This is a genomic window from Streptomyces sp. A5-4 (assembly GCF_051131715.1).
Taxonomy (GTDB): Bacteria; Actinomycetota; Actinomycetes; order Streptomycetales; family Streptomycetaceae; genus Streptomyces.
In genome coordinates this window covers 1,432,501-1,544,365 of record NZ_CP178591.1, presented here as the reverse complement: position 1 = coordinate 1,544,365, position 111,865 = coordinate 1,432,501, and the positions used below count along the sequence as shown (strand labels likewise).

Genomic DNA, 111,865 nt, shown 5'->3' with positions numbered 1-111,865 from the left:
ACCCGATCCGTACGCTCTACTTCGGGGTCGGCGGACTCACGGTCCTGTCCGCCGCCCTCGCCGTGGCCGCGTCGAACACGGCCGTCACGATCGGCCTGATCCTCCTCCTCGGTGTGGCCGGATATGTCACCAACCCCGTGCTGCAGTCCCGGGTGTTCGGCATCGCCCCCGACGCACCGACGCTGGTTCCGGCCGTCAACACCTCGGCCTTCAATGTGGGCATCACCCTCACGCCGATGCTGGGCGGCATGGCCATCGACGCCGGACTCGGCTACGCCTCGGTCGCCTGGGTCGGTGCCGGTGTCGGCGCCCTGGGCGTCGCGGCGACGGCCTGGGCGGCCGCGCTCCAGCGGCGTGCGCTCCCGGGCCGGGTGGTGGCCACAGGGGGAGAGCCCCGCGTACCGGCCGCCGAAGCCCGGGTCTGACCCGCCCCGCGAACTCGGCCGGCGCCGAATCCATACCCGTCGCCCGGTACCGACTCAGCCGGCCGTCCCCGTGTCCTTCGCGGGGGCGGTCACTCGCGCCTCCGCGAGGGCTTCGTCGCGTGCGAGGCCGGGGCGGTCGAGCAGGAACGGGGTGAGGGCGAACACCGCCGCGCCGATGAGCAGCGCCGCCCGCAGGCCAAGGAGTTCGGCGCAGGCCGCCCCTGAGCGGCCCGAGCACCTTGCCCGCGCCCGCCAGCGACAGGGCCGCCGAGTGGACCCGGGCGCGCATCGCGGGCGGGCAGATCCGTTGCCGGTAGGCGGTCTGGCCGGTGGTGTGGACGGACGCCGCGAACAGCATGGCGAACCAGCAGCCGCCCACCAGGAGCAACCCCGCCGTCCCGGGCCGCGCCGACACGAGGAGCAGTGCCCACGGGCCGCGGGCGAGCGCCGACCACCACAGCACCCGGGTGGTGCCCCACCGGGCATCGAGCCGTGCGACCAGCGTGATGCCGATGAGGCCGCCGATGCACGGCAGCGCGTTCACCAACCCGTACTGGAGCGCGGTCGCCTCCAACTCGCTCAGCACGAAGAGCAGTTCCAGCGGGGCGAGGAACATCACGGCCCACGATGTCAGCGCATTGGCGAGAACGATCCGGCGCAGTGTGCGGGTGGCCGGAGAGAAAACGCATGCCGTCGCCGATGTCGGCGCGGATACCGCGCCGCTCCTCGCGGGGGTGCGGGGCGGGCTCGGGGCCGCGCAGCAGCAGTACGCTCACCGCACTGACGAGGTACGAGACGACGTCGAGCAGCAGGGTCCGGGTGGCGCCCAGCGCGGTCACCAGGAAGCCGGCGAGCGCGGGCCCGCTGATGTTCGCGGCCCAGGCGGTCCCGGACAGGCGGCTGTTCGCCCGGAGCAGGTCCTCGTCCGCCACCAGCGTCGGCAGGTGTGCCTGCGCGGCGACGTTGAAGAGGAGGGTCAGCAGTCCGCAGAGCGCGGCGACGGCATACAGGTGCCCGAGGCTCAGCCCGCCCAGATGCTGCGCGAGGGGCAGCGAGGCCAGCAGTACCGCTCGGCCCGCGTCCGCCGCGATCATCATGGGCCGCTTGCGCATCCGGTCGACGAACGCGCCCGCGGGCAGTGCGGCGACCGCGGCGGCCACCGACCCGCAGGCGGTCAGGACGCCCGCCTCGAAGGCCGACACGTCCAGGACCAGCACACCCACCAGCGGCAGCGCCACCGTTGTCACCGTCGACCCGGCGTCGCTCACGGCCTGGCCCGCCCACAGCAGCCTGAAGTCCCGTGACAGCGGCGGCGACGAGGGCGGTAACGAGGGTGACGGCGACGAGCGGGGAGATGGCATCCGAGCACTCTGGCACATGCTCCGACCGCCGCTCCGGCCACGGAGTTTCCGGCAGGTCAGCCCGCCCAGTGACCGGGCAGGAAGGCGACGGCGACGATGGTCGACAGGGGAGCGGCGACGTACAGATAGGCACTCTTCAGCCAGGCGCGGCGCAGGCTCCAGGCGGCGAGCAGCGTCCACAGGGGCCACCACAGGAGGGTGGCGCGAGGAACGGACATGTACCAGTAGGACGTCCCCAGCGCCCACAGGCTGAGCCCGATGTAGACGGCCTCCGGCCGGCGCCGGAGCCGCAGGAGGACGCCGAGCAGCACGACGCCGCCGACCATCGCCAGCAGTTCGGCCTGGCACATCAGGGCGTACCCGGTGGACTGGGTGTGCCCGAAGGAGGCCCGCCAGGTGTGCTGCCAGGCCTCCCAGGGGCGTGGAACTCCCGGCTCCAGCCGTGTTCCTGGGCGTGTTTCCACGCCATCCAGTCGCCGGTGTGCGCGTGCAGGTACCAGCTGTAGAGAACCGCGGGCAGGGCGGGCAGCGCAGTGAGAGACGTCACAGCGCGCGTGGTGCGCGACACGCGGCGGTGGAACCCTCCTGCGGAGTGATCACAGGGAAACGGAAAACGCATAACATGCGCGCGATGTATCCATCGCAGCACTTCCGTCCGAGGGGACTCAGCGTGCGCAACAAGGTTCTGCCTTCCCTGTTCTGTGCCGGGCTCATAGTGGCCACCAGTGTGCTGGCCGGCACAGCGGCCACCGCCGCCGAAGCCGCGCCCGCGTCGCGGACCGCCGCGGCCGACATCCGCGAGAAGCTGGAGCGGATCCCCGGACTGACCGTCGTGTCCGAGGTGGACAAGGGCGGATTCCCCCTCTACACCCTGACGCTGACCCAGCCGGTCGACCACAGCCGCCCCGGGCGCGGCTCCTTCGAGCAGACCTTCACGCTCTGGCACAAGGCCGAGAGCGCGCCGGTGGTGCACTACACCGGCGGCTACGGGCTGTCCTCGGGCACGCGTGAGATCACCACGCTGCTCGGCGCCAACCAGGTCAGCCTGGAGCACCGTTACTTCAACACCGCGCGCCCCGCCGACGTCGACTGGGACGACCTGAACGTCTGGCAGGAAGCGAGCGACGAGCACGCGATCGTCAAGGCGCTCAAGAGCATCTACACCGCGAAGTGGCTGGGCACCGGCGCCAGCAAGGGCGGCATGACGCAGGTCTACCACGAGCGTTACTACCCCAAGGACCTCGACGCCGTCGTCGCGTATGTCGCGCCGAACGACGCGAACAACCGGGACGACAGCGTCTACGACAAGTTCTTCAAGACCGTCGGCACCGCCGAGTGCCGCACCGCGCTGGATGCCGTGCAGCGCGAAATGCTGGTGCGGCGCGACGCGATGCTGCCGCGCTTCGAGGCCACATCGAAGGAGCAGGGCCTCACCTTCAAGTACCTCGGCACACCCGACCGTGCCTTCGAGTTCTCGGTGCTCGACCAGGTGTGGAACTTCTGGCAGAGCGGTACGTACACCGACTGCCCGGCCGTCCCGGACGCCAAGAAGGCCACCGACGACGAGCTGTACTCCTGGTCGCTGGACCACGGCCTGAGCATCTACTCCGACCAGGGCAACGGCGCGGAGGGCTCCGGCCCGTACTACCGGCAGGCCGCGAGCCAGCTGGGCTGGGCCGACCTGAAGTTCAAGCACCTGCGCGACGTCCGCAGCTACCCGGGCATCTACCAGCCCAACTCGGTGCTGCCCGAAGACATGCGGACCTCGTACAACGGCCGCGCCATCAAGGACGTCGACCGCTGGGTGGCCACGCAGGGCAAGCAGATGATGTTCGTGTACGGACAGAACGACCCGTGGAGCGCGGAGCGGTTCAGGCCGAGCCGGCGTGACTCGCACCTGTTCGTCGCTCCGGACACCAACCACGGCGCCCTGATCTCGAAGCTGACGCCCAAGGAGCGGGCGAAGGCCGAGTCGACGGTCAAGCGCTGGGCAGGCCAGTAGGAGCAGCGGTGGCCCGGACGGGCCCGAAGCGCTGCTTCAGGCCCGTCCGGCGCCGTCCCACCTCACCGGCCGATCGCCGCCTTCATCGTCTTCTGCGCGATCGGCGCCGCCAGGCCGTTGCCGCTGACCTCGGAGCGCGCCGCGCCGGAGTCCTCGACGAGGACCGCGACCGCCACCTCCTTGCCGGAGGAGCTGTCCTTCGCGTACGACGTGAACCAGGCGTACGGCGTCTTGCTGTTCTCCACGCCGTGCTGCGCGGTACCGGTCTTGCCGCCCACTTCGGTGCCGTCGATCTGCGCGTTCGTGCCCGTGCCGTCCTTGACGACCGTGACCATCGCACTCCGCAACTGCTCGGCGGTGGACGAGGACACGACCCGCTCGCTGTCCGCGCCGTCCGGCTCCTCCAGGTTGTTGCCGTCGCCGTCCGTCACCTTGGAGACCATGTGCGGCGAGGCCAGCTCACCGCCATTGGCGAGGGCCGCCGAGACCATGGCCATCTGCAGCGGGGTGGCCGTCACCTCGAACTGGCCGATGCCGGTGAGCGCCGTCTGCGGCTTGTCCATGCCGGACGGATAGACACTCTCCGAGGCCCTGACCGGCACATCCAGCTTCTCGGTGTTGAAGCCGAACTTCTCCGACATCGCCTTCACCTTGTCCTGGCCGAGGTCGACGGCCAGCTTCGCGAAGACGTTGTTGCAGGAGAACTTGAGCGCGGTGCGCAGCGTCGCGTTCTCGCAGGGGGCCGAGGCGTTCTCGTTCTTCAGGACCGTCCGGGTGTTGGGCAGGGTGTACGGGTTCGGGCTGTCCGTCTTCTCGTCGACCGACCCGTGGATCCCGTCCTCCAGTGCCGCGGCGGCGACCACCAGCTTGAACGTCGACCCCGGTGGCAGCGGCTGTCGCAGTGCCCGGTTGACCAGCGGCTTGTCCTGGTCCTTCAACAGCTGCTGCCAGGTGTCGCCGTCCGTGGTCCCGCTGATCTTCGAGGGGTCGTACGACGGGGTGGAGACCATGCCCAGGATCCGCCCGCTCTTGGGATCCACGGCGACGGCCGCGCCCTTCTTTTCGCCCAGCGCCTCGTACGCCGCCTTCTGCACGGCGGGGTCGATGGTGGTCACGACGTCGCCCGGCTCGGTCTGCTTGCCGGTGATGACATCCGCCGGGTTCTTCAGCCGGTTGTCGGTGCCGTCCAGGACATCGCTGTAGATGCCTTCGAGCTGGGTGGACCCGTACGCCTGTGAGCTGTAGCCGGTGACGGCCGAGTAGAGCTGACCGTTGGTGTAGGTGCGCTTGTACGCGAGATCGCCGACCTCCGTCTTCTTCGATCCGGTGACCGGCGAACCGGCCACGATGATGTTCCCGAGCGGCTGCGCGTACTGCGCGATGGTGTTCCGCCGGTTGTTCTTGTCGTCTGCGAGGGCCTTGCCTTGGTACGCCTGCACCCAGGTGGCCCGCACCAGCAGGGCGAGCACCATCAGCAGGCAGAAGACCGAAGCGCGCCTGATTGTTTTGTTCATCCCGTACGAAGGACGAGCGACGGGGGCACGGACGTTCCCATATGTCGCGCTTCTCAGGAAAACTTCATCTGGCGCCCCCCGGTTCTCAGCCGGGGGTGATGAAGCCCGACTCGTACGCCTTGATCACCGCCTGGGTGCGGTCCCGCGCCCCCGTCTTGGCCAGCACGGCCGCCACATGGCTCTTGGCCGTCGCCGGGCCGACCAGCAGCCTGCCGGCGATCTCCGCGTTCGTCAGGCCCGCCGCCATCAGGCGCAGCACCTCCGACTCGCGGTCGGTGAGCCGCGCCACCCAGGGCGGCGGGGCTGCGGGCCGGCGCGCCGCGTGTTCGGCGGCCAGGCCGCGCAGGGCGGCCGGGAAGAGCAGGGAATCGCTGCGGGCCACCAGCCGGACCGCCTGGACCAGGTCCTCGGCCGCGGCGCGTTTGAGGAGGAAGCCCGAGGCGCCGGCGCGCAGGGCGTCGTACACGTAGGAGTCGTTCTCGAAGGTGGTGACGACGACGATGCGTGGCGGCTCGGAGAGAGTGGCCAGGATCTGCTCGGTGGCGCGGATGCCGTCGATCTCCGGCATGCGTACGTCCATCAGCACCACATCGGGCCGCAGCTCGCGCACCACCGACACGGCCTGTGCGCCCGTCGCCGCCTCGCCGACCACCTCAAGGTCGGGCTCGGCGTCCAGGATGACCCGCAGCGCGGTGCGGACCATGCGCTCGTCGTCGGCGACCACGACACGGACCGTGCGCGAGGTGCCCGGTGTGCTCGGTGCGTCCGGTGCGTCCGGTGCGTCCGGTGTGTTCGGAGTGCTCATCGGGCGCCGCCGCAGGTCGGCAGGTGGGCCGTGAGCCGCCAGACGCCGCCGCGCGGCCCGGCCTCGGAGTGACCGCCGAGCAGCGTGGCCCGCTCCGCGATACCACGCAGGCCCCGGCCGCCCCCGGGGCGCAGGACGGGGGCGCTGTCCGGCAGCGGGTTCTCCATGGTGATCTCCAACTCCTCGCCGTGCAGGGCGATCCGTAGGGAAATCGGCGCGGCGCCGCCGTGCCGGAGCGCGTTGCTCAGCCCTTCCTGGACGATGCGGTACGCCTCACGGGAGACCGCGCCGGGCACACTGTCCGCCAGGTCCGGGGCCGCCGCGCAGTCGACCCGTACGCCACTGCGGGCCAGCAGGTCCCCGAGCCCGTCGAGAGTGGGCCCCGCGAACCCCGTCGCGTCCTGCCCGGCGTCCTCGCCCTGCCTCAACAGGCCCAGCACGGCGTCGAGTTCGCCGACGGTGCGGCGCGTCGTCTCCTCGATCGCGGTGAGCGCCTCCCGTACGAACTCCACATCGCCCGGGGCGTCACTGTCCAGCACCCGGCGGGCCGCGCCCGCCTGCAGTGTCACCGCGCTGAGCGCGTGACCCACCGAGTCGTGCAGCTCGCGGGCCAGCCGGTTGCGTACGGCCAGGTCCGCGGCCCGCCGCTCCGCCGCCGCCAGCCGGTCGGCCGGTGCCGGCCCGAGCAGGACGACCGCCGCGCGGGCCAGCAGCGCCCCGGCCCCCGCCGCGCACGCCGCCAGCGCCAGCAGCATGGCGGTCCCGACGACCGGGGTGAGCGCCAACGCCCAGGTGTGGTCGAAGGCTTCGGGGAGGCGGAGCCGGGAGTCGCGCAGCCCGCCGACGAGCGGCAGGACGATCAGTACCACCGCGAACGGCGGCAGTGCGAGGCTCGCCCCGCTGATGAGACCGCCGAGGCCCACGTACAGCGTGTACCAACCGGCGGTCCGCACCCGAGCGGCCCACGACCGCGCAGGCCCCTCGGCCAGCGACCCCTCCGGTACTCCCGCCAGCGGCCGGACGGCTGCCACCAGCAGCGGCCTGGCCAGGGGGAAGAGCCCGGTCGCGGCGGCGATCGGCAGGGCGACCGCGAAGGAGCCGAACTGCATCGCAAGCGAGGTGAAGACGTTCGTGTCACCCGTGAATGGGCCGATGGCCACGCTGCCGAGGAGGAAGTACGGCATCAACAGCGCGCCGCCGAGGATGAGATGGAGCCAGCGCAGCCTGGCGCGCTGCCCGAACAGCTTCGCGAGCGGTCTCCCCCACGGCGGTTTCACGCGGCGCGGCCCCGCAGGAACGAGGCACCCGAGGCGAGGACGAGGAAACCGGCGGTCATCTGCACAGCGTAGGTCAGCAACATCAACTGCGACGGCCCGCCGGCCTCTTCGGCATCGGGCATCGCCCCGGCGATGAGCAGCCAGCCACCCCAGCACCCCACCGCGCCCGAGCCCAGCCAGGCGGCTGCCAGCGGCGCCTTCAGCGGCAGGCGGGGGCCGTTGCGGAAGAGCAGCATCAACATCCCGGCCACGGTGACGACCGCGAACAGCGCGTAGGCGCCTTCGAGGACATGGAAGTCCGGGGTGCGATCCTCGATCCTCGCCCTGCTGAGGCCGGCCGTCGCGCCGAACGCCCACATCGCATGCGGGACGGCGGAGAGCGCCGCCAGCGCGCACCCGGCCACGGCGGCCGGTCGCGGCACGGGCCCGGGGGCGTGGCGTGGCAGGTCCTGGACCCTGCCCTGCCACAGGTGACCCCACCGCTCGCGGGCGTACAGCGCGAAGAGGGTGCCCAGCGCCAGGCCCTGCACGATGAATCCGGGGTAGACGACGGCGAAGACCCACTCGTCGAGGAAGGGCTCCTTCGACGCCGGTGCGCTGCCCGCGTCGCTGAAGAGCTTGACCACCAGCTGGAGCGGATACGCGGTCATGATCGGCACCAGCAGCCCGCCCGCCGCCCACATGGGCAGCGCCAGGAGCCAGGCCGGGACGCGTCGGCCCCAGGCCTGGGTGAGCAGCAGTGCCAGCACGACGACGGCGCCGTCCATCAGGACCGTCACGCTGTTGGCGACGGCCATCACGCCCGGCTCGTCGAGCAGCACGCTGCCCTCGGGGATGCCCACGCGGCTCCCGGCGATCCAGGAGATCTTCAGCGCGAGGTACGGCAGGCAGGAGACGACGGCGACGGCGCGCAGCGTCCGGCGCAGCGGCCCGGTGCTGGACGGATGGGCGGACGGACGGGCCCCCGACGGGTCGACGGAGGCGGGGAGGAGCGGTGGGTGTGTCATGACCTCCACACTTCCGGCCGCCGCCGCCGGGCACGTCCTGCGCGACGACGATCCGTCTCCGCCGTGCGGCGGAGACGGATCGTCGGTTCTCACCCGCTCAGGCTGAGCACCAGCTCTTCGGTCTCCGCGCCACGGCCGTTGGCGTAGGTCCGCTCGCGCCCGACCACGGTGAAGCCGCACTTCTCCATCACCCGGATCGAACCGGTGTTGTCGGCGGCGGCGCGGCCGAGCAGCGGCCGCTCGGGCACCAGCGTGAGCAGCGCCCGCAGCGCCGCGGTGGCCACCCCGCGCCCCCAGAAGGCGCGGTCGATCCAGTACGTCACTTCACGCTCGTTCAGCGGTCCGTACACCGCGGCGTTGCCCGCGACCTCGCCGTCCGCCAGGATCGTGCGCACCACCACGTCGGAGTCGAGGATCCGCACCCAGTGCGCGTCGAACTGGGCCCGGTCCGAGGGATCCTCGTGGGTGAACGCCGCCATCCGGACGGATTTCGGGTCCTGTGTCTGCTCGAAGAACAGGGGCAGGTCGGGCGGCCTTACTTCGCGCAGAGTGACATCCATCGAGAGTCAGAGCCTCCGAGTGGCGAGGGTGAGCCGGTCGCGCGCGTCGAAGAGCGCGTCCTTGATCATCTGTTCGTGTCCGGGAGTGAGCCGGGCGACCGGTACCGAGCAGCTGATCGCGTCGCGTGCCGGTGTGCGGTACGGGATCGCGATGCCGAAGCAGCGCAGGCCCAGCGTGTTCTCCTCGCGATCCACCGCGTACCCCTGTTCGCGGATCAGATGCAGCTCCTCGATGAGCTTCTCGCGGTCGGTGATGGTGTGCTCGGTGAGCGGCGCCATCGTCTCCGGCAGCATCTTGCGGACCTGCTCGTCGGTGTGGGTCGCGAGCAGCGCCTTGCCGAGAGAGGTGGAGTGCGCGGGCAGTCGCCGCCCGACGCGGGTGAAGGGGCGCAGATAGTGCTGCGACTGGCGGGTGGCGAGGTAGACGACGTTCGTACCGTCGAGGCGGGCCAGGTGGATCGTCTCGGTGGTGTCGTCGGAGAGCCGGTCCAGGGTGGGCCGGGCCGAGGTCACGACCTCGTCGCCGTCGATGTACGACGTACCGACGAGGAGGGCCCGCACCCCGATGCCGTACCGCGTGCCCGTCGCGTCGGTCTCCACCCAGCCGAGCTCGACCAGGGTGCGCAGCAGCATGTAGAGGCTGGACTTGGGGTAGCCGACGGCTTCCTGCACGGCGGCGAGGGAGTGCATACCGGGGCGTCCCGCGAAATATTCGAGCAATTCCACGGTCCGCACCGCGGACTTGACTTGTGCTCCACCTGAATCGGCAGCCGACATTGCTCTTCGCCCCTTCTTGACCACACAGATCTTGACCACACAGAACACCCGGAAATAAAGTCCCCATCATATTCATCATCAGGAACTGTGTTCAGAATACCGAACAACTTCTGATGGTCGGCAGTGAAGCTGGAAGGAATCTCGGTGGCAGCAGCACCAGTCTGGAGTGTCGACCCTCGTACGGGGAAGCCGCGGGAGCAGGTTGCGGTGGAGGCCACAGCGGCGGAGGTGGACGCGGCGGTGCGCGCGGCGCACGCCGCGCGCGGGGCGCTCGCCGACCGCGCCGTGCGTGCGGCCCTGCTGCGCACGGTGGCGGATCTCCTCGACGGGACCGGCGAGCGCATCATCGAGGCCGCGGACGCCGAGACGGCGCTGGGCCCGGTCCGCCTCACCGGCGAACTCGCCCGCACCACGGCCCAATTGCGGGCCTTCGCGGAGGTCGTCGACGAGGGTGCCTATCTCGACATCCGCATCGACCACGCCGACTCCGCGCAGACCCCGCCCTGGCCCGACCTGCGGCGCTGGAAAGTGCCGCTCGGTGTGGTCGCGGTCTACTCCGCGAGCAATTTCCCGCTGGCCTTCTCGGTACCCGGCGGCGACACGGCCAGTGCGCTCGCCGCGGGCTGCCCGGTCGTCGTCAAGGCGCACCCCGACCACCCGGCGACCTCCGAGCTGTGCGCCGCCGTCGTGCACCGCGCCGCCGAGCGGCTCGGGCTCGACCAGAACGTCCTCGTCCTGGTGCACGGCTTCGAAGCGGGCGTCGAGCTGGTCAAGCACCCGCTGGTGACCGCCGCGGGCTTCACCGGTTCGGTACGGGGCGGACGCGCCCTCTTCGACGCGGCGGCGGCCCGGCCGACGCCGATCCCCTTCCATGGCGAACTCGGCAGCCTCAACCCGGTCGTGGTCACCGAGGCCGCCGCCGCCGAGCGGGCCGAGCAGATCGGCGCCGGACTCGCGACCTCGATGACGATGGGCGTCGGCCAGTTCTGCACCAAGCCGGGATTCGTGCTGGCCCCCGCGGGCGCGGCGGGCGACCGGCTGCTGAAGTCCCTCACCGAGGCCGTCAGCGGCACCGCGTCCGGGGTCCTGCTCGACCAGCGGATGCGCGACAGCTTCGTCGCCGGAGTCCGGGAGCGGGCCGAACTGCCCGACGTGGACGCCCCGGTGACGCCCGGCGCCGGCGGCGAGCACACGGTGAGCGCGGGATTCCTGACCGTACCGGCGCGCGCCCTGGCCACCGAGGGCCCGCACGACCTCCTGCTGGAGGAGTGCTTCGGACCGGTCACGGTCGTCGCCCGCTACGAGGACCCCGCCGAGATCACCGCGGTGCTCTCGCGTCTCCCCGGCAACCTCACGGCCACCCTCCAGCTCTCCGCGGAGGAGGGCGCGGGCACCGAGGGCTCGGGCGCCGAGCTTCTCGCGGAGCTCACCCCGCTGGCCGGCCGCGTCCTGGTCAACGGCTGGCCGACCGGAGTCGCCGTGGCCCCGGCCCAGCACCACGGCGGCCCCTACCCGGCGACGACGTCCACCTCCACTTCGGTGGGCGCGACCGCGATCGAGCGCTGGCTGCGCCCGGTCTCGTACCAGTCGACGCCCGAGGCGCTGCTCCCTGTGGAGCTGCGTGACGCCAACCCGGGCGCGGTGCCGCGCCGGGTGGACGGCCGTCCGGAGCCCCGTCCATGAGTGAGCAACTCGAACTGCCCGAGCTGCCGTTCCCGCTGCGCCGGTACGGTCCCGACGGCTCCTGGTCGCGGGAGGGTGAGGCACTCACCGGCTCGGCGGGGCCCCGCCAGGACCGCTTCGTGCCGCCCTCGGGCGAGGCGCTGGACTCCGCGTCCGACGCGCCCCGGCTGCTCGGCGCGCCCGACGGCGACTTCCAGCTCATCGCCCGGGTCACGGCGGGGCTCGCCGCCGCCGGCGACGCCGGGGTGCTGTATCTGCACGTCGGCGAGCGGGAGTGGGCCAAGCTCTGCCTGGAGCTGTCCCCGGACCTGCCGACGGTCTGCACGGTCGTCACCCGGGGTCACTCCGACGACGCGAACTCCTTCGTGGTCGACGGTGACAGCGTCTGGCTGCGCATCAGCCGTACGGGCAGGACCTTCGCGTTCCACGCCTCCACCGACGGCGAGCGCTGGACCTTCGTCCGGATCTTCACCCTCGGTACGCCGGAGCGGGCGGCGGCGGCGCTCGTGGGCTTCATGGCGCAGTCCCCGTTGGGCGAGGGCTGCGCGGTGACGTTCGACCGGATCGAGTTCCGCCCGAACTGGCCCAAGGGGCTGCGCGACGGCACCTGATACCCGGTGTTGGGCCGCGGACGGGACGTGAGCCCGGCCGCGGCCCGGGCGCGGCCGGCGCCGTGGCCGCCAACCGGGCGCCGCTGATCCGCGGGCCCGTGCGCGGCCGGCCCGCTCCGCCGGCGCCGGCCGTGCGAGGCCGGTCCCGCTCCGGGCGCGTAGCGTGCGTTCCTCAGCCGCATCGCGGCCCCGCAACCGCACGCCGACAAGATCGCGTCCACTTCATGATGATCAGAAACGCCACCCCCGCCGACCTCGACGCCATCACCACCCTGCACGCGGCTGCCCGTGCCACGTACTACCGCGGCCACATCCCCGAGGACGACTTCGACGGCCCCATCGAGCACGCCCGGGTCCGTGGTGGCTGGACGCGGGCGCTCGCCCGGGGCGGCGGTGTGCTGTGCGCCGAGGCCGCCGACGGCACGCTGGCGGGCGTGGCCGCGTTCCGCGAGGTCGACGGCGCCCTCACCCTCACCCAGCTCCATGTGGCCCCCGAGGACTGGAGCCGTGGCATCGGCACCGCTCTGCACACCGCCTGCGTCGCTTCCTGGCAGCGCTCCGGTGTCCGCGCCGCGCGCCTGGAGGTCTACGAGCACAACCTGCGCGCCCAGGGCTTCTACGCCCGCCACGGCTGGCGCCCCGACCGTGAGGCGGTGCGCTCCGGCACCCATCTGGTGCTGTGGCTGGATGTGCGGTCCGCGGGGGAATGGGCAGGCCACCACACGCGTTGAGGCGGGAGCGGAGGGTGCCTCCGTGCCCGTCGGACCGTGGAGAGAAGAAGTACATGCGCGTCGAGATCTGGTCGGACATCGCCTGTCCCTGGTGCTACATCGGGAAGGCCCGCTTCGAGAAGGGCCTGGCCGCCTTCGCGCACCGCGACGAGATCGAGGTGGTGCACCGCTCCTTCGAGCTCGACCCCGGCCGCGCCAAGGGCGACACGGCGCCCGTGATCGACATGCTGGCCACGAAGTACGGGCGCACCGTTAAGGAGGCCCGCGCCATGGAGGAGCACGTGGCCGGCAACGCACAGGCCGAAGGCCTCGGCTACCTCACCGAGGGACGCGAGCACGGCAGCACCTTCGACATCCACCGGCTGCTGCACCTGGCCAAGTCGCACGGCCGGCAGGACCAGCTGCTCGACCTCGCCTACCGCGCCAACTTCGCCGAGGAGCGCTCCGTCTACGACGCCCAGGTCCTGGTGGACCTCGCGGTGGAGGCCGGACTCGACGCCGAGGAGGCGCGGGCGGTCCTGACGGACGAGAGCGCGTACGCCGACGACGTACGGGCCGACGAGCGCGAGGCCGCCGAACTGGGCGCGAGCGGTGTGCCCTTCTTCGTGCTCGACCGCCGCTTCGGCGTCTCCGGCGGCCAGCCCGCCGAGACCTTCACCCAGGCGCTGGAGCAGGCGTGGCAGGGCCGGGCCCTCACCACGATCGGCGACAGCGCCGACGGGGAAGCGTGCGACACGGAGGGATCCTGCGAGATTCCGCAGGCCGACGGGCACGTATAAGCATTGCTTGGAGGTACCCGGTAAACATTGGCAATGGACGGGGTGTTCGTGGGGCCGCAGAGTGGGGGCATGGAGCCTCTATCTCTCAGTGACCTGGCAGGCGCCGAGTTCGCGCCGCAGACGACCTATCTGGACACCTCCACCGGCGGCCTGCTGCCGGCCCGCACCGTGGCGGCGGTCAAGACCGCGGCCGAGGACTTCGCCTCCGGCCGCAGGGATGTCGGTGATCCCTTCGAAGCCGTGGCCGCCGCCCGCGCCTCCTTCGCACGCCTCGTCGGGGTGGACACCGGGCGGGTCTCCGTCGGCAGCGCGGTCGCGGTCCATGTCGGGCTGATCGCGGCCTCGCTGCCCGCGGGCGCCGAAGTCCTCGTACCCGAAGGGGACTTCAGCTCGCTCGTCAACCCGCTCGCGATCCGCGGCGACCTCAAGATGCGGTACGTGCCGCTGGACGCGCTGGCCGCGTCGGTGCGCCCGGGAACCTCCCTCGTCGCCTTCTCCGCGACGCAGTCGGCCGACGGCCGGATCGCCGACCTCCCCGCGATCCGCGCCGCGGCAGCCGCCCACGGCGCCCGCACCCTGGTCGACGGCACCCAGGCGGCCGGGTGGCTGCCGTTCGACGCCGGGGACTACGACTACACCGTCACCGGCGGCTACAAGTACCTGCTGTGCCCGCGCGGCACGTCGTTCCTCACCGTCACCGCCGAGGCGCAGGAGAGTCTCACGCCGTTGCACGCGGGCTGGCTGTCCGGGGAGGATCCGTGGGGCAGCACCTACGGCCCCGTGGCGGAACTCGCCCACAGCGCACGCCGCTTCGACGAACCCCCGGCGTCCATCCCCTACCTGGGCGCCCGGCACTCCCTGGCGCTCATGGAGGAGATCGGCACCGAAAGGCTCCACGCCCACACCACCGTTCTCGCCGCCCGCCTGCGCGCCGGCATCGCGGAGCTGGGACACACCCCGCTCCCGGGCGAAGGCCCGATCGTCGCCGCCCCCTCGCTGGTCGGCCGGCACGGGTCACTGGAGGCGGCCGACGTCGTCACCTCCGTCCGGGCGGGCAACCTGCGCGTCTCCTTCCACCTCTACAACTCCACCGCCGACGTGGACCGGGTGCTTGACGTCCTCGGCGGCCGAGCGTAGGAGGACAGCGCGAGGCGGCGCCGGTGGAGTCGACACTCAGCGGGTCGCCGACCGGCGCCGTCCGCGTCAACGGCGGGTGTACGGGAACGAGTCCGCGCCGGGGCCCGCCGACGCGGTGTGGGGCCGGCCCGAACTCGGACCGGCCCCACACCGTAGGTCTCGCGTACCGCGTCACTTCACCGGCGTGAAGTCCCTCGCCCCGATGAAGTCGGGCCGCGGAACGGGCGCCGCGAACGGCGCGACCGCCGCGTTCTCCACGCTGTTGAACACGATGAAGACATTGCTGCGCGGGTACGGCGTGATGTTGTCGCCCGAGCCATGCATGCAGTTGCAGTCGAACCAGGTCGCGGAACCGGCGTTGCCCGTGAAGAGCTTGATGCCGTGCTCCTCGGAAATGCGGGTCAGCGCGGCGTCCGACGGCGTACCGGCACCCTGCATCTGCAGCGACTGCCGGTAGTTGTCCCTCGGCGTCTCGCCCGCGCAGCCGAGGAATTCCTTGTGCGACCCGGGCATGATCATCAAGCCGCCGTTGGTCGCCAGGTTCTCGGTCAGCGCGATCGACACGGACACCGTCCGCATGCTCGCCAGACCGTCCTCGGCGTGCCAGGTCTCGAAGTCCGAGTGCCAGTAGAAGCCCGAAGCCCCGAACCCCGGCTTGACGTTGATCCGCGACTGGTGGACGTACACGTCGGATCCGAGGATCTGGCGGGCGCGGCCGACCACCCGCGGGTCACGCACCAGCTGGGCGAAGATCTCGCTCATCCGGTGCACCTCGAAGACCGACCGTACGTCCTGCGACTTGGGCTCGATGATCGAGCGCTCGTCGGCCCGGACCCCGGGGTCATTGATCAGCCGGTCCAACTCGGCGCGGTAGAGCACCACTTCGTCGGGGGTGATCAGCTGGTCGACCGTGAGGAAACCGTTCCGCTCGAAGCCCTGGAGCTCCGGGGCTTCGATCGGCCCCGGCGCGCCGGGCACGGACCAGACGACCGGGTCCTGGCGGGGGGTGGTCACCTCGGCCGTACCGCGCGTCGGGTATCGGTCGGTCTTCGGTTCGCGGGCGGTCGTCGGGGTCAGTACGTCGGTCATGGATCAGCCCTCCTCTGTCAGCAGCGGGTATACGCCGTTCTCGTCATGGTCCTCCCGTCCGGTGACGGGGGGGTTGAACACGCACACGCAGCGGAAGTCGGTCTTGGGCCGCATGGTGTGCCGCTCGTGGCCGTCCAGCAGGTACATCGTGCCGGGTGAGATCCAGTGGGTCTCGCCCGTCTCGTCGTTGGTGAGCTCGGCTTCGCCCTCCGTGCACAGCACGGCCTCGATGTGGTTCGCGTACCACATCGACGTCTCCGTACCCGCGTACAGCACGGTTTCGTGGAGCGAGAACCCCACCTTCTCCTTGGCGAGCACGATGCGCTTGCTCTCCCAGGTCCCGGAGGCAGCCTTCACATGCCGGTCGGTGTTCTCGATGTCCTTGAAAGATCGGACGATCACGGTGAGTCGTAGCCTTTCTCTATACGGTGGTGCGTGGTGCGTGGTGCGGTCAGGCGGTTTCGCGGACCGACCGGGCCAGGATGCGCAGACCCTCGTCGAGCTCCTCGGCGGTGATGGTGAGAGCCGGGAGCAGCTTCACGACCTCGCTCTGCGGACCGGAGGTCTCCAGCAGCATCCCCAGCTCGAAGGCGCGGCGGCAGACCGCGCCGGCCCGCGGCTTGTCGGTGAACTCAAGGCCCCAGACCAGCCCGCGGCCGCGGAAGCTAAGGCCGGCCCCGTCGTTCTCGTCGACGATGGCGAGCAGCGCGCGCTCGACCTGCTCGCCGCGGAGCTCGGTCTGCTTCTCCATCTGGCCGTCGGTCCAGTAGGTGTCCAGCGCGGCGGACGCGGTGACGAACGCCGGGTTGTTGCCGCGGAAGGTGCCGTTGTGCTCGCCCGGCTCCCAGATGTCCAGCTCCGGCTTGAAGAGGCAGAGCGACATGGGCATGCCGTAACCGCTGATCGACTTCGACAGCGTGACGATGTCCGGCGTGATGCCCGCCTCCTCGAAGGAGAAGAACTTGCCGGTACGGCCGCAGCCCATCTGGATGTCGTCGACGATCAGCAGCATGTCCTGGCGCTTGCAGAGATCGGACAGCGCGCGCAGCCACTCGGCGCGGGCCACATTGATGCCGCCCTCGCCCTGCACGGTCTCGACGATCACGGCGGCGGGCTTGTTGAGGCCGGAGCCATGGTCGTCGAGCAGCCGCTCGAACCACAGGAAGTCTTCCACCGTGCCGTCGAAGTAGTTGTCGAACGGCATCGGCGTGCCGTGCACCAGCGGGATGCCGGCGCCGGCCCGCTTGAAGGCGTTTCCGGTGACGGCGAGCGCGCCCAGCGACATGCCGTGGAAGGCGTTGGTGAACGAGACGACGGACTCGCGGCCCTTCACCTTGCGGGCCAGCTTGAGCGCGGCCTCGACGGCGTTGGTGCCGGTCGGGCCCGGGAACATCACCTTGTACGGAAGGTCACGCGGCCGCAGGATCACATTCTGGAAGGTCTCCAGGAACGCCCGCTTCGCGGTCGTCGCCATGTCCAGGCCGTGGGTGATGCCGTCCCGTTCGATGTAGTCGATGAGCGCCCGTTTGAGTACCGGGTTGTTGTGTCCGTAGTTGAGTGACCCGGCGCCGGCGAAGAAGTCGAGGTAGGTGTGGCCGTCCTCGTCGTGGAGGTGACTGCCCTGCGCGCGGTCGAACACGGCCGGCCAGCCGCGGCAGTAGCTGCGTACTTCGGATTCGAGGGTCTCGAAGACGCTCAGGGCGGGAGGGGTGATGGTCATGGCGGTCTCCTGGTGTGTGGGGGGTGTCAGGAAGCGATCGGGCCGATGCGGTACAGCACTTCGGGCAGGTGTGATCCCTCGGGGAACAGCCCGCCTTCGAAGAGGACTTCGCGCTCCAGGGACGCTCCCTGGCGCTCGGCGTACGAGGTGAAGAGCCGGTCGGATGCGGTGTTGTCCGGCGTCACCGTCGTCTCTATCGCCTTGACCCCCTGGCCTGCGACGACCTTTGCGGTCAGCGCGTCCAGCAGAACCCCGGCAAGCCCGCGGCCACGGTGATCGTGACCGACGGCAACCTGCCAGATGACCAGTGTGTCGGGGCTTTCAGGACGTACGTAGCCCGTGATGAAGGCGATCGGTTCGCCCTCCGGGTGATCGCGCGCCACCACTGAGGTCGCGGCGAAGTCACGGCACCACAGCAGATAGCTGTACGAGGAGTTGAGGTCCAGGACCTCGGAGTCGCGGGCAATGCGCCAGATCGCGGCTCCGTCCTCCACTCGTGGAGCATCGATCTGCATGAATTCGCTTCGGGCACGTGCAAGGTCTGCTTGTGCGGCAGTCATGTGGATGGAATTTACCGAGCAAATTCAAAAAGTGCATCGTCGGATGGTGTTGGCTGAGAGGCGATGCTGTGTTATCGCGCGGGCCTCCGCGGGCGCAAAGTTGCTGCGAAAACAGATGATTTGCCCGTAAATTTACGGGCAAATCGTCTTGAGTGTGGGGTCGGTCACAAGGCCGTAACTCCTGAGAGACGTGCCCGAATTACGCCTTTCGGCCATGTTGAAATCTTGGTGTTTAGGGTTGGAAAAAGCGGGCAGAAGAATACGGGAAGCTGCGCTGATAAAGGCGCTCAATTTTATCCGGAATTCATGGAATTCAAAGACGATTATTCATTGGGCCAGGTTTCCGTCACGGCCTTGCGGGCAGCTTCGAGGTCCACCGGCCGGCCCGAGCCGCTCAGCGCCGCCCCCAGGGCCGCGAGCGAGGACTGCACGACGACCCGGGTGGCGTCCACGCCGTAGTGATTGACCCGGATCATCTCCTTGGCCAGCGCGCCGCCGCCCGCGATCAGCGGCAGCGACGGGTCGGCCGCCAGAGCGGTGGCGACCAGCTCGGACGCGTCGACCCCGACGGGGGAGCGCAGCGTCGTGGCCACCGGCGCCGCGTCCCGCGCCTCGTGGACGTACGGCTCCAGTCCGCCGCCCAGCGCGAGCGCGCCCGCGCGGGTGGCCGCCGCAGCGGCGGCGTGGCGGGCCATCACCGCGTCGAGGCCCTCCGCCTCGATGCGCTCGGCACACGCGTCGAGCGCCAGCATCTCCAGCTGGGCCGGCGCGTGCAGCAGCGTCCTTCGGCCACCGTCGATCCATCGCTCCTTCCAGTCAAGAAGTGAAAGGTAGGAGCGGCGCGGGGCCTGCGGGTTCGCCGCGATGCGCTCCCAGGCGCGCGCGCTCACCGACACCGCGGACACGCCCGCCGGGCCGCCCATCGCCTTCTGCGCGCCGATCACACACAGATCCACCCCCCACGCGTCGGGCAGCAGCGGCTCGGCGGCCACCGAGGCGACCGCGTCCAGCATGAAGAGGGCGCCGTGGGCCCGTACCACCTCACCGATCGCGGCGACCGGGTTGGTGTTGCCGGTGGCCGCCTCGGCGTGCACCAGCGACACGAAGTCGATCTCCGGGTGCTCGGCCAGCGCACGGGCCACCTGGTCCGCCGACACGGCCGTGTCGAAGGGGACCGCCAGGTCGATCACGGTCGCGCCGCAGTCGCGCAGCCAGTTGCCGAAGGTCTGCCCGTACGGTCCCGTCACGACATTGAGCGCCGTCGAACCGGGGTGCGCCGCCCCGCGGATGCAGCCCTCCAGGGGAAGCAGCGCCTCGCCCTGCATGATGACGACGTCCTGCTCGGTGGAGAGTAGCGCGGCGACCCGCCGCTCGATCTGCGCGAAGTGCTCGGCGGTCAGTGGGGCCAGGTCCAGCAGCGGGTGTGTCACGGCGTGCTCTCTTCGCGAGGGTGATCGGGCTTTCGGCCGAGACTACGCACCGCCTCCGACAGCCCTCGCGGCGTCCTCGTACAGTGCTGTTCATGAGTGATCACAGGGTGCTCCGGGTGAAGGGGCGGGTGCTCGCCGGACTCGACGACGTCAGGGACGAGCTGTGGGCCGTGGACGGCCGGATCACCTACGAACGGCCCGTCGGCGCACGGGACGTGACGACCGTCGAGGGCTGGGCACTGCCCGGCCTGGTCGACGCGCACTGCCATGTCGGGCTCGACCGGCACGGGCCGGTCGACGACGCCACCAGCGAGAAGCAGGCACTCACCGACCGGGAGGCGGGCACGCTGCTGCTCCGCGACGCCGGATCGCCGTCCGACACCCGCTGGATCGACGGCCGCGCCGACCTGCCGAAGATCATCAGGGCGGGCCGGCACATCGCCCGCACGCGCCGCTACATCCGTAACTACGCCCACGAGATCGAACCCGGCGACCTGGTCGCGTACGTCGCCCAGGAGGCGCGCCGCGGCGACGGCTGGGTCAAGCTCGTCGGCGACTGGATCGACCGGGAGACCGGTGACCTGAGCGCGTGCTGGCCGCGTGGCGAGGTGGAGGCGGCCATCGCGCGGGCGCACCGGCTGGGCGCCCGCGTCACGGCGCACTGCTTCGCCGAGGACTCGTTGCGCGACCTCGTCGAGGCCGGGATCGACTGTATCGAGCACGCGACCGGACTGACCGAGGACACGATCCCGCTCTTCGCCGAGCGCGGCGTCGCGATCGTCCCGACACTGGTTAACATCGCGACCTTCCCGCACTTGGCGGACGGCGGTGAGGCGAAGTTCCCCCGCTGGTCCGCCCATATGCGGGAGCTGTACGAGCGGCGCTACGACACGGTGCGCGCGGCGTACGACGCGGGCGTTCCGGTCTTCGTCGGAACGGACGCGGGCGGCGCGCTGGCGCACGGCCTGGTGGCCGCCGAGGTGGCCGAGCTGGTGAAGGCGGGCATCCCGGCCCTGGACGCCCTGTCTGCGACGGCGTGGGGGGCGCGCGAGTGGCTGGGGCGCCCGGTGCTGGAGGAGGGCGCCCCGGCGGACCTGGTGGTGTACGACGAGGACCCGCGGGCGGACGTACGGGTGCTGGCGGCGCCGCGGCGGATCGTGCTCGAAGGGCGCGTCGTCGGCTGACGGCTCCCTCCGCCCGAGCGGGCAGTGCGCGTCGGTGTGCTTCATCGTGTTGACAGAGCGTGACCCGCGCACCTTCCGCGTCGTTGTACGCTCTCGCGCCCGCCCGGCGCGGGAGCGGTGGTGAACCCATTTTCACCGTCGCGCAGGAGACGCACGGGAAAATTTGTACCGACAGATTCGAATACAGACACGGAAACCCCCCTTTGGGGTGAACTCACGCCAGGTTGCCGCCCGTTCACCCTGAGTGCGTAAAGATTCCGGTGTCTCGGTCGCCGGTACCCACGATGTCCCCCATTGGCGGGTGCCGGGCGACGCCATGTCACTTGTGGGGGTTCCACCACCTTGAACAGCTCTTTCTTCAGCATGCCCGCGCGCCGTAGCGCCGCCCTCGCGACGGCCGCCGCGCTGGCCGCGGGCCCCGCGGTGCTGTTCGCAGCCGCTGCCCCGGCGCACGCTACCGGAGGCGGCGACGGGAAGGCGAGCGCCGTCGTGCTCCGCACCGGGCTCGATGTGTCACTGCTCAACAAGACCGTCAATGTGCCCCTCAGGACCGCCCTCAACGAGGTGCAGGCCCCGGCGAGTGCCGAGAAGACCTCGCTGACGGTCTCCCTGGACGGGGTCGGGCAGGGCGGCGCGGTCAGCGTGCTGCGCGCCGACGTGGCCACGGCGAGAGCGACCGCCGACGCGCGGAGGGCCGAGGGGTACACCAACCTCGCGCACGCCAGGATCCATGTGCCCGGACTGCCGCTGCTCTCCCTCATCGAGGTCGAGAAGGTCACGTCGAGGGCGCTGTGCGAGGCGGGCAGGAAGCCCGTCGCCGAGTCCAATGTGCTGGGCGCGGTGACGGTGCTCGGCAAGAAGGTCACGCTGACGGCGGGCGGCACCACGCGGGTCGACGTGCCCGCGGTGGGCGAGGTCACGCTCGACCTGTCGAAGCGGAGCACCACCTCGCGCACGGCCGCGGCCACCGCGCTCGAACTCAGGGTGGCGGTGAACCCGCTCAAGCTGAACGTCGCCGAGGTCGAGGGCACGCTCACGCTGGCCGGGGCGACCTGCGAGTCGCCCAAGGCGCCCGCGGTGAAGCCGGAGGAGCCGAAGGAGCAGCCCGGTGTGAAGCCCCGGACCGCGCCCGTCCCGCCGGCCGGGGCGAACCTCGCGGAGACCGGCGGCAACTCCGTGACGCCGTACATCGCGGGCGGCGCCGTCGCCCTGCTGGCGGCGGGCAGCGGAGCACTGGTGCTGGTACGGGCGAGGGCTCGCGGGCGGGGCTGACCGCTGCGCGGGGCCGGCTGCCCGCCCCGTCCTTCCCCGAAGCCGGGGGAGCCCCCGGGGCCCGGCGCCCCGCGGGCGTGTCCTCAGGGGCCGGACGGGCTGGACGCTGCCGATCGCGGCAACTATCCGGCCGTCCGGCCCCTGAGGGCCGGGAAGGGGCGGGGGAGGGACAAGGCCGCCACGGGCGACCCCCACCCCGGCGCCCCGCACCCGGCCCCGGACCGTCACCGGGGCCGCCGGTTCACCCCGCGACCAGCGTCAGCGCCTGGTCCAGGGCCTGCAGGAAGCGGCCCGTCGTCACCCGGTCCCGCACGGCGATCCGCAGCCACTCGGGTCCCAGCCCCGGAAACGTGTCGCCCCGCCGCACCGCGAAGCCGAGGGTGCGCAGCCGAACCCGTATCTCGTCGGCCCGTTCCATCCGGACCAGTACGAACGGTGCCTCGGCCGCCTCCACCGCCCGTACCTCGTCGAACTCCGCGAGCCCGGCCAGCAGATGGGCCCGGTCCGCGGCGATCCGCCGGGCGGCGTGGGTGGCCTCCGCGAGCGCCGGGGGCGCCAGACACGCCTCGGCGGCGATCAGCGCCGGCGAGGAGACCGGCCACAGGGGCTGTGCGCGCTCCAGCGCCCCGACCGTCGCCGGATCCGCCAGGACGTATCCGATGCGCAGTCCCGCGAGCCCCCAGGTCTTCGTGAGGCTGCGCAGCACCACCAGACCCGGCACGTCGGTGCGGCCCGCCAGGGCCTGCGGCTCACCGGGCACCGCGTCCATGAACGCCTCGTCGACCACGAGCGTCCGCCCGGGACGCGCCAGCCGGGCGATGGTGTCCGCCGGGTGCATGACGGAGGTCGGGTTGGTCGGATTGCCGATCACCACGAGATCCGCGTCCTCGGGCACGACCGCCGGATCGAGCCGGAAGCCGTCCGACTCCCGCAGCAGGACCCGCCCGACGTCGTGCCCCGCGTCGCGCAGCGCCGCCTCGGGCTCGGTGAACTGCGGATGCACGACCACCGGGCGGCGCACCGCGAGCGCGCGGGCGATCAGCACGAACGCCTCCGCCGCGCCCGCCGTCAGCAGCACCCGCTCGACCGGCAGCCCGTGCCGCCGCGCCACCGACTCGCGCGCGGCCCGCCCGTCCGGGTAGGCCGCGAGCGTGTCCAGGGACGCGGCGATGCGCTCCTTGAGCCAGCCGGGCGGGGTGTCCGCCCGGACATTGACCGCGAGGTCGACCAGCTTCCCGTCGCGGACCTCCGCGTCCCCGTGGTGCCGCAGGTCGTGACCCGCGTCAGTGGGCGTGTGCATGGCCGTCGTGTTGGTGCTGCCCGTGCCCGTGCCCGTGCCCGTGCCCGTGTCCATGTCCGTGCCCGTCGTCGTCGGGGTGGAAGTGCGGCTGCTGCGGCGCCGCCACCTTGTCCTCGAAGCCGGGCAGCGCGATGCGGTAGACACAGGAGTCGCAGTTCATCCGGATGTCGCCCTGGACGGCTTCCCGGTAGCGCTCCATCACGAGGTCCATCAGCTCCTCGGTGGGGCCGATGACGCCGGCCGAACGCACCCCGGTCTCCGGGTGTGCCTCCGCCCAGTCCTGTGTCTGCTGCAGCACCCGGTCCGGCAGGATCCCGGTGAACAGGAAGTACGGCAGGACCACGACGTGCTTGGCCCCGAGCCTGGTGCAGCGGTCGAGCCCACTCGGCACGTCGGGCGCGGCGAGCGAGACGAACGCGGTTTCCACTCCTGCGTACCCACGTCCCTCCCAGAACAGTCGTGCCGCCTTGAACACCTCGGCATTGGCATCCGGATCGGTCGAGCCGCGGCCCACCAGCAGCACGGTCACCTCGGCGCGGTCCAGCGCACCGATGACCTCGTCGACCCGGCGCTCCAGGACGGCCATCAGGCCCGGATGCGGGCCCAGCGGACGGCCGTACGTGTAGGAGATCCCCGGGTGGCGCTCCTTCTCACGGGCCAGCGCCGCCGGGATGTCGCCCTTGGCGTGACCGGCGGAGACCAGCATCAGGGGGACGGCCGCGAAACGTTTCGAGCCGCGCTCGACCAGCTCGGCGACGGCATCGCCGAGCGGCGGCGGGGACAGCTCGATGAAGCCGCCGGCGACCAGTAGTCCGGGGTGGCGGATGCCCAGTTCCTGGACGAAATCCCGGAAGGCTCCGGCTCCCGCCCGGTCGCGGGTGCCGTGGCCGGCGATGAGCAGTGCGGGCGCGGTGGTCACGCGTTCTCCTTGATGAGGGGGGTGTTGGCGGGGGTACGGAGCAGGGTGTTGAGGGCGGTGGGGGCGCAGCCGATCACCCACGGGGCGCCACGCCCCACCTGCTCGTACCCGAGCCCGACGGCCTGCGCGTGCGGGGCGGCCCCGGGCCTGCCGTGGCCGCCTTGTGGCGGCACACCGCCTCGCGCCGGGTGATGCCCGCGGCGGCCATCGCGACAGCGGCGACGACCGGCGTGCGGGGCGGCGAGCGCGACTTCGGGTGCGCTCCCGTCGCAGACCGGGTCGGTGGCGTACTCCAGCTCCGCCGCGGAGTGAATGACCCGCTCGACGACGGCCCGCTCGATCTGCGCGAAGTGCGAGGTGTCCAGGCGCGAGCGCAGCCGCCGGAAGGACTCCTGCTCGATGGGGCGGACGACCCGGTCCGTGGCCGTCACGAGCCCTCCGTCTGCCAGCGGTAGCCGCGCGGCGTCACCATGCGGCCCGCGATCTCACGGGCCGCGGTGTTGCCGACGACCACGACGGTCATCATGTCGACGGTCGTCGGATCGATCCCGGCGAGGGTGGTGAGGCGGCTGGTGCCGTCCGGGCGCGAGGCATTGCGTACGACACCGACCGGCGTCGAGGGCTCCCGGTGCTCCGCGAGGATCGACAGCGCCTTGGGGAGCTGCCAGTCACGGCCCCGGCTGCGCGGGTTGTAGAACGTCACGACGATGTCGGCCTCCGCCGCCGCCCGTACCCGCCGCTCGATGACCTCCCACGGGGTGTGCAGGTCGGAGAGGCTGATCGAGACATGGTCGTGGCCGAGCGGCGCGCCCAGGATCGCGGCGGCCGCCAGGGCCGCCGTCACCCCGGGGACGCCGACGACGTCGATGTCGTCGCTCGCCTCGGCGAGCGCCGGCGACGCCATGGCGTACACGCCCGCGTCACCCGAGCCGATCAACGCGACGGCGTGCCCCGCGCGGGCCTCCGCGACCGCGGTACGGGCCCGCTCCTCCTCGGCGCCGAGGCCCGATTCGAGCACCCGGGTGCCGGGCCGCAGCAGGTCCCTGATCTGGTCGACGTACTGATCGAGTCCGACGAGCACCGAAGCGCGCCGGATCTCCGCACGGGCCCGCGGAGTCAGCAGGTCCCGGGCGCCCGGCCCGAGCCCGACCACGGCGAGCCGCCCGCGCGGCTGCTTGCGCACGACGGCGCAGGTGGCCATCGCCGGGCGTCCCTCCGGCGCCGACTTCCGCTTGGATACGAGCAGTTCGCCCCCGCCGACGAGTGCGGCGGCCTCCGCCACGGAGGGCGTGCCCACGGCGGCGAGCGGCGCCCCCGAGGGGTTGGGCACCTCGACGGCGGCCAGTTCCGCCGCGGCGTACGTCCGCAGCGGGACGCCCAACCGCGCGGCGGCCTCCACGATCCCCGCCTCGTCCGCCTTGGCGTCGACCGTCGCGAGCGCGGCGACGGAACGAGCGGAAAGCCCCGCGTCGGCCAGGGCGGCCTCGATGAGCCCGAGCACCTCGTCGACGGACACGCCCCGGCTGGCCCCGACCCCGACGACGAGCGACGGCGGGCGCAGCACGGCCTCCCGTGCCCCGGGTTCCACGAGCAGGTCGGTGACGCGCAGGACGGCGGGCCCGGCCTGCGCCCCGCCCACGGCGGCGTCGGCCAGCACCGTGTGCGCGGCGGTCGCGGCCATCGCGGCGGCGACGCCCCCGACCGGGACGGGGGCCGCGGCCACGGCCTCGATCATGTCGTCGGCCGCCCGGCCGGCGGCGTCGGTGCCGGCGTCGACAGCTGCGCTCCCGGAGGCCGGGTCCGGGGCCACATTCGGCGAGAGCGCGGGCAGTGGCCACACGGCATCGGCGTACAGGGTGACCGGTGAACCGTCCAGGGCCGCCCGCGTCACCGCGGCGACCGCGCCCTCGACCGGCCAGCCCAGCGTGTCGAGGCCCGGGATGTCCACCGCGTCCGTCGCCGTGGTGACGACCGGGGCGCAGGGCAGCACCTCGGACACCGCGAGCGCCAGCTCGTTCGCGCCGCCCCCGTGGCCGCCGATCAGCGAAACCGCGTGACGCTGCGCCTCGTCGACGCACACCACGCCGGGGTCCGACGCCTTGTCCTGGAGGAGCGGCGCGATGAGCCGGACGACCGCGCCCGTCGCGAGGAAGCACACCAGCTGGTCGCATTCGGCGAAGGCGTGCCCGACGGCCTCCCGCACCGGCCCCTCGTAGACCCGGGTACGCGTGGGCCAGGCCGAGGCCAGCCGGTCGCGGGCCGCGGCGCCGGCCGCCGTGGCGGAGATGAGGCCGATCACTCGACTGCTCCTTCGATAGCGGAATCCGCGGGGCGATGTCCCCACAGCAGAAAGACAGGGTTGGCCGCGGCGAGCCGGGTGACACCGCCGGGCAGCGGTGCGAGGCGGGAGGACTGCAGGAGTACGCCCTCGGAGCCGAAACCGGCGCCCGCCAGCGCCTCACGCACTTCGGGCACCCGGTCGAGCGCCGCGAGGGCGACCACGACCGTGCGCCGCGCGCGCCGGGCGCACGCGGCGACGATGGTGGGCAGCTCGCGCCCCCCGCCCCCGATGAACACCGCGTCCGGATCGGGCAGTCGCGAGAGCACCGTCGGAGCCGCGCCGTGCAGGGTCTGGACGTCCACTCCGTGCGCGGCGGCGTTCGCCCGGATGCGTTCGACGCCGTCGGAGGTCTTCTCCACGGCGATGGTGGCAGCGCCCAGCCGGGCGCACTCCACGGCCACCGCGCCCGACCCGGCTCCGATGTCCCACACCAGGTCACCGGGGCGTGGGCCGAGTCTGGCCAGTGCCAGGGCCCGTACCTCGAACTTGGTGATCATCGAATCGCGGTGCTCGAACGCCTCCTCGGGCAGCGCCCAGGAGGAAGCCAGGGCGAACTGCCCGGCCACCGTCCGCTGCGTCGGCGCCAGGGCCCGCGCCTCGTCCAGGCACACGACGACACTGACCGTCCCCGGCCAGTCGCGCGCCGCCGCCTCGGCGGGGGAGAGGCGCAGCACGCTCTCGCCCTCCGGGTCACCGAGCGCCGAAGCGACCACCAGGGTGCGCGGAATACCGGTACGGGCCAGCGCTGCGCCCAGCTCCGCGGGCCCGGCGCCCGGACCCGTCAGGACGGCCGTCTTGGGGTGCACCCGGCACACGTTCACCGCGGTCCGCAGCTCACGCCCGTGCGCGCTGACGACGACCGCGTCGTCCCACGGCAGCCCGAGCCGGGCGAAGGCGACCGCGACCGAAGGCGCCCCCGGCCGTACGTCGAGGGACTCCGGCCCGAAGCGCTCCGCCAGCGCCCGCACGATCCCGAAGAACCCGGGGTCGCCGGAGGCCAGCACCACGATGCCGAGGTCCGGATTCTCCGCCAGGTGCTTCTCCACGGCGTCCAGCGCCGGCGCGAGCGGGCCGAGGACCAGCCTGGCCGTCCCCTCGGGCAGTGCGGCGGCGTCGAGATGGCGCAGGCCGCCGACCACCAGAGCGGCGGAGTCCAGTGCGGCGCGGGCGTCCGGAGCGAGCGGCGCGCCCGTCCCCGTACCGATGACAGTGATGGCGAAAGAGGTCATGAGCCGGACGTCTCCGCCGGTTCGGCCACGGGCCTGCCCGACGACTTCTCCGCGTTCTCCGCGCGCAGTGCGGCCCTCGCCGCCCGGTCGGCCCGCCGGAAACCGTGGAAGTGGCCCGGATGGTAGAGGTGCGAGCGGGTGCCGGAGGCGGACAGGGCCGGGCCCACCAGGAAGAGCGTGTGCTTCCACAGCTTGTGCTCCTTGACGGTCTCCTCCAGCGTCGCGATGGTGCAGGGCAGCACCAACTCCTCCGGCCACGTCACCTGGTAGGCGACGATCACCGGCGTGTCCGTCGGATAGCCGCCCTCCAGCAGTTCCGCCGTCAGCTGCCCCGAGCGGGCCGCCGACAGGAAGACGGCCATCGTCGTGCCGTGCCGCGCGAACTCCCGTACCTCCTCGCCCGGGGGCATCGGCGTCTTCCCGCCGCCCAGCCGGGTCAGGATCACGGACTGCGCGACCTCGGGAATCGTCAGCTCGCGCTGTGCGATCGCGGCGACGGCCGAGAAGGACGAGACACCCGGCACGATCTCGACCTCCAGGCCCAGGTCGTCGCAGCGGTCGACCTGCTCCTGTGTGCCGCCCCACAGGGCGGGATCGCCGGAGTGCACCCGGGCGACCCTGAGACCGTCCCGGACCGCCCGCTCGTACACCGCGACGACGTCCTCCAGGGACATCGCCGCCGAGTCCAGGATTTCGGCGCCCACGCGCGCGTGCTCCAGGATTTCGGCCTGCACCAGGCTCGCCGCCCAGATGACGACATCGGCGTCGGCGATGGCTCGCGCGGCGCGGAAGGTCAGCAGATCGGCGGCGCCGGGGCCGGCCCCGACGAAGGTCACCTTGCCGGTGGGGGCATCGGCCATGAGTGGGGGGTCCTCTCGGGAACAGAAATCACGTGTACGGGAAATCGGCCGGACGGGGTGGATCTTGGATGTGCGGAGTGAGGGGCTAATCGGCTAGCAAGGGCACATGGCCGTCTTCGTAGCGCTCGGCGCGTTCTGCATGACGCTGTTCGGCGGGTGGGTGGCGCAGCGCGTCACCGACCGGCGTCACCTCGTGCTGGGCCTGGCCGGTGGGCTGATGCTCGGAGTCGTCGGCCTGGACCTGCTGCCCGAGGCGCTGGCCGCGGCGGGCAGGGAACTCTTCGGGGTGCCGCGGGCCCTGCTGTTGTTCGTCGGCGGCTTCCTGGTGGCCCACCTGGTGGAGCGGCTGCTCGCGGTAGGCCAGGCGGCGCACGGGGCGAGCGAGGAACGCGTGCCCCAGGTCGGACTGACCGCGGCGGCGGCGATGGTCGGCCACAGCCTGATGGACGGCATCGCGATCGGCGCGGCCTTCCAGGTCGGCGGGGGCATGGGCACGACCGTCGCACTCGCCGTCATCACCCATGACTTCGCGGACGGCTTCAACACGTACACGCTCACCAGCCTGTACGGGAACGCGCGCCGCAAGGCGGTCGCGATGCTCTTCGCGGACGCGCTGGCCCCCGTGGTGGGCGCCGCGTCGACGCTGCTGTTCACCCTTCCGGAGGAACTGCTCGGCAGCTATCTCGGGTTCTTCGGCGGCGCCCTGCTCTACCTCGCCGCCGCCGAGATCCTGCCCGAGGCCCACCACGACCACCCGGCCCGCTCCACCCTGCTGTGCACGGTCGCCGGAGTGGCCTTCATCTGGCTGATGGTGGGCCTGACGGGCTGAGAGCCCGGGTTGGGGACTCACAGCTTGCCTCCGCGGCCACCGTCACGCCTGGCCGGCGCGATGAGAGTCGAGAGATACGGCAACGGGCCGCCCCCGGTGAGCTCCGCGGCCGGGCGGATCGACTCCTCGGGCAACCCGAGCGCCGACCCCCACACCGCCCCCTCGGTGCGGCCGGTCTCGCGCAGCGCCGTCGCCACCTCGCCCGCCAGCCGCCCGAACTTGTACGCCACCACCGTGCCGGGCCCCGCCAGGGCCTCCTTGAGGACGGCCGCACCGGCGGTCACCGGCACCAGCGTCAGTGGCTCTGTGCCCTCGGCCAGCACTGCTCCGCTGCGCGCCGCGAGGTCCTGCATGGCGGTGATCCCCGGCACGGTCTCGACGACCGTCCCCGGCAGCAGCGCGCCGATGGTCTGCGCGAGATACGTGAACGTCGAGTACACATTGGGATCGCCGATCGTCGCGAACGCCACCGTGCCGTGCGCGCGCAGCAGTTCGGCGACGCGCGACCCCGCCGCGTCCCAGGCGGCCTCACGCCGGGTCCGGTCCTCGCGCTCGTTGAGTGCGAACACCACCCGGACGACCTTCGCCGCGTCGACGTAGTGCAGCACCGTCGCCTCGGCCCTCCCCGGCTCGCCCACATCGGTTCCGTCGGGCGCGGCCATGACGGGCACGACCACGACGGCCGCGTCCCGCATGGCATTGACGCCCTTGACGGTCACCAGCTCCGGGTCACCGGGCCCGACACCGACGCCGGTCAACTTGCCGCTCATCCCGCACACCTTTCGACGAACCTGCGGGCCACGCCGGGCTCGGCGGCCCAGTGCGTGTGCAGAAAACTCGCGTGCACGCCCTCCTGTACGAACCCTTCGACCCGGCGCTCCGGCAGATGCATGCCCCACGCGGGGGCGGCGCCCGCCCCGGGCTCGATCACCGTCCGGTGGAACTCGTGCCCGCGCAGCCGCGTCCCGGTGGGCGCCAGCACACTGTCCGACACCGCCACCGCCTCCCGATAGCCCAGCGTCAGCCGATCCGACATCCGTGCCTCGGCGTCCAGCACCCCGCACATCGGCTGCCCGTCCAGGGAGCGCGCGAGGTACAGCAGCCCGGCGCACTCGGCGGCAACGGGCGCCCCGGAGAGCGCGAGCTCGGCGACGGCCTTGCGGAGCGGCTCGTTGGCGGACAGCTCGGGGGCGTACACCTCGGGAAACCCGCCCCCGACGACCACACCGCGCGCCCCCTCGGGAAGCGCCTCGTCCCGCAGCGGATCGAAGGGCACCACCTCGGCGCCGGCGGCGGCGAGCAGCTCACCGTGCTCGGCGTAGGAGAACGTGAACGCGGCCCCGGCGGCGACGGCGACCACAGGCCGCCGCCCGCTCGCCGCGCCGGGCCCGGCCGGCCCGCCCGCGGCCCCCGCCGGATCCCACGCGTCCCCCGCGAGCGCGGGCGCGCCGCGCGCCAGCGCCAGCAGCGCCTCCAGGTCGCACCCGGCCCGCACCTGCTCGGCCAGCGCGGCCACCGACTCCACAGCCTCCGCCCGGCGCTCGGCCACCGGCACAAGACCCAGGTGCCGCGACGGCGTCCGCACCTGCTTGACCCGCCGCAGCGCACCGAGCACCGGCACGCCAGACGCGTCCAGCGCCTCGCGCAGCAACTGCTCGTGCCGCTCGGAGCCGACCTTGTTCAAAATCACCCCGCCGATCCGCACCCGCGGATCCCAGGAGGCGAAACCGTGCACCAGCGCCGCCACCGACCGCGACTGCGACGACGCGTCCACGACCAGCACCACCGGCGCCCCCAGCAGCTGCGCCACCTGTGCGGTGGAGGCCAGTTCGCCCTGTCCCGCGGCGCCGTCGTACAGGCCCATCACGCCCTCGACCACCGCCAGGTCGCACCCTGCCGCGCCGTGCGCGAACAGTGGCGCGATCAGCTCCGTACCGCATAGGTACGCGTCGAGATTGCGTCCCGGACGGCCGGTCGCCAGCGCGTGGTAGCCCGGGTCGATGTAGTCGGGGCCCACCTTGTGCGGGGAGACGGAAAGACCGCGCTCCGCGAAGGCGGCCATCAGTCCCGTCGCGACGGTGGTCTTGCCGCTGCCGGACGACGGCGCGGCGATGACGAGTCTGGCTACCACTCGATGCCCCTCTGGCCCTTCTGGCCCGCGTCCATCGGGTGCTTGACCTTCGACATGTCGGTCACCAGGTCCGCGTGGTCGAGCAGGCTCTGCGGCGCGTTGCGGCCGGTGATCACGACGTGCTGGTTGCCGGGACGGTCGCGCAGCACCTGGATGACCTCGTCGGTGTCCACCCAGCCCCAGTGCATCGGATACGCGAACTCGTCCAGCACGTACAGCTGGTACGTCTCGGCGGCCAGGTCGCGCTTGACCTGCTCCCAGCCCTCGCGCGCCTTCTCCTCGTTGTCGAGCTGCGCGTCACGCTGCACCCACGACCAGCCCTCGCCCATCTTGTGCCAGGCGACGGTCCCGCCCTCGCCGCTCGCACCGAGGACCTTCAGCGCGTTCTCCTCGCCGACCTTCCACTTCGCGGACTTGACGAACTGGAACACCCCGATCGGCCAGCCCTGGTTCCAGGCGCGCAGCGCCAGCCCGAAGGCGGCCGTCGACTTGCCCTTGCCGATGCCCGTGTGGACGAGGAGAAGCGGGCGGTTGCGGCGCTGACGAGTGGTGAGTCCGTCGTTCGGAACGACGGACGGCTGTCCCTGTGGCATTAAGCAGCCCTCCTTGAGCTTTGAACGTCCTTGACGAGCCCGGCGATACTGTCGGCGCGCAGCTCGTCGAGCGTGACGGCGCTGCCGCCGAGATCACGGGCCAGAGCCCCGGCCAGACCGAGCCGTACGGGACCCGACTCGCAGTCCACGACCACCGAGGCGATGCCCTCCACGGCATGCAGATGGGCCGCGCGGGTCGCGTTCGCGAGCGGCTCGGGCCCGCCCGTCGCCCGCCCGTCGGTCACGACGAGCAGCAGCGGGCGGCGCGAGGGGTCGCGCAGCCGCTCCACACGCAGCACGTCGTGGGCCTTCAACAGCCCTGCGGACAGCGGTGTCCTGCCCCCCGTCGGCAGGGTCTCCAGCCGCGCTGCGGCGGCCTCCACGGAGGACGTCGGGGGCAGTGCCACTTGGGCGTCCTTCCCGCGGAAGGTGATCAGGCCGACCTTGTCGCGCCGCTGGTAGGCGTCGAGCAGCAGCGAAAGCACCGCGCCCTTCACGGCGCTCATGCGCTGCCGCGCGGCCATCGAACCCGAGGCGTCCACCACGAAGAGCACCAGGTTGCCCTCGCGCCCCTCCCGGTTGGCCTGCCGCAGATCGTCCCGGCGCACCACCAGGCCGCGCCCCGCGCGCCCGCGCGCCCGCTGATGCGGCGCCGCCGCCTGCACGGTCGCCGCCAGGTGCAGCTTGGTGAGCGCCCCCTGGGGGCGCCGGGCGCCTGTCGTCCTGCCGTGCTCGGTACGCGCGCGTGAACGCCGCCCCGCCGCGCCCTCGCCGAGACCGGGCACGCTCAGCATCTTCGTACGGAACGGCTCCGAGGCCTGCGCGGCAGGCTGCTCGCCGCCGCCCGCAGAGCCCTTCGGCCCGCCGCCCTCGGCCTCCTCGGACCGGGCGGGGGACTCGCCCTCCTCGGGAGACTCGGGCGACTCGCTCTGCTCGGGAGCACTGTCCTGGTCCGAACCGTCCTGCTCCGAACCGTCCTGCGGACCGACGTCGGGCCCGTCGCCCTGCGGCGGCTGCCCGCCCCCGCCGGGCCCGTCCGGGTCCGGATCGTCCTCGTCCGGGCTGCTGTTCTGCTCCAGCGTGTCGTCGAGCTTGTCCTCGTCGAGCCCCGGCGCGTCGAACGGATTGCGCCTGCGCCGGTGCGGCAGCGCCAGCAGCGCGGCCTGTCGCACGTCCTCGGCGAGCACCACCGTGCGCCCGGCCCAGGCGGCCAGCGTGGTCGCCGTGCGGGCCATCACGATGTCGGCGCGCATCCCGTCGACCTCGAAGGCCGCGCAGGTCGCCGCGATCTGCCGCAACGCGCCGTCGCCCAGCCGGACTTCCGGCAGCAGGGCGCGCGCCGCCACGATGCGCGCCTGCAGCGCGGACTCCTCGTGCGCCCACTTCGCGGCGAACCCGGCGGGGTCGTCCTCGTACGCGAGGCGCCGGCGGACGACCTCCACGCGCTGGTCGGTCTCCCGGGAGGCGGCGACCTCCACGGTCAGCCCGAACCGGTCGAGCAACTGCGGTCGCAGCTCGCCCTCTTCGGGGTTCATGGTCCCGACCAGCAGGAACCGCGCGGCGTGCCGCACCGACACGCCCTCGCGCTCGACGTACGACGCACCCATGGCTGCGGCGTCGAGCAGCAGGTCCACCAAGTGGTCGTGCAGCAGATTGACCTCGTCGACGTACAGGATGCCGCGATGCGCGTCGGCGAGCAGACCGGGCTCGAAGGCCTTCACCCCCTCCGACAGCGCCCGTTCGATGTCGAGCGCCCCCACCAGCCGGTCCTCGGACGCCCCGACGGGCAGCTCGACCATCCGCGCGGCGCGCGACACGCCGCCGGTGGTCTCGTGCGGGCCGTCGGGGCACGCCGGGTCGGGCGACGCGGGGTCACAGGAGAACCGGCACCCGGCGACCACCCGCACCTCGGGCATGAGCGTCGAAAGGGCGCGTACGGCAGTGCTTTTGGCGGTGCCCTTCTCGCCTCGGACGAGCACACCGCCCACGGCGGGGGACACGGCGTTCAGCAGCAGCCCGAGCCGCAGGTCGTCCATACCGACGATCGCGGTGAATGGGTAGTGAATCGTGTTGCTCATGCGTCGTCACCCTCCAGGTCGCTCTCAAGTTCCAGATACGTCGCACGAAGCCGCTCCAGCGTCCGCGCGTCCGGCTCCGCCCACAGCCCGCGCTCGGCGGCCTCCAGGAGCCGCTCCGTGATGCCCCGCAGGGCCCAGGGGTTGGACTTGCGCATGAAGGCGCTGTTCTCGGGGTCGAAGACGTACTCGCTCGACAACTTCTCGTACATCCAGTCGTCGACCACACCCGCCGTCGCGTCGTACCCGAAGAGGTAATCCACGGTGGCCGCCATCTCGAAGGCGCCCTTGTAGCCGTGCCGCCGCATCGCCGCCATCCAGCGCGGGTTGACGACCCTGGCCCGGAACACCCGGTGCGTCTCCTCGCCCAGCGTGCGGGTCTTCACCTGGTCGGGCGTCGCGCTGTCACCGACGTACGCCTCGGGGGACTCGCCCGTCAGATGACGCACCATCGCGACCATGCCGCCGTGGTACTGGAAGTAGTCGTCCGCGTCCATCAGGTCGTGCTCACGCGTGTCGACGTTCTTCGCGGCCACCGCGATCCGGCGGAACGCCGTCTCCATGTCCCCGCGCGCCTGCCGCCCGTCGAGGCCCCGCCCATAGGCGTAACCGCCCCACACCGCGTACACCTCGGCCAGGTCGGCGTCGCTGCGCCAGTTCCTGGCGTCGATCAGCGGGAGCAGGCCCGCCCCGTACGCGCCGGGCTTCGAGCCGAAGATGCGCGAGGTGGCGCGTCGGCGGTCGCCGTGCTCGGCCTCGTCCTCGGCCGCGTGCGCCCGGACGAAGTTGCGGTCGGCGGGCTCGTCCAGCTCGGCGACGGCCCGTACCGCGTCATCGATCAGCCCGATGACGTGCGGGAAGGCGTCCCGGAAGAAGCCGGAGATGCGCACGGTCACATCGATGCGCGGCCGGCCCAGCTCCTCCAGCGGCACGATCTCGAAGCCGGTGACCCGGCGCGAGGCGTCGTCCCACGCGGGACGGCAGCCCAGCAGCGCCAGGATCTCCGCGATGTCGTCGCCCTGGGTGCGCATCGCGGACGTACCCCACACGGTCAGGCCGACCGACTTGGGATAGTCACTGGTGTCGGCCAGATAGCGGGCCACCAGCGAGTCGGCCAGCGCCTGGCCGACCTCCCACGACAGGCGCGACGGAATCGCCTTGGGGTCCACGGAGTAGAAATTGCGGCCCGTCGGCAGGACGTTGACCAGGCCGCGGGTCGGCGAACCTGAGGGGCCGGCGGGTACGTAGCCGCCCTTCAGGGCGTGCAGGATGTTGGTGATCTCGTCGGTCGTACGGGCCAGCCGCGGCACGACCTCGTCGCACGCGAAGCCCAGCACGGCCACGGCGTCCGGGAGTTCGAACCCGAGCACCTCACGGACCAGGGGCGCCGCGGTGGACTTCTCCCAGCCGCGCTCCTCCATGCCCTCCGCGAGCCGCCGGCACAGCTGCTCAAGGAGATCGACGGCGTCGGCGGCGGACCGCGCGGGCCCGTCGACCAGCGAACTCAGCCCGTCCGGCACCTTCACCGGCGCGCCGGGCTCGCCCAGCAACTCCTTCTCGACCAGACCGAAGTGCTCGGCGAGAGCGGCCCGCAGGCCGGGCAGCGCGTTGGCCTTGCCGCCCCACACCTGCGAGGCACGCAGCACGGCCAGCACCAGATTGACCCGGGCCCCGGCCTCCGGGCCGCCGCCCAGGATGTGCAGACCGTCACGGATCTGCACGTCCTTGATCTCGCACAGATAGCCGTCGACATGCATGACGAACGCGTCGAAGTCGGCGTCGTCCGGCTGCTCGTCCAGATGCAGGTCGTGGTGCAGCTGGGCCGCCGTCACCAGCGTCCAGATCTGCGCCCGCACCGCCGGCGCCTTCGTCGGGTCGAGATCGCTGACCAGGGCGTACTCGTCGAGCAACTGCTCAAGCTTGGCGAGGTCCCCGTAGGTGTCCGCGCGCGCCATCGGCGGCACGAGATGGTCGACGACCGTGGCATGGCCGCGGCGCTTGGCCTGGGTGCCCTCGCCCGGGTCGTTGACGATGAACGGGTAGATCAGCGGCAGATCACCCAGGACGGCGTCCGGCCCGCAGCCGGACGACAGGCCGAGGCCCTTGCCGGGCAGCCACTCCATCGTGCCGTGCTTGCCCATGTGCACGATCGCGTCGGCACCGAAGCCGCCTTCCGATGACGCGGTCTCGAGCCACCGGTACGCCGCCATGTAGTGGTGCGAGGGCGGCATGTCGGGGTCGTGGTAGATCGCGATCGGGTTCTCGCCGAAGCCGCGCGGCGGCTGGATCATCACGACGACATTGCCGAACTGCAGGGACGCCAGGACGATGTCGTCCCCGTCGATGTACAACTGGCCGGGCGCCTCGCCCCAGTGCTCCAGCATCCCGTCGCGCAGCTCGGGCTGCAGCTTGTCGAACCACTGCTGGTAGTCGGCGAGCGGCACGCGCGCGGGGGCCGCGGCGAGCTGCTCCTCGGTCAGCCACTCCACGTCGTGACCACCGGCGCTGATGAGCCGGTGGATCAGCTCGTCACCGTTGTCGGGGTGCCCGTCCACGCCGTAACCGGCGTCGCGCAGGGCGTCGAGGACCCGGATCGCGGAGGCGGGCGTGTCCAGGCCGACCGCGTTGCCGACCCGCGAGTGCTTCGTCGGGTACGCGGTGAAGACGATCGCGAGCTTCTTGTCCGCGTTCGGCTTGTGGGCCAGCGTGGCGTGCCGCACGGCGATCCCGGCGACCCGGGCGGCCCGCTCGGGGTCCGCGACGTACACCGGCACGTCGCCCTCGGCCTGCTCCTTGAAAGAGAACGGCACGGTGATGAGCCGGCCGTCGAACTCGGGGATGGCGACCTGCATCGCGGCGTCCATCGGCGACAGCGCGGCGTCCGACGCGTCCCAGGTCGCGCGCGAGGACGTCAGACAGAGGCCCTGGAGCACCGGCACATCGAGGTCCGCGAGCGCGCCGATGTCCCACGCCTCGTCGTCACCGCCGGCCGAGGCGTCACTGGCCCGGGTGCCGCCCGCCGCGAGGACGGTGGCGACCAGGGCGTCGGTCCTGCCGAGCACGGTGTACAGCTCGGGGTCGGCGCTGCGCAGCGAACCGCAGTACACCGGAAGCGCGTTGGCCCCCTGAGCCTCGATCTGCTCGCACAGGACGTCGACGAAGGAGGTGTTCCCGGACAGCTCGTGCGCCCGGTAGAAGAGCACCCCGACGGCAGGCCGGCCCTCGACCCACGCCCGCTCGCCGTGCACACCCCACTCGGGCATCTTCCGCGGCTCCGCGCTGCGCCGCTCCCGCGCGTCCCCGGCGCGCCCGTGCCCGCCGAGCAGGACGTCCTGGGTGAGGAAGACGGCCAGCTCGGTCAGGTTGCCCGTACCGCCCTCGACGAGGTAGCGCAGCGCCTGCGCGACCGCGCCCGCGTGCACGGTCGACTCGGCCATCAACTCGGCGTCCGGCACGGCCTCCCCGCCGAGCAGGACCGTCGGAATGCCGGACGACTTGAGGACGGCGAGCCCGTCCTCCCAGGCCCGCTTCCCGCCGAGCAGCCGTACGACGGCCACCGAGGCGCCCTCGATCAGCGCGGGCAGCTCCTGGACCGCGTCGATACGGGTCGGGTTGCCGATCCGGTACGGGGCGCCGGAGGCGCGTGCCGCCAGCAGATCCGTATCGGCGGTGGACAACAACAGCACGGTACTCATGCGGGCGCTCCAGGTGCGATGAAGGGAAGTCCTGCCGGCGCGCCCGACTCGATCAGTCGCAACAGCGCGTCCGTGTCCGCGTGTTCTTCGATGAGGTCTCCGAGACGGTCGAGCTGCTCCTCGCGCAGCGCCTCGAAGGAGGTGTCGGGTGCCGGTACGAAGCGTCGCCCGGCGGCGGTGGCGACTTCGCGCAGGAACGCGCGCCGGAAGGCGTCGCTCTCCAACGACCCGTGCCAGTGGGTGCCCCAGACCGCGCCGGCCCGGCAGCCGTCCAAGGCATGCCCCCGGTCGTCGGTGAGGAACCCTTCGCCACCGAGGACTTCGGCGACGCCGTGGTGGATCTCGTAGCCCTCGACGGGCTCACCCAGCGCGATGCCGACGGGCCGCGCGAGGGTCTTCTCGACGGCGAACCGCACCCGCAGCGGGAGCAGCCCCAGACCGTCGACGGAGCCCGCGCGTGATTCGACGTGGTCCTCGATGTGCCGGCCCAGCAGTTGGTAGCCGCCACAGATACCGAGCACGGGACGGCCTTCGGCGGCCCGCCGGGCCAGGGCGTCGGCGAGCCCGCGCTCGCGCAGCCACCGCAGGGCGCGCACTGTCCCGCGCGTCCCCGGCACGATCACCAGATCGGCGTCGACGAGCTCTTCGGCCCGGTCCACGAATCGCACGACGACGCCCGGCTCGGCGGCCAGCGCGTCCACGTCGGTGAAGTTCGACATGAGGGGCACCGCGCACACGGCGACGCGCAACACGTCCTCGCCGACGGGCGGTGCGACGACGGACTCGCGTACGGCGCCACGCATCGACACCCGCAGTCCGTCCTCCTCGTCGATGCCCAGGCCGTGGGTGAAGGGCAGCACCCCGTAGGTGCGCCGTCCCGTGAGCCCCTCCAGCATGTCGAGGCCGGGTTCGAGGAGCGACACATCGCCGCGGAACTTGTTGACGAGGTAGCCGGCGACGAGCTTCTGGTCCTCGGCGGAGAGCAGCGCGGTCGTACCGAAGAAGGAGGCGAACACCCCGCCCCGGTCGATGTCGCCGACGACGACCACCGGGAACCGCGCGGCCCGCGCGACGCCCATGTTGACGATGTCGGTACGCCGAAGATTGATCTCGGCGGGGCTGCCGGCGCCCTCGCAGATCACCGCGTCGTACGTGCCGCGCAATTCCTTGAGGCAGTCCGTCACGACACCGAGCAGCGATTCCTGCCTGCCCCCGTGGTAGCCGCGGGCGCTCATCTCACCCACCGCCCTCCCCAGCACGACGACCTGGCTGGAGCGGTCACTGCCGGGCTTGAGCAGCACCGGGTTCATGAGCGCCGTCGGCTCGACGCGGGCCGCCTGGGCCTGCATGGCCTGGGCCCGGCCGATCTCCGCGCCCTCACGGGTGACGAAGGAGTTCAGCGACATGTTCTGCGCCTTGAAGGGGGCGACCTTCACACCCTGGCGTACGAGCCACCGGCAGATCCCGGCGGTCACGACGCTCTTACCGGCGTCGGAGGTGGTCCCCGCGACGAGCAGACCGCCCCCCAACTGGTCTTTCATACGCGTCCCTTCGGGTTACGGGGCCTGCTGCTCCTGCTGCCTCCGGCGCGCGACGTGGCGAGGGCGAGACGCCCCACGACGGCTGTCGCCAGGGCCAGCGCGCCGACCCGCCGGGACAGCCGGGCCGCCCGTTCGATGTCCCCGGCGCCGACGGGGCGCCCGGCTGGGTTGAGCACGGGCCGGTGCTCGACGCGTCCCGCGTACGAGAGCGTGCCGCCGAGCCGCACACCGAGGGCCCCCGCGAAGGAGGCCTCCACCGGGCCCGCGTTGGGGCTGGGGTGCTTCGACGCGTCCGCGCGCCAGGCCCGTACCGCCCCTCGGGTGTCGTCGCCGGCCAGGGCCGCGAGGACGGAGGTCAGCCGGGCTCCGGGCCAGCCCGCCACGTCGTCGAGACGCGCGGAGGCCCATCCGTACCGCAGGTACTTGGCCGACTTGTGGCCCACCATGGCGTCCAGCGTGTTCACGGCGCGGAAACCCACCAGGCCGGGTACGCCGCCCAGCGCGCCCCAGACGAGTGCGCCGACCACCGCGTCCGAGGTGTTCTCGGCGACGGACTCGACGACGGCGCGGGCGATCTGCGCGGCGTCCAGCGACTGCGGATCGCGACCGCACAGATGGGGGAGGCGCTCGCGGGCCACATCGATGTCCCCGGCCTCCAGGGCGCAGCCGATGGCCCGCGCCTCACGGCCGAGTGAGGTCCCCCCGACGACGGCCCAGGTGGCGGCGGCGGTCAGCGCCAAGGCCGCGGCGGGACGGTGGCGCACGGCGTGCGCGGCCAGCGCGGCGGCCCCCGTCGCGCCCCCGGCGCACACCAGCGCGTGCAGCGCGCCCCACCCGCGGTGGTCACGCCACAGGGCAGCCTCGACCGCGCCCGCGGCCCGCCCGAACGCGGCGACCGGATGTCCACGGCGGGGATCGCCGAGAACGAGGTCGCCGAGCAGGCCGGCCGTGGCGCCGTACGCAAAAATGCGATCGGCTCGCACGGGGTCAGCAGGCCGCAGCGCCTGGAAGTGCCCTGGTACATACTGGATTGATCACAGGTATGGGGGAGCGACCGGGCATGACGGTATGTCCTCACTCAGGGTCCGCGCCCTGGTTCGACGTGACCGGCGGTGAGAGTTCCTGGCTTCCGGGGTGGGTGTCTCCCCGGTGACAGTGGCGGGACCGCGCCGGATTCGCACCGGACTTCCTCTCCTGCCGCCGAAATTGGCTCGGGCAGTCCACCACGCGCCGCGAATGCCGTCAACTTGCTGTTGACCTGCGACGGGAGAGTGTGTTGGGGCACACAGGAACCGCCCCGCGACGGGCCGGGCGGGGCCTGTCACGGGGCGGGGCGGGTGGGGCGCCGGGGGTGGGGCCCCAGGGGTCAGGCGACGATCAGGAAGATGCCGTACGCCACGGCGCCCGCGCACAGCGCGAAGCACGCGTACGCGCCGGTACGGGCCAGGGAGACAGCTCCGCCGCCCTGCGCGGAGGCCGCTTCCCGCTTGGACAGGCCGACGATGCCGAGGGTGAACAGACCCACGAGCGCGACGGTGACGACAAGGCTCACGCCGAAGACGGTGCCGAGAGCTACCCAGTCGATTTTCATGCTGATTCGTCCTTACACCGTGGCCGGGCGGGCCGGCTCGGTGACGCTCGCGGCCGGGGCCGGGATGGTGGTCTTCAGGCTCTCGGCGGTGGCGGGGCCACCGATGGGGGGCGGGCTGACGGCCGCCATCGCGGTGGTCACGACGCCCGCAGGCTCGTGGAGTTCGTCGTCGGTGACATTGGTGTGGTCGACCGGCTGGCGGCGCGAGAGCGACCAGATGATCCCGGAGCCCGCGACGAGCAGCACGGCGACCGCGGCGATGCCCCAGGGGCCCTGCTTGGTCAGGAACTCGGCGCACGCGGCGACGAGACCGGCGGCCGGCAGGGTAAGGCCCCAGGCGACGAACATCCGGGTCGCCGTGGACCAGCGGACCACGCCGCCCTTGCGGCCGAGGCCGGCGCCCATCACGGAACCGGAGCAGACCTGGGTGGTGGAGAGGGAGAAACCGAGGTGCGAGGAGGCGAGGATGACCGTGGCGGCGCTGGTCTGCGCGGCGAAGCCCTGCGGCGGACGCAGCTCGGTGAGGCCCTTGCCCATGGTGCGGATGATGCGCCAGCCGCCCAGGTAGGTGCCCAGCGCGATCGCCACACCGGCCGAGACGATGACCCACAGCGGCGGGTTGGAGCCGGGGGCGAGGACGTTCCCGGTGACCAGGGCGAGGGTGATGATGCCCATCGTCTTCTGCGCGTCGTTGGTGCCGTGGGCCAGCGATACCAGACCGGCGGAGGCGATCTGGCCCGCCCGGTACCCCTTGGCGGTGGCCTTCTCGTCGGTCTTCTTCGCGAGCTTGTACGTCAGCCTGGTGGCCAGCAGCGCGGCCAGACCGGCGACGATCGGCGCGGCAACGGCGGGCAGCAGAATCTTGGTGAGGACGACGCTGCCGTTGACACCGGAGGTGCCGACCGACATCAGGGTGGCGCCGATGAGGCCGCCGAAGAGTGCGTGGGAGGAACTGGAAGGCAGACCGATCAGCCAGGTCAGCAGGTTCCAGAGGATCGCGCCGACCAGCGCTGCGAAAATGACTTCCGTGGTGATGCCGCTCTCGTTGACGAGTCCGCCGGAGATCGTTTTTGCGACCTCAACAGACAGGAAGGCGCCGACGAGGTTGAGAACGGCGGACATGGCCACCGCCGTCTTGGGTTTGAGCGCGCCAGTCGAAATGGTGGTCGCCATCGCGTTGGCAGTGTCGTGGAAACCGTTCGTGAAATCGAACACGAGAGCGGTTACGATCACGATTCCGAGGAGGAGCGTGATGTGTTCCATTTACCCAGGCAATCGTTTGAGGTCAGTGGCACGTGGAACGTAGGCAACCCGAGTGAACGGAAGGTGAACTGGGGCGGGCGGTGCGGTAACCCAAAGCGCGCTCCAGGCACTCCGGTTGTGTCCGTCCGGGCCGCGAATGGCGCCGTACACCGGCCACCGGCCCCTCAGGACGCACCGGAGCCCGGCGGGCGACCCGTCGAGGAGATCCTGGTCACCCGCCGGATCCGTATACGGCCGCGCGGCACGGCGGGGCCGGTGCTCCCGCCGTGCGCGGCAGTGGGGCCTGGCAGGATCGCGGCATGGCTGAGCAGCGGCGGGACGAGCGGGAAGAGCGGGGCGAGCGGGACGAGCGGCGCGGCGAGATCGCGCGGGCCTGGGACGATTTGGTGGCCACCGCCCGCAGGAGCGTGAGCGAGGGCTTGGTCGTCGGCACCTCGGGCAATGTCTCGGTGCGGGTCGGCGAGCTCGTCCTTGTCACCCCGAGCGGAGTGCCGTACGACCGGCTCGGCCCGAAGGACACCGTGGCCGTCGATCTGGAGGGAAACCGGGCGTTCGGCGACCTCGGGCCCACCAGTGAACTGCCGATGCACCTCGCGATCTACCGCAGCACCGGCGCCACCGCCGTCGTGCACACCCATGCCGTGCACGCCACGGCCGTCTCCACGCTCGTTTCCGAACTCCCGTCGGTGCACTACATGACCGCGGCCCTCGGCGGCCCCGTCCGCACCGCGCCGTACGCGACCTACGGAAGCGCGGAACTGGCGCGGAACATGCTCGAAGCCCTGCGCGGGCGCTCCGGTTGTCTGCTGCAGAACCACGGGACCGTCACCTACGGGGACTCCCTCGACCAGGCCTACGACCGCACCGCGCAGCTGGAGTGGATGTGCCGGCTCTGGCTCACCGCGAGCTCGGTGCCCGGCCGCACGCCGAGCCTGCTCAGCAGCGCTCAGCTGCACGAGGTGGCGGAGAAGTTCAAGGGCTACGGCCAGCGCGGCTGACCACGCGCCGAACACGGGTACCGGCGCGGAGGCGGACGCCGGGGCGCACACCGGACGGCCCCTGCCCACTGGCCGTGGCCCCCCGCGATGCGGACACTGGGGCGATGCGCCCGGCCACAGCGACGGCAGCAGCCGTCACCACACTCATCGGCGTCGGCGCGGCCGCGGTCGCGATCGGCCGCCTCGCCGGCGACGCCGCCCTCAAGCCGTCGCCCGGCCGTCCGCTGCCCTCCGACCCCAAAGTCACCGTGCACGCCACGGCCGCGGGCCAGGTCGCCCTGACCCGCGGCTTCGCGACCCTGCGCCCCGGCACGTACGGCATCGAGGGCCCCGGCGTCCACGCGGTCGTCGGGCCCGTCCTGCCGGACGCCCCGCACACCGCCGACTCCGTCGTACGCCGCCTGGTGCGGGTCGACCACGGGGACCTGCGCACCGGCGCACGGGTGCGGCTCACCCCGCAGCTGTTCATCGGCGACCCGCGCACCGCACTCGGCCTCGACCACATGGACGTGGAGATCCCCGGCGAGCTGGGCGCGCTGCCCGCCTGGTTCGTCCCCGGTGCCCGCGAGACGTGGGTGATCACCGCGCACGGCCTGGGCGCCACCCGCGAGCACCCCATGAACCTCATGGGGTTTCTGCACGCCCAGCAGTTCCCGGTCCTCGACCTCACCTACCGCGGCGACGCCGGCGCCCCGAGGCAGCCGGGCGGGCTCGGGCACCTCGGCGACTCCGAATGGCGCGACCTGGACGCCGCGGTCCGCTACGCCGTGCGCAACGGCGCGGAGCGCGTGGTCCTGCACGGCTGGTCCACCGGGGCGGCCATGGCGCTGCACGCCGCGGCCAACTCGGGCCTCCGCCACCGGATCAGCGGCCTCGTGCTCGACTCCCCGGTGCTCGACTGGGAGGCCACCGTCCGGGCGCTGGCCGCCGCCCGCCGCACCCCGGGCGCGTTGCTGCCACTCGCGGTCCGGGCCGCCCAGGGCGCCACCGGGCCGCACGGCGACCGGCTGCGCGAAGCGGCCGATCCCGAGGCGCTGCGCGTCCCCACGCTGATCTTCCACGGGCCGGGGGACACCCTGGCCCCGTGGGGGCCGTCGCGGGAACTTGCCCGGCTCCGGCCCGACCTGGTCAGCCTGCACACCGTCCCCTACGCGCCTCACGCGTCCATGTGGAACGCCGACCCCGTGGCCTACGAGGAAACCCTGCGCCGCTTCCTCACCCCCTTGATGTAACCGGCGCCACGACCGGGCGCGCCCGGGCTGTGGCCGGTGGGGCGACCGGCCTCCGCACGGCCGGTGCGGAGGCCCGTCCGGGGACGGGCCACGAGTGGCAAGTCCGGTTCCGTTTGGGCTTTCGGGGCGTCAACGGAGACACTGCTTCCCGTGACGTCCCGTACCCCGCGCGACTCCAGGCTCCGACTTGTCGGCCCCCGACCCCTCGCCGCCTCCCTCCCCCTGACTTCTCAGGACGGCCCCCGGGCTGTGACGAACCGGCGTGCCCGCCCGGCCCCGAGGCCCCCGGAAGGAACTCCGCCGCCCGCGGAGCTGGCCCGCCAGGCCAGGGCAGTGCTCGCCGATGCCGTCCGCGTCGCACGGTGGGCCTCGCCCTCCCTGCGGAGCGGGAAGCTCCACCCGGAGCGCGGTCAGGCCGGCACCCTCTCGCCCGCGACCGTCGAACAGGCCGCCTCCGAGCTCGACTTGACCCCCGCCCAGGTGCGCGCGGGCTGGGACAGGGCCCGGCTCGCCGGGCTCGTCGAGCTGCACGGCGACGGCACTCGTCCCGGCTGGCGGCTGCGCGCCTGGGACCGTGACGAGGCCGCTGTCCTGCGCGGCTGGGTCGCGCTCTTCGACGCCTGGTCGATCGTGCATCCCGCGCCCGAAGCGATCGCCGTCACCTCCGTCGCGGAGGTCGTGGAAGCCGTTCCCCAGGTGCTCTCCCTCCTTCAGCTCTCGGCCGGCCCCGTGTACGTACCGGCCCTGCTCGACCTCCTTGAACAGCGCGTCGCCGAACTCCGTGAGGAGCACTGCGAGGTCCCCTACGGATCACAGCCGCTTCCCGCGCCGGCCTCCGACGTCCCGCTGCCCCTGCTTCTCGACTGGGCCCTGGCGGGCCTGGCCGCCGTGGGCGCGCTGACGCTCGGCCGGGGCATCGCCACCCTGACCCCGCTCGGCAACTGGGCGGTGTGGGTCAAGCTGGAGCAGATCTGCGTCGCCGCCCAGAGCCCCGCCGGGAACATCGAGCAGTCCGCGGAGAAGATGCTGCGCGGCTGCGCCCGCCTCACCCCCGGCCCGGCCCGCGCCGAGTACCGGGCGTGGCTGGCCGCCCGTCCCGTCTCCAAAGCCGTCACCGAGCTCCTCGAAGCCGCCCGGGGCGAAGACGCGCTGCTGCGCGGACTCGCCTTCGAGGCGCTGCGCGTGGTGGGCGGCCCGGCGGAGGCCGAGGTGCGGGCCGCGGCCGCGGAGGCCTCGGTACGGCCCTACGCCCTCCTGTGGCTGGCGGAGCACGAGGGGGCCGACCCCGAGGAGACCTCCGGGGTGCTCACCCGTGAGGAGTCCACCTGGCTCTGGGTGGACACCGCCGCTGCCGTGGCGGACCACGGCGAGACCCAGCTGCTGATCCGCCATCTCGACTCGGCGGTGCAGTCGACCGTCCCCGCCCTGCTGGACGAGGTACGGGCCGTGGGCCACCCGCGCACCGTCCAGGTCCTGGTTGCCCTGGCCGCCGCCCACCCGGACCCGACGCTGGCCAAGGCCGTGCGCCGGGCGGCATTCCAGGTGCACACGGGCGGTTCGTAACCCCGGAGCCGGTCCGGGCCCGGAGCGGTCCCGGGATCGGAGCGGGAGCGAGCCCCCGGGCCCGGGCCGGAGTCGAAACCCCGGGCCGGAGTCGAAACCCCGGGCCGGAGTCGAAACCCCGGCCCCGGGGCGAAGCCCGAAGCCCTGGCTCCGGCACGGGCTCCGCACCGGCCCGAACCGCACCGGCCGGACCTGCAACCGGCCCGATCTACGACCGGCCCGCACTGCGACCGGCCCGCACGAACCCCGCCCGGCTCCCGAAGCCCCCAGACCCCCGAAAGCCGCACACCAGCAGCAGTCGCCCGCAGGCTCCCGCGTGCCCCGCCCCCCGCACGGGCCCCCTCAGCCCCCCGATCCGGGTGTGTACGTACCGAAGCTCCAGACATTGCCCTCGGCATCCCGTGCCATGTAGTCCCGGGAGCCGTAGTCCTGGTCCGTGGGCGGCATCAAAATCTCCACCCCGTGCTCCGCGGCGTGCGCGTGGTGCGCGTCCACGTCCGCCACCACGACGTAGACGCCCGCGGGCCCGGCGTTCGACATGGCCTCGTCGAAGACGCCGCCCTTGCCCTTGGTGCCCAGCATCACCACGCCGTTGCCGTACGCCAGCTCGGCGTGCATGACGCTGCCGTCCTCGCCCTCGTGCACGGCGACCGCGCGGAAGCCGAAGGCGTCCGTCAGTAGCCTGATGGCCGCCTTGGCGTCCGTGTACGTAATCGTCGGACACATACTCGGTGCCCCTGTGCTCATGCCGACCACCTTCCGCCTCGCTCGGTGTGACCTTGGCAACAGTCTCGCACCGGGCACTGACAACGGCCGGGGAGCGCGGTGGAACCTCGGGGAGCGCACGACCCGCGCCCGGGGCCGGCGCCTGGAACCCGCGCCGGGGTCACCGCTGGAAGGTGTTGCACTTCCCCATGTCGCCCGTGCGGAAGCCCGTGTACAACCACTGCTGGCGCTGCTCGGCCGAGCCGTGCGTCCATGTCTCCGGCGTGACCCGGCCCTGGAACTTCTCCTGGATCCGGTCGTCGCCGACCGCCGCCGCCGCGTCCAGGCCGTCCTTGATGTCCTGGTCCGTCAGCGAGGTGATCAGCGGTCGTCCGGTCGATTCGTCGGGCGTACGGGTCGCCTGCCGCGCCCACACCCCGGCGTAGCAGTCCGCCTGGAGCTCCACCTTCACCGCGTTGCTGTCGACGCCCTGCCTGCCGTCCTGCGCCCGGCCCAGCGTGCCCATCTGGTTCTGGACGTGGTGGCCGTATTCGTGCGCCACGACGTATGCCTGCGCGAAGGGGCCGCCGCTCGAACCGAACTTGGTCCGGAGCTCGTCGAAGAAGCCCAGGTCGAGGTAGACCTGCCGGTCACCGGGGCAGTAGAAGGGCCCGACCGCCGAGGTCGCGGCGCCGCACGCCGTGCCGACCCGGTTGCTGAAGAAGACGGTCCTGGCCCCTGCGTACCGCGCGTCGCGCCTGGTGAATTCCTGGCGCCAGTAGTCCTGCACGCTGTTGACCACCGCCAGGATCCGGCAGTCCTCCTTGGTGTTCGCGTCGCTGCCCTTCTTGCAGGTCTGCTGGACCTGGGCCTGCGACGACGACGTCGCGGCCGGGTCCGGATCGCCGGCGGACAGCCCGAGCTGTTCGGGCCCCACCCCGAACAGCACCCCGAGGACCAGCGCGATGAGCCCGACGATGCCGCCACCGATCGTGGCCCTGCCGCCGGGGACCCGGCTGCCGCGCACGTCCTGGACCTCCGAAGTGTCCAGATTGGCGTCGTCGTCGAACTGCATGGGTCCACCACCCTCTGCTCCACGGCGACGGCACCGCCACCCTGCGCCGAGTATCGACCAGCTAGCCGCCTTTCGCTCTTTTCCTGGAGTTGCCGGGGCGCGGCCGAACGGGGGACGCCCCTGTCCCCGCCCGCCGTGTCGGCGGGGCTCCCGCCCCGCCCTCCGGCCCCCGCCGCTACGTTCTGTGCCTGGTCGACGCCCGATCCACGGGCAGCGCCGCAAGGGGGAATCGTGACCGCTGGGGCGTACGTGGCATCGGCAGCCGGTGGCTTCCGCCGGAGCGTTCGCATCGCGGTCACCCTCGCCGCGGCCGTCCTCGCCCTGCCGCTGGTCACCGCCGCTCACCAGGCCCGTCCCGCCCCCTATGGCGACCACCTCACCGTCCGCACCCCGGCGACCGGCCGGGCTCCCGCCCTGCGGACCAGGGGGAGGGCGGTCGAGGCGTACGACAGGGCCTCCGGGCAGCGCCACTGGACGTACACCAGGGAGGGCCGCCGCCCGCTCGCTGTGCGGCCCGCGCCCGGCCATGCCTTCGCGCTGTGGAACGACGGGCTGGTCACCGACACCGCCCGCGCCGACGGCCGCCGGGTCCACTGGCACCGGGCCGTTCCCGGCCTCTCCGGCTGGCTGGCCGGCGATCCGCGCCGCGCCGCGGGCGTCCTGCGGGCGCTCGACCCGCAGGCCCGCATGCTGGCCGTCGTCACCCCGCGCCGCATCGCGGCGTACCGGACCATGGACGGAGACCTGCGCTGGGTACTGCCCGCCACGCGGGGATGTACCTTCGAACCGCACCGTTCGATTCACGCCCGGGGCGCACTGATCGTCGCGCAGTCCTGCGGCGCGGACGCCTCCTGGACCGCCGAGCTGGTCGCCGTGGATGATCTCGGCCGGATCACCCCCGACCGGACCCCGCTCGGCAACGCTGCGCCCGGTGACGCGGCCGGTGCCAGAAAATCCGTTGCCGGCGACCGGTAGACTGGGCCGTATGGCATATCTCCTTGTGCATTAGACGGCGTCGAAATCCCCTCCGCCTGCCCTTTCCGCCGTCCATTCCGCCCTGGAGTTTTTCCGTGATCACCGCCACCGGCATCGAGCTGCGCGCCGGCGCCCGCCTGCTTATCGAGTCCGCCTCCTTCCGTATCGCCAAGGGCGACCGCATCGGCCTCGTCGGCCGCAACGGAGCGGGCAAGACCACCCTCACCAAGTGCCTCGCCGGCGAAGGCACCCCCGCGGGCGGCACCATCACCCGCTCCGGCGAGGTCGGCTACCTCCCGCAGGACCCGAGCTCCGGCGACCTCAACATGCTCGCCAGCGACCGCATCCTCTCCGCCCGTGACCTCGACGCCGTTCTGCGCAAGATGCGGGAGAACGAGGAGCGGATGTCGACCGGGCAGGGCGCGACCCGCGACAAGGCGATGAAGAAGTACGAGCGCCTGGAGACGGAGTTCCTCACCAAGGGCGGGTATGCAGCCGAGGCCGAGGCAGCCACCATCGCCGCCGCGCTCGGTCTCCCCGACCGCGTGCTCGGTCAGGCGCTGCACACGCTCTCCGGTGGTCAGCGCCGCCGGGTCGAGCTGGCGCGCATCCTCTTCTCGGACGCCGACACCCTGCTCCTCGACGAGCCCACGAACCACCTCGACGCCGACTCGATCGTCTGGCTCCGGGACTACCTCAAGTCGTACCGCGGCGGCTTCATCGTGATCTCCCACGACGTCGACCTCGTCGAGACGGTCGTCAACAAGGTGTTCTACCTGGACGCCAACCGCTCGCAGATCGATGTCTACAACATGGGCTGGAAGCTGTACCAGCAGCAGCGCGAGGCGGACGAGAAGCGCCGCAAGCGCGAGCGTCAGAACGCCGAGAAGAAGGCCGCGACCCTCAACTCGCAGGCCGACAAGATGCGCGCCAAGGCGACCAAAACCGTCGCCGCGCAGAACATGGCCAAGCGCGCCGACCGGCTGCTCGCCGGCCTCGACGCGGTGCGCGTCTCCGACAAGGTCGCCAAGCTGCGTTTCCCCGACCCCTCGCCCTGCGGCAAGACGCCGCTGATGGCGGAGGGCCTGTCGAAGTCGTACGGCTCGCTGGAGATCTTCACCGACGTCAACCTGGCCATCGACAAGGGCTCCCGCGTCGTCATCCTCGGCCTCAACGGCGCAGGCAAAACGACTCTGCTGAGGCTGCTCGGCGGGGCCGAGACGGCCGACACCGGCGAGGTCATCCCGGGCCACGGCCTCAAGCTCGGCTACTACGCCCAGGAGCACGAGACGCTCGACCCGGAGCGTTCGGTCCTGGAGAACATGCGCTCCGCGGCGCCCGACCTCGACCTGGTGTCGGTCCGCAAGACGCTCGGCTCGTTCCTCTTCAGCGGCGACGACGTCGACAAGCCTGCCAAGGTCCTCTCCGGCGGGGAGAAGACCCGGCTGGCCCTGGCCACCCTGGTCGTCTCGTCCGCCAACGTCCTGCTCCTCGACGAGCCCACGAACAACCTCGACCCGGCGAGCCGTGAGGAGATCCTCGGCGCGCTGCGCACCTACAAGGGCGCGGTCGTCCTGGTCACCCACGACGAGGGCGCGGTCGACGCGCTGGAGCCGGAGCGGATCATCCTGCTGCCGGACGGTGTCGAGGACCTGTGGGGCCCGGACTACAAGGATCTTGTCTCGCTGGCCTGATCCGCCGCCCGGCCCCCGCCCGACCTCGGGAAGGGCCCGTGATCCGGTTCTGATCCACTTCGACTGGATCATTCGGCTTACGGGTGATCCTTCATCTGAGTGAGTGCCTCTCGTACCCCGCGTGTCTTGCAGCACGGAACGGCCCGTCCCCCCTGGGGCGGGCCTTCCGCGTTCCAATGATCCTTTGCCCCGGCTGACCTGCTGCTTCCCGCCGTGACCTGCTCCGCCGCACGCCGCAGGACAGGTGGAACAGCGGATTTGACTCCTGGCGCGCGGCGCCCCTCCGGCCAACGTTGTTGCACGGACCTTGCCGAATGGGTGGCCAGGAAGCCCCGGAGGGGTGATCATGAGAGTCCAGAGCGCACTTCCTTGAGGAGGCACGGGTGGCCGAGACTCTGAAGAAGGGCAGCCGGGTAACCGGCGCCGCGCGCGACAAGCTCGCGGCAGACCTGAAGAAGAAGTACGACTCCGGTGCGAGCATCCGGGCGTTGGCCGAAGAGACCGGCCGCTCCTATGGGTTCGTGCACCGGATGCTCAGCGAGTCGGGAGTCACGCTGCGGGGACGCGGCGGGGCGACGCGAGGCAAGAAGGCCACTTCGGCCTGACGGTCGCGCGGGTGAGTCCGGCTCACCGGTTTTGGTGGTGGCCACCCGGTCGGTCGCATGATCGGCCGGGTGGTTACTGTGCAGTCACTTACCTGATCTGCCCGACTGCCACCCGAACCGGAGGCCCTCCATGGCTTCGCTCGACTCCATGCTCGACAAGGACGGCGTACGACTCACCGTCGAGGACGCCGTTGCCACGGTAACGCTGACCAATCCGGCCAAGCGCAACGCCCAGTCTCCCGCTCTGTGGCGGGCGTTGACAGAGGCCGGACGGTCACTTCCGGGCAGCGTGCGGGTCGTGGTGCTGCGCGGTGAGGGCCAGTCCTTCTCCGCCGGCCTGGACCGGCAGGCGTTCACACCCGAAGGGTTCGACGGTGAGCCGTCCTTCCTCGATCTGGCGCGCGGTTCCGACGGCGACCTCGACGAGGTCATCGCCGAGTACCAGGCCGCGTTCACCTGGTGGCGGCGCAGTGACCTCGTCACCATCGCCGCCGTGCAGGGGCACGCCATCGGCGCGGGCTTCCAGCTCGCCCTCGCCTGCGACCTGCGGGTCGTCGCCGACGACGTGCAGTTCGCCATGCGCGAGACCAGCCTCGGGCTGGTCCCCGACCTCACCGGTACCCACCCGCTGACCCACCTCGTGGGCTACGCCCGTGCGCTGGAGATCTGCGCGACGGGCCGTTTCATCCAAGCGGCGGAGGCCGAGCACCTGGGCCTCGCCAACCTCGTCGTGCCCGTCGATGAACTCGACGGCGCCGTGACGGACCTGGCCGCAGCGCTGCTGGCCGCGCCCCGCGACGCCGTGATCGAGACCAAGGCGCTGCTGCGGGGCGCCCCTTCCCGTACGTACGAGGAGCAGCGCACCGCCGAGCGCGCTGCCCAGGCCCGTCGGCTCCGCGACATCGCGGGCCTCTCCGACTAGGGCCACTCGCTCACTGCCCGATGCCGGTCACCAGGACGGCCACCGTGGGGTGGCCATCCTGCGACTTCGCGACCGCCGCGCGCACGGCCAGCGCCACATCCAGCGCCCGATGATCCGCGGCCGTCGCCAGCTCCACCCGCACATGACCGTCCGCCAGGTGCACCGGCGTACCCAGGGTGCTGGTCAGACGCAGAACCCCGGGTACGGAGACGGCCGCCGCGGCGGCCCGCTCCCGGGGGCCGTCCGGGCCGGGCCGCCCGGCGCCGTTTCCCCCGGTCGGCCCAGTGGCGTCCTTCGAAACGGGCGCCGCGTCCAGCAGGTCCGTGACCCGCAGGTGCACCTCCGCGATCACGAGCCCCAGCCCGTCGGACGCCGACGCCAACAGCGCCTCCCGCAACCGCCCGGCCGCCTGCGGCAGTGGCTCGTCGGCCGTGGCGTCGAAGTCCGCCTCGATCCGCAGCGGCCCCGGCGGCAGCGCGCTCGGCGGCGGCGGTACGGCCGATGTGCCCGCCGATCGTGGGTCGTTGAGCGCGATCCGGAGCGTTCCCAGGCCGACCCCCGTGACGCCCTCCGCAGCGCCCCGCAGCACCGTTACAGCGGCCCGTTCCGCCAGCCACGCGCCGTCCCCGGCCCCGCCTAGCGGCAGCAGTCTGCCCAGGCCCAGCCGCTCCCGTACCGCCTGCGTCCATCCGTCAGGTGCCATGGCCCCAGCCTGCCGCATCCCCGGCGCGAGATCGGGCATCGGCGCCTAATGTGGGCAGCGAAGTCCGGTACCGCTCGGAAAGGGATGAACGGCGATGACTGACACAACACAGCGCAAACAGCCTGAGAACCCCCTGAAGGGGACGGAGGGCGACGGGTTGAAGACCTCGGTGGCCAAGCGGGGTGGCGGCGATCCGGCCTCCCGTGGCCGCACGACCATCGCCGACGGCGTGGTGGAGAAGATCGCCGGTCTCGCGGCCCGTGACGTGGACGGCGTCCATGCCATGGGCAGTGGCCTGTCCCGTACCTTCGGAGCTGTCCGCGACCGGGTGCCCGGCGGTGCCAAGTCCGTCAGCCGCGGTGTGAAGGCCGAGGTCGGCGAGGTGCAGACGGCCCTCGATCTGGAGATTGTCGTCGACTACGGCGTCTCGATCGCCGATGTCGCCCGCGACGTCCGCGAGAATGTCGTCTCGGCCGTCGAGCGTATGACGGGCCTCGAAGTCGTCGAGGTCAATATCGCGGTCAGCGATGTGAAGCTGCCCGACGAGGAGGAAGACGAGCCGGAGCAGCGCCTGCAGTAGGCGTCCAGCGTCCGGTTTCAGTCGAACAGTTGAGGAGCGCAGGATGAGCATGGCGGTGGTCGGCCTGTTGGCCGGTATGGCGCTCGGGTTCGCCGGGTACTTCGGTGGCTTCGGAGCCTTTCTGCTGGTCGCGGCGCTGGGCGCGATCGGTTTCGTGGCGGGCCGGTTCCTCGACGGCGACCTGGACCCCGGCGATTTCTTCCGCGCGCGTGAACGCGGCGACCGGCCGCGGTGACCGCGATGGTCTCCGGCCGCGTCGAGGCCGCGGAGCGTGGCGCGACCCGGATCGCCGACCGGGTCGTCGCGAAGATCGCCGCGCAGGCGGCGCATGAGGCGCTCGACGCGGCGCCGGACGTTGGCGCGGCGCCGCACGCCACGGTGACCGTCCACCACGACACGGCGCGGGTACGGGTCAGTGTCGAGCTCGGCTATCCTTCCGACGTCGGCGGCCAGTGCGGCGCGGTGCGTCGCCAAGTCGCCCAGCGGGTAAAGGCGTTGGCGGGGATGGAAGTGCCGGAGGTGGCGGTTCAGGTCGAGCGGCTGCACTCGGCGAAAGTGCTCGTGGCGGAACGGGGGAGGATCCGATGAACGAACCCGACAGGCCGGACGGCTACACCCGCCCGGACGACTCCCTGGGCGGCGCCACCCCCGAGAGCCAAACGCAGCGGCTGCCCGTCATCGAGCGCGAGCCTGAACCGGCCGAGCTCGCCCAGTCGGCCTCCGCCGAGGCGTACGAACCGGTGCCGGTGCTCGAAGCGGGCAGCGGTGGCAGGACCGGCCGGTTCTGGTCGCCGCGCCGCGTGCCGGCAGCGCTGCTCGCCCTCGTGGCGCTCGGCGCCACCGGCCTGCTGCTCTACGACATCGCTGCGGTACGGGCCGACCACAGCGCGATGCGCTGGCGCCGCGACCTCGCGGCGCAACTCGCCGACCGCCCCCTGGACAACGTGTGGGTGCTGGTCGGCGCCGGTGCGGCGATGGCGCTCGGCCTGTGGCTGCTGGTTCTCGCCTGCACGCCGGGACTGCGCGCCCTGCTGCCGATGCGGCGCGACAACCCCGACGTGCGTGCGGGGCTCGACCGCGACGCGGCGGCGCTGGTCCTGCGCGACCGGGCCATGGACGTCTCCGGGGTGCAGTCCGCGAAGGTCCGCGTGGGCCGGTCCAAGGTGGCGGTGCGGGCCGTTTCGCATTTCCGTGAACTCGACGACGTACGAACCGACTTGGACGCCGCGCTCGGCGCGGGGATCCGCCAGCTCGGACTGGCAAGGCAGCCGGGGCTCTCCGTGCATGTCGGCCGTCCGGCCAAGAAGGGGTGACCCGGCGATGCTGAAGACGGTCAATCGCGTCCTGCTCGGGCTCGCCGGGCTGTTGCTGTTCGCCCTCGGCGGCGCGGTGCTCGCGGCCGGGCTCGGCCTGTCCGTGCCGTCCTGGTGGCCGTTCGACGGGAAGGGCGACGTCCTGCTGAGCGAGGCGGCCCGTACCCGGTGGCGGGACGACGGCTGGTGGTGGCCCACGGCCATCGCGGTCCTTGCCGTGCTGGTCCTGCTCGCCCTGTGGTGGCTGCTGGCCCAGCTGCGCCGCGCCCGCCTCGCCGAGGTGCTGGTCGACAGCGGCGACGGCGAAGGGGCGCTGCTGCGCGGGCGGGCGCTGGAGGGCGTGGTGGCGAGCGAGGCGATGCTGATGGACGGCGTGCAGCGCGCGCAGGTGCGGCTGACGGGGCGTCGGGACGCGCCCGAGGCGCGGGTCGGGCTGGTCCTGGAGGCCCACGCGGAACCGGCGCAGGCCCTGGCCGGCCTCACGCACGAGGCGCTGGCGCACGCACGCGACTCGGCGGCTCTCCCTGCGCTGCCGGCGGAGGTCCGGCTGCGGGCGGTCCGGCACCGGGCCCAGCGGGTGACATGACGTGCGGGGGGCCGGGCCCGAGCCCAAGCCCCCCACTCGTCGGGCGGCGAAGACCTAGAAGCCGTGCCTGGATCCGCCGTCGATCGGGAGCATCGTGCCCGTCAGATACGACGCCGCGGGGGACAGCAGGAACGCCGCCGCCTTGCCGAACTCCTCCGGCCTGCCGTAGCGCCCCAGCGGGATGCGGGACTCGTTGGCCGCGCGTGCGGTGTCCGGGTCGCCCGCCATCGCGTCGAGCTGGCGCACCCGGTCCGTGTCGATCCGGGCGGGCAGCAGGCCGATGACGCGGATGCCGCGCGGGCCCAGCTCGACGGAGAGGGACTTCGCGAAGCCGGCCAGGCCGGGGCGCAGGCCGTTGGAGATGGTCAGGCCGGGGATCGGCTCGTGCACCGAGCCCGACAGCACGAAGCCGATGACGCCGCCCTCGGTGAGCGAGGCCGCCGCCGTCCGGGCCAGCCGGACCGCGCCGAGGAAGATCGACTCGAAGGCCGCCTGCCACTGGTCGTCCGTATTGTCCGCCGCGGAACCGGGCGCGGGGCCGCCGACGCTGATGAGAATGCCGTCGAAGCGGCCGAAGTGCGTACGGGCGGCGTCGACGAGGCGCTGGGCACCCGCCGGGTCGGCGTTGTCGGCGGCGACACCGACCGCGTTCGGGCCGAGCTCCGCGGCGGCCTCGGCCACCGTCTTCTCGTCCCGGCCGGTGAGCACGACCTTCGCGCCGTCGGCGGTCAGCTCACGGGCGGAGGCGAGGCCCAGCCCACGGGTGGCGCCGGTGACGACATAGACGCGGTCCTTCAGTCCAAGATCCATGGCCCTATCCTGCCGTGCCGTCCGCCTCCAGGGCGAGTGCGGATCCCACCAGACCGATATGGCTGAAGGCCTGCGGGAAGTTTCCGAGCTGCTGTCCGGACACCGGGTCGTACTCCTCGGCCAGCAGTCCCACGTCGTTGCGCAGCGCCAGCAGCCGCTCGAAGAGCTCCTGCGACTCCTTCCCCCGGCCCGTCAGCCGCAACGCGTCGACCAGCCAGAACGAGCAGACCAGGAACGCCCCTTCATCGCCCGGCAGTCCGTCGACGCTGGTGCCGTCCGCGCTGTAGCGGCGGATCAGACCGTCGTGGGCGAGCTCGGCACGTACCGCGTCGACCGTGCCGATCACCCGCGGATCGTCCGGCGGCAGAAAGCCGACCCGGGGGATGAGCAGTGTGGCCGCGTCCAGTTCGGTGGATCCGTACGACTGGGTGAAGGTGTTCCGCTCGGGGTCGTACCCCTTCTCGCACACCTCCCGGTGCACCTCGTCGCGCATGGCCCGCCACCGCGCCGCGTCGCCGTGCAGCGTCGGGTCCTCCTCCAGGGTGCGGACGGCCCGGTCGGCCGCGACCCACGCCATTACCTTGGAGTGGACGAAGTGCCGGCGCGGACCGCGGACCTCCCACAGCCCCTCGTCCGGTTGGCGCCAGGTGGACTCCAGGAAGCCGAGCAGGCTGAGCTGCAGACTCCAGGCGTGCGGCTTTGCCATGAGGCCCGCGCTCCTGGCCAGATGGAGGGAGTCGATGACCTCGCCGTACACATCGAGCTGAAGCTGCTTGACGGCGTCGTTGCCGATCCGTACCGGCGCGGAGCCCTCATAGCCGCTCAGCCACGGCAGTTCCGACTCCGGCAGCCGGCGTTCGCCGGAGAGCCCGTACATGATCTGGAGGTCGGCGGGGTCGCCCGCGACGGCCCGCAGCAGCCAGTCGCGCCAGGCCGCGGCCTCGTCGAGATAGCCCGCGGTGACGAGCGCGCCGAGGGTGAGGGTGGAGTCGCGCAGCCAGCAGTAGCGGTAGTCCCAGTTGCGTACGCCGCCGATCTCCTCGGGGAGGGAGGTGGTGGGGGCCGCCACGATGCCGCCGGTCGGGGCGTAGATGAGGGCCTTGAGGGTGATGAGCGAGCGCACTACGGCTTCCCGGTACGGGCCTTCGTACTGGCAGCGCCCGACCCACTCCTCCCAGTCGTCGATGCTGTGTCGCAGGGCTTCGTGCGGGTCGATGAATTCCGGCTGCGGTTCGTGCGAGGGGTGCCAGGTGAGGACGAATGCCACCTTTTCCCCTTCGGAGACCTCGAAGGACGAGCAGGTGCTGAAGTGCTGTCCCCAGGTCTTCACCCGCTCTTCGGGCTCGCTGCGCAGCCACACGGCGTCTGGCCCGGCGACGGCCACCCGGTGCCCGTCGGTACGACGCATCCACGGCACGATGTTCCCGTAGTCGAAGCGCAGCCGGAGCGTGGAGCGCATCGGCACCGTGCCGGAGATGCCCTCCACGATCCGCACGAGGTCGGGGGCCTCGTCGCGCTGCGGCATGAAGTCGGTGACCTTGACGGTGCCGGAGCGGGTTTCCCAGACCGACTCCAGGACCAGGGTGTTGCGGCGGTACTCGCGGCGGGTGCAGTTGTCCGCGCCGGCGGGGGCGACGCGCCAGTGGCCGTTCTCCTCGTCACCGAGCAGCGCGGCGAAACAGGCCGCGGAGTCGAAACGGGGCAGGCAGAGCCAGTCGACGGAACCGTTCCTGCCGACCAGTGCCGCGGTCTGCAGATCTCCGATAAGCGCGTAGTCCTCGATGAGTTGCGTCACGCAGTGCCGTCTTCCCGCGTCGGCCCCGGGCTAAGCGGGGCGGGTGTTACGCGGCCGAAGCGGTGGCGGGCTCGGCCCGGTCGCCGTCGCCCGTCCGGGCGGCCTGGGCCCGGTCGCGCACTTCACGGCGTACCAGGATCACCCATCCGACCGGTACCGCGGCGGTGAAGAGCCACCACTGGACGGCGTACGCCATGTGCGGGCCGATGGAGTCCGCGTCGGGGGCGGGCACCAGCTCGGGCTTGGGGCCGGGGACGGGCTCGGTCTGCTCGATGTAGCCACCGAGGACGGGCCTGCCGAGCGCCTTGGCCTGCTGGGCGCTGTTGATCAGCATGATGTGCCGGGGCGGCAGCCCGCCCAGGTCCTTGATGCCGCTGCCCGCCTCGGTCTCGTCGGCCTTCAGGCGCCCGGTGACCGTGACTTCGCCCTTGGGGGCGGCCGGGACCTTGGGGTAGGCCTTCTGGTCGGCGCCGAAGGGGACCCACCCGCGGTTGACCAGGACGACGTCACCGTCCTTGAGCACCAGGGGGGTCAGGACGTGATAGCCGACCTGGTCGTCGGCGGAGGTCCGGCGGCGTACGACGACCTCGTGCGCGGTGTCGTACGTGCCGGTGGCCGACACCCGGCGCCAGTAGTCGGCGCGCGGGACGCTGTGTCCGGGGGAGGTGATGTCGCCGATGGCGAGCGGCTCGGCCTTGAGATTGTCCGAGATCAGCTTGTTCTGCGCGACCCGGTGCTCATGGCGGTGCAGCTGCCAGAATCCCAGCTCGATCATCGCGGGGACGAGGAGCAGAACCAGAAGGGTGAGGATCACCCACTGCCGGGAGAACAGGAAGCGGTACACGCCGAAGACGGTACCTGGCGGGGTTTGTCCCGCGGTCGGTGGGTCTGGGGAGTGTCCGGCGGATCTCCGCGGGACACCCCCTGGTCCGGCCGGCTGTGGGGCGGACCCCGGGAAGGCTCAGACCCTGTCGACGATGCCCACCTTCCCCTCCGCGCGGGCGCAGTGGGCGCCGCAGAACCAGTGGCTCTCGACCTCCACGCCCTGGCCGATGATCCGGCACCGGCAGTGCTCGCAGATGGGCGCCATGCGGTGAATGGCGCAGGAGAAGCAGTCGAAGACGTGCACCGCGCCCTGCGCGTGCACCTCGAAGGACATGCCGTAGTCGTTTCCGCAGACCTCGCAACGTGCCATGTGCCACAGGGTGGGACGCGGGGCGCCGGTGGCGCGAGACGGTGACGGGCGAGTCGCCCGACAGTCACCCGTCTGCCGGGGTCACATCCCTCAGCAGCTGGGTGAAGGCCGCCTCGTCGACGACGGGTGTGCCGAAGGACTTGGCCTTGACCGTCTTGGAGGTGGCGGAGTCCGGGTCGTTGGTGACGAGCAGGCTGGTGAGCCGCGACAGGCTCGTCGCGATGTGCAGCCCGGCCTCGACCGCCCGGTCCTCCAGCAGCTCGCGGTCCACCGAGGTGTCCCCGGAGAACGCGATGCGCATGCCCTGCTTCAGCAGCTTCCCCGGCTCGTACCGCCCGGGGTTCGGGTGCGGGCAGGTCGGCCGCTTGCGGGACGGCCGCCAGCTGCCCTGCCCGTACGAGGAGGGCGCGGAGGCCTGGTAACCGATCCGGGGCTTCGCCGGGGAGTCCGACCACTCGGTGAGCGGCAGGCATTCGAGCAACGGCAGCCGCACCCCGTCACGGGCCGCCGCGTGCAGGCTCGGGCGGAACGCCTCGGCCAGCACCCGCGCGTCGTCGAGGGCGTGGTGCGCGCGCTGCTGCACCACACCGAAGTGCGCGGCGAGGGACTCCAGCTTGTGGTTGGGCAGCGGCAGCCGCAGCTCCTTGGAGAGTGCGATGGTGCACAACCGCTGCGCCACCGGTGCGACGCGCGCCGCCCGTGCGTACTCCCGGGAGATCATCGACCAGTCGAACATCGCGTTGTGCGCGACGAGGACCCGGCCGTCGAGCCGCTCGGACAGCTGGCCCGCGATCTCCGGGAAGAGCGGGGCGCCTTCGAGCACATCGGTGGTCAGCCCGTGGATCCAGACGGGCCCGGGGTCACGCTCGGGGTTGACCAGTGTGTACCAGTGGTCCTCGACATTGCCTCTGGCGTCCAGCCGGTAGACGGCAGCGGAGATGATCCGGTCGTCGCGCGCGAGTCCGGTGGTCTCGACGTCGACGACCGCGTACCCCTGTGGGTAGGCGGTCGGCCACGGCGCTGCTGTCGTGTGGTCTTCGAGCATGGTCACTGAGGATACGGGCCATCACTGACAGTCTTGTCATCCCGGGTGAGCAGAGCCCCGACAAGCGCCCGCACGGAGTTGACGAAGAGCCGTTCGGAGTCGACCGGTCGCGCCAGCGCGCGGGCGAGGGCCGGGTCGCCCTCCGCCGCCGCCGCGTCCCACAGGTCCTCCTCGCCGGGGTGCTGGGCCGGGGCGCGTTCGCGGTTGCGCTCGACGAGGACGTACCCGACGACCTGGAACTGCACGGCCCGTACGACCTCGGCGGCCCGCGCGCCGCGCACCCCCGCCGCGTGCACCTCGTGGACGAGGGCCTGCTGGGCGGGCAGGAACATCCGCTCGGTGAGGCCGCGTTCGTGGACCATCGCGACGAGATGCGGATGGTCGCGCAGATCGCGGCGCAGGGCGCGCGCGACGGAGACGACGCGCTCCTCGGGCGTGCGCCCGCGCGGCCGGATCTCGGCCAGCTCGTCGACGGTGCGCTCGACGAGGGCGTCGAGCAGCGACTGGCGGTTGCCGATGTGCCAGTAGATGGAGGTCACGGCGGTGCCGAGCTCGGCGGCGAGCTTGCGCATCGTGAGGGCCTGCGGGCCGTGCTGCTTGACGAGGCGCGCGGCGGCTTCCACGACCTCTTCGCGGGTCAGCGCCGGTCTCGTCATGATGTCCCCAATTCTGTTGCCTGCACGGCTCTTTACCCTTCGGCGGCGCCGGTGTAACAGTGTTACAGGACTTCAGGGTGCGGCGCGATTCAGGCGGGACTGTTCCAGGCGGCGCTGCTGCAAGCAGTGCTCAGGCACGACCGACCAAGGGTGGTACGGCATGGCACGCGTACGGTACGGACCGCGCACCGAGGCCGAGATCGCGGCGGCCCGCACAGCGAGTTCCAAGCTCCCCGACATCTGGTCCACCGGAGTGGTGGCGCTCTGGGAGAGCGACCCCGACGCGGTGGCGGCCGTACTGCCGCCGCCCCTCAAGCCCACTTCGCGCCCGCTCGTCCGGGCCAACATCAGCAAGGTCGACCTGCCCGGCTACCCGCTGGGCGCGGGTTCCGTGGCGGTCGCCGCCGAGCACGGGGGGATCGAGGGCTGGTACCCGCTCGTCATGCCGATGACCCACGAACGGGCGCTGATCGGCGGCCGGGAGGTGTTCGGCGAGCCCAAGAAGCTGGGCGAGGTGAGCGTCGAACGCGACGGTCTGGTCGTACGCGCCTCCCTCGCGCGGCACGGCATCGCCTTCGTCGAGGTGCGTGGCGCGGTGGGCGGGGCGCTGCCGCTGCCCGAGCCGGCCGAGAAGGTCGACTTCTACTTCAAGTTCCTTCCCGCGGTGGACGGTCACGGCTTCGACGCGGACCCGGTCCTGGTGCACTGCACGCGCAACGAGAAGATGCGCAAACTGGAGCGGATCACCGGCGACGTGGTGCTGCGCGAGTCGATGTACGACCCCATCGCTGATCTGCCGGTGCGCCGTCTGGTGGGGATCACCATCGGCGAGAAGACGACCGACCAGCGGGGCCGGGTCGTCGAGCGGGTGAGCGCGCAGGCCCTCCTGCCGTACATCCACCAGCGCTACGACGACCCGCAGCAGATCCTCGACGGCCCGCCGGAGGGGAGCTTCTGATGGAGTTGCGGGAGGGGCAGGTCGCTGTGGTGACGGGCGCGGCGAGTGGCATCGGGCTCGCGATGGCCCGCCGGTTCGCGGACGAGGGACTGAAGGTCGTCCTCGCCGACGTGGAGGAGGGCGCCCTGGAAAAGGCGGCGGCCGACTTGCGCGAAGGGGGCGCGCAGGTGCTCGCGCGCGCCGTGGACGTCAGCGAACGCGCCAGTGTCATGGCGCTCGCCGACGCGGCGTACGAGGCCTTCGGCGCGGTGCACGTGCTGTGCAACAACGCGGGCGTCGGGTCGGGCGCCGAGGGCCGCATGTGGGAGCACGAACCCAACGACTGGAAGTGGGCGTTCGCGGTCAATGTGTGGGGTGTCTTCCACGGCATCCAGGCGTTCGTACCGCGGATGATCGCGGGCGGTGAGCCGGGCCATGTGGTCAACACCTCGTCGGCGGACGGCGGCATCGCGCCACTGCCGACCGCCTCCGTGTACGCCGTCACCAAGGCGGCCGTCGTCACCATGACCGAGTCCCTGTACGCCCATCTCCGGGCGGAGGGCGCGGAACTGGGCGCCTCGGTGCTCTTCCCCGGACCGCACATGCTGCGCACCGGGCTGTGGGAGTCGCACCGCAATCGGCCGGAGCGGTACGCGAAGGAACGACCTCGCAGGACGCCGTACCGCAGCCTCGGGCAGTGGGAGTCGGCGATGCGGGAGGCCGGGCACGAGATCGAGTTCACACCGGTCGAGCAGGTCGCCGAGGTCGTCGTCGAAGGGATCAGGGCCGACCGCTTCTGGATGCTTCCGGCGAGCGAGCACAGCGACCGGCAGATCCGCGCCAGGTCGCAGTCGATGCTCGACCGCGCCAACCCGTCGTACCTGGAGAACTTCATTCTCGACTGAGACCGGTCGCGGCCGGCACCGACCCGTCAGGGCCGGCGCCGGCCCACCACGACCGGCTCGACTGCTTCGACTCATTTCATTCGACCGAGGTGTGTGTGATGACAGAGCGGGACCCGTACCTGATCATCTCCTCCGACTGCCACGCCGGACTGCCGACCGAGCAGTACCGGCCCTATCTGGACAGCGCCTTCCACCGGCCCTTCGACGAATTCCTCGGGCAGCGCGACGCCCGCCGCGAGGAGATGACACGGCTTGGGGTGCGCAACGAGGCCTTCGCCACCAAGTGGTTCGAGGACAACGAGGAAGGGCTGCGCGGCGGTTGGGACACCGCGCGGCGGATCAAGGAACTCGACGGTGACGGGGTGGCGGCCGAGGTCGTCTTCCCCGACGCCGATGCCGTCGACAGCCGGACCGCGGCCCCCTTCGGGGTGGGCCTGGGGCTCTCCGGCGACCAGGACCCCGACCTCGGCATGGCGGGCGCGCAGGCGCACAACCGCTGGCTCGCCGAGTTCGTGTCCGAGTACCCGCAACGGCACTGCGGGGTCGCCCTGCTGCCCATCACGGGCGAGGTGGACCGGGTCGTCGCCGAGGTGCACCGGGCCAAGGAGTCCGGGCTCGGCGCGCTGATGATCCCCTCGATGTGGGTCGACAAGGCGCCCTACCACGACCGTCGTTACGACCCGGTATGGGCGGCGGCCGCCGAGACGGGGATGCCGATCGTCACGCACTCCGGCGCCGCGCCGCGCCACGAATACGGCGACCACCTGGGCATCTACGTCTCCGAAGTGACCTGGTGGCCCGCGCGGCCCCTGTGGTTCCTGCTCTGGTCCGGCGTCTTCGAGCGCCACCCCGGGCTGAAGTTCGGCGTCGCGGAGTCCGGCTGCTGGTGGCTGCCCAACCAGCTGTGGTTCATGGACCGGCTGTATCTGGGCGCGCACGGCGGAAAGAAGCTGTCGCCGTTCGCGGAACTGAAACGGCCGCCGAGCGAGTACCTGGACCGCCAGATCTTCATCTGCGCCACCAACACCAAGCGGCGTGAGCTCGCCCAGCGCTACGAGATCGGCGTCGACAACATCCTCTGGGGCAGCGACTTCCCGCATCCCGAGGGCACCTGGCCCGACACGCGCGCGTGGCTGCGGAAAACCTTCCACGACATCCCGGTCGCCGAGACCCGGCGGATGCTCGGCCTGGCCGCCGCCGATGTCTTCGGCTTCGACACGGCGGAGCTCGCCCCGGTCGCCGAGCGTATCGGCCCGACGCCGGACGACCTCGGTCAGAGCGCCGACCAGCCCGCGGTCGAGGCCACCTGGGCGAAGTCGCGCGAGGTGGGCAGGCACTGGCTGACCGACCACGACTTCCCGCAGCTGGGAGTCCTGTGATGGACCGGCACCAGGACCGCTACACCGTCATTTCCGCCGACTGCCACGCGGGCGCCGACCTCCTCGACTACCGGCCGTACCTGGAGAAGCGCCACCACGACGACTTCGACGCCTGGGCGGCGACGTACATCAACCCGTACGAGGACCTCCTCGCGGACACGGCGGACCGCAACTGGAACTCCGCGCGCCGCGTCGCCGAGCTGGAGGCCGACGGGATCGTCGCCGAGGTCGTCTTCCCCAACACCATCCCGCCCTTCTTCCCCAGTGCCTCACTGATGGCGCCCGCGCCGTCGAAGGCGGAGTACGAACAGAGGTGGGCCGGGCTGCGGGCCCACAACCGCTGGCTGGCAGACTTCTGCGACGCGGTGCCCGGACGGCGGGCCGGTGTCGCCCAGATCCTGCTCAACGACGTGGACGAGGCGGTGCGGGAGGTCCGGCGGGTCAAGGAGGCCGGCCTCACCGGCGGCATCCTGCTGCCCGGCGCCCCACCCGGATCGGGGATACCCGAGCTCTACTCGCAGACGTACGACCCGCTCTGGGCGGTGTGCGAGGAGCTGGACGTACCGGTGAACCACCACGGCGGGTCCGCGTCCCCGCCGCTGGGGGACGAACCGGCCGCTCGCGCCGTCTTCATGGTGGAGACCACCTGGTTCTCGCACCGGGCGCTGTGGCACCTGATCTTCGGCGGGGCGTTCCGCCGTCACCCCGGACTGCGACTGGTCCTGACCGAGCAGGGCTCCGGCTGGATCCCCGGCGTCGTCGAGATGCTCGACTACTACCACTCACGCCTGGTCGCGGCGGCTTCCCCGGCCGTCACCGCGGAGTCCAAGTTCGGTGCGGGGCTTGCCGATTCGATGGGGAACAGCCCCAGCGACGTCTGGCGCGACAACTGCTTCGTCGGCGCCAGTTTCATGCGCCCGCACGAGGTCCCGCTGCGTGACCGGATAGGCCTGGACAAGATCATGTGGGGTTGCGACTACCCCCATGACGAGGGCACCACGCCGTACTCCCGCGAGGGCCTGCGGATCGCGTACGCCGGTCTGCCGAGGGACGAGATCGCGACCATGGTCGGCGGCAACGCGGCCCGTGTGTACGGCTTCGACCTCGCGGCGCTCGACCGGATCGCCGCGCGGGTCGGCCCCACGGTGCAGGAGATCGACGAACCGCTCAAGGAGGTGCCGCCCGGTGCGACCAGCCCCGCGTTCGCACCGGGCGGGTCGGTACGCGTCTGGTGAAGCACCGGGTGAGACCGTCGGCGGATGACCGATACGACGGACGACCGCGCCGGGACCCATGAGGAAGCGCACGGCGGGGGCCTCGGCGCGCGGCTGAACTGGCTGCGCGCCGGGGTCCTCGGGGCCAATGACGGGGTGGTCTCCACCGCGGGCATCGTCGTCGGCGTGGCCGGCGCGACGGACGAGCGCGCCGCGTTGCTGACGGCGGGCCTCGCGGGGCTGCTGGCCGGTTCGATGTCGATGGCGGCGGGGGAGTACGTATCCGTCTCGACGCAGCGCGATTCGGAGAAAGCGGCGCTGGCCCAGGAGACCCGGGAGCTGCGGGAGCAGCCGGAGGCGGAACTGGCCGAGCTGGCCGCGCTGTTGTCCGCGCGCGGTCTGTCGACGGAGGTGGCGCGGGAGGCGGCGGAGCAACTGACGGAGCGGGACGCGTTGCGGGCGCACGCGCGCGTGGAGCTCAATATCGACCCGGACGACCTGACCGACCCCTGGCGGGCGGCGGGCGCGAGCTTCGTCTCCTTCACGCTGGGGGCGCTGCTGCCTCTGCTGGCGATCGTCCTGCCGCCCGCTTCCTGGCGGTTGCCGGTCACGGTGGTCTCGGTGCTGGTCGCCCTGGCCCTGACGGGCTGGGGCAGCGCCCGCCTGGGCACGGCGCCGCCCCGCCCCGCGGTGCTGCGCAATGTGGCGGGCGGGGCGCTGGCCATGGCGGTGACGTACGGGGTGGGGTCGCTGCTGGGCGCGGCGGGGGTGTGAGGGTCAGACCCTGGAGCGGGTTGTCAGGATGCGGGAGGACGGGACGGGGTCGCTGCCCACGACCCGGGTGTCGTCGGACACCCTGATCGTGAGTTCCGTCAGATCGGCCAACGCGCCCAGGTCGAGGGGGCCGCGCGGGGTGCAGCGCGACAGGCTGAGATCGCGAAGCGCCGGGAGATCGCGCAGCGGCCCCAGGCCCCCCGAAATGGTGCACTCCATCAGCGAGAGCCGGCGCACCCCGGTGAACCGGCCGAGCATTCCGAGATCGAGCGAATCCTGGTGGCCGCCCAACATGGCTTAGCTCAGGGCGATTTGACGCTCCCTGCGCCGATGCTGGCCGGATCGGCGCGGAAGCCCGGACCGGCGGGCGGCCCCGGTGACGTCACCCGCGCCCCACCAGAACCGCCGGGACCGCTGACATCGCGTCTTACATACTTGTCGGTAACAACCCCTAGCGAGACGCTCGGCCCCGCCTTTAAAGTGCGGGCATGCCGAACCTGCCCGATGTCGTGCTGTGGTCGATACCGGCCTTCGTCCTGCTCACCGTGATCGAAGTGGTGAGCTACCGCCTGCATCCCGACGAGGACGCTATCGGGTACGAGACCAAGGACGCCGTCACCAGCGTCGGCATGGGCCTGGGCAGCATCGCGTTCGACATCCTGTGGAAGATCCCGATTGTCGCGATCTACATGGCGGTGTACGAGCTGACGCCCGCCCGCGTCCCCGTCCTGTGGTGGACGATCCTGCTGATGCTGCTCGCGCAGGACTTCTTCTACTACTGGTCGCACCGGGGCCACCACGTCATCCGCGTTCTGTGGGCCTGCCACGTCGTGCACCACTCCAGCCGCAACTTCAACTTCACCACCGCGCTCCGCCAGCCGTGGACGTCCCTCACCGTCTGGCCGTTCTATCTGCCGCTGATCGCCTGCGGAGTGCACCCGGCGGCGCTCGCGTTCTGCTCGTCCGCGAACCTCGTCTACCAGTTCTGGGTCCACACCGAGCGGGTCGACAAGCTGCCGCGCCCCTTCGAATACGTCCTGAACACGCCGTCCCACCACCGCGTCCACCACGCCTCCCAGGGCGGCTACCTGGACCGGAACTTCGGCGGCATCCTGATCCTCTGGGACCGGCTCTTCGGCTCCTTCGCGGCCGAGACCGAGCGGCCCGTCTACGGCCTCACGAAGAACATCGAGACGTACAACCCGCTGCGCGTCGCGACCCACGAGTACGCCGCCATCGCCCGCGACGTACGCGCGGCGACGAGCTGGCGCGAGCGTGCGGGACGCGTCTTCGGCGGCCCCGGCTGGCAGCCGGAGGCACGGAAGACGCCCGCGCCGGAGGCCGGGCCGGGCGTCGTACCCGCCGCGCCCGCCGCCACGTCGGAGGCCGCGCCCGCCGCCCCGGCAGCCACCGGTGTCCAGCAGCCGGAGCCCGCCGCATGAGGCGCGGCGCCCCCGCTCGCCTTCTCCTCGCCGCCTTCGCCGTCGCGACCGCCGCCGACCTCGTTTCGCTGCTGGCCGGCGCCGACCTCGGGCACCAGATCGCCAAGCCCCTGCTGATGCCCCTGCTCGCCGCGTACGTCGTGGCGCGCGGCGGCCCCACCCTGCTGGTCGTGGCGCTGCTCTTCGGCTGGGGCGGCGATGTCTTCCTGCTCTTCGACGCCGACCCCGCCTTCATGGCCGGCATGGGCTCCTTCGCCGCGGGACACGTCTGCTACCTGCTGCTCTTCCGCCGGACACGGACCAACCCGTACCTCGGCGCCGGATACGCCGTCGCCCTCGTCGTCACCGTGCTGCTGCTCTGGCCCGACCTGCCGGCCGAACTGCGTGTCCCGGTCGCCGGATACAGCCTCCTGCTCACCGTCATGGCGCTGCGGGCGGGCGGGCTCGGGCTGTATGCCGGGCTCGGCGGTGCGCTCTTCCTGCTCTCCGACACCCTCATCGCCACCGGTGTCGCCGAGTGGCCCCAGCTGCCCGCGCCCGATTTCTGGATCATGTTCACCTATGCGGCGGCGCAGTACCTGCTGGCCACCGATGTGCTCGCGCGGCAGGCCGGCACGCCGGTGAGCCCCCGCCCGGCCGTCGGCGACACCGTCCGCACCTGAGACCGGGCCGCCACGGCCCGCGGCGCCCGCTACGGGAAACGGGCCGCCCGGAGAGCGGGCGGCCCGTTTCTGTGGAAGGGGCGTTACTTCTTGGTCACCGCGTCCAGGGCGTCGGCGATACCGACCCCGTAGAAGCCGTTGCGGTTCTTGCCGCCCTCGCACACCGCGTCGGCCTTGCCGTCGCCGTCGATGTCGTACGGGTCCGTGCACGGCGTCCTGTCGGCCTGCGCCGCGAGAAGCGCCTTGACCTTCGCCGCGGAGGCGTGCGGGTGCGTGCTCTTGATGAGCGCCGCGACACCCGCCACGTGCGGGGAGGCCATCGACGTACCGGCCATGTAGGCCCACTGGCCGCCCGGCACGGGGCCGAGGATCAGGCCGCTGGTCGCGGGGGCCCGCGGCGGCTGGTACGCCGTGCTGTCGCCGCCGGGGGCCGCGATGTCGATGACGCCGCGACCGTAGTTGGAGAACGAGGACTTGATGCCCTTGGCTCCGGTCGACGCGACGGTGACGACGCCGGGCAGCTGGGTCGGCGCGTCCAGGCACTCGGACGGGTCGATGTCACGCTCCACCGGCGTCGAGTCGTTCGGGCTGGTGGTGTCGTTGATCGTGTCGGCGGCGAGGTCGAAGTTCGAGTTGCCCGCCGCGGCGACGTTCACCGTGCCCTTCTTCTCCGCGTACAGCGACGCCCGGGTGATGGCGTCGACGAGCGCCTTCTGGTCCGGGTCGTCCTTGCAGTTGAACATCCACGGGTCGGTGTAATAGCTGTTGTTGGTCACATCGACGCCGTGCTCGGCCGCCCAGATGAACCCGCAGACGACGGACTCGGTGTAGAAGAAGCCCGCCGTCGTGGACACCTTGATGCCGGACACCTTGACGCCGGGCGCGACCCCGGTGACGCCGACGCCGTTCTTCGCGGCGGCGATCTCGCCCGCCACATGCGTGCCGTGCGGGCTCTCCTCGGCGGACGGGCGCCAGGCGCCGTCCGTCGTGTCCGGCTTGCCCGTCACGCAATTGACCGACGCCGCGCGGTCGAAGTTCGGCGCGAGGTCCGGGTGGGTGTCGTCGACGCCCGTGTCGATCACCGCGACGGTGACCTCCTTGCTGCCGAGCGTCTTCTTGTGGGCCTTGTCCGCCTTGATCGCGGGCAGGTCCCACTGCAACGGCTGCAGCGGGTCCTCGCCCGCGACCGCCCGGGTGGACGCCGCCTTGGCCTGCGCGCCGGTCAGCGCCTTCGGGGTGCCGACGTCCTTCGTGGACTGGGCGGGCAGCGGCGCGGTACGGGTGGCGCCCGCCGACTGGACGCCCTTGGCCTTGCGGATGGTCTTCGCGAAGGCGTCGTCCGACGAGTGGACGACGATCACGCCGATCTGGTCGTACGCCTTGACGACGGTGCCGCCCGCCCTGGTGATGGCCTCCTTCACCTTGGCCGCGTTGCCGTGCCCGGGGCGCACGTTGACGACGTAACTCAGCGGCGTACCGGCCGCGCTCCGCAGGGCCGCCGCCGGGGAGGCGGCGTCGGCCGAAGGCGCGGTGGTCGCGGCGGCGGTGCCCGGGAGGAAGGCGAGGGCGGCGGTTATCGCCAGGCCGGCGGGTATCGCCACGGTCCGACGGGACCAGTGGGTGCGGGGCGACGTCATGAGATCTCCGGTTCTTCGGGGCGGTCGGGGGAGAGCCACTTCTTCGGGGAGATTCACTTCTTCACGGCGTCGAGGGCGTCGACGATGCCGGAGCCGTAGTAGCCGTTGACGCGCTTGCCGCCCTCACAGGTGGTGGCCTCGACCCAGTTGCCGGCCGTGTCGTACACGTGGCTCGGGCAGCCCGGGTTGTCCGCCTGCTTCTTGAGCATCTTCTGGAGCTGCGCGGGGCTCGCCTTCGGGTGCGCGCTCTTGAGCAGCGCCGCGACGCCCGCCACGTGCGGGGTGGCCATGGAGGTGCCCTGCTTGTAGCCGTAACCGCCGTTCAGGACGGTCGACAGAACCCGGCCGTTTGCGTCGGGCGTGCCCGGAATCTGGTACTTGTCGCCGCCGGGAGCCGCCACGTCGGCCACGCCGTAGCCGTAGCTGGAGTAGTACGACTTGACGTCCTTGTCACCCGTCGCGGTGACGGTGACCACGCCGGGCAACTGGGTCGGCGCGTCGAGGCACTCCGACGGGTCGATGGTGCGCGTGGCCGGCGTGGAGTCGTTGGGGCTCGACGTGTCGATGAGCGAGTCGGCCGACAGGTCGTAGTCCGAGTTGCCCGCCGCCGCGACGTTCAGGGCGCCCTTGCGCTCCGCGTACTTCGTGGCGCGCGTCAGCGAGTCGAGCAGGGCCTTCTGGTCCGGGTCGTCCTTGCAGTTGAACATCCACGGGTCGACGTAATAGCTGTTGTTGGTCACGTCGATGTCGTGCTCGGCGGCCCACACGAAGCCGCAGACGACGGCCTCGGTGAAGAACAGGCTGGTCCCGGGCTCACTGACCTTGATGCCCGCGACCTTGACGCCCGGCGCGACTCCCGCGACACCCAGCCCGTTGCGCGGCGCCGCGATCGTGCCCGCGACGTGCGTGCCGTGGTCACTGCCGTCGGTGTACGGGCGCCACGCGCCCTCGGAGGAGTCGGCGACGCCGCCGACACAGTTGGCCGACTGGGACTTGGAGAAGTTGGGCGCGAGATCCGGGTGGGTGTCGTCGACCCCGGTGTCGATCACGCCGACGGTGACCCTGCGGCTGCCGTCATTGATCTTGGCGGCCTTGTCGGCCCCGATGGAGCGCAGGTCCCACTGGTTGGCCTCAAGAGGCTCCTGGCCCGGCTCCGCCGCCGCGGCGGCCTTCGCGGCCTCGGCCGCGGACAGCTTCTGGGTGGTGCCTTCCTCGGTGATACCGACCGGCGTGAGCGGGGCGGTGCGGGTGGCGCCGGCCGAGGACACGCCCTTGGCCCTACGTATCTCCTTGCCGAAGTCCGGGTTCTGCGAGTGGACGACGACGACGCCGATCTGCTCGTACGCCGTCACCACGGTCCCGCCGGCCTTGGCTATCGCCTTCTTGACCGACCTGCTGTGGCCGTCCTTGGTATTGACCACGTAGGACATTTTCGGTCCCGTGGGGGCGGCGGTGGCGGTGGCCGGGCCGTCCTGCGGTGCGGCCGTGGCGACCGCCCCTGGCAGGAAGCCGAGCGAGGCCGTCAGCGCCAGTCCGACGGGCAGGGCGAGTGCGCGCTGCCGGCTGGATCCCAGATGAGCCATGGGTTCTCCACATCATCCGTGAGAACCGCCCGTGCGCGGGGTGCACGCGAGCGGGTACATGACGAGTGAAGCTAGCGCCGATCATGCGTTCGTATCAACGAGTTCGGAAAAGATAGTGGCCGATGTCGAACCGCGTCGCCGTGCGCTCCGTGCCGTTGTCAGGGGGACGAGCATCACCGCCCCCCGGCAGTGAGCTCGTACGTCCACCCCGACCGCACCCCCGTCGCGAGGAGAATCCGTGGCAACCGATGCCCCACCGCCCGAGGGCGGCACGGACTTGAGTACAGCAGGACCCACGACGGAGCAGTACGTCGCCATGCAGAACAGCCCCGAATTCGGGGAACTGCGTCGCTCGCACCGTGCCTTCGCCATCCCCCTGACCATTGCCTTCATCGCCTGGTACCTGCTGTACGTGCTGCTGTCCAACTACGCGGGCGGCTTCATGGGCACCAAGCTCTTCGGCAACATCAACGTGGCCCTCGTCTTCGGCCTCGCCCAGTTCCTCACCACCTTCCTCATCGCCTGGTTCTACTCACGCCACGCCGCGACGAAGCTCGACCCGAAGGCGGAAGCCATCAAGTCCCGCATGGAGGCCGACGTATGAGCACCGCGCTGACCACGGTCCAGCTCGCCGCGGTCGGTGACGCCAGCGAGCACCGGCCGCTGATCATCACCCTCTTCGGCCTCTTCGTCGTCGCGACGCTGATCATCACCGTCTGGGCCGGTCGCCAGACCAAGAGCGCCTCGGACTTCTACGCGGGCGGCCGGCAGTTCACCGGCTTCCAGAACGGCCTCGCGATCTCCGGCGACTACATGTCCGCCGCGTCCTTCCTGGGCATCGCCGGCGCCATCGCCCTCTTCGGGTACGACGGCTTCCTCTACTCCATCGGCTTCCTGGTCGCCTGGCTCGTCGCCCTGCTCCTGGTCGCCGAACCGCTGCGCAACTCCGGCCGGTACACGATGGGTGACGTCCTCGCCTACCGCATGCGCCAGCGCCCGGTCCGTACCGCGGCGGGCGCCTCCACCATCGTCGTGTCGATCTTCTACCTGCTCGCGCAGATGGCGGGCGCGGGCGTGCTGGTCTCGCTGCTCCTCGGCATCACCAGCGACGCGGGCAAGATCCTGATTGTCGCCCTGGTCGGCGTCCTGATGATCGTGTACGTGACCATCGGCGGCATGAAGGGCACCACCTGGGTCCAGATGGTCAAAGCGGTCCTGCTCATCACCGGCACCGTGCTGATCACCTTCCTGATCCTGCTGAAGTTCAACTTCAACGTCTCCGACCTGCTCGGCTCCGCCGCGTCGAACAGCGGCAAGGGCTCGGCGTTCCTGGAGCCCGGCCTGAAGTACGGCGCCACCAGCGTCTCCAAGCTCGACTTCATCTCGCTCGGCATCGCCCTGGTCCTGGGCACCGCCGGCCTGCCGCACATCCTGATCCGCTTCTACACGGTCCCGACGGCCAAGGCCGCCCGTAAGTCCGTGAACTGGGCGATCGGCATCATCGGCGGCTTCTACCTGATGACCATCGTGCTGGGCTTCGGCGCCGCGGCGCTGCTCAAGCCGGCCGACATCATCGCCTCCAACAAGGCGGGCAATACGGCGGCGCCACTGGCCGCGCTGGAGATCGGCGGCGGCGCCGGCTCCACCGGCGGCGCGATCCTGCTCGCCGTGATCTCCGCGGTCGCCTTCGCCACCATCCTCGCGGTGGTCGCAGGCCTCACGCTGGCGTCCTCGTCCTCGTTCGCGCACGACATCTACGCCAACGTGATCCGCCGGGGCCAGGCCACCGAGAAGGAAGAGGTCCGCGCCGCCCGCTGGGCGACGGTGGCCATCGGCATCGTCTCCATCGCGCTGGGCGCGCTCGCCCGCGACCTGAACGTGGCCGGTCTGGTCGCCCTCGCCTTCGCCGTCGCCGCGTCCGCGAACCTGCCGACGCTGCTCTACAGCCTGTTCTGGAAGAAATTCACCACCCAGGGCGCGCTGTGGTCCATCTACGGCGGCCTGGCCTCGTCGGTGACCCTGGTGCTCTTCTCGCCGGTGGTCTCCGGCAAGGCTTCGTCGATGTTCCCCGGCGTGGACTTCGCCTGGTTCCCGCTGGAGAACCCCGGCCTCATCTCGATCCCGCTGGGCTTCCTGCTCGGCTGGCTCGGGGCCGTCCTGTCGAAGGACGACGTGGACAAGGACAAGTACGCCGAGCTGGAGGTCAAGTCGCTCACCGGTATCGGAGCGCACTGACCCCGGTTCTCACCGCCCCTTTCCGTGGCCGCGTCGTAGAGTCCTACGACGCGGCCACGCCGCTCTGGTGACTTCGGGCCCCTACCGCTGTCACAGGCGTCGCGTAGGCTCGACAACGTTCCACCATGCTGAATTTACGGATCGGGGAGGAGGTCGACATGCTTATCGACACCTACGGCCGGGTCGCCACCGACCTGCGTGTTTCACTCACCGATCGCTGCAATCTGCGCTGTACGTACTGCATGCCCGAAGAGGGCCTGCAGTGGCTGACGAAGCCGGATCTGCTCACCGACGACGAAATCGTGCGGCTGATCCGGATCGCCGTCACCGACCTCGGCATCACCGAGGTGCGCTTCACCGGCGGCGAGCCGCTGCTGCGCCCCGGGATCGTCGGCATCGTCGAGCGCTGCGCGGCCCTGGAGCCGCGCCCCCAGATGTCGCTGACCACCAATGGCATCGGGCTCAAGCGCACCGCGGCGGCACTGAAGGCGGCCGGTCTCGACCGGGTCAATGTCTCGCTCGACACCCTGCGCCCGGACGTCTTCAAGACCCTCACCCGCCGCGACCGCCACCAGGACGTCCTGGACGGCATGGCGGCGGCCCGCGAGGCCGGTCTGACGCCGGTCAAGGTCAACGCCGTGCTGATGCCGGGGCTCAACGACGACGAGGCCCCCGAGCTGCTCGCCTGGGCCGTGGAGAACGCCTACGAGCTGCGCTTCATCGAGCAGATGCCGCTGGACGCCCAGCACGGCTGGAAGCGTGACGGCATGATCACCGCCGGTGACATCCTGGAGTCTTTGCGTACGCGCTTCACACTCACCGAGGAGGGCGAGGGTGAGCGCGGCTCCGCCCCCGCCGAGCGCTGGGTGGTGGACGGCGGCCCGCACCGGGTCGGGGTCATCGCCTCCGTCACGCGCCCGTTCTGCGCGGCCTGCGACCGGACCAGGCTCACCGCCGACGGGCAGGTGCGCACCTGCCTCTTCGCCCGCGAGGAGTCGGACCTGCGGGCCGCCCTGCGCTCCGGCGCGCCGGACGAGGAGATCGCCCGGTTCTGGAAGCTCGCGATGTGGGGCAAGAAGGCGGGCTCCGGTCTCGACGACCCGACCTTCCTGCAGCCCGACCGGCCGATGTCGGCCATCGGCGGCTGACGCCGTTCCCTCGGGGCCCTCAGTCGCCCCGGGGGACGGATTCCCATTCCTTCAAGGTCACCACGTCCTTGAGGAAGCCCCGCAGGTCCAGGAAGTGCGAGAGGTGCTCGCGGTGCTCCTCGCACGCGACCCAGGTCTTGCGGCGGTCCGGTGTGTGCACCTTGGGGTTGTTCCAGACGACGACCCAGACAGCGGCGTCGCGGCAGCCCTTGGCCGAGCAGATCGTGGCGGTGGTGCCGGCTTCGGTGGAGCCGGCGGCGTCCGGAGAGTCGGGGGAGCGGGGCGTCTCGGGGGAGTTCACGCACTCAACCCTAGATCAGCTGTGGCTCTGCGAGCCGGCCGCGAAACCCCCGGAAAATGGCGACGCCGAGCAGCCACGGGGGGAGCTGCCCGGCGTCGGTCCGTCGCTCCGACGGGGGATGCGGAGCGCCTACGAAGTATGTCACGCGACATGGGGTGCGGTGCACCGGAACTTCATGATTGATCTGAGCTTTTCTTGAGCTTTGCGGACCGGGAAAGATCAGCTCTGTTCGCGTGGCCATTGTTCCCGGTCGGTGGCTGCCTCTTCCGCGGTGGGTTTCGCGCCGACCGCTCCGAGAGGCGGCTCGATGGCCGGCGCTATCGGCGTCGGAATATACGCGGACGGCAGTGAAGGCGCGTTCTCCCGGCCTCCGTTGGCAATTACCACGGCGATGTACGGCAGCAGTACGCCGAGCCCGAGGGCCACGATCGCGATGTGCCGCTCCACGTTCCACAAGACCGCCGCCAGCACCACCGACACGGTGCGGACCGACATCGAAATGATGTAACGGCGCTGCCTGCCGCGAATGTCGTCGGCCAGGCTCTGCCGGGCCCCGGTAATCCGCACGACCTCGGCGCTGCGCTGCTTCCGCATCACGTTCCACCACCCGATTTCCTGTGCCGGACACTCCCCGGACCGGACACCTCCCACGGTACGCCGCGACTCCGCCGGGTTCGAGACCGGGGCATCCCCGGTCGTGGTGCGCGTGCCCCGCCGATCCACGTATGGCGCTGTCCGGCATGCGCCGTACGGCGCATCGTCCGAGACTGAGCGGACATGCGCGAACCGCGCCGCATGAGGAGGCGACATGAGTTGGTTGTGGGCAATCGTCGTGGGACTGGTCCTGGGACTGATCGCGAAGGCGATCCTCCCCGGGAAACAGGAGATCCCACTGTGGCTGACGGCCGTGTTCGGAATTCTCGGCAGCATTCTCGGTAACGCGGTCGCCACCTGGATGGGCATCAACGAGACCAAGGGCATCGACTGGGGACGGCACATCCTCCAGCTGATCGGTGCCGTGGCCGTGGTCGGTGTCGGTGACATGCTCTGGTCCGCGATCCGGGGCAAGGGCAGGCAACGAACCTGACCCCGGCACGACGAAGGGCGACCGGACGCGCAGAAGCGTCCGGTCGCCCTTCGTCCGGCCCGGCCCCGCTGGGCCGGGCCGGGCCGCCGGAGGATCAGCCCCCGGTGACCTCGACCGCCGCCAGGTTCTTCTTGCCCCTGCGGAGCACCAGCCAGCGGCCGTGCAGCAGCTGCTCCGGGCCCACCGGGGTCTCCTCGTCGGCGACCTTGACGTTGTTCACGTAGGCCCCGCCCTCCTTGATCGTGCGGCGGGCGGCGGACTTGCTCGCGGACAGACCGACCTCCGTGAGCAGATCCACGACGGACCCGAGCGCGGCGACCTCGGCGTGCGGCAGCTCGGAGAGAGCCGCGCGCAGGGTGGGCTCGTCCAGCTCGGACAGCTCACCCTGGCCGAAGAGCGCCTTCGAAGCGGCGGTGACGGCCTCGCACTGCTCCGCGCCGTGCACCATCGTCGTCAGCTCCTGGGCCAGCGCCCGCTGCGCGGCGCGCGCCTGCGGGCGCTCCTCGGTCAGCTTCTCCAGCTCCTCGATCTCCTCGCGGGACTTGAAGCTGAAGATGCGCAGGAATTTCGAGATGTCCCGGTCGTCGGCGTTCAGCCAGAACTGGAAGAAGGCGTACGGCGTGGTCCGCTCGGCGTCGAGCCAGACCGTGCCCGACTCCGTCTTGCCGAACTTCGTGCCGTCGGCCTTGGTGATCAGCGGCGTCGCCAGCGCGTGCACCTGGGCCTCGGGCTCGACCCGGTGGATCAGGTCGGTGCCCGCGGTCAGGTTGCCCCACTGGTCGCTGCCGCCGGTCTGCAGCGTGCAGCCGTAGCGCCGGTTCAGCTCCATGAAGTCCATGCCCTGCAGGATCTGGTAACTGAACTCGGTGTAGCTGATGCCCGCGTCGGAGTTGAGCCGCCGCGAGACGGCCTCCTTCGCGATCATCTTGTTGACCCGGAAGTACTTGCCGATGTCCCGCAGGAAGCTGATGGCCGACAGGCCCGACGTCCAGTCCAGGTTGTTGACCATGGTCGCGGCGTGCGGTCCTTCGAAGTCGAGGAACCGCTCGATCTGCCCGCGCAGCCGCTGCACCCAGGCGGCGACCGTCTCGGGGTCGTTGAGCGTGCGCTCCGAATTCGGCTTGGGGTCGCCGATCAGCCCCGTCGCGCCGCCGACCAGACCCAGCGGGCGGTTGCCCGCCAGCTGGATCCTGCGCATGGTGAGGATCTGGACCAGATTGCCGAGGTGCAGGCTGGGTGCGGTCGGGTCGAAGCCGCAATAGAACGTGACGGGACCGTCCGCGAACGCCTTCCGCAATGCGTCCTCGTCAGTGGAAAGGGCGATCAGCCCGCGCCACTGCAGTTCGTCGACGATGTCCGTCACGGTTCTCTTGTCTCCTCGGTGATGTTTACGGTTCGCAGTGCGAGGTTATACGCCCTGGCTGACCGAACTCATATTGAAATCCGGGATGCGCAGTGCGGGCATCGCGGCCCGGGTGAACCAGTCGCCCCATTCCCGGGGCAGCGTCTTCTCGGTGCGTCCCGCCTCGGCGGCCCGCGACAGCAGATCCACCGGCGACTCGTTGAACCGGAAGTTGTTCACCTCGCCCACCACTTCGCCGTTCTCCACGAGGTAGACGCCGTCCCGGGTCAGCCCCGTCAGCAGCAGCGTCGCGGGGTCGACCTCCCTGATGTACCAGAGGCACGTCAGCAGCAATCCGCGCTCGGTGGCGGCGACCATCTCGTCCAGCGACTTCTCACCACCGCCGTCCAGGATCAGATTGTCGATCGCCGGTGCCACCGGCAGCCCGGTCAGGCCCGCGCTGTGCCGGGTCGTGGTCAGGCGCTCCAGCTTCCCGCCGCGCACCCAGTCGGTGGCCGCCAGCGGCAGCCCGTTGTCGAACACCGACGAGTCGTCGCCCGAGGAGTGCGCGATGACGAACGGCGCGGACTCCAGCCCCGGCTCGTTCGGATCGCTGCGCAGCGTCAGCGGCAGTCCCGACAGCGTCTCTCCGACCTTGGTCCCGCCGCCCGGCTTGGAGAAGACCGTTCGGCCCTCCGCCGCGTCCCTGGCCGCGGACGACCACAGCTGGTAGATCAGCAGATCGGCGACCGCGGTCGGCGGCAGCAGCGTCTCGTAGCGGCCCGCCGGGAGGTCGATCCGGCGCTCGGCCCAGCCCAGGCGCTTCGCCAGCTCCGCGTCGAGCGCCGCCGGATCCACGTCCTTGAAATCCCGGGTGGCGTGCCCGGCCCAGGCCGAGCGGGTACGGTCCGGCGACTTGGCGTTGATCTCCAGCGTGCCGTTCGGCTGGTCGTGGCGCAGCCGCAGCCCCGTCGACGTACCCAGGTAGCTGGAGGTCATCTCGTGGTTCGCGAACCCGTACAGCTCGCGGCCGCCGGCCCTGGCACGGGCGAAGGACTCGCCGAGTGCGGGCGCGAAGTCGGTGAACACCGCGGACGAGGTCTCGGCCGGGGCGTCCCTGAAGTCGGGCGACGCGGGCACCCCGGAGACCAGCGGCTGCGCGTCCTCGGCCGGCTCGGCGCCCCGGGCCGCCGCCTCGGCGGCCCGCACCAGCGGCTCCAGTTCGTCGGCGGTGACGGCGGAGCGCGACACCACACCCGAAGCCGTGCCGCGGGCGCCGTCGACGGTCGCGATCACCGTCAGGGTGCGGCCCCGGGTAACCCCGTTGGTCGTGAGCGAATTGCCCGCCCAGCGCAGATTGGCCGAGGACTGCTCGTCGGCGATCACCACCAGACCGTCGCCGCGCGACAGCTCAAGGGCCCGCTCGACGATCTCGTACGGCTTGGCTGTGCGGCTCATCGACCGGCCTCCTGCGTGGTGTTGAGAATGTTGACGCCCCGGAAGAGAGCCGAGGGGCAGCCGTGGGAGACCGCGGCGACCTGGCCGGGCTGGGCCTTGCCGCAGTTGAACGCGCCGCCCAGAACGTAGGTCTGCGGGCCGCCGACCTTCTCCATCGAGCCCCAGAAATCCGTGGTCGTCGCCTGGTAGGCGACATCGCGCAGCTGGCCCGCGAGCTTCCCGTTCTCGATCCGGAAGAAACGCTGGCCGGTGAACTGGAAGTTGTAGCGCTGCATGTCGATCGACCAGGACCGGTCGCCGACGACGTAGATGCCGCGCTCGACCCCGCCGATCAGGTCCTCCGTCGACAGACCTCCCGGGTCCGGCTGGAGCGAGACGTTCGCCATGCGCTGCACGGGCACATGGCCGGGGGAGTCGGCGTAGGCGCAGCCGTTCGACCGACCCAGGCCGGTCAGCTTCGCGATGCGCCGGTCCAACTGGTAGCCGGTGAGCGTGCCGTCCTTGATCAGGTCCCAGGACTGCGCCTCGACGCCCTCGTCGTCGAATCCGACGGTCGCCAGCCCGTGTTCGGCGGTCCTGTCACCCGTCACATTCATGATCGGCGAGCCGTACGCCAGCTTCCCGAGCTGGTCGAAGGTGGCGAAGGAGGTCCCGGCGTACGCCGCCTCGTACCCCAGCGCCCGGTCCAGCTCGGTGGCGTGTCCGATCGACTCGTGGATGGTCAGCCACAGATTGGAGGGGTCCACCACCAGGTCGTACGCGCCTGCCTGGACGCTCGGCGCGCGCATCTTCTCGGCGAGCAGCGACGGGATCTGCTCCAGCTCGCTCTCCCAGTCCCAGCCGTTGCCCCGCAGATACTCCCAGCCGCGTCCCACCGGCGGGGCGATCGTGCGCATCGAGTCGAACTCACCGGTCGTCGCGTCCACCGCGACCGCGGTGACCTGCGGATGCAGCCGCACCCGCTGCTGGGTGGTGACGGTGCCCGCGGTGTCCGCGTAGAACTTGTTCTCCTGCACGGTCAGCAGGGAGGCGTCGACATGCGCGACGCCGTCGGCGGCCAGCAGCCGCGCGCTCCACTCCGCGAGCAGCCCCGCCTTCTCCGCGTCGGGCACGGAGAACGGATTGATCTCGTACGAGGAGACCCAGGTCCGGTCGGCGTGCACCGGCTCGTCCGCCAGTTCCACGCGTTCCGTGGACCCGGCGGCCTTGATCACCTTGGCGGACAGCTTGGCCATCGCCACGGCCTGGCCCGCGACCCGGGCCGCCGCGTCCATGGTCAGGTCGACGCCGGAGGCGAAACCCCAGCTCCCGCCGTGCACGACCCGCACCGCGTAACCGAGGTCCGTGGTGTCGGAGGAACCCGACGGCTTGGCGTCGCGCAGCCGCCAGGACGCGCTGCGCACCCGCTCGAAGCGGAAATCGGCGTGATCGGCGCCGAGGGCGCGGGCCCGCGCGAGCGCCGCGTCGGCGAGCGCGCGCAGCGGCAGCGCCGTGAACGCTTCGTCGATGGAATGAGGCACGGATGACTCCTGTCGTCGGGACCGGACACCTCCGATGATGTCGCGCCGCAGGGCCCCTTGCCCACTACTTTCTGTAGGGACCCGACAGTGACTTCTCCAAGGCGCTGTCAGAGCTCGATTCTCCGTACAACGTCATCTACCGATAGCTTCGATCAGTACCCGACCGCTATCGAAAGGGTGTCCGTTGAGCCGCTCGGTTCTCGTCACCGGAGGAAACCGGGGCATCGGCCTCGCCATCGCCCGCGCTTTCGCCGACGCCGGCGACAAGGTCGCGATCACTTATCGCTCCGGCGAGCCGGCGGACCTCGAAAAGCTGGGGTTCCTGGCCGTCAAGTGCGACATCACCGACACCGAGCAGGTGGAGCAGGCCTACAAGGAGATCGAGGAGAAGCACGGCCTGGTGGAGGTGCTGGTCGCCAACGCCGGTGTCACCAAGGACAAGCTGCTGATGCGGATGTCCGAGGAGGACTTCACGTCCGTCCTCGACACCAACCTCACCGGCGCCTTCCGGGTCGTCAAGCGCGCCAACCGTGGCATGCTGCGCGCCAAGAAGGGCCGCGTCGTCCTGATCTCCTCGGTCGTCGGACTCCTCGGCTCGGCCGGGCAGGCGAACTACGCCGCCTCCAAGGCCGCCCTGGTCGGCTTCGCGCGGTCCCTGGCCCGCGAGCTCGGCTCGCGCAACATCACCTTCAATGTCGTCGCGCCCGGGTTTGTCGACACCGACATGACCAAGGTGCTCACCGACGAGCAGCGCAGCGGCATTGTCGCCAATGTGCCGCTCGGCCGGTACGCGCAGCCGGAGGAGATCGCCGCCGCGGTCCGCTTCCTCGCGTCCGACGACGCCTCGTACATCACTGGAGCCGTCATCCCGGTTGACGGCGGATTGGGCATGGGTCACTGATCACATGAGCGGAATTCTTGACGGCAAGCGCGTCCTCATCACGGGTGTGCTGATGGAGTCCTCCATCGCCTTCCACACCGCCAGGCTGGCCCAGGAGCAGGGTGCCGAAGTCATCCTGACCGCCTTCCCCCGGCCCACGCTGACCGAGCGCATCGCCAAGCGGCTGCCCAAGCCCGCCAAGGTCATCGAGCTGGACGTCACCAACACCGAGCACCTGGACCGCCTCGCGGAGCTCGTCCGGGCGGAGCTCGGCGGCCTCGACGGCGTCGTGCACTCCATCGGCTTCGCGCCGCAGGACGCGCTCGGCGGCAACTTCCTCAACACGCCGTTCGAGTCGGTCGCCACGGCGATGCACGTCTCGGCGTTCTCGCTGAAGTCGCTCACCATGGCGTGCCGCCCGCTGATGGGCAGCGGCAGCGCGGTCGTCGGCCTCACCTTCGACGCCCAGTACGCCTGGCCGCAGTACGACTGGATGGGCCCGGCCAAGGCCGCGCTGGAGGCCACCTCCCGCTACATCGCCCGTGACCTGGGCAAGGACGACATCCGCTGCAACCTGATCTCGGCCGGTCCGATCGGCTCGATGGCCGCCAAGTCCATCCCGGGCTTCTCGGATTTGGCGGACGTCTGGAACCACCGCTCCCCGCTGGCCTGGGACATGGCCGACCCGGAGCCGACCGGCCGCGGAGTCGTGGCGCTGCTCTCCGACTGGTTCCCGAAGACCACCGGCGAGATCATCCACGTGGACGGCGGGCTGCACGCCGTCGGCGCGTGAGCCCGCACGGATTTTCGTACGGCCTCGGGAGCCCGCGCGCTATCGCTTCCGAGGTCGTTGGGCCGCGCGTCCGTCCAGCAGACGGCGCGCGGCTTCCGTGCGCCGTGGGTCGACCCTGATGCGTACGCCGTCGAAGTCCGGGCCCCGCGTCGCGTCCAGCGCCATCCGGGACGTGGTGCCGTCCGCCGTCGACGAAGGGTCCAGCGGGCTGCCCGGCAGCCCGTCGACCGTGAACACGTCGCGGTGCGGCTGCAGATGGGTGGCCATCGCCCACAGGACCTGTGAATCCAAGGTGACATCCACGTCCTCGTCGACCGCGACGACGGTCTTGAGGTACGGGTCCCAGCCCAGCAGGCCGAGCATGATCTGACGGGCCTGCCCCGGGCGGCTCGCGCGCATCGCCACATACGCGTGGAAGTGCGTGCCCGATGTCGGGTAGTGCAGCGCCGTGACCTCGGGGAAGCGGTCCATCAGCTTCTGCGCCATCTCGGACTCGCGCGGGACCCTGGCGAGGTTGAGATGCTCGGCGGTGTTGCCGCCGACCACGTCGAGGAGCAGCGCGTCCCGGCGGCGCAGGACAGTGCCGACGGTCAGGACGTTGTTGGTCGAGCGGTCCGACGAGTATCCGGAGAATTCGCCGAACGGGCCCTCGGCCGCCCGCCGCGCCGGGTCGATCACCCCCTCCAGGACCAGCTCGGCGCTCGCCGGCACCCTGATTCCGTACTCCGGTGTCCGCACCACCTCCAGTGGCGCCCCGAACAGGCCTCCCGCTACGGCCCGTTCGTCGGTGTTCGCGCCGACACGCGCCGAGGCGGCGAGCATGAACAGCGGGTGCGCGCCCACCACCATCGCCACCGGCAGCGGCTCTCCGTGTTCCTCGGCCAGCCGCAGCAGCTGCCACAGATGACCGCGCGAGTGCAGGCTGGTGGCCAGTTCATTGCGGCTGTGGACCAGCGAGCGGTGGTAACTGAGGTTGCCGGAGCGGCCGACCGCGTACGACGGGGCCTCGGCCGTGATGATGCCGCTGGTGATGTACGGGCCTCGGTCCGACGCGAAGTGCTGGATGAGGGGGAGCGCGGTGAGGTCCACCGCGTCGCCCGAATCGACGACTTCGAGAACCGGCCCGTCCGCGACGACGCGCGGCTCGCAGCGCCGGGCGGACGCGCGCTGGTACGCCCGGTGCAGACCGGCCGGGTCGGCGCCGAGCAGCCGGCCGATCCGGCGCCGGGACGCGAAGACGTTCGTGACCAGCGTGGTCCCCAGCCCCGTCACCCGCGCGCACACCAGCATCTCGTCACGGCCGCGCGCCGCGAGCTCCATGGCGAGCGCCGCCACGTCCTCACCGTCGATCCTGTCGTCGATGTTCAGTACGTCCTCGGGGTGCAGGGCGCCGTACTGGCTGAGAAAGACCCGCAGATCCTGCGAGGCCCCGGGGGAGGGGCCGGGCTCAGTGGTCACAGCAGACCCCCGCCTTGCGGTCGACGGTGAACAGCTCGCCCCACTCCGGGGCGCTCACCGTCAGCCCCAGCAGATCGAGCCCGGTACGGATCGCCACCCGCGCCCCGTCGTACACCGGCTTCCCCAACTCCCGCTCCACCAGCGCCGCGACCGGTGCCACCGGCAGCTCGGTGCCCGCCACCACCACGCACTGCGCGTCCAGCGAATCCGCGCCGAGCAGCAGCTTGCGCATGCGCGACACCGGCAGTTCCGCGGCCTCGCGCGGTGTGCCGAGACCGAGCGCCGTCACCGAGGCGATCTTGAACCCGGCCGCGAGATACGTGTCCGCCAGACGGCCCGCGACCTGCTCCGAGCCGGGCGCGATCAGCGCCAGCGAGACGAGGTCGCGCCGCGCGAGCAGATCGAGCTGCCCCAGCGTGACGGTGGACGCCCGTACGCCCGCCACCTCCTCGATCCGGCGGGCCACGGCCCGCCCGTGCGCCGCGCCGTGCAGGTCGCTCGAACTGCCGCCCCACACCACCGCGTCCACCCCGGCATCGGCCAACAGCCGTGCCGCACGGGTCAGTTCATTGGACTGGGAGGGAGCGAGCAGCGGGCCGCTCAGCACCTCGGGCAACGCGGCCCGCCCGACGGGCTGGGCGGTCTCGATGGAGACCGGCTTGCAGATCTGGGCCGCCCAGCGCTCGACGCCGATGCCGGTGGCCGGAACGAGATGACCGATGCGCTGCATGGGATTCCATTTCTCGTCTGCTCGCCGCCGGACGGGCTCGGAACCGAGCCCGTCCGGCGGCCGAGGACATGCGGCCGAAATGCCGCATCCGGGGGTTACGCGCGGGACGATGCGGCCGTGTCCAGCGAGGCGTAACTGTCCTTCAGGCGCAGCTGCGCCTCTTCCTGGTTGCGCGGCGGGGGCGTGGGCTCGATGCCCAGCAGCTTCGCGGTGTTGTTGCCGAGGTAGCCCTCCAGGTGTTCCTCGGAGAGATTCATGCCCTGCGGCGGCGGGCCGCACAGCACCTCCAACTCCCTCGCCCACATGCCCGGTTCGTTCGGCGGTGAGTCGGTCCCGAAAAGCAGCTGGTGCTTCTCCATCTGCTGGGCGAACTCCACGATCCGCGACTGGAGCAGCCAGCCCGACTCGCCGTACACATTGGGGGAGTCGAGGATCATGTAGAGCGCCTCGAAGCAGTACACCCCGCCGGTCTGCACCCCGAAGTGCCCCAGGATGAAGTTGACGTTCGGGAACTCGCGGATGATCGGATAGAACTGCGTCGGGATCGAGTACGGCCCGTCGCCGGTGTGGATCAGGACGAGGATGCCCAGCTCGTCGCAGACCCGCAGAACGGGACGCAGCCAGTCCAGCGCCCGGTCGGGGCGGTAGGCATGCATGTTGGCATGCAGCTTGAGCATCTTGTAGCCGTATTCCTTGACGTGGAACTCCAGCTCCTTCGCGCCGTTCTCGGGCCCGAAGCGCGGGTTGTACATGAAGTTCCCGATGAAGCGGTCGGGGTACGTCGTCACCAGCTCGGTGATGTACGCCATGTAGTCCCGGATGCCTTCGCGTCCGCCGCGCATCCCGTCCTGCCACACGCTGTTGCCGGGCGGGGGCATGATGCAGCCGTAGTCGATCCGGCGCGGCTTGCCGTTGATCATGTACGGGCCGTCCATCATGGCCAGCGTCCGCTCACCGGTGAACGGCTCGCCGTCGTGCCTCCAGGCCTGGTCCACCACGTTCGTGGGGTGCATATGAGTGTCGATGATCAAGGTGCTTTTCCTTCCCAGCTGGTTCTGGTCGTATGTCGGATGACCGTGGTGAACCGTCGGGGGACCCGGGGGCGGGCCCGCATCACCTCCCTTCGCCGGAGCCGTCGTTGATGAAGCCGGCCCGGCCGATGAAGTCGTCGGGCCGTACCGGGACCCTGGCCAGCTCCAGGCCGGTCGCGTCGCGCAGCGCGTTGGCGATGGCCGGAGTGGAGGACAGGGTCGGTGGTTCGCCCACCCCGTTCAGGCCGTACGGCGAGTCGGGGTGCGGCAGTTCAAGAAGGTCGATGGGGACGGACGGCATGTCCGCGATGGTGGGGATGAGGTAGTCGGTGAAGGACGGGTTGCGCACCCGGCCGTCCTTGACGTGCAGCTCCTCCATCAGCGCGAGGCCGAGCCCCTGCGCGCTGCCGCCCTCGATCTGCCCCTCCACGGCAAGGGGGTTCATCGCCTTGCCGACGTCCTGCGCGGTGGCCAGCTCGACCACCTTCACCAGGCCGAGGTCGGTGTCGACCTCGACGACCGCCCGGTGCGCGGCGAACGCGAACGCGATATGGGCGTCGCCCTGCCCCTGCTCCGGGTCGACAGGGAACGTACGGCGGTGGGAGAACTCGTACTCGGCCTCGACCGGCCCGTCCGCGAGCAGCTTGTCCAACGGACCACCGCCACGGGCGTCCAGCTCCTCCCGTACGGCCACGCACGCGCCCCGGACCGCGCCGCCGCTCATCCAGGTGATCCGGGAGGCGGACGCCGACCCGGCGTCACCGACCCGGGTGTCGGCCGGCAGCACCACCACCCGCTCGATGCCCAGCTCGGTCCTGGCTATCTGCGCCTGGACGGTGACGATGCCCTGGCCGCACTCGGCGGCGGAGGTGTGGATCTCGGCCACCGGCTCGCCGCCGACGAGGGACAGCCGGACCCGGGCCACCGAGCGGTCGTCGACGCCGCCGGAGAAGCCGATCGCCTTCACCCCGATCGCATAGCCGACGCCGCGCCTGATGCCCTCGCCGTGCGTGGTGTTGTTCAGCCCGCCGGGGAGAGCGAAGGTCCCCTCGGGGGCGGGCGGCAGCGGCCGGTCCCGCAGCCGCGCGAGCAGTTCGGCGGCGGGCGCGGGACCGTCCACCGCCTGGCCCGTCGGGAGCACGGTGCCGGTCGTCATCGCGTTGCGTATCCGCAGCTCCACCGGGGCGATGTCGAGCGCGGCGGCCAGCTTGTCGAGGTTCGACTCGACGCCGTAGCAGGACTGCACCGCGCCGAAGCCGCGCATTGCCCCGCACGGCGGGTTGTTGGTGTAGACGGAGAAGCCGTCGATCTCGACATGCGGTACGTCGTAGGCGCCCGCCGCGAAGTAAGAACCGTTGGCTATGACGACCTGCGAGGTGGAGGTGTAAGCGCCGCCGTCGAAGAGCAGCCGCGCCTTGACATAGACGATCCTGCCGTCCCGCGTCGCACCGTGCTCGAACCACATCTTCGCCGGATGCCGGTGCACATGCCCGAAGAAGGACTCCTCGCGGTTGTAGCTCATCTTCACCGGCCGCCCGGTGCGCAGCGCGAGCAGGGCCGCGTGAATCTGCACCGACACGTCCTCACGGCCGCCGAACGCCCCGCCCACCCCCGACAGCGTCAGCCGCACCTTCTCCGGCGGCAGCCCGAGGGCCGAGCAGATCTGCCGCTGGTCGTCGTGGATCCACTGAGTGGAGACATACACATCCACGCCGCCGTCCTCGGCCGGGATCGCCAGCCCCGACTCGGGCCCCAGGAAGGCCTGGTCCTGCATCCCGACCTCGTACACCCCCGAGACGACCACCTCGGCGAGCTGCCCGGCCGCGGCCATGTCGCCGTGCCGGATGCGGACATGACGTACGACATTGCCGCTCTTCCCATCGACCCGCCGCTCGTGCACCAGCGGGCCCGAACCTCGAACCGCCTCCTCGGGATCGGTGAGCGCGGGCGACTCCTCGTACTCCACCTCGATCAGCCGCAGCGCGCGCCGCGCCGTCTCGGGGTGGTCCGCGGCCACCAGCGCGACCGGCTCGCCCTGGTGGCGGACCCGGCCGGCGGCCAGCACCGGCTGGTCGGCGACCTTCATGCCGTACAGCAGCCGGCCCGGCACGTCCTCGTGCGTGAGCACCGCCACCACGCCGGGCAGCTCGCGCGCCCTGGTGGCGTCCAGCCGGAGGATCCGCGCCGAAGGATGCGGGCTGCGCAGGGTCGCGCCCCACACCATGCCGTCCATGCGCAGGTCGGAGGAGTACGCGAAGGCCCCCTTGACCTTCAGCCGGCCGTCGGGCCGCAGGACGCTCTCGCCCACCCCCTGCCGGATGCCGGTAGCGGTACTCACGATCGATCACTTCCCTTCCGTGGAACGGGGGTGGTGCGACGCGCGGGGTGCCTTGGCGCAGTCGCTACTCGCCGGGGCCTACGTGCTGGTCGACGCTTCGGAATTCCGTCGCCGGCGCGTCGGGCCGCGGCCCGTTCGCCACGGCCTGCGACAGCCGGATCCGCAGCCGCCTGATGTGTTCGCGGGCGGCCAGCTCGGCTGCGTCCGGATCGCCCGCCGTCATCGCCTCGAAGATCCGGCGGTGCTCCTGCACGGCCAGCCGCGGCGCCTCCGGGCTGCGCCACAGCGAGTGCAGCGCCAGGTGCGCCTTGCCCTGGATGGTGTCCAGTGCGGCGGTGAGATGGGTGTTGCCCGCGACCTCACGGATCAGGCGGTGGTAGGCCATGTCCATCTCGATGTGGGACTCCTCGCGGGAGTCCGACGTCACCACCTGCTCGTGCCGGTCGAGCAGGTCACGCAGCTCGGCGACCGTGGTGGCGTCCAGCCGCTCGGTGGCGAGCCTGGCGGCCAGGCCCTCCATCACCTCGCGCACCACGTACAGCTGGCGCACGTCCTCGACGTCGACGGTGGAGACCACGGCGCCCCGGTGCGGGACGTGGGAAGCGAGACCGTCGTGGATGAGACGCTGCACCGCCTCCCGCACCGGGCTGCGGCTGATGCCCATCCGGGTGGCGAGCGCCGGTACGGAGAGGGCGTCACCGGGGCGCAGCCGATTGGCCAGTACGGCGCTCCTGAGCTCCTCGTACGCCCGGTCCGCCAGCAGGGTTCCTGCCGCGACCGGATTGACCGCACTCGCTGCCGACATGCCCAGTCCCTTCTCGCGCTGCCCTCACGCCTCGTCCTTGTGGACTTCATGTTGCATGTAATGTTCAGACCCGTCAACGGTTCGCGCGGCATTCTCGGCGCTCCCAGGGGCCTTTACGGGGACCTTCTTGCGGCCCGGCAGGCGCAGATGGTGGAAAAACAGATTCAGGAGCACCGCGGAGACCGTGCCGAGGATGATGCCGCTCTCGAAAAGTGCATGTAGTTGCCGTCCCGGCATCTGCTCGGCGAACTGCGGGAACGCGGTGGGCAGGAAGCCGATGCCCATGCTCGCGGCCACCAGGACGGTGTTGCGCTGGTCGGTGAGGTCCGCCTGGACCAGGATCTGCACCCCGACCACCGCGATCGTCGCGAACAGCACGATCGTCGCGCCGCCCAGCACCGAGGCCGGCATCGAGGAGACCACCGCGCCCACCTTGGGCACCAGGCCGAGCACCATCATGATCACGCCGGACGAGGCGACGATCCAGCGACTCTTCACCCGGGTCAGCCTGATCAGCCCGATGTTCTGCGAATAGACCGTGCTGGGAAAGGAGTTGAGCAGGCCGGCCGCCGCCGTGGCCAGGCCGTCCGCGCGCAGCGCCCGGGTGACCTGTCTGCCGTCCACCTCACGGCCGACGATCTCACCCACCGCGAAGAACTGCCCGATCGACTCCACCGCGATGATGATCATCACCAGGAAGATCGAGAGCACCGCGATCATCTCGAAGCGCGGCGTCCCGTAGTGCAGCGGAGCCGCCATCCCCACCCAGGACGCGTCCCCGATCCCGGAGAAGTCCGTCCTGCCGGTGAACGCGGCCACCAGGGTTCCCACGAACAGGCCCACCAGCACCGCCACGGTGGCCAGAAAGCCCCGCGAGAACTTGTGCAGCAGCAGAATGACGACGAGCGTCACCGCGGCCAGACCCAGATGCGCGGGGGAGCCGAAGGTCTCCTGGGTCGGGTCGCCGCCGCCCACCTGACGGGCCGCCACCGCCAGCAGGGTGATCCCGACGATCGTCACGATCGTGCCCGTGACCAGCGGCGGGAAGAAGCGCACCAGCCTGCTGAAGATCGGCGCGATGACGAACAGCGCGAGCCCGGCGGCGATCACGGCGCCGAAGACCGTGGGCAGCCCCGCCTTCGCCCCGCCCGCCGCGAGCCCCACCGAGACGAGCGAGGGAACGGCGGTGGTCGACGTCCCCTGCACCACAGGCAGCCTGATGCCGATGCCCGGCAGCCCCACGGACTGCAGCAGCGTGGCGAGGCCGCAGGTCAGCAGCGACGCGTTGACGAGCAGCCCGATGTCGTCGCCGCTCAGGCCGATTCCCTCCGCCACCAGCAGGGGCATGACCACGGCCCCCGCGTAGAAGGCCAGCACGTGCTGAAGCCCGTACACGGCCAGCCGCCAGGCCGACGGGACCGTCTCCACGGGGTCGATCTCATCGACCGCTGCGCAGTCGTTGGCCGCTACGGAGTCGGCGGCCGATACGGGGCCGGCTCTCCCGGCGGCGTCGCTTTCCTTGCGTGACATGTGCGTCTCCCTCCACCCGGCGGCCCTTGGGGCGCGCCGGGGGTTCTTGTGTGCGCATGTACGGGGGCCGCGGACGGGCAGCCGGGGGTGGGTCGGTGGCCGGCGGTGGAGTGGGTCAGTACCGCCAGGAGGTGGTCAGCGCGCCGAAACCGGCCCGCTCCACCAGCCGTTCGGCCCGTTCCTGTGCCTCGGCCATGAGTGCCTCCTCGTCGACCAGCACGCAGCGGCCGTCCTCGAAGACGACCCGGCCGTCGACGACCGTCATCTCCACGTCGGAACCGCGCGCCGAGTAGACGAGCGCGGCCACGGTGCGGTGCAGGGGCCGCAGATGAGGGCGGTCCAGCGCGACGACGGCGATGTCCGCGGGCGCGCCCACCGACAGGTGCCCGGTGCCCGTGCCCGCGTAGCGACCGCCCTCCCGGGTGGCCAGTTCGAGCGCCTCCTCGCAGCGCGTCACCGCCGGGTCCAGGGTGTGCTGACGCTGGCCGAACAGGGTCTGTTTCATCACCTCGAACATGTCCTGGCGGTGGCCCGCGCTCGGGCCGTCGGTGCCGAGCGCCACCACCGCGCCCGCGTCCCGCAGCTCACGCAGCCGCATCACCCCGGACGCCAAGTAGGCGTTGGACGCGGGATTGTGGGAGACGCCGGCCCGCCGCTCGCCGATGTGTTTGATCTCTGCCTCGTCCAGCCACACGGCGTGGGCGAGCGTGCTGCGCTCGTCCAGGAGCCCCTCCTGGGCCAGCCACTGGACGGGCCTTACGCCGTACGTCTCCAGGTAGCTCTCCGGGTCCTTGGCCCCTTCGCTGCAGTGCGTGTGCCAGCGCGTGCCGAACTCGGCCGCGAGCTCGGCCGCGCCCCTGACCAAGTCCTGGTCGACGTAACTCAGATTCAGCGGCGCCGGCCAGATCTCCACCAGGGAGTGCGGCGGGCGGCGCTCCATGCACAGGCGGGTGAGCTCGATCTCCTCGTCCACGGAGTAGCGGAAGAGGGCGTCGGGCAGGTCGCGGGCGGCCGCGACCGCCGTCTTGTGGCCGATCATCCCGCGTGCCACGGCGCCGCGCAGACCGGTCGACTCGACGGCGCGGGCGATCGCGAGCACGGTCTCGGGGTCGGTCGGCGCGTAGTGGTTGTCGATCACGGTGGTGATGCCCGAGCGCAGCGCCTCCACCGCGCCGAGCGTGGCCGCGACCCGGGCGTCCTCGGGGCCGACGGCTATGGAGTACGGCCACATGAACTCGCACAGCCACGGCCGGATGGACAGCCCCTCGCCGAGGCCGCGGGCCAGCGCCTGGAAGAGGTGCGTATGGCCGTCGACGAAGCCGGGGACGACGGCGCGGCCCCGGCAGTCGATTGTCCGGGCCGCCTGCCAGGCGGAGTTGATCTCCGCCGCCGGGCCGACCGCCGCGATCCGGTTGCCGATGACCGCCACCGAGCCCGGCTCGTACACGGACCGCGGGCCGTCCACGGTCACCACCCGTCCACCGGACAGCAGAAGGTCGCATTGCATGGGTCCTCCAGAGGGGGTGCAGGGGTGGAGCTGGTGGCATGTTCAACATTGCATGTAACATATTCAGGCCACCGAGCCTGTCAACCCTCTGCGCGCGATCCCCCTGGATCCCTGCCGGTCCCGCTGCCGATCCGAGCCCCCGAGTCGAAAAGACCGACGACTCACCGCAGACTGTGGAAACCGGGACATACCCGGCGCTCTGTGGGGAGGAGGTGAGGGCGTTTGCGCCCGTCATTCCGTCGAGCGGCAGCTCTCGCAGTGTCCACGGTCGCGCTGGTCGGACTGACCGGCCCGGCCACCACGGTGCAGGCGGCCCCGGCCCTGCCCGCGTTCCGCGCGCCCGCCGGTCCCGCACCGGCCCCCGCGCCCGCCCCCAAGACGCCCGCCGGCCCGGAGCGCCCCAACGAGCCCGCCCCCTTCGGCTCCACCTGTCGTACGTCGGTCGAGGGCTCCCAGGTCGTCGCGTACTGCCACAACCCGTTCCCCGAATCCGACCAGGTGCGGCTGCACACCGAGTGCGACCGCTGGTGGGACATCGACGCGGACGGCCGGCCGGTCGAGGTCGGACCCGCGCAGACGGTACGGCTCACCGACCGCTGCTGGAAGGAAGTCCGGTCCGCGTGGGTCAGCCACGGACGGATGTGACACCGGGCCCGGGCCAGGCCGGCTCCCCTGCCCGAAGTGCCGTACGGCCCTACGCCCGCTCCCCGAGGCACTTGAGGGAGTACCCCGCGGCCTCGGTGGCGGCCGTCTCCTTGTCACCGGCGCGGATCGCCTCGACCAGCCGCGCGTGATCCATGTGCTCCTGCGGCCGCAGCTCCTGACCCACGTCCTCGCGCAGCCAGTCGCGCAGCAGGTCGCCCAGGTCCGCGTAGAGCCCGATCAGCACGTCGTTGTGCGAGGCGGCGACGATCGCGAGGTGCAGCGTCGCGTCGGCCGTCACGAAGTGCTCGGCGTCGCCCGAGGCCCAGGCCTGCTCACGCCGCGCGAGCAGTGTGTCCAGCTGCCGCACGTCACGCGCGGTGCGCCGCTCGGCGGCCAGCCGGGCGGCCGAGGACTCCAGGGTCGAGCGCAGCTCCGCGATGTGGCGGGGGTCGGCGTCCGCGAAGCGGCGGTGCATCACCCCGGCCAGCTCGCTGGTGGCGATGACATACGTGCCCGAGCCCTGGCGGATGTCGAGCAGCCCGTTGTGCGCGAGCGCGCGGACCGCCTCGCGCACGGTGTTGCGGGCCACTCCCAGCTGCTCGACCAGCGCGGGCTCGGTCGGGATGCGCGAGCCGACGGGCCACTCGCCCGTGGTGATCTGGTTGCGCAGCTCGGTGATCACCTGGTCGGCCAGTGCCGAACGCCGGGGAGAGGTCAGCGGCATGGTGCTCCTCGTCTCGGGTGTCGCCTCGGGGAAGCGATTGGACAACCAATCATCCCATGATTCTATGATGGCTCCATGCCCGAAGACGAGACCCGGACCCTGAGCCCCGCCCGCGAGGCGCCGGCCACCCCCGCGGAACCCCCCGCCAGTACGCCGCAGCGACCGGTGTGGATCACCCGGCTCGTGGTCGTCGGCCTCGTCCTCGCCGCGCTCAACCTCCGCCCGGCCATCACCAGCCTCGGCCCGCTCCTGGAGGAGGTCCGCACGGGCCTCGGCATGAGCGGCAGCCTCGCCGGCCTGCTGACCTCCGTACCGCCGCTCTGCTTCGCGATCTTCGGCCTCACCGCCCCGAGGCTCGCCCGCCGCTTCGGCCCCGGCGCGATCATCTGCGCCGGCATGGCGGCGATCGCCGCGGGTCTGGTGCTGCGCCCCTTCGCGGGCGGCGCGGCCGGGTTCCTCGCGGCCAGTGCGCTGGCCCTGATGGGCATCGCCGTCAGCAACATCCTGATGCCGGTCATCGTCAAGCGCTGGTTCCCCGACCGGGTCGGCTCGATGACCGGGCTCTACTCGATGGCCCTGGCCCTCGGCACCGCGCTCGCCGCAGCCGCCACGGTCCCCATGACCCAGGCGCTGGGCGGCAGTTGGCAGACCGGCCTCGCCGTCTGGGGCGGCCTCGCCGCCGTCGCCGTAGTGCCCTGGCTCATCCTCTCCCGGCACCGCAGCACCGGAGCCGCCGCGGCACGGAGTGCGACGCAGGGGCAGGAGACGCCCGGCCTCAGGATCACCCGCAGCCCCACCGCGTGGGCCCTCGCCTGCTTCTTCGGCCTGCAGGCCACCGCCGCGTACATCACCATGGGCTGGATGCCGCAGATCTTCCGTGACGCCGGGGTCTCGGCCGGCACGGCCGGTGTGCTGCTCGCCGTGACCATGGCGATGGGCATCCCGCTCGCCTTCGTCATCCCACGCGTCGCCTCCCGTATGCGCACCCAGGGCCCGATCGTCGTCGTACTCGGCCTCTGCGGACTCATCGGCTACACGGGACTCTTCCTCGCCCCCGCTTCGGGAGCCTGGGCCTGGGCCATCCTGCTCGGCATCTCCAACTGCGCCTTCCCGCTGGCCCTCACGATGATCGGCATGCGGGCCAGGAGCGGCGCCGGTGTCGTCCGGCTGTCCGCCTTCGCGCAGAGCACCGGATATCTGATCTCCATCCCCGGTCCGCTGCTCGTCGGCGTGCTCTACCAGCACAGCGGCGGCTGGGGCCTGCCGATCGGCCTGATGGCGGGGCTGATGGTGCCGCAGATCGTCGTCGGCATGCTCGCCGGACGCAACCGCACCATCGAGGAAGAGCTGCGCTGACCCGGCCGGCCGGCGCCCCGACCCGGCCGGGTCGGGGCGACCGAAGGGTGCGAGACTTGGCGTATGCCAGTACTCGACCCCAATCCCCAGAACGGCCAGCGCAAGCTGCTCATCGTGCTCGGCGCGATGCTCGGCATCACGCTGATCATCGCGATCATCGCGTCGATCGCATCCCCCTGATCGTCGCCTCCATCGCGTCCCCCTGACCCCTCACGCGGGCGGGGGTGGGGCTACCCCCACCATCCCCTAGGGGGCCAGGGTCAGGGTGAAGTGGGTGGGTCACCGGATGGGGCCCGGCGCCCCCGGTCCGTAGGTTCGAAGCACACCAACCGAACCTTACGGAGGCGGCCATGGCGGCCCGTGCACACATCCGGAGCACCCCCCCGGCCTCCGGCGTCGAGATGCGGCTGCCGTGGTGGGCCGTGGTCCTCCCCGCGATCGCCTTCGCCGTCCTGCTCGTGCTCATCGCCGGTCCCGGCCAGGCGCAGGCCGCGAGCGGCGATCCCGCGGTCACGCACCTGATGGAACGCATCCAGCAGAGCCTGTCCGGCCAGGGGTGACCGGCGGACATCCACCGGCCACCGCCTCCCGGCCGGCAGCCCGTTCACCCGTGGTGGGGGAGCACGCCAACACCCTGCGCCCCGTGGCGCGATCCATGCGAAGCTGGGATGCATGAGCGTCGATACACCCCGCAGGATCGTCCTACTCAGGCATGCGAAGGCCGACTGGCCACAGGTGTCCGACCACGATCGGCCGCTCGCCGACCGCGGCCGCATGGACGCCCCCACCGCCGGGGCCCGGCTGGCCGAGACCGGTATCCCCTTCGACCTGACACTGTGCTCGACCGCGGCCAGGACGCGCGAGACCTGGAAGCTGGTGGTGCAGGCACTGCCGCACCGCCCCAGGACCGTGTACGAGGAGCGGTTGTACGAAGCCTCCCCCGGTGAGCTCATCGCGCTCCTGAACGAGACCCCGGACGACGTGAACGACCTCCTTGTCATCGGGCACAACCCCGGAGTGCACGCGGTGGCGGAGGCCCTCTCGGGGACCGGCGAGGGCGACGCGCCCGCCCGCATGGCCCGCAGTGGATTCCCGACCTCGTCGTTCGCGGTCATCGGTTTCACCGGCCCGTGGAAGTCCCTGGAGCACGGCGTCGGAAACCTCGTCGACTACTGGGCCCCGCACGACTGACCGGCTCCCGATTCGCGACGAACACGACGAGCGCGACGACCCGAACGAACACGGCCGACACGATGAAGCCCCGGCGCGGAGATGACCGCACCGGGGCTTCGCGTTCGCCGACTACTCCACGAGGCCGTCGGCCGCCTCGACCTCTTCACGGGTGATGCCCAGCAGGTACAGGACGGTGTCCAGGAACGGGACGTTCACGGCGGTGTGCGCGGCCTTGCGGACCAGCGGCTTCGCGTTGAAGGCGACCCCCAGGCCGGCGGCGTTCAACATGTCGAGGTCGTTCGCACCGTCGCCGATCGCGACCGTCTGGGACAGCGGTACGCCCGCCTCGGCGGCGAACCGACGCAGCAGCCGCGCCTTGCCGGCGCGGTCCACGATCTCGCCGGTCACCCGGCCGGTGAGCTTCCCGTCCACGATCTCCAGGGTGTTGGCCGAGGCGAAGTCGAGGCCCAGCTTCTCCTTGAGGTCATCGGTGACCTGGGTGAACCCGCCCGATACGACACCCACTTGATAACCGAGCCGCTTGAGCGTACGGATCAGGGTGCGGGCACCGGGCGTGAGCCGCACCTCGGTGCGGACCTTGTCCACGACCGCCGAGTCGAGCCCCGCGAGCAGCGCCACGCGCGCGTGCAGCGACTGCTCGAAATCCAGCTCCCCGCGCATGGCCCGGTCGGTCACCTCGGCGACCTCGGCCTCGCAGCCCGCGTGCGCGGCGAAGAGCTCGATGACCTCGTCCTGGATGAGCGTCGAGTCCACGTCCATCACGACGAGCCGCTGGGCGCGCCGGTGCAGCCCGGCCGAGACCACGGCCACATCGATGCCCTGCTCTGCGGCCTCCAGCGCGAGCGCGGTGCGCAGCGGCTCGGTCTCGGTGCCGGACACCGCGAACTCCACCGCCGTGACGGGGTACTTGGCCAGCCGGAAGATCCGGTCGATGTTGCCGCCGGTCGCGGTGATGCGGGCCGCGATGGCGGCGGTGGACTCGGAAGTGAGGGGGTGCCCGAGCACGGTGACGTGCGAACGGCCGCTGCCGCGCGGCCGGTTGTCGCCGGTACCCGAGATGATCTCGGCCTGGAGCCTGAGCGACTCGGCCCAGCTGTGCACGGTGGCGCGGAGGTCGCCGGCGGTGCTCACGGTCGGCTCCGTGACGAGGGCGCACAGGACGATGCGGCCACGGGTGACGACCTGCTCGATGTCGACCACGTCGACGGCGTAGGCGGCGAGGGTGTCGAAGAGCCCCGCGGTGATCCCGGGGCGGTCCTTCCCGAAGATCTTCACGAGAAGCGTGGGGGCGTCAGAGGCCTGACTGGGCTGTGATGCGGTCATGGTGCCCCCACCGTATCGGGCGTCCTCCCGGCTTCGATCTCCCGTCCCGAGTGCCGGACGCGAGTGGCGGCCGGCCGGGCGCCGAGGACCGGCGTCCGCGGCCTTCAGGGGCGCCCGGTGTCACCTCGGCATCCGCGGCCTCCCCGGCGGCGGCGGGCCCTCCTCCGGCGGCGCCGGCGGACGGGGGCGGGGCGAGGGCGGTGGCATCGGCGGCGCGGGCCCCACCACGGTCGGCGCCCCGTGCACGCCGTGTGGTGGCCGCAGATAGGGGTTGGTGTCCTCGCCGGCGGGGCGGTATCCGGGCGACGGTGTGTACGGCCCGGGTCCGGACGCCGGATCCGGGTACGTCCGGTCCTCCCGCCGCGTCCCGAGGGCGAACGGCGAAGCCCGCCGCCCCGCCGCCCCCGACAGGCACGCCAGCAGCGCCCCGAGGCCACCGGCCGCCGTACCCCACGCGCCCCCGAGCAGCGCCGCCATCGGCGCACTGCCGTGCAGCTCGATGCCCGCGCCGAACGCGTCGAACCCGAGCACCGACAGCGAAGCGTCGGCGGAGATGTCCGTCAGCCACACCAGCAGCGGCAGCGCCGACGCGGTCACGACACCGAGCCGCACCGCGCACCGCCCGGCGAAGCCGACCGCCGACCGGCCGCCCCTGGGGGTACGGGCCGCGGCCAGCACCCCGGCGAGCAGCATCGTCACCGCGGCGGCCACGCCCAGCAGCCAGACCCGCTGATCGAGCTCGGCGAGCCGCCCCAGCGTCAGCTCCCGGCCGTCGGAGACCCGCAACAGGTCGTCCACCGGATCGGGCAGCAGCTGCGCCAGCTCGCCGGTGGCCCCGCCGTCCCACGGCACCAGCAGCCCGACCGTGATCCCGAGCCACACCCCGTTCGGCGCCCCGAGCAGCGCCGCCCCGGCGATCCGCTTCGGGTTGTCGTCACCGACCGCCGCGTACGCCGCCGCGGCGAGCCCCGCCAGGACCGCCAGCACGAACACCGTGACCAGGGCGGAAGCGGCGGGCCGCACGAGCCGGTGCAGCGCGTCCAGGCGGCGCGGCAACGGCGTACGACGGGACGCGAGCAGTGCGATCACCAGCACCCCGAGCACCCAGCAGGCCCCGCCCACCAGGGACTCGGCGGTGTTGACGGTGAACCCCACCGACGCCTTCGCGTCCGCGAGATCGGTGAGCCGGTCGGGCAGCAGACCGCCGAGGTCCCCGAGCCCTTCGGGCAGTTTGTCGCTGATGCCGTCGGGCAGATCGTTGCCCGGGATCTCCTCAAGGCCGAGTCGGTCACCGTCGATTGTGATGACGTCGTGACCTGCCCAGGCGAGCCCGCCCATGGTCGCGACGAACAGGACGGCCACCGCACCCGCCCGCGCGGCCAGCTCACCCCCGGAGATGAACGCGCCCGCGCCCCGCAGCGACCGCAGGAAGAACACGGCGAGAAGGAGCGCGCCGGCCAGGCCCACCCCCAGTGGCGCGATGTCGACGGCGGTCCGCGCCTCGGCGCCCTCAAGGCCGAAGGCCTCGACGTCGCCGGACGGGCTGACCGAACCACCCGCCCCGAGCACCACCATGGCCGCCGTCATCGGCCCGAGCGACGCGGTGGAATCCGCGCCCAGCAGATGCAGCCCGAGAGCGGCCACGCCCGCCATCCCCACCAACGCCCAGCTCACCGAGGCGATGGAGGCCGACAGCGCATCGCCCCACCGCACACGCCCGCTGTCGCTCGCAGCCATAAGGCCCCCCGATCCGTACGGAAGTGTCCCTACTTATTCTGTTCGCGCATGATCCGTACGCACTCATGGACGCTTACTACTCTCCGAGCCCATTCCTCCCGCGTCAACGGGCAGCTGATACAGGGTTGGTACGAGGTCGTCACTGGGCCCGGCTTTCGTATTCGGGACTGGGCCTGAAATAGTTCCCCACGATGTTCAGCATCCCTAGACTCCCTGCGATGGGGGTAACTCGGGGGACAACTAGTGGGGCGCGGAGTGCCGGAACTCGTACTGGAATTGAATGGCAGGACCTGGACGCTCGATCCGTCCAGGTCGTACACCCTCGGACGCGATCCGCAGGGTGATCTGGCGATCGACGACGCCAGGGTCTCGTGGCGGCACGCGACCATCAGCTGGGGCGGGCGCAGCTGGGTCATTGAGGACCACGGCAGCACCAACGGCACCTATGTGCAGGGTCAGCGGATCCACCAGATGGAGATCGGCCCCGGCTCCGCCGTGCACCTGGGCAATGCCACCGACGGCCCGCGGCTGAGCCTGACCGGCGCGGGCGCGGACGCGGGTGTGCCCAGCGCGCAGGGGGCGATGGGCAACCAGCAGGCACCTCAGCAGCAGGCACCCCAGCAGGCGCCGCCGCAGAGCGGTCCGGGCTGGGCGGCGCAGGCGCAGCAGTACCAGCAGCCGCAGTACCAGCCGCCGCAGCAGCAGCCGCAGCCGCAGCCGCAGGGACAGCGGGCCTGGCAGCAGCAGCCTCAGCAGGCGCAGGTGCCGCACCAGCAGGGCGGCCCCTCCGGCGGTGCCGCGGGGGCTCCGCCGGTGTACGGCGACCGCAGCCCGACGACGTTCCACCAGGTGGCGCTCGGCCGGGTCATGCGGATCGGCCGTGCGCTGGAGAACGAACTGGTCGTCTCCGACCTCCAGGTCTCCCGGCTGCACGCCGAGTTCGTGGCGACGCCCGACGGCCGTTTCGAGATCCATGACCTCGGCAGCCACAACGGCACGTACGTCAACGGTCAGCCGATCGCCAAGTCGGGCACCGCGCTGCTCGGTCCCAACGACATCGTGGGCGTCGGCCACTCGACGTACCGCCTCGTCGGGGACCGGCTCGAGGAGTTCGTCGACACCGGTGAGGTCTCCTTCTCCGCCCGCCACCTCACGGTGACGGTCGACGGCGGCAAGGACATCCTCAAGGACGTCTCCTTCGGCGTACCGGAGAAGTCGCTCATCGCGGTCATCGGCCCCTCGGGCTCGGGCAAGTCGACGCTGCTCAAGGCGCTCACCGGCTACCGGCCCGCCAACAAGGGCGATGTCCTCTACGACAACAGGAACCTGTACAAGCAGTTCGCCGAGCTGCGCCAGCGCATCGGTCTGGTCCCGCAGGACGACATCCTGCACAAGGAACTGTCGGTGAAGAAGGCCCTGAAGTACGCGGCCAAGCTCCGCTTCCCGGCCGACACCTCGGAGGCCGAGCGGCAGACCCGTATCGACGAGGTACTGGGCGAGCTCAAGCTGGACATCCACAAGGAGAAGAAGGTCAGCTCCCTCTCCGGTGGCCAGCGCAAGCGCGTCTCGGTCGCCCTTGAGCTGCTGACCAAGCCGTCGCTGATCTTCCTCGACGAGCCGACGTCCGGCCTCGACCCGGGCATGGACCGCGACGTCATGCAGCTGCTGCGTGGCCTCGCCGACGACGGCCGCACCGTCCTGGTCGTCACCCACTCCGTGGCCGAGCTCGCGATCTGCGACAAGCTCCTGGTGATGGCGCCCGGCGGGTCCGTCGCCTACTTCGGGCCGCCGGAGGAAGCGCTCAACTTCTTCGGCTACAGCACCTGGGCCGACGTCTTCTCGGCCTTCGAGAACTACCGCGACTACGACTGGGCGGGCCGCTGGCGCGGCTCGCAGCACTACCAGATGTACGCCGCCGACATCGACGCGGTCGCCGCACAGTCCGTACACATGCCGCCCGCCCAGCAGATGCGCCCGCCCAAGCCGCAGGGCTGGGGCTCGCAGCTGTGGACCCTGGTCCGCCGCTATGTGTCGGTGATCGTCTCCGACAAGGGCTTCATCGGCCTGATGCTGATCCTCCCGGCGGTGCTCGGCATCGTCAGCGTCGTCATCCCGGCCGACAGCGGCCTCGGCCTCGGCCCGGAGAAGAACAGGCTGGTCAACAAGGACGTCGGTACGATCCTGCTGATCCTCGCGGTCGGCGCGTGCTTCTCCGGCGCCGCCAACTCCGTCCGCGAGCTGATCAAGGAACGGGTGATCTACGAGCGGGAGCGCGCCACCGGCCTGTCCCGTTCCGCGTATCTCATGTCCAAGGTCATCGTCCTCGGCCTGATCACCGCCCTGCAGGGCATCATCATCGCGGCGATCGGCTTCGGCGCCCGCGCGAAGCTGCCGGCCGAGGGCGTCATCTTCGAGGACTACCCGGTCGTCGAGATGACGATGGTCATCAGCGCCCTCGGGTTCACCTCGATGATGTTCGGCCTGATCATCTCGGCCCTGGTGAAGACCGCCGAGAAGACCATGCCGCTGCTGGTCATGTTCGCGATCGTCCAGGTCGTCTTCACCGGCGTCCTGTTCCAGCTGCACGACAGCCCCGGCATCGAGCAGGTCGCCTGGCTGATGCCCTCGCGCTGGGCGGTGGCCGCGCTGGGCACGACGGCGGAACTCAATATCGCGATGCCGTGGGACGTCAAGAACCTCGACGCCCTGTGGGACCACTCCGCGAGTCAGTGGATCACCGACATGGGTGTGCTGCTCGGCATCGGCGCACTCTGCGGCTTCATCGTGGTGCGCCTGCTGCGCCGCCACGAGCCCGAGGTCATGCGCAAGTAACGGCTCCGGTACGACGCACAAGGGCGGCACCTCTCGGAGGTGCCGCCCTTGTGCGTCGGCGTTCGGTCGGGCCTGTGGGGGCCACGACTCAGTAGGCGCCGTTGACGTTGTCGATGGAGCCGTACTTGTCCGCGGCGTAGTTGGCCGCGGCGGTGATGTTGGCGACCGGGTCGGCGATGTTCGTCGACGTACCCGAGACGTGGAAGGCGTCGAACGTCGGCTGGATGACCTGGAGCAGGCCGATCGACGGGGTGCCGTTCTGGGCGTTGATGTCCCAGCCGTTGCTGGCGTTCGGGTTGCCCGTGGACTCCCGCATGATGTTGCGGTGCAGTCCGTCGTACGAACCGGGGATGCCCTTGGACTTCATGATGTCCAGGGACTGGCGGATCCAGCCGTCCAGGTTGTTGGCGTAGACGGGCTTGCGCGCGGCGGCGCGGCTCGCGGCCGCGCGCTCGTCGGCGCGGGCCTTCGCCTCGGCCTTGGCCTTCGCCTGGGCGGAGGCCTTCGCCTTGGCCCTGGCGTCGGCCTTGGCCTTGGCGTCGGCCTTGGCCTCGGCGGCCTTCACCTTGGCGGCGAAGTCCTTGGCCTGCTTGTCGGCGCCGACGTGCTGCTGCTCGATGCTCAGGTGAACGGCCTTGGCCTGCGTGCTGCCGGCGGCGCTCGACCAGGCCACGGGGGCGGCGGAGACGGTCTGGGGCTCGGCCTCGGCACTCGCTTCGCCGGGGACGAGCGAGAACGCGAGGGCAGCGGCGCCGAGAGCGGCGACGCCGGCGATGGAGGCCTTGTGAGTCTTCTTCAGGCGACTAAGGCCGGGGGTGCTGGACGCGGACATGCAGACTTACCTCTTCGAATAGCGGAAGCCGCGGAGTCCGCGACGGCAGCCATTGTTAGCGTCCGCAAAATCTTGTGGCAAAGCTGTGAAGTACGATCCGAGGTAGTTGGCCCAGTGGCTAGCAGGCGCGTCAAATGTCCGGTCCTACCCCGCTCACGTGCCCCTTATGCATCCACTAGGGCTCTTCGTAAGTGATGTGCGTCCTATGTGCGGGCTCACATCGGGCAGGTAACAACCTCACCAACCGTTGCTGTCGCGACGCACACCGTGAGCGTTCTCCTCCGGAAGTATGAGGGGGAGGCCGCCGAACTCGCGCCAGAGGTAGAGACGACGCAACGCCCCGGTGTACGCGCGGCGCAGCGCCGCCCGCCCCACGATCGCCTCCAGCGCCCGCACCGCCGTCGTGCCCACCGCGAGAGCCCGGCCACCGGCCACCCGCGCGGCGTTGCCGGCCACGCCGTGGACTCCGGCGCCTCAGCCGCCGACCGCGTCCACAGGGGTACTTCGGCCTACGCCCTGCGGACCAGGCGACGGCCGCCGCAGGCCCGATACGGTGCGTGTTCGCCGCCGGTAGCGTGAGCCCATGACCCCGTCCCCGAGCTCCGGCCTCACCGCCGTGAGCACCGCGCTGCTCGCCATGAGCCGGCACCTGGAAGTACGCGACGTACTCAAGACGATCGTGGCCTCCGCCCGCGAGCTGCTCGACGCGAAGTACGCCGCCCTGGGCGTCCCCGACGACCACGGCGGCTTCGCCCAGTTCGTGGTGGACGGGATCAGCGAGGAACAGTGGAAGGCCATCGGCCCGCTGCCCCGCCAGCACGGCATCCTCGCCGCGATGCTGCACGGCGCCCAGCCAGAGCGCCTCGCGGACGTACGCAAGGACCCCCGCTTCGAGGGCTGGCCCGCCGCGCACCCCGAGATGTCCGACTTCCTGGGCCTGCCGATCAGGGACGGCGACGAGGTCATCGGCGCGCTCTTCCTCGCCAACAAGCGCTGCTCCAAGCCCGGCGGCGGCTGCGGCTTCACCGAGGAGGACGAGGAACTGCTCGGAATGCTCGCCCAGCACGCGGCGATAGCGCTCACCAACGCCCGCCTGTACGAGCGCAGCCGCGAGCTGACCATCGTGGAGGAACGCTCCCGGCTGGCCCACGAGCTCCACGACGCCGTGAGCCAGAAGCTCTTCTCCCTGCGGCTGACCGCCCAGGCAGCCGCCGCCCTCGTCGACCGCGACCCGGCCCGCGCCAAGGACGAGCTCCAGCAGGTGGCCGCGCTCGCCGCCGAGGCCGCCGACGAACTGCGTGCCGCCGTGGTCGAGCTGCGCCCCGCCGCCCTCGACGAGGACGGCCTCAACGCCACCCTGCGCACCCACATCCAGGTCCTCGACCGGGCACACGGCGCCCGTGTCACCTTCGAGAGCCGCGGTGTGCGGGCGCTGCCAGCCGCCCAGGAGGAAGCGCTCCTGCGGGTCGCCCAGGAGGCCCTGCACAACGCGCTGCGCCACTCCGGCGCCGGAGAGGTCGGCGTCGTACTCGCGAAGAGCGGCCGAGGCGCCCGGCTGAGGATCACCGACGACGGCTCGGGCTTCGACACCGGCACCGTCCGACGGGCCGGCCGCCACCTGGGCCTGGTCTCGATGCGCGACCGCGCGAACGGCGTCGGCGGGCGGCTCACCGTGGAATCGGCGCCCGGCAAGGGCACCACCATCGACATGGAGGTCCCCGGTGGCTGAGAAGACGATCCGCGTACTGCTGGTCGACGACCACCAGGTCGTCCGCCGCGGCCTGCGTACGTTCCTGGAGGTCCAGGACGACATCGAGGTGGTGGGCGAGGCAGGCGACGGCGCCGAAGGCGTCGCCCGCGCCGAGGAGCTCCGCCCCGACGTCGTCCTCATGGACATCAAGATGCCCGGCACCGACGGCATCGAGGCGCTGCGCCGGCTCCGCGAGCTGGCCAACCCCGCCAAGGTACTGATCGTGACCAGCTTCACCGAGCAGCGGACCGTCGTCCCCGCCCTGCGCGCGGGCGCATCGGGATACGTCTACAAGGACGTGGACCCGGACGCGCTGGCCGGCGCCATCCGCTCGGTGCACGCGGGCCATGTCCTGCTCCAGCCGGAGGTCGCGGACGCCCTGCTGGCCCAGGACGACACCCTCGGCGGGACGGGCCGGGGGAGCACCCTCACCGAGAGGGAACGCGAAGTGCTGACACTGATCGCCGACGGACGGTCCAACCGGGAGATCGCCCGCGCGCTGGTGCTCTCCGAGAAGACCGTCAAGACACATGTATCGAACGTTCTGATGAAGCTGGACGTCTCCGACCGGACCCAGGCGGCGCTGTGGGCCGTCCGACATGGGGTTACTGGCTAATCCGACGATCCCACCCCGAACCAAGATTCATACCGTCGGGTGTATGTCACCCGTACGGCGCATCCTGATCGGCCCCCGGCCGTTCTCCATGGCGTGCTGCGGCGGCTGGTCGCAGCGATTTGCTAGGAGGACCCTCAAGTGAAGAACCTGCAGAAGGCCGCTGCCATCGCCATGGTCGCCGGTGGCATTGTCGCCGCCGGTGCCGGCGCCGCCTCCGCCACCTCCGGTGCGGACGCCCACGGCAAGGCCGTTCACTCGCCCGGCGTTGCCTCCGGCAACCTGGTCCAGGCGCCCATCCACGTACCGGTGAACGCGGTCGGCAACACCGTGAACGTCATCGGTGTCCTCAACCCGGCCTTCGGGAACCTCGGCATCAACCGCTGACCGACCCCCGCGGTCGACCAGTGACCACCGGCCCCCGAGCCCGCTCGGGGGCCGGTCCGGTGTCGCTTGCTCCACATCCCCCATGGGGCCCGAACCCGTAACAGCAGAAGGAACTTGTTTCATGAACAGCGCCAAGAAGTCCGCCTTGATCCTCGCCATCGCCGGTCTCGCCGCGGGCGCGTCCGCGGGCGTCGCGTCGGCCGACGCCCACACGCAGGGTGCGGCCACGAAGTCCCCGGGCGTCATCTCCGGCAACCTGGCGGAGGTTCCGGTCCACGTTCCGGTCAACGCCACGGGCAACAGCGTCAACGTCATCGGCGTGCTGAACCCGGCCTTCGGCAACGCCTCCCAGAACGTCTGAGCAGCCACACCACTGCTCCCGAAGGCCCCGCGGACTTAGGACCGCGGGGCCTTCCCCGTGCGCGGACCGGGGCGCGCCGCGCCCTACCCGCGCTCCTGCTCCTCCACCCACGCGTTGTACGCCGCGACCTGCGCCCGGCGCGCCACCCGCTCCACCGGCCGCAGCGCCTCCCCCCGCGCCGCGATCTGCGACGCGCTCACAGCGCCGCCCGGCCCGTGCTCGTACGCCAGCGAGATCAGCAGCCCGACCCGCTGGGCCAGCTCCAACACCCGCGCCGCCCGCGGCGGATACCCGGGGGCCAGCACATCCCGGCCGACCCCGGTCCGCCCCGCCCGCGCCCGGTACGCGTCCATCGCGGCCTCCGCTACCGGCCCCGATCCCGCCACATCCAGCTGGGCGAGTGCCGCGGTGGCGTCCCGCAGCCCCTCCGCGAGCTCCCGCTCCGCCTCCCCGAGCGAGGGCACATCGGCCGGCGGGGCCTCCCGCACCGGCAGGCAGTGCCACACCACCTCGACCCGCACATCACCGGGCGGACCCACCTCGTCCACCTCCGGCACCAGCCCGTACGGAGCCCCGACCGCGACCACCGCCTCCTGCGCGTCCAGTGCCCGCGCGTTGAACTCCGGCGGCCCGCTGAGCCCCAGCGGATGCCCCGGCGCGGGCAGCGCCACCCGAAAGCCGGTCACGCCCAGCGCCCGGAGTCTCCCCAGCGCGAGGGTGAGCCCCACGGGCCGCGCCTCACCGGGCACACCCTCCACCCGGTGCACCGTGTCCTCCCCGACGACGCCGAGCGCGGCGTCGTCCAACGAAACAAGTCCGGCCAACAGGGCGTTTCCCCATGCGGCCAGTCGTCCTGAGCGTGGTTCCGAAAGCATGCGCCCAGCCTAGAGAATCGACCGGGGAGACCTGGGGCCCGTCCGGCGGATCAGGGTCGGACAGGCCCTAAGGGCCGGACCGCCCGGCCGGTGGCGTAGGTTTTCCCTGGGAACTGTGCCCACAGGTACACCCGAAATTTCCGAGACTGCATGGGGAGACAACGCGCTCATGAGCGATGTACTGGAGCTGGTGGACGTATCCGTGGTCCGGGACGGACGCGCTCTGGTGGACGACGTCTCCTGGTCGGTCAAGGAAGGCGAGCGCTGGGTGATCCTCGGCCCCAACGGCGCCGGCAAGACCACCCTGCTCAACCTCGCCTCCAGCTACCTCTACCCGTCCACCGGCACCGCCCGGATCCTCGGCGAGCAGCTCGGCAGCCCGGGCGCCGACGTCTTCGACCTCCGCCCCCGCATCGGCATGGCCGGCATCGCGATGGCGGAGAAGCTGCCCAAGCGGCAGACCGTCCTGCAGACGGTGCTCACCGCCGCGTACGGCATGACCGCCACCTGGCACGAGAGCTACGACGAGGTCGACGAGCAGCGCGCCCGCGCCTTCCTCGACCGCCTCGGCATGACGGACTACCTGGACCGGAAGTTCGGCACGCTCTCCGAGGGCGAGCGCAAGCGCACGATGATCGCCCGCGCGATGATGACCGACCCCGAACTGCTGCTACTCGACGAGCCCGCCGCCGGGCTCGACCTCGGCGGCCGCGAGGACCTCGTACGCCGACTCGGGCGCCTCGCCCGCGACCCGTACGCCCCCTCCATGATCATGGTGACGCACCATGTCGAGGAGATCGCCCCGGGCTTCACCCACGTCCTGATGATCCGGCAGGGCAAGATTCTCGCCGCGGGCCCCATGGAGACCGAACTGACCTCCCGCAACCTCTCGTTGTGCTTCGGCCTCCCGCTCGTCGTCGAGCGCAGGTCCGACCGATGGACGGCCCAGGGACTGCCGCTCAGCTGACCCGCTCTGCGCACTGTCGGCAAGGACCCCCGCGCACCTACCATGACCATGTGGAAATCGAAGCATGGGTGTGGTGGCTGATCGGCGCGGTAGGGCTGGGAATTCCGCTTGTCCTGACCACGATGCCGGAGTTCGGAATGCTGTCCGCCGGCGCGGTCGCCGGCGCCGTCACAGCGGGCGTCGGCGGCGGCATGGTCGCCCAAGTGCTGGTCTTCGTCGCCGTATCGGTCGCGCTCCTCGCCGTGGTACGGCCCATCGCGGCCCGGCACCGCACCGAGCGTCCCCAACTGGCCACCGGGATCGACGCCCTGAAGGGCCGTCAGGCCGTCGTCCTGGAACGGGTCGACGGCGGCGGCGGGGGCAGAATCAAGCTCGCCGGCGAGATCTGGTCGGCGCGGGCACTGGACAACGGTCAGAGCTTCGAACCGGGCGAGCAGGTCGACGTCATCGAGATCGACGGAGCAACTGCCGTCGTCATGTGAGCCGTTGCGCGAGTCCCACCTGGGCGCCACAGCTGTCCCATGTGAGCCGAACCACCCACGCACCAGGCACCGATCTGGGAAGATGGATCATCAGATCAGCCGGGCCGTACTCTCGAGCAGCACAAGCCGCACTCTCGAGCAGCACAACACGAAGGGCACGGGGAACGCGATGTCATCCGTCATCATCGTCCTGATCATCCTGGTGGTGCTGGTCTTCATCGCCCTGATCAAGACGATCCAGGTCATCCCGCAGGCGAGCGCCGCCATCGTGGAGCGCTTCGGCCGCTACACGCGCACCCTCAACGCAGGCCTGAACATCGTCGTTCCGTTCATCGACTCGATCCGCAACCGGATCGACCTGCGTGAACAAGTGGTGCCCTTCCCGCCCCAGCCAGTCATCACCCAGGACAACCTGGTCGTGAACATCGACACCGTCATCTACTACCAGGTGACCGACGCCCGCGCCGCGACCTACGAAGTCGCCAGCTACATCCAGGCGATCGAGCAGCTCACCGTCACCACCCTGCGCAACATCATCGGCGGCATGGACCTGGAGCGGACCCTCACCTCCCGCGAGGAGATCAACGCCGCGCTGCGTGGCGTGCTCGACGAGGCCACCGGCAAGTGGGGCATCCGCGTTAACCGGGTCGAGCTCAAGGCGATCGAGCCGCCCACCTCCATCCAGGACTCGATGGAGAAGCAGATGCGCGCCGACCGCGACAAGCGCGCCGCGATCCTCACGGCCGAAGGCATCCGGCAGTCCGCGATCCTGACCGCCGAGGGCGAGAAGCAGTCGGCGATCCTGCGCGCCGAAGGTGAGGCCAAGGCCTCCGCACTGCGCGCCGAGGGCGAGGCCCAAGCCATCCGTACGGTCTTCGAGTCCATCCACGCGGGCGACCCGGACCAGAAGCTCCTCTCGTACCAGTACCTCCAGATGCTCCCCAAGCTCGCCGAGGGCGACGCCAACAAGCTCTGGATCGTCCCCAGCGAGATCGGCGACGCGCTCAAGGGCCTCAGCGGCGCCTTCGGGAACCTCGGCAGTGGCGCCTCCGGCTTCAACACCGGCCAGGAGCGTCGCGACACCGGCCAGGAACGCCGCGAGCAGCCTCCCATCGACTGACACGCGTACGCCGTCGGGCATGATCGGTGATCGGTGCAGCAAGCACCGATCACCGACTAGGGGCGCCGCGTGACGATCTGGGAGATGCTCGCCGTTTTCGCCGCGGGCATCGGCGCGGGAGCCATCAACACCGTCGTCGGGTCCGGCACGCTCATCACCTTCCCGGTGCTGCTCGCCACCGGCCTGCCCCCGGTCACCGCGACCGTCTCCAACGCCCTCGGCCTGATCCCCGGTTCGATCAGCGGCGCCATCGGCTACCGCAAGGAGCTCACCGGCCAGCGCCGTCGCGTCCTGCGCCTGGGTATCGCCTCGGCCATCGGCGGCATCGCCGGAGCCGCGCTGCTCCTCGTCCTGCCGCCGACCGCGTTCGAGACGATCGTCCCCATACTGGTCGGGCTCGCCCTGGTCCTGGTGATCCTGCAGCCCCGCATCACCAAGGCCGTCCAGCGCCGCCGCGAACGCACGGGCTCGCACGCCGACCCGGACGGCGGCCCGCTCCTGTTCACCGGGCTGCTGCTCGCCAGCGTCTACGGCGGCTACTTCACCGCGGCTCAGGGCATCATCTACGTCGCCCTGATGGGCATGCTGCTCATCGACACCATGCAGCGCCTCAACGCCACGAAGAACGTCCTCGCCGCCATCGTCAACACCGTCGCCGCGACGTTCTTCCTCTTCGTCGCGGAATTCGACTGGACGGCGGTGGCCCTCATCGCCGTCGGCTCGGCCATCGGCGGCCAGCTCGGCGCCAAGTTCGGCCGTCGCCTTCCCCCCACGGCTTTGCGCGCACTGATCGTCGTCGTGGGAACCTTGGCGATCATCCAGCTCCTGCTGCGCTGACACACGGAAGCCCGCCCTCGTCCCCGAAGGCGGGTTTCTCCACATCACCACCCGCTACGCGGGCTGGGCCAGCCACCCCGGCAGCGCCGACCGCTCGCCCGCGCCCAGCGCGAGCAGCATCGCGTCCGCGGGCGACGGCACGAACGGCCGCCTCAGCAGCGGCATCGAAGCCTCCTCCGGCGTACGCGCCGCCTTGCGGTGGTTGTCCTGCGCACAGGACGCCACCGTGTTCAGCCAGGTGTCCTCACCACCCTGCGACCTCGGCACGACATGGTCGACGGTCGTCGCCCGCCGCCCGCAGTACGCGCACCGGTGCTGGTCCCGTATCAGCACACCCCGCCTCGACCACGGCGCATGTCTTCGGAAAGGCACCCGCACATACCGGCAGAGCCTGATCACCTGCGGCACCGGAAGCTCCACGGCCGCCGCTCGCATCAGCAGTCCGGGATGGGCCTGCTCGACGACGGCCTTGTCCTGCAGCACAAGCACCACGGCACGGTTCAGTGTCACTGTCGACAGCGGCTCGAAGCTCGCGTTCAGTACCAGCGTGTCCCGCATCTCGCCCACCCTCCCTGCGTCGGCCCACCCCCGGCGGGCTTGGATCAACTCTGGACGGGCGCGTCGAGATGGACAACGTAATAAAAAAATGCCCGTCCCTGATCTCTTCCAAGACCAGGGACGGGCAAACAGAGGATGAACGGTCAACTCTGCGCGGGAGCCTCATACTGTGCGACCAGCTGAGCACGCCCGAGGGTGTGAAAACGCAGATTGAACCCGACCGCCGCAGGCGGGGTGTCCGCGTCCGGCCCGAGCTTCTCGCTGTCCACCGCGTACACGGTGAAGACATAACGGTGGTTCTCGCCGGCCGGCGGCGCTGCCCCGCCGAAGTCCTTCGACCCGTAGTCGTTACGAGCCTGCAGGGCGCCGTCGGGAAGCCCCTCGAACTTCCCGCCGCCCGCCCCGGCCGGCAGCTCCGTGACCGACGCCGGAATGTTGAAGACAGTCCAGTGCCAGAAACCGCTGCCGGTCGGGGCGTCCGGATCAAAGCAGGTCACGGCGAAGCTCTTGGTCCCGGCCGGGAACCCCTCCCACCGCAAGTGCGGCGACGTATTACCGGCCGCGTGGACCTGAGCGTCCTTGAGCACCGCACCCTGCGCGACGTCCTCGCTCACCACGGTGAACGAGGGCACCGGCGGATGGAAGTCATGGGGGAGCGGCGCCTTCTTGGCCTCGGACACGTCTCAACCTCCGGTTCGGTGTTTCTGCCTGACAGCTTCCGAGCCTAGGGGCCTAGAGCCAGTTGCGCCGACCGCCGACCTGCGCGAGCCACTCGTTGAGGTACGCACTCCAGTCGGTGCCCTGGAAGTCGTTCAGCCCGACCTTGAATGCCCGGTAGGAGTCACTGCTCTCGCTGAACAGCCCCGGCTTCTTGTCCATCTCCAGTACGACGTCCATCTCGCGGTCGTCCGCGACGAAGGTCAGCTCGACCTGGTTCAGCCCGCGGTACTGCTGCGGCGGCAGGAATTCGATCTCCTGGTAGAACGGCAGCCGCTGACGCGTCCCACGGATGTGACCGCGCTCCATGTCGGCGCTCTTGAAGCGGAAGCCCAGCTGTACGAAGGCGTCCAGCAGGGCCTGCTGCGCCGGCAGCGGGTGCACGTTGATCGGGTCCAGGTCACCGGAGTCCACGGCCCGCGCGATCTCCAGCTCGGTCGTCACCCCGATGTTCATCCCGCGCAGCTGCTGGCCGGCGATGCTCGTGATGGGCGTCTCCCAGGGAATCTCAAGACCGAACGGCACCACGTGCACGGCCCCGGCCTTCACCTCGAAGGCGCCACCGAGCCGCTGCTTGGTGAACTCGATGTCCTGCTTGATCTCCTGGTCGTTGCCCTCGACCTCGACGCGGGCCTGAAGCCCGACCGAGAGGGCGTCGATCTGCTGATCGACCGATCCACCCTGGATCCGCACCTCGCCCTGCACCACACCACCGGGCACGACGTTCGCCTCGGTGAGCTCCGTCTCCACCGACGCGCCACCGGCACCCAAACTCGCGAGCAGCTTCTTGAAGCCCATGTCTCTCCCCAGATTTTTGATACTGACCCGTACAAACGCAGAACGAGCACACCCGGTTCCGCGCCCTCACCCTGGCAAAGCGGATGTCTCGCGGCCACCTACCCGGGTGGACGAGTTCCACTACGCTCGGATGGCATGATCACGGATCCAGACCGTACGCCGCTCGACCGGGGGTTCTTCGACCGCCCTGTCCTTGCGGTCGCCCCCGACCTGCTGGGCCGCACCCTGGTGCGTGAGTCCGACGACGGGCCCATCGAACTGCGCCTTACCGAGGTCGAGGCATACGACGGACCGCGCGACCCGGGCTCGCACGCGTAT

At 71.3% G+C, this 111,865-nt stretch carries 108 protein-coding genes, 3 pseudogenes and 1 riboswitch (2 of these 112 running past the window's edge); of the genes and pseudogenes, 50 read left to right on the top strand and 61 right to left on the bottom strand.

The window, feature by feature from the left end; genetic code table 11:
- On the top strand, nt 1-425 hold the 3' end of the coding sequence (locus tag ACLLJJ_RS07150) for a Cmx/CmrA family chloramphenicol efflux MFS transporter (RefSeq protein WP_434588426.1). It extends 790 nt beyond the left edge of the window; the window shows 425 of its 1,215 coding nt (coding positions 791-1,215); the start codon falls outside the window, past its left edge; its stop codon occupies nt 423-425.
- 725 nt (nt 426-1,150) lie between these two features.
- Here the strand turns inward: ACLLJJ_RS07150 and ACLLJJ_RS07145 are convergent.
- Both ACLLJJ_RS07145 and ACLLJJ_RS07140 read right to left on the bottom strand, forming a co-directional pair.
- Nucleotides 1,151-1,786 (bottom strand): annotated as a pseudogene (locus ACLLJJ_RS07145) (MFS transporter); the annotation flags it as partial.
- 56 nt (nt 1,787-1,842) lie between these two features.
- Nucleotides 1,843-2,321 (bottom strand): annotated as a pseudogene (locus ACLLJJ_RS07140) (mannosyltransferase family protein); the annotation flags it as partial.
- Nucleotides 2,322-2,456: 135 nt separating this feature from the next.
- Here ACLLJJ_RS07140 and ACLLJJ_RS07135 point away from each other — a divergent pair.
- The gene (locus tag ACLLJJ_RS07135; protein ID WP_434588425.1) at nt 2,457-3,788 is read left to right on the top strand and encodes an aminopeptidase; all 1,332 of its coding nucleotides are present in this window, start codon (nt 2,457-2,459) and stop codon (nt 3,786-3,788) included.
- Nucleotides 3,789-3,850: 62 nt separating this feature from the next.
- Here the strand turns inward: ACLLJJ_RS07135 and ACLLJJ_RS07130 are convergent, their stop codons facing one another.
- From ACLLJJ_RS07130 to ACLLJJ_RS07105, 6 genes are all read right to left on the bottom strand, one after another.
- Nucleotides 3,851-5,302: a peptidoglycan D,D-transpeptidase FtsI family protein gene (locus ACLLJJ_RS07130; protein WP_434588424.1), complete on the bottom strand. Its 1,452-nt coding sequence runs from the start codon at nt 5,300-5,302 to the stop codon at nt 3,851-3,853.
- Nucleotides 5,303-5,387: 85 nt separating this feature from the next.
- A complete protein-coding gene (locus ACLLJJ_RS07125) occupies nt 5,388-6,107 on the bottom strand; it encodes a response regulator (protein WP_434588423.1) in 720 nt (239 codons plus the stop codon).
- A complete protein-coding gene (locus ACLLJJ_RS07120) occupies nt 6,104-7,384 on the bottom strand; it encodes a sensor histidine kinase (RefSeq protein ID WP_434588421.1) in 1,281 nt (426 codons plus the stop codon). The genes ACLLJJ_RS07125 and ACLLJJ_RS07120 overlap by 4 nt, the downstream gene beginning before the upstream one ends.
- On the bottom strand, nt 7,381-8,391 hold the full coding sequence (locus ACLLJJ_RS07115; RefSeq protein WP_434588419.1) for a hypothetical protein: 1,011 nt from the start codon (nt 8,389-8,391) through the stop codon (nt 7,381-7,383). Before ACLLJJ_RS07115 ends, ACLLJJ_RS07120 begins: the two co-directional genes overlap by 4 nt.
- Nucleotides 8,392-8,480: 89 nt before the next feature.
- On the bottom strand, nt 8,481-8,951 hold the full coding sequence (locus ACLLJJ_RS07110; RefSeq protein WP_434588417.1) for a GNAT family N-acetyltransferase: 471 nt from the start codon (nt 8,949-8,951) through the stop codon (nt 8,481-8,483).
- A 6-nt stretch (nt 8,952-8,957) separates the two neighbouring features.
- On the bottom strand, nt 8,958-9,728 hold the full coding sequence (locus ACLLJJ_RS07105) for an IclR family transcriptional regulator (protein WP_434588416.1): 771 nt from the start codon (nt 9,726-9,728) through the stop codon (nt 8,958-8,960).
- A gap of 144 nt (nt 9,729-9,872) precedes the next feature.
- On the opposite strand from ACLLJJ_RS07105, the gene ACLLJJ_RS07100 reads away from it, so the two are divergent.
- The 5 genes from ACLLJJ_RS07100 to ACLLJJ_RS07080 all read left to right on the top strand — a co-directional run bounded on the left by ACLLJJ_RS07100 (nt 9,873) and on the right by ACLLJJ_RS07080 (nt 14,669).
- Nucleotides 9,873-11,411 carry an aldehyde dehydrogenase (NADP(+)) gene (locus ACLLJJ_RS07100; protein WP_434588415.1) on the top strand — a complete coding sequence of 513 codons (1,539 nt, stop codon included), beginning with the start codon at nt 9,873-9,875 and terminating at the stop codon, nt 11,409-11,411.
- Nucleotides 11,408-12,022, top strand: a complete 615-nt coding sequence (locus tag ACLLJJ_RS07095) for a DUF1349 domain-containing protein (RefSeq protein WP_434588414.1) — start codon at nt 11,408-11,410, stop codon at nt 12,020-12,022. The genes ACLLJJ_RS07100 and ACLLJJ_RS07095 overlap by 4 nt, the downstream gene beginning before the upstream one ends.
- Nucleotides 12,023-12,246: 224 nt before the next feature.
- Nucleotides 12,247-12,753, top strand: coding sequence for a GNAT family N-acetyltransferase (locus ACLLJJ_RS07090; RefSeq protein WP_434588413.1), 507 nt, complete (start codon nt 12,247-12,249; stop codon nt 12,751-12,753).
- A 53-nt stretch (nt 12,754-12,806) separates the two neighbouring features.
- On the top strand, nt 12,807-13,532 hold the full coding sequence (locus tag ACLLJJ_RS07085; protein WP_434588412.1) for a DsbA family oxidoreductase: 726 nt from the start codon (nt 12,807-12,809) through the stop codon (nt 13,530-13,532).
- A gap of 69 nt (nt 13,533-13,601) precedes the next feature.
- Nucleotides 13,602-14,669, top strand: a complete 1,068-nt coding sequence (locus ACLLJJ_RS07080; RefSeq protein WP_434588411.1) for an aminotransferase class V-fold PLP-dependent enzyme — start codon at nt 13,602-13,604, stop codon at nt 14,667-14,669.
- A gap of 171 nt (nt 14,670-14,840) precedes the next feature.
- Here ACLLJJ_RS07080 and thpD read toward each other — a convergent pair whose 3' ends face one another.
- The 5 genes from thpD to ACLLJJ_RS07055 form a co-directional block, all read right to left on the bottom strand.
- Nucleotides 14,841-15,758, bottom strand: a complete 918-nt coding sequence (gene thpD / locus ACLLJJ_RS07075; RefSeq protein WP_434588410.1) for an ectoine hydroxylase — start codon at nt 15,756-15,758, stop codon at nt 14,841-14,843.
- A 3-nt stretch (nt 15,759-15,761) separates the two neighbouring features.
- Nucleotides 15,762-16,160 (bottom strand): ectoine synthase, encoded by a 399-nt coding sequence (locus ACLLJJ_RS07070; protein WP_283516695.1) that lies wholly within the window; start codon nt 16,158-16,160, stop codon nt 15,762-15,764.
- 49 nt (nt 16,161-16,209) lie between these two features.
- On the bottom strand, nt 16,210-17,478 hold the full coding sequence (ectB, locus tag ACLLJJ_RS07065; protein WP_434588409.1) for a diaminobutyrate--2-oxoglutarate transaminase: 1,269 nt from the start codon (nt 17,476-17,478) through the stop codon (nt 16,210-16,212).
- A 26-nt stretch (nt 17,479-17,504) separates the two neighbouring features.
- On the bottom strand, nt 17,505-18,038 hold the full coding sequence (gene ectA, locus ACLLJJ_RS07060; RefSeq protein ID WP_434588408.1) for a diaminobutyrate acetyltransferase: 534 nt from the start codon (nt 18,036-18,038) through the stop codon (nt 17,505-17,507).
- Nucleotides 18,039-18,361: 323 nt separating this feature from the next.
- Entirely contained in the window at nt 18,362-19,468 is a 1,107-nt protein-coding gene (locus ACLLJJ_RS07055; RefSeq protein ID WP_434588407.1) for a pyridoxal-phosphate-dependent aminotransferase family protein, read from the bottom strand.
- Nucleotides 19,469-19,560: 92 nt separating this feature from the next.
- Between ACLLJJ_RS07055 and ACLLJJ_RS07050 the strand changes: the two genes are divergently transcribed.
- Together ACLLJJ_RS07050 and ACLLJJ_RS07045 are read left to right on the top strand one after the other, a co-directional pair.
- A complete protein-coding gene (locus ACLLJJ_RS07050; protein ID WP_434588406.1) occupies nt 19,561-20,652 on the top strand; it encodes an amidohydrolase family protein in 1,092 nt (363 codons plus the stop codon).
- Between the two features lie 363 nt (nt 20,653-21,015).
- On the top strand, nt 21,016-21,924 hold the full coding sequence (locus ACLLJJ_RS07045) for an SCO1860 family LAETG-anchored protein (protein ID WP_434588405.1): 909 nt from the start codon (nt 21,016-21,018) through the stop codon (nt 21,922-21,924).
- Between the two features lie 241 nt (nt 21,925-22,165).
- On the opposite strand, the gene cobC is transcribed toward ACLLJJ_RS07045, so the two are convergent.
- From cobC to cobM, 6 genes and pseudogenes are all read right to left on the bottom strand, one after another.
- Nucleotides 22,166-23,224 (bottom strand): Rv2231c family pyridoxal phosphate-dependent protein CobC, encoded by a 1,059-nt coding sequence (cobC, locus tag ACLLJJ_RS07040; protein WP_434588404.1) that lies wholly within the window; start codon nt 23,222-23,224, stop codon nt 22,166-22,168.
- Entirely contained in the window at nt 23,208-24,143 is a 936-nt protein-coding gene (locus tag ACLLJJ_RS07035) for a sirohydrochlorin chelatase (RefSeq protein ID WP_434588403.1), read from the bottom strand. Before ACLLJJ_RS07035 ends, cobC begins: the two co-directional genes overlap by 17 nt.
- Nucleotides 24,144-24,154: 11 nt before the next feature.
- Nucleotides 24,155-24,574 (bottom strand): annotated as a pseudogene (locus ACLLJJ_RS07030) (precorrin-8X methylmutase); the annotation flags it as partial.
- Nucleotides 24,571-26,442: a precorrin-3B C(17)-methyltransferase gene (gene cobJ, locus ACLLJJ_RS07025; protein ID WP_434588402.1), complete on the bottom strand. Its 1,872-nt coding sequence runs from the start codon at nt 26,440-26,442 to the stop codon at nt 24,571-24,573. The gene cobJ and the pseudogene ACLLJJ_RS07030, both read right to left, overlap by 4 nt.
- Entirely contained in the window at nt 26,439-27,713 is a 1,275-nt protein-coding gene (gene cbiE, locus ACLLJJ_RS07020; protein ID WP_434588401.1) for a precorrin-6y C5,15-methyltransferase (decarboxylating) subunit CbiE, read from the bottom strand. Before cbiE ends, cobJ begins: the two co-directional genes overlap by 4 nt.
- Entirely contained in the window at nt 27,710-28,573 is an 864-nt protein-coding gene (cobM, locus tag ACLLJJ_RS07015; RefSeq protein ID WP_434588400.1) for a precorrin-4 C(11)-methyltransferase, read from the bottom strand. The genes cbiE and cobM overlap by 4 nt, the downstream gene beginning before the upstream one ends.
- A gap of 106 nt (nt 28,574-28,679) precedes the next feature.
- On the opposite strand from cobM, the gene ACLLJJ_RS07010 reads away from it, so the two are divergent.
- Nucleotides 28,680-29,402 (top strand): ZIP family metal transporter, encoded by a 723-nt coding sequence (locus ACLLJJ_RS07010; RefSeq protein WP_434588399.1) that lies wholly within the window; start codon nt 28,680-28,682, stop codon nt 29,400-29,402.
- Nucleotides 29,403-29,419: 17 nt separating this feature from the next.
- On the opposite strand, the gene cobI is transcribed toward ACLLJJ_RS07010, so the two are convergent.
- The 9 genes from cobI to ACLLJJ_RS06965 form a co-directional block, all read right to left on the bottom strand.
- Complete coding sequence (gene cobI, locus ACLLJJ_RS07005) at nt 29,420-30,172, bottom strand: precorrin-2 C(20)-methyltransferase (protein ID WP_434588398.1); 753 nt, start codon at nt 30,170-30,172, stop codon at nt 29,420-29,422.
- Complete coding sequence (locus tag ACLLJJ_RS07000) at nt 30,169-31,533, bottom strand: cobyrinate a,c-diamide synthase (RefSeq protein ID WP_434588397.1); 1,365 nt, start codon at nt 31,531-31,533, stop codon at nt 30,169-30,171. The genes cobI and ACLLJJ_RS07000 overlap by 4 nt, the downstream gene beginning before the upstream one ends.
- The gene (cobO, locus tag ACLLJJ_RS06995; protein WP_434588396.1) at nt 31,527-32,126 is read right to left on the bottom strand and encodes a cob(I)yrinic acid a,c-diamide adenosyltransferase; all 600 of its coding nucleotides are present in this window, start codon (nt 32,124-32,126) and stop codon (nt 31,527-31,529) included. Before cobO ends, ACLLJJ_RS07000 begins: the two co-directional genes overlap by 7 nt.
- The gene (locus ACLLJJ_RS06990) at nt 32,126-34,204 is read right to left on the bottom strand and encodes a putative cobaltochelatase (protein WP_434588395.1); all 2,079 of its coding nucleotides are present in this window, start codon (nt 34,202-34,204) and stop codon (nt 32,126-32,128) included. The genes cobO and ACLLJJ_RS06990 overlap by 1 nt, the downstream gene beginning before the upstream one ends.
- Nucleotides 34,201-37,896 (bottom strand): cobaltochelatase subunit CobN, encoded by a 3,696-nt coding sequence (gene cobN, locus ACLLJJ_RS06985; RefSeq protein ID WP_434588394.1) that lies wholly within the window; start codon nt 37,894-37,896, stop codon nt 34,201-34,203. Before cobN ends, ACLLJJ_RS06990 begins: the two co-directional genes overlap by 4 nt.
- The gene (locus tag ACLLJJ_RS06980) at nt 37,893-39,425 is read right to left on the bottom strand and encodes a cobyric acid synthase (protein ID WP_434600326.1); all 1,533 of its coding nucleotides are present in this window, start codon (nt 39,423-39,425) and stop codon (nt 37,893-37,895) included. The genes cobN and ACLLJJ_RS06980 overlap by 4 nt, the downstream gene beginning before the upstream one ends.
- 8 nt (nt 39,426-39,433) lie before the next feature.
- Complete coding sequence (locus ACLLJJ_RS06975) at nt 39,434-40,420, bottom strand: cobalamin biosynthesis protein (protein ID WP_434588393.1); 987 nt, start codon at nt 40,418-40,420, stop codon at nt 39,434-39,436.
- A gap of 113 nt (nt 40,421-40,533) precedes the next feature.
- A riboswitch (cobalamin riboswitch) is annotated at nt 40,534-40,678 on the bottom strand.
- Nucleotides 40,679-40,803: 125 nt separating this feature from the next.
- A complete protein-coding gene (locus ACLLJJ_RS06970; RefSeq protein ID WP_434588392.1) occupies nt 40,804-41,028 on the bottom strand; it encodes a hypothetical protein in 225 nt (74 codons plus the stop codon).
- A 12-nt stretch (nt 41,029-41,040) separates the two neighbouring features.
- Nucleotides 41,041-42,291 (bottom strand): inorganic phosphate transporter, encoded by a 1,251-nt coding sequence (locus tag ACLLJJ_RS06965; protein WP_434588390.1) that lies wholly within the window; start codon nt 42,289-42,291, stop codon nt 41,041-41,043.
- Nucleotides 42,292-42,590: 299 nt separating this feature from the next.
- Between ACLLJJ_RS06965 and ACLLJJ_RS06960 the strand changes: the two genes are divergently transcribed.
- The 3 genes from ACLLJJ_RS06960 (at nt 42,591) to ACLLJJ_RS06950 (ending at nt 46,084) form a co-directional block, all read left to right on the top strand.
- Nucleotides 42,591-43,289, top strand: a complete 699-nt coding sequence (locus ACLLJJ_RS06960; protein WP_434588389.1) for a class II aldolase/adducin family protein — start codon at nt 42,591-42,593, stop codon at nt 43,287-43,289.
- 104 nt (nt 43,290-43,393) lie between these two features.
- A complete protein-coding gene (locus ACLLJJ_RS06955; protein ID WP_434588388.1) occupies nt 43,394-44,521 on the top strand; it encodes an alpha/beta hydrolase in 1,128 nt (375 codons plus the stop codon).
- Between the two features lie 249 nt (nt 44,522-44,770).
- Entirely contained in the window at nt 44,771-46,084 is a 1,314-nt protein-coding gene (locus ACLLJJ_RS06950) for a hypothetical protein (RefSeq protein ID WP_434588387.1), read from the top strand.
- Between the two features lie 342 nt (nt 46,085-46,426).
- Here the strand turns inward: ACLLJJ_RS06950 and ACLLJJ_RS06945 are convergent, their stop codons facing one another.
- Both ACLLJJ_RS06945 and ypfJ read right to left on the bottom strand, forming a co-directional pair.
- Nucleotides 46,427-46,810: a VOC family protein gene (locus ACLLJJ_RS06945; RefSeq protein ID WP_434588386.1), complete on the bottom strand. Its 384-nt coding sequence runs from the start codon at nt 46,808-46,810 to the stop codon at nt 46,427-46,429.
- Between the two features lie 160 nt (nt 46,811-46,970).
- Nucleotides 46,971-47,864, bottom strand: coding sequence for a KPN_02809 family neutral zinc metallopeptidase (ypfJ, locus tag ACLLJJ_RS06940; RefSeq protein WP_434588385.1), 894 nt, complete (start codon nt 47,862-47,864; stop codon nt 46,971-46,973).
- Nucleotides 47,865-48,095: 231 nt separating this feature from the next.
- On the opposite strand from ypfJ, the gene ACLLJJ_RS06935 reads away from it, so the two are divergent.
- The 4 genes from ACLLJJ_RS06935 (at nt 48,096) to ACLLJJ_RS06920 (ending at nt 52,060) form a co-directional block, all read left to right on the top strand.
- Nucleotides 48,096-48,839 carry a hypothetical protein gene (locus ACLLJJ_RS06935; protein ID WP_434588384.1) on the top strand — a complete coding sequence of 248 codons (744 nt, stop codon included), beginning with the start codon at nt 48,096-48,098 and terminating at the stop codon, nt 48,837-48,839.
- Between the two features lie 95 nt (nt 48,840-48,934).
- Entirely contained in the window at nt 48,935-50,533 is a 1,599-nt protein-coding gene (locus tag ACLLJJ_RS06930; RefSeq protein WP_283516723.1) for an ABC-F family ATP-binding cassette domain-containing protein, read from the top strand.
- A gap of 383 nt (nt 50,534-50,916) precedes the next feature.
- On the top strand, nt 50,917-51,138 hold the full coding sequence (locus tag ACLLJJ_RS06925) for a helix-turn-helix domain-containing protein (RefSeq protein WP_009337982.1): 222 nt from the start codon (nt 50,917-50,919) through the stop codon (nt 51,136-51,138).
- 130 nt (nt 51,139-51,268) lie between these two features.
- Nucleotides 51,269-52,060, top strand: a complete 792-nt coding sequence (locus ACLLJJ_RS06920; protein WP_434588383.1) for an enoyl-CoA hydratase/isomerase family protein — start codon at nt 51,269-51,271, stop codon at nt 52,058-52,060.
- Between the two features lie 10 nt (nt 52,061-52,070).
- Here the strand turns inward: ACLLJJ_RS06920 and ACLLJJ_RS06915 are convergent, their stop codons facing one another.
- Nucleotides 52,071-52,763 (bottom strand): hypothetical protein, encoded by a 693-nt coding sequence (locus tag ACLLJJ_RS06915; RefSeq protein ID WP_434588382.1) that lies wholly within the window; start codon nt 52,761-52,763, stop codon nt 52,071-52,073.
- Nucleotides 52,764-52,857: 94 nt separating this feature from the next.
- Here ACLLJJ_RS06915 and ACLLJJ_RS06910 point away from each other — a divergent pair, with 94 nt between their 5' ends.
- The 5 genes from ACLLJJ_RS06910 to amaP are packed head-to-tail and all read left to right on the top strand — an operon-like array spanning nt 52,858 to nt 55,242.
- A complete protein-coding gene (locus ACLLJJ_RS06910) occupies nt 52,858-53,343 on the top strand; it encodes an Asp23/Gls24 family envelope stress response protein (RefSeq protein WP_434588381.1) in 486 nt (161 codons plus the stop codon).
- Nucleotides 53,344-53,386: 43 nt separating this feature from the next.
- Nucleotides 53,387-53,578 (top strand): hypothetical protein, encoded by a 192-nt coding sequence (locus ACLLJJ_RS06905; protein ID WP_283516728.1) that lies wholly within the window; start codon nt 53,387-53,389, stop codon nt 53,576-53,578.
- Nucleotides 53,579-53,583: 5 nt separating this feature from the next.
- On the top strand, nt 53,584-53,931 hold the full coding sequence (locus tag ACLLJJ_RS06900; RefSeq protein ID WP_434600325.1) for a hypothetical protein: 348 nt from the start codon (nt 53,584-53,586) through the stop codon (nt 53,929-53,931).
- On the top strand, nt 53,928-54,656 hold the full coding sequence (locus ACLLJJ_RS06895) for a DUF6286 domain-containing protein (RefSeq protein WP_434588380.1): 729 nt from the start codon (nt 53,928-53,930) through the stop codon (nt 54,654-54,656). Before ACLLJJ_RS06900 ends, ACLLJJ_RS06895 begins: the two co-directional genes overlap by 4 nt.
- Before the next feature lie 7 nt (nt 54,657-54,663).
- Complete coding sequence (gene amaP, locus ACLLJJ_RS06890) at nt 54,664-55,242, top strand: alkaline shock response membrane anchor protein AmaP (protein ID WP_434588378.1); 579 nt, start codon at nt 54,664-54,666, stop codon at nt 55,240-55,242.
- Nucleotides 55,243-55,296: 54 nt separating this feature from the next.
- On the opposite strand, the gene ACLLJJ_RS06885 is transcribed toward amaP, so the two are convergent.
- The 6 genes from ACLLJJ_RS06885 to ACLLJJ_RS06860 all read right to left on the bottom strand — a co-directional run bounded on the left by ACLLJJ_RS06885 (nt 55,297) and on the right by ACLLJJ_RS06860 (nt 60,743).
- Nucleotides 55,297-56,052: an SDR family oxidoreductase gene (locus ACLLJJ_RS06885; protein ID WP_434588377.1), complete on the bottom strand. Its 756-nt coding sequence runs from the start codon at nt 56,050-56,052 to the stop codon at nt 55,297-55,299.
- A gap of 4 nt (nt 56,053-56,056) precedes the next feature.
- Complete coding sequence (locus ACLLJJ_RS06880; protein WP_434588376.1) at nt 56,057-57,847, bottom strand: glycoside hydrolase family 15 protein; 1,791 nt, start codon at nt 57,845-57,847, stop codon at nt 56,057-56,059.
- 46 nt (nt 57,848-57,893) lie between these two features.
- Nucleotides 57,894-58,691 (bottom strand): SURF1 family cytochrome oxidase biogenesis protein, encoded by a 798-nt coding sequence (locus tag ACLLJJ_RS06875; protein ID WP_434588375.1) that lies wholly within the window; start codon nt 58,689-58,691, stop codon nt 57,894-57,896.
- 117 nt (nt 58,692-58,808) lie between these two features.
- Nucleotides 58,809-59,042, bottom strand: coding sequence for a hypothetical protein (locus ACLLJJ_RS06870; RefSeq protein ID WP_347121969.1), 234 nt, complete (start codon nt 59,040-59,042; stop codon nt 58,809-58,811).
- A 64-nt stretch (nt 59,043-59,106) separates the two neighbouring features.
- Nucleotides 59,107-60,093 carry a DEDDh family exonuclease gene (locus ACLLJJ_RS06865; RefSeq protein WP_434588374.1) on the bottom strand — a complete coding sequence of 329 codons (987 nt, stop codon included), beginning with the start codon at nt 60,091-60,093 and terminating at the stop codon, nt 59,107-59,109.
- Nucleotides 60,090-60,743 (bottom strand): TetR/AcrR family transcriptional regulator, encoded by a 654-nt coding sequence (locus tag ACLLJJ_RS06860; protein WP_434588373.1) that lies wholly within the window; start codon nt 60,741-60,743, stop codon nt 60,090-60,092. The genes ACLLJJ_RS06865 and ACLLJJ_RS06860 overlap by 4 nt, the downstream gene beginning before the upstream one ends.
- Nucleotides 60,744-60,903: 160 nt before the next feature.
- Between ACLLJJ_RS06860 and ACLLJJ_RS06855 the strand changes: the two genes are divergently transcribed.
- From ACLLJJ_RS06855 to ACLLJJ_RS06835, 5 genes are all read left to right on the top strand, one after another.
- A complete protein-coding gene (locus ACLLJJ_RS06855; protein WP_434588372.1) occupies nt 60,904-61,701 on the top strand; it encodes an acetoacetate decarboxylase family protein in 798 nt (265 codons plus the stop codon).
- A complete protein-coding gene (locus ACLLJJ_RS06850; protein WP_434588371.1) occupies nt 61,701-62,585 on the top strand; it encodes an SDR family NAD(P)-dependent oxidoreductase in 885 nt (294 codons plus the stop codon). The genes ACLLJJ_RS06855 and ACLLJJ_RS06850 overlap by 1 nt, the downstream gene beginning before the upstream one ends.
- Nucleotides 62,586-62,683: 98 nt before the next feature.
- Entirely contained in the window at nt 62,684-63,964 is a 1,281-nt protein-coding gene (locus ACLLJJ_RS06845) for an amidohydrolase family protein (protein ID WP_434588370.1), read from the top strand.
- The gene (locus ACLLJJ_RS06840) at nt 63,964-65,199 is read left to right on the top strand and encodes an amidohydrolase family protein (protein WP_434588369.1); all 1,236 of its coding nucleotides are present in this window, start codon (nt 63,964-63,966) and stop codon (nt 65,197-65,199) included. The genes ACLLJJ_RS06845 and ACLLJJ_RS06840 overlap by 1 nt, the downstream gene beginning before the upstream one ends.
- 24 nt (nt 65,200-65,223) lie before the next feature.
- Complete coding sequence (locus tag ACLLJJ_RS06835; RefSeq protein WP_434588368.1) at nt 65,224-65,952, top strand: VIT1/CCC1 transporter family protein; 729 nt, start codon at nt 65,224-65,226, stop codon at nt 65,950-65,952.
- Between the two features lie 3 nt (nt 65,953-65,955).
- Here the strand turns inward: ACLLJJ_RS06835 and ACLLJJ_RS06830 are convergent, their stop codons facing one another.
- The gene (locus ACLLJJ_RS06830) at nt 65,956-66,246 is read right to left on the bottom strand and encodes a hypothetical protein (protein WP_434588367.1); all 291 of its coding nucleotides are present in this window, start codon (nt 66,244-66,246) and stop codon (nt 65,956-65,958) included.
- 194 nt (nt 66,247-66,440) lie between these two features.
- On the opposite strand from ACLLJJ_RS06830, the gene ACLLJJ_RS06825 reads away from it, so the two are divergent.
- Together ACLLJJ_RS06825 and ACLLJJ_RS06820 are read left to right on the top strand one after the other, a co-directional pair.
- Nucleotides 66,441-67,394, top strand: coding sequence for a sterol desaturase family protein (locus ACLLJJ_RS06825; RefSeq protein WP_434588366.1), 954 nt, complete (start codon nt 66,441-66,443; stop codon nt 67,392-67,394).
- The gene (locus ACLLJJ_RS06820) at nt 67,391-68,056 is read left to right on the top strand and encodes a lysoplasmalogenase (RefSeq protein WP_434588365.1); all 666 of its coding nucleotides are present in this window, start codon (nt 67,391-67,393) and stop codon (nt 68,054-68,056) included. The genes ACLLJJ_RS06825 and ACLLJJ_RS06820 overlap by 4 nt, the downstream gene beginning before the upstream one ends.
- 83 nt (nt 68,057-68,139) lie before the next feature.
- On the opposite strand, the gene ACLLJJ_RS06815 is transcribed toward ACLLJJ_RS06820, so the two are convergent.
- Nucleotides 68,140-69,693, bottom strand: coding sequence for a S8 family peptidase (locus tag ACLLJJ_RS06815; protein WP_434588364.1), 1,554 nt, complete (start codon nt 69,691-69,693; stop codon nt 68,140-68,142).
- A 53-nt stretch (nt 69,694-69,746) separates the two neighbouring features.
- Complete coding sequence (locus tag ACLLJJ_RS06810; RefSeq protein ID WP_434588363.1) at nt 69,747-71,276, bottom strand: S8 family peptidase; 1,530 nt, start codon at nt 71,274-71,276, stop codon at nt 69,747-69,749.
- Between the two features lie 238 nt (nt 71,277-71,514).
- On the opposite strand from ACLLJJ_RS06810, the gene ACLLJJ_RS06805 reads away from it, so the two are divergent.
- From ACLLJJ_RS06805 to moaA, 3 genes are all read left to right on the top strand, one after another.
- Complete coding sequence (locus ACLLJJ_RS06805; RefSeq protein ID WP_283516746.1) at nt 71,515-71,880, top strand: DUF485 domain-containing protein; 366 nt, start codon at nt 71,515-71,517, stop codon at nt 71,878-71,880.
- Nucleotides 71,877-73,511, top strand: a complete 1,635-nt coding sequence (locus ACLLJJ_RS06800; protein ID WP_434588362.1) for a solute symporter family protein — start codon at nt 71,877-71,879, stop codon at nt 73,509-73,511. The genes ACLLJJ_RS06805 and ACLLJJ_RS06800 overlap by 4 nt, the downstream gene beginning before the upstream one ends.
- A 158-nt stretch (nt 73,512-73,669) precedes the next feature.
- Nucleotides 73,670-74,659, top strand: a complete 990-nt coding sequence (moaA, locus tag ACLLJJ_RS06795) for a GTP 3',8-cyclase MoaA (RefSeq protein WP_434588361.1) — start codon at nt 73,670-73,672, stop codon at nt 74,657-74,659.
- A gap of 19 nt (nt 74,660-74,678) precedes the next feature.
- On the opposite strand, the gene ACLLJJ_RS06790 is transcribed toward moaA, so the two are convergent.
- Complete coding sequence (locus ACLLJJ_RS06790) at nt 74,679-74,960, bottom strand: hypothetical protein (protein ID WP_434588360.1); 282 nt, start codon at nt 74,958-74,960, stop codon at nt 74,679-74,681.
- 219 nt (nt 74,961-75,179) lie between these two features.
- The gene (locus ACLLJJ_RS06785) at nt 75,180-75,554 is read right to left on the bottom strand and encodes a DUF3099 domain-containing protein (RefSeq protein ID WP_434588359.1); all 375 of its coding nucleotides are present in this window, start codon (nt 75,552-75,554) and stop codon (nt 75,180-75,182) included.
- Nucleotides 75,555-75,768: 214 nt separating this feature from the next.
- On the opposite strand from ACLLJJ_RS06785, the gene ACLLJJ_RS06780 reads away from it, so the two are divergent.
- Nucleotides 75,769-76,047, top strand: a complete 279-nt coding sequence (locus ACLLJJ_RS06780; protein ID WP_434588358.1) for a GlsB/YeaQ/YmgE family stress response membrane protein — start codon at nt 75,769-75,771, stop codon at nt 76,045-76,047.
- Nucleotides 76,048-76,141: 94 nt separating this feature from the next.
- Here ACLLJJ_RS06780 and tyrS read toward each other — a convergent pair whose 3' ends face one another.
- The 3 genes from tyrS to ACLLJJ_RS06765 are packed head-to-tail and all read right to left on the bottom strand — an operon-like array spanning nt 76,142 to nt 80,367.
- Nucleotides 76,142-77,410, bottom strand: coding sequence for a tyrosine--tRNA ligase (gene tyrS / locus ACLLJJ_RS06775; protein ID WP_434588357.1), 1,269 nt, complete (start codon nt 77,408-77,410; stop codon nt 76,142-76,144).
- A gap of 45 nt (nt 77,411-77,455) precedes the next feature.
- Complete coding sequence (locus ACLLJJ_RS06770) at nt 77,456-78,847, bottom strand: metallopeptidase TldD-related protein (RefSeq protein WP_434588356.1); 1,392 nt, start codon at nt 78,845-78,847, stop codon at nt 77,456-77,458.
- Nucleotides 78,844-80,367, bottom strand: coding sequence for a TldD/PmbA family protein (locus ACLLJJ_RS06765; protein ID WP_434588355.1), 1,524 nt, complete (start codon nt 80,365-80,367; stop codon nt 78,844-78,846). The genes ACLLJJ_RS06770 and ACLLJJ_RS06765 overlap by 4 nt, the downstream gene beginning before the upstream one ends.
- Nucleotides 80,368-80,551: 184 nt before the next feature.
- Here ACLLJJ_RS06765 and fabG point away from each other — a divergent pair, with 184 nt between their 5' ends.
- Both fabG and fabI read left to right on the top strand, forming a co-directional pair.
- Entirely contained in the window at nt 80,552-81,268 is a 717-nt protein-coding gene (fabG, locus tag ACLLJJ_RS06760; RefSeq protein WP_434588354.1) for a 3-oxoacyl-[acyl-carrier-protein] reductase, read from the top strand.
- 4 nt (nt 81,269-81,272) lie between these two features.
- Nucleotides 81,273-82,040, top strand: coding sequence for an enoyl-ACP reductase FabI (gene fabI / locus ACLLJJ_RS06755; RefSeq protein WP_434588353.1), 768 nt, complete (start codon nt 81,273-81,275; stop codon nt 82,038-82,040).
- Between the two features lie 39 nt (nt 82,041-82,079).
- Here the strand turns inward: fabI and ACLLJJ_RS06750 are convergent, their stop codons facing one another.
- From ACLLJJ_RS06750 to ACLLJJ_RS06720, 7 genes are all read right to left on the bottom strand, one after another.
- The gene (locus tag ACLLJJ_RS06750; RefSeq protein ID WP_434588352.1) at nt 82,080-83,498 is read right to left on the bottom strand and encodes a UbiD family decarboxylase; all 1,419 of its coding nucleotides are present in this window, start codon (nt 83,496-83,498) and stop codon (nt 82,080-82,082) included.
- Nucleotides 83,488-84,228 carry a hypothetical protein gene (locus ACLLJJ_RS06745; RefSeq protein ID WP_434588351.1) on the bottom strand — a complete coding sequence of 247 codons (741 nt, stop codon included), beginning with the start codon at nt 84,226-84,228 and terminating at the stop codon, nt 83,488-83,490. Before ACLLJJ_RS06745 ends, ACLLJJ_RS06750 begins: the two co-directional genes overlap by 11 nt.
- Before the next feature lie 95 nt (nt 84,229-84,323).
- Nucleotides 84,324-85,259 (bottom strand): amidohydrolase family protein, encoded by a 936-nt coding sequence (locus ACLLJJ_RS06740; RefSeq protein ID WP_434588350.1) that lies wholly within the window; start codon nt 85,257-85,259, stop codon nt 84,324-84,326.
- Between the two features lie 82 nt (nt 85,260-85,341).
- Nucleotides 85,342-87,597: a molybdopterin cofactor-binding domain-containing protein gene (locus ACLLJJ_RS06735; RefSeq protein WP_434588349.1), complete on the bottom strand. Its 2,256-nt coding sequence runs from the start codon at nt 87,595-87,597 to the stop codon at nt 85,342-85,344.
- Between the two features lie 64 nt (nt 87,598-87,661).
- Complete coding sequence (locus tag ACLLJJ_RS06730) at nt 87,662-88,402, bottom strand: GntR family transcriptional regulator (RefSeq protein ID WP_434588347.1); 741 nt, start codon at nt 88,400-88,402, stop codon at nt 87,662-87,664.
- Between the two features lie 24 nt (nt 88,403-88,426).
- Entirely contained in the window at nt 88,427-89,932 is a 1,506-nt protein-coding gene (locus ACLLJJ_RS06725; RefSeq protein ID WP_434588345.1) for a nucleobase:cation symporter-2 family protein, read from the bottom strand.
- Between the two features lie 115 nt (nt 89,933-90,047).
- Nucleotides 90,048-91,439 carry an amidohydrolase family protein gene (locus ACLLJJ_RS06720; protein WP_434588344.1) on the bottom strand — a complete coding sequence of 464 codons (1,392 nt, stop codon included), beginning with the start codon at nt 91,437-91,439 and terminating at the stop codon, nt 90,048-90,050.
- Nucleotides 91,440-91,661: 222 nt separating this feature from the next.
- Here ACLLJJ_RS06720 and ACLLJJ_RS06715 point away from each other — a divergent pair, with 222 nt between their 5' ends.
- Nucleotides 91,662-92,084 carry a hypothetical protein gene (locus ACLLJJ_RS06715; protein WP_434588343.1) on the top strand — a complete coding sequence of 141 codons (423 nt, stop codon included), beginning with the start codon at nt 91,662-91,664 and terminating at the stop codon, nt 92,082-92,084.
- Nucleotides 92,085-92,133: 49 nt separating this feature from the next.
- Here the strand turns inward: ACLLJJ_RS06715 and ACLLJJ_RS06710 are convergent, their stop codons facing one another.
- Nucleotides 92,134-92,808: a FadR/GntR family transcriptional regulator gene (locus ACLLJJ_RS06710; RefSeq protein ID WP_434588342.1), complete on the bottom strand. Its 675-nt coding sequence runs from the start codon at nt 92,806-92,808 to the stop codon at nt 92,134-92,136.
- Nucleotides 92,809-92,883: 75 nt separating this feature from the next.
- On the opposite strand from ACLLJJ_RS06710, the gene ACLLJJ_RS06705 reads away from it, so the two are divergent.
- The 4 genes from ACLLJJ_RS06705 (at nt 92,884) to ACLLJJ_RS06690 (ending at nt 95,355) form a co-directional block, all read left to right on the top strand.
- Nucleotides 92,884-94,164: a CynX/NimT family MFS transporter gene (locus ACLLJJ_RS06705; RefSeq protein ID WP_434588341.1), complete on the top strand. Its 1,281-nt coding sequence runs from the start codon at nt 92,884-92,886 to the stop codon at nt 94,162-94,164.
- Nucleotides 94,165-94,227: 63 nt separating this feature from the next.
- Nucleotides 94,228-94,344 (top strand): SGM_5486 family transporter-associated protein, encoded by a 117-nt coding sequence (locus ACLLJJ_RS06700; RefSeq protein WP_347126058.1) that lies wholly within the window; start codon nt 94,228-94,230, stop codon nt 94,342-94,344.
- Nucleotides 94,345-94,514: 170 nt separating this feature from the next.
- Nucleotides 94,515-94,724, top strand: a complete 210-nt coding sequence (locus tag ACLLJJ_RS06695; RefSeq protein WP_434588339.1) for a hypothetical protein — start codon at nt 94,515-94,517, stop codon at nt 94,722-94,724.
- A 112-nt stretch (nt 94,725-94,836) separates the two neighbouring features.
- Nucleotides 94,837-95,355, top strand: coding sequence for a SixA phosphatase family protein (locus tag ACLLJJ_RS06690; protein ID WP_434588338.1), 519 nt, complete (start codon nt 94,837-94,839; stop codon nt 95,353-95,355).
- A 111-nt stretch (nt 95,356-95,466) separates the two neighbouring features.
- On the opposite strand, the gene serB is transcribed toward ACLLJJ_RS06690, so the two are convergent.
- Both serB and ACLLJJ_RS06680 read right to left on the bottom strand, forming a co-directional pair.
- The gene (serB, locus tag ACLLJJ_RS06685; RefSeq protein WP_434588337.1) at nt 95,467-96,681 is read right to left on the bottom strand and encodes a phosphoserine phosphatase SerB; all 1,215 of its coding nucleotides are present in this window, start codon (nt 96,679-96,681) and stop codon (nt 95,467-95,469) included.
- 120 nt (nt 96,682-96,801) lie between these two features.
- Complete coding sequence (locus ACLLJJ_RS06680; protein WP_434588336.1) at nt 96,802-98,418, bottom strand: streptophobe family protein; 1,617 nt, start codon at nt 98,416-98,418, stop codon at nt 96,802-96,804.
- Between the two features lie 243 nt (nt 98,419-98,661).
- On the opposite strand from ACLLJJ_RS06680, the gene ACLLJJ_RS06675 reads away from it, so the two are divergent.
- Nucleotides 98,662-101,250, top strand: coding sequence for an FHA domain-containing protein (locus ACLLJJ_RS06675; protein WP_434588335.1), 2,589 nt, complete (start codon nt 98,662-98,664; stop codon nt 101,248-101,250).
- Nucleotides 101,251-101,338: 88 nt separating this feature from the next.
- Here the strand turns inward: ACLLJJ_RS06675 and ACLLJJ_RS06670 are convergent, their stop codons facing one another.
- The gene (locus ACLLJJ_RS06670) at nt 101,339-102,082 is read right to left on the bottom strand and encodes a transglycosylase SLT domain-containing protein (protein ID WP_434588334.1); all 744 of its coding nucleotides are present in this window, start codon (nt 102,080-102,082) and stop codon (nt 101,339-101,341) included.
- Between the two features lie 237 nt (nt 102,083-102,319).
- Complete coding sequence (locus ACLLJJ_RS06665) at nt 102,320-102,538, bottom strand: hypothetical protein (RefSeq protein ID WP_434588333.1); 219 nt, start codon at nt 102,536-102,538, stop codon at nt 102,320-102,322.
- 127 nt (nt 102,539-102,665) lie between these two features.
- On the opposite strand from ACLLJJ_RS06665, the gene ACLLJJ_RS06660 reads away from it, so the two are divergent.
- From ACLLJJ_RS06660 to ACLLJJ_RS06645, 4 genes are all read left to right on the top strand, one after another.
- Nucleotides 102,666-103,811: a GAF domain-containing sensor histidine kinase gene (locus tag ACLLJJ_RS06660; RefSeq protein ID WP_434588332.1), complete on the top strand. Its 1,146-nt coding sequence runs from the start codon at nt 102,666-102,668 to the stop codon at nt 103,809-103,811.
- The gene (locus tag ACLLJJ_RS06655) at nt 103,804-104,448 is read left to right on the top strand and encodes a response regulator (RefSeq protein ID WP_434588331.1); all 645 of its coding nucleotides are present in this window, start codon (nt 103,804-103,806) and stop codon (nt 104,446-104,448) included. The genes ACLLJJ_RS06660 and ACLLJJ_RS06655 overlap by 8 nt, the downstream gene beginning before the upstream one ends.
- A gap of 138 nt (nt 104,449-104,586) precedes the next feature.
- Complete coding sequence (locus tag ACLLJJ_RS06650) at nt 104,587-104,832, top strand: chaplin (RefSeq protein WP_434588330.1); 246 nt, start codon at nt 104,587-104,589, stop codon at nt 104,830-104,832.
- 121 nt (nt 104,833-104,953) lie between these two features.
- Nucleotides 104,954-105,193 (top strand): chaplin, encoded by a 240-nt coding sequence (locus ACLLJJ_RS06645; RefSeq protein WP_434588329.1) that lies wholly within the window; start codon nt 104,954-104,956, stop codon nt 105,191-105,193.
- 83 nt (nt 105,194-105,276) lie between these two features.
- Here ACLLJJ_RS06645 and ACLLJJ_RS06640 read toward each other — a convergent pair whose 3' ends face one another.
- Complete coding sequence (locus ACLLJJ_RS06640; protein ID WP_434588328.1) at nt 105,277-106,068, bottom strand: hypothetical protein; 792 nt, start codon at nt 106,066-106,068, stop codon at nt 105,277-105,279.
- Nucleotides 106,069-106,237: 169 nt separating this feature from the next.
- On the opposite strand from ACLLJJ_RS06640, the gene ACLLJJ_RS06635 reads away from it, so the two are divergent.
- From ACLLJJ_RS06635 to ACLLJJ_RS06620, 4 genes are all read left to right on the top strand, one after another.
- Nucleotides 106,238-107,035 carry an ABC transporter ATP-binding protein gene (locus tag ACLLJJ_RS06635; RefSeq protein WP_434588327.1) on the top strand — a complete coding sequence of 266 codons (798 nt, stop codon included), beginning with the start codon at nt 106,238-106,240 and terminating at the stop codon, nt 107,033-107,035.
- A gap of 50 nt (nt 107,036-107,085) precedes the next feature.
- Entirely contained in the window at nt 107,086-107,517 is a 432-nt protein-coding gene (locus ACLLJJ_RS06630) for an NfeD family protein (RefSeq protein ID WP_434588326.1), read from the top strand.
- Between the two features lie 169 nt (nt 107,518-107,686).
- Nucleotides 107,687-108,637: an SPFH domain-containing protein gene (locus ACLLJJ_RS06625; protein ID WP_434588325.1), complete on the top strand. Its 951-nt coding sequence runs from the start codon at nt 107,687-107,689 to the stop codon at nt 108,635-108,637.
- 69 nt (nt 108,638-108,706) lie between these two features.
- Entirely contained in the window at nt 108,707-109,474 is a 768-nt protein-coding gene (locus tag ACLLJJ_RS06620; protein ID WP_434588324.1) for a sulfite exporter TauE/SafE family protein, read from the top strand.
- Nucleotides 109,475-109,528: 54 nt separating this feature from the next.
- Here ACLLJJ_RS06620 and ACLLJJ_RS06615 read toward each other — a convergent pair whose 3' ends face one another.
- From ACLLJJ_RS06615 to ACLLJJ_RS06605, 3 genes are all read right to left on the bottom strand, one after another.
- Complete coding sequence (locus tag ACLLJJ_RS06615) at nt 109,529-110,032, bottom strand: HNH endonuclease (protein ID WP_434588323.1); 504 nt, start codon at nt 110,030-110,032, stop codon at nt 109,529-109,531.
- A 143-nt stretch (nt 110,033-110,175) separates the two neighbouring features.
- Entirely contained in the window at nt 110,176-110,712 is a 537-nt protein-coding gene (locus tag ACLLJJ_RS06610; protein WP_434588322.1) for a YbhB/YbcL family Raf kinase inhibitor-like protein, read from the bottom strand.
- 52 nt (nt 110,713-110,764) lie between these two features.
- Nucleotides 110,765-111,547, bottom strand: coding sequence for a sporulation protein (locus ACLLJJ_RS06605; RefSeq protein WP_434588321.1), 783 nt, complete (start codon nt 111,545-111,547; stop codon nt 110,765-110,767).
- A gap of 135 nt (nt 111,548-111,682) precedes the next feature.
- On the opposite strand from ACLLJJ_RS06605, the gene ACLLJJ_RS06600 reads away from it, so the two are divergent.
- On the top strand, nt 111,683-111,865 hold the start of the coding sequence (locus ACLLJJ_RS06600; RefSeq protein ID WP_434588320.1) for a DNA-3-methyladenine glycosylase. The gene runs 456 nt beyond the window's last position; the window shows 183 of its 639 coding nt (coding positions 1-183); the start codon lies at nt 111,683-111,685; its stop codon lies beyond the right edge, outside the window.

Coding starts and splice junctions, on each gene's coding strand:
- ACLLJJ_RS07130 (WP_434588424.1), bottom strand. CDS start 5,302: ATGAACAAAACAATCAGGCGCGCTTCGGTCTTCTGCCTGCTGATGGTG.
- ACLLJJ_RS07125 (WP_434588423.1), bottom strand. CDS start 6,107: ATGAGCACTCCGAACACACCGGACGCACCGGACGCACCGGACGCACCG.
- ACLLJJ_RS07115 (WP_434588419.1), bottom strand. CDS start 8,391: ATGACACACCCACCGCTCCTCCCCGCCTCCGTCGACCCGTCGGGGGCC.
- ACLLJJ_RS07110 (WP_434588417.1), bottom strand. CDS start 8,951: ATGGATGTCACTCTGCGCGAAGTAAGGCCGCCCGACCTGCCCCTGTTC.
- ACLLJJ_RS07105 (WP_434588416.1), bottom strand. CDS start 9,728: ATGTCGGCTGCCGATTCAGGTGGAGCACAAGTCAAGTCCGCGGTGCGG.
- ACLLJJ_RS07095 (WP_434588414.1), top strand. CDS start 11,408: ATGAGTGAGCAACTCGAACTGCCCGAGCTGCCGTTCCCGCTGCGCCGG.
- ACLLJJ_RS07090 (WP_434588413.1), top strand. CDS start 12,247: ATGATGATCAGAAACGCCACCCCCGCCGACCTCGACGCCATCACCACC.
- ACLLJJ_RS07085 (WP_434588412.1), top strand. CDS start 12,807: ATGCGCGTCGAGATCTGGTCGGACATCGCCTGTCCCTGGTGCTACATC.
- ACLLJJ_RS07080 (WP_434588411.1), top strand. CDS start 13,602: ATGGAGCCTCTATCTCTCAGTGACCTGGCAGGCGCCGAGTTCGCGCCG.
- thpD (WP_434588410.1), bottom strand. CDS start 15,758: ATGACCGACGTACTGACCCCGACGACCGCCCGCGAACCGAAGACCGAC.
- ectB (WP_434588409.1), bottom strand. CDS start 17,478: ATGACCATCACCCCTCCCGCCCTGAGCGTCTTCGAGACCCTCGAATCC.
- ectA (WP_434588408.1), bottom strand. CDS start 18,038: ATGACTGCCGCACAAGCAGACCTTGCACGTGCCCGAAGCGAATTCATG.
- ACLLJJ_RS07050 (WP_434588406.1), top strand. CDS start 19,561: ATGAGTGATCACAGGGTGCTCCGGGTGAAGGGGCGGGTGCTCGCCGGA.
- ACLLJJ_RS07045 (WP_434588405.1), top strand. CDS start 21,016: ATGCCCGCGCGCCGTAGCGCCGCCCTCGCGACGGCCGCCGCGCTGGCC.
- cobC (WP_434588404.1), bottom strand. CDS start 23,224: ATGCACACGCCCACTGACGCGGGTCACGACCTGCGGCACCACGGGGAC.
- cbiE (WP_434588401.1), bottom strand. CDS start 27,713: ATGACCTCTTTCGCCATCACTGTCATCGGTACGGGGACGGGCGCGCCG.
- cobM (WP_434588400.1), bottom strand. CDS start 28,573: ATGGCCGATGCCCCCACCGGCAAGGTGACCTTCGTCGGGGCCGGCCCC.
- ACLLJJ_RS07010 (WP_434588399.1), top strand. CDS start 28,680: ATGGCCGTCTTCGTAGCGCTCGGCGCGTTCTGCATGACGCTGTTCGGC.
- cobI (WP_434588398.1), bottom strand. CDS start 30,172: ATGAGCGGCAAGTTGACCGGCGTCGGTGTCGGGCCCGGTGACCCGGAG.
- cobO (WP_434588396.1), bottom strand. CDS start 32,126: ATGCCACAGGGACAGCCGTCCGTCGTTCCGAACGACGGACTCACCACT.
- ACLLJJ_RS06990 (WP_434588395.1), bottom strand. CDS start 34,204: ATGAGCAACACGATTCACTACCCATTCACCGCGATCGTCGGTATGGAC.
- cobN (WP_434588394.1), bottom strand. CDS start 37,896: ATGAGTACCGTGCTGTTGTTGTCCACCGCCGATACGGATCTGCTGGCG.
- ACLLJJ_RS06970 (WP_434588392.1), bottom strand. CDS start 41,028: ATGAAAATCGACTGGGTAGCTCTCGGCACCGTCTTCGGCGTGAGCCTT.
- ACLLJJ_RS06965 (WP_434588390.1), bottom strand. CDS start 42,291: ATGGAACACATCACGCTCCTCCTCGGAATCGTGATCGTAACCGCTCTC.
- ACLLJJ_RS06960 (WP_434588389.1), top strand. CDS start 42,591: ATGGCTGAGCAGCGGCGGGACGAGCGGGAAGAGCGGGGCGAGCGGGAC.
- ACLLJJ_RS06955 (WP_434588388.1), top strand. CDS start 43,394: ATGCGCCCGGCCACAGCGACGGCAGCAGCCGTCACCACACTCATCGGC.
- ACLLJJ_RS06945 (WP_434588386.1), bottom strand. CDS start 46,810: ATGTGTCCGACGATTACGTACACGGACGCCAAGGCGGCCATCAGGCTA.
- ypfJ (WP_434588385.1), bottom strand. CDS start 47,864: ATGCAGTTCGACGACGACGCCAATCTGGACACTTCGGAGGTCCAGGAC.
- ACLLJJ_RS06920 (WP_434588383.1), top strand. CDS start 51,269: ATGGCTTCGCTCGACTCCATGCTCGACAAGGACGGCGTACGACTCACC.
- ACLLJJ_RS06915 (WP_434588382.1), bottom strand. CDS start 52,763: ATGGCACCTGACGGATGGACGCAGGCGGTACGGGAGCGGCTGGGCCTG.
- ACLLJJ_RS06910 (WP_434588381.1), top strand. CDS start 52,858: ATGACTGACACAACACAGCGCAAACAGCCTGAGAACCCCCTGAAGGGG.
- ACLLJJ_RS06905 (WP_283516728.1), top strand. CDS start 53,387: ATGAGCATGGCGGTGGTCGGCCTGTTGGCCGGTATGGCGCTCGGGTTC.
- ACLLJJ_RS06900 (WP_434600325.1), top strand. CDS start 53,584: ATGGTCTCCGGCCGCGTCGAGGCCGCGGAGCGTGGCGCGACCCGGATC.
- ACLLJJ_RS06895 (WP_434588380.1), top strand. CDS start 53,928: ATGAACGAACCCGACAGGCCGGACGGCTACACCCGCCCGGACGACTCC.
- amaP (WP_434588378.1), top strand. CDS start 54,664: ATGCTGAAGACGGTCAATCGCGTCCTGCTCGGGCTCGCCGGGCTGTTG.
- ACLLJJ_RS06885 (WP_434588377.1), bottom strand. CDS start 56,052: ATGGATCTTGGACTGAAGGACCGCGTCTATGTCGTCACCGGCGCCACC.
- ACLLJJ_RS06870 (WP_347121969.1), bottom strand. CDS start 59,042: ATGGCACGTTGCGAGGTCTGCGGAAACGACTACGGCATGTCCTTCGAG.
- ACLLJJ_RS06860 (WP_434588373.1), bottom strand. CDS start 60,743: ATGACGAGACCGGCGCTGACCCGCGAAGAGGTCGTGGAAGCCGCCGCG.
- ACLLJJ_RS06855 (WP_434588372.1), top strand. CDS start 60,904: ATGGCACGCGTACGGTACGGACCGCGCACCGAGGCCGAGATCGCGGCG.
- ACLLJJ_RS06850 (WP_434588371.1), top strand. CDS start 61,701: ATGGAGTTGCGGGAGGGGCAGGTCGCTGTGGTGACGGGCGCGGCGAGT.
- ACLLJJ_RS06845 (WP_434588370.1), top strand. CDS start 62,684: ATGACAGAGCGGGACCCGTACCTGATCATCTCCTCCGACTGCCACGCC.
- ACLLJJ_RS06840 (WP_434588369.1), top strand. CDS start 63,964: ATGGACCGGCACCAGGACCGCTACACCGTCATTTCCGCCGACTGCCAC.
- ACLLJJ_RS06835 (WP_434588368.1), top strand. CDS start 65,224: ATGACCGATACGACGGACGACCGCGCCGGGACCCATGAGGAAGCGCAC.
- ACLLJJ_RS06830 (WP_434588367.1), bottom strand. CDS start 66,246: ATGTTGGGCGGCCACCAGGATTCGCTCGATCTCGGAATGCTCGGCCGG.
- ACLLJJ_RS06825 (WP_434588366.1), top strand. CDS start 66,441: ATGCCGAACCTGCCCGATGTCGTGCTGTGGTCGATACCGGCCTTCGTC.
- ACLLJJ_RS06820 (WP_434588365.1), top strand. CDS start 67,391: ATGAGGCGCGGCGCCCCCGCTCGCCTTCTCCTCGCCGCCTTCGCCGTC.
- ACLLJJ_RS06815 (WP_434588364.1), bottom strand. CDS start 69,693: ATGACGTCGCCCCGCACCCACTGGTCCCGTCGGACCGTGGCGATACCC.
- ACLLJJ_RS06810 (WP_434588363.1), bottom strand. CDS start 71,276: ATGGCTCATCTGGGATCCAGCCGGCAGCGCGCACTCGCCCTGCCCGTC.
- ACLLJJ_RS06800 (WP_434588362.1), top strand. CDS start 71,877: ATGAGCACCGCGCTGACCACGGTCCAGCTCGCCGCGGTCGGTGACGCC.
- moaA (WP_434588361.1), top strand. CDS start 73,670: ATGCTTATCGACACCTACGGCCGGGTCGCCACCGACCTGCGTGTTTCA.
- ACLLJJ_RS06785 (WP_434588359.1), bottom strand. CDS start 75,554: ATGCGGAAGCAGCGCAGCGCCGAGGTCGTGCGGATTACCGGGGCCCGG.
- ACLLJJ_RS06780 (WP_434588358.1), top strand. CDS start 75,769: ATGAGTTGGTTGTGGGCAATCGTCGTGGGACTGGTCCTGGGACTGATC.
- ACLLJJ_RS06770 (WP_434588356.1), bottom strand. CDS start 78,847: ATGAGCCGCACAGCCAAGCCGTACGAGATCGTCGAGCGGGCCCTTGAG.
- fabI (WP_434588353.1), top strand. CDS start 81,273: ATGAGCGGAATTCTTGACGGCAAGCGCGTCCTCATCACGGGTGTGCTG.
- ACLLJJ_RS06745 (WP_434588351.1), bottom strand. CDS start 84,228: ATGCAGCGCATCGGTCATCTCGTTCCGGCCACCGGCATCGGCGTCGAG.
- ACLLJJ_RS06730 (WP_434588347.1), bottom strand. CDS start 88,402: ATGTCGGCAGCGAGTGCGGTCAATCCGGTCGCGGCAGGAACCCTGCTG.
- ACLLJJ_RS06725 (WP_434588345.1), bottom strand. CDS start 89,932: ATGTCACGCAAGGAAAGCGACGCCGCCGGGAGAGCCGGCCCCGTATCG.
- ACLLJJ_RS06720 (WP_434588344.1), bottom strand. CDS start 91,439: ATGCAATGCGACCTTCTGCTGTCCGGTGGACGGGTGGTGACCGTGGAC.
- ACLLJJ_RS06710 (WP_434588342.1), bottom strand. CDS start 92,808: ATGCCGCTGACCTCTCCCCGGCGTTCGGCACTGGCCGACCAGGTGATC.
- ACLLJJ_RS06705 (WP_434588341.1), top strand. CDS start 92,884: ATGCCCGAAGACGAGACCCGGACCCTGAGCCCCGCCCGCGAGGCGCCG.
- ACLLJJ_RS06700 (WP_347126058.1), top strand. CDS start 94,228: ATGCCAGTACTCGACCCCAATCCCCAGAACGGCCAGCGCAAGCTGCTC.
- ACLLJJ_RS06695 (WP_434588339.1), top strand. CDS start 94,515: ATGGCGGCCCGTGCACACATCCGGAGCACCCCCCCGGCCTCCGGCGTC.
- ACLLJJ_RS06690 (WP_434588338.1), top strand. CDS start 94,837: ATGAGCGTCGATACACCCCGCAGGATCGTCCTACTCAGGCATGCGAAG.
- serB (WP_434588337.1), bottom strand. CDS start 96,681: ATGACCGCATCACAGCCCAGTCAGGCCTCTGACGCCCCCACGCTTCTC.
- ACLLJJ_RS06680 (WP_434588336.1), bottom strand. CDS start 98,418: ATGGCTGCGAGCGACAGCGGGCGTGTGCGGTGGGGCGATGCGCTGTCG.
- ACLLJJ_RS06670 (WP_434588334.1), bottom strand. CDS start 102,082: ATGTCCGCGTCCAGCACCCCCGGCCTTAGTCGCCTGAAGAAGACTCAC.
- ACLLJJ_RS06660 (WP_434588332.1), top strand. CDS start 102,666: ATGACCCCGTCCCCGAGCTCCGGCCTCACCGCCGTGAGCACCGCGCTG.
- ACLLJJ_RS06645 (WP_434588329.1), top strand. CDS start 104,954: ATGAACAGCGCCAAGAAGTCCGCCTTGATCCTCGCCATCGCCGGTCTC.
- ACLLJJ_RS06640 (WP_434588328.1), bottom strand. CDS start 106,068: ATGCTTTCGGAACCACGCTCAGGACGACTGGCCGCATGGGGAAACGCC.
- ACLLJJ_RS06635 (WP_434588327.1), top strand. CDS start 106,238: ATGAGCGATGTACTGGAGCTGGTGGACGTATCCGTGGTCCGGGACGGA.
- ACLLJJ_RS06625 (WP_434588325.1), top strand. CDS start 107,687: ATGTCATCCGTCATCATCGTCCTGATCATCCTGGTGGTGCTGGTCTTC.
- ACLLJJ_RS06615 (WP_434588323.1), bottom strand. CDS start 110,032: ATGCGGGACACGCTGGTACTGAACGCGAGCTTCGAGCCGCTGTCGACA.
- ACLLJJ_RS06605 (WP_434588321.1), bottom strand. CDS start 111,547: ATGGGCTTCAAGAAGCTGCTCGCGAGTTTGGGTGCCGGTGGCGCGTCG.